Annotated in this window: 113 protein-coding genes and 4 tRNA genes (2 of these 117 only partly in view); 54 read left to right on the top strand and 63 right to left on the bottom strand. The window is 66.7% G+C overall.

What is annotated here, in order from left to right; translation table 11 throughout:
• Positions 1-178: the 3' end of an AraC family transcriptional regulator gene (locus BM133_RS22790; protein ID WP_093438755.1), read on the top strand. 836 nt of this gene lie to the left of the window's left edge; the window shows 178 of its 1014 coding nt (coding positions 837-1014); its start codon lies off the left edge, out of view; it ends in the stop codon at positions 176-178.
• 91 nt (positions 179-269) lie between these two features.
• On the opposite strand, the gene BM133_RS22785 is transcribed toward BM133_RS22790, so the two are convergent.
• Positions 270-1304 carry an AraC family transcriptional regulator gene (locus BM133_RS22785; RefSeq protein ID WP_218158398.1) on the bottom strand — a complete coding sequence of 345 codons (1035 nt, stop codon included), beginning with the start codon at positions 1302-1304 and terminating at the stop codon, positions 270-272.
• 314 nt (positions 1305-1618) lie between these two features.
• Here BM133_RS22785 and BM133_RS22780 point away from each other — a divergent pair, with 314 nt between their 5' ends.
• From BM133_RS22780 to BM133_RS22765, 4 genes are all read left to right on the top strand, one after another.
• Entirely contained in the window at positions 1619-2710 is a 1092-nt protein-coding gene (locus BM133_RS22780) for a Bug family tripartite tricarboxylate transporter substrate binding protein (protein ID WP_256219315.1), read from the top strand.
• Positions 2711-3245: 535 nt separating this feature from the next.
• On the top strand, positions 3246-4820 hold the full coding sequence (locus BM133_RS22775; RefSeq protein ID WP_093438750.1) for a class I adenylate-forming enzyme family protein: 1575 nt from the start codon (positions 3246-3248) through the stop codon (positions 4818-4820).
• Between the two features lie 4 nt (positions 4821-4824).
• Positions 4825-5349 (top strand): hypothetical protein, encoded by a 525-nt coding sequence (locus BM133_RS22770; protein ID WP_143100184.1) that lies wholly within the window; start codon positions 4825-4827, stop codon positions 5347-5349.
• 173 nt (positions 5350-5522) lie between these two features.
• Positions 5523-6884, top strand: a complete 1362-nt coding sequence (locus BM133_RS22765) for an ATP-binding protein (protein WP_093438744.1) — start codon at positions 5523-5525, stop codon at positions 6882-6884.
• A 217-nt stretch (positions 6885-7101) separates the two neighbouring features.
• On the opposite strand, the gene BM133_RS35710 is transcribed toward BM133_RS22765, so the two are convergent.
• From BM133_RS35710 to BM133_RS22745, 3 genes are all read right to left on the bottom strand, one after another.
• A complete protein-coding gene (locus BM133_RS35710; RefSeq protein ID WP_093438741.1) occupies positions 7102-8490 on the bottom strand; it encodes a collagen-like domain-containing protein in 1389 nt (462 codons plus the stop codon).
• A 200-nt stretch (positions 8491-8690) separates the two neighbouring features.
• The gene (locus BM133_RS22755; protein ID WP_093438739.1) at positions 8691-9761 is read right to left on the bottom strand and encodes a tetratricopeptide repeat-containing glycosyltransferase; all 1071 of its coding nucleotides are present in this window, start codon (positions 9759-9761) and stop codon (positions 8691-8693) included.
• Between the two features lie 635 nt (positions 9762-10396).
• On the bottom strand, positions 10397-11047 hold the full coding sequence (locus BM133_RS22745; RefSeq protein WP_093438736.1) for a hydrolase: 651 nt from the start codon (positions 11045-11047) through the stop codon (positions 10397-10399).
• Between the two features lie 151 nt (positions 11048-11198).
• Between BM133_RS22745 and BM133_RS22740 the strand changes: the two genes are divergently transcribed.
• Complete coding sequence (locus tag BM133_RS22740) at positions 11199-12092, top strand: LysR family transcriptional regulator (RefSeq protein ID WP_177224910.1); 894 nt, start codon at positions 11199-11201, stop codon at positions 12090-12092.
• Between the two features lie 393 nt (positions 12093-12485).
• Here BM133_RS22740 and BM133_RS22735 read toward each other — a convergent pair whose 3' ends face one another.
• The 3 genes from BM133_RS22735 to BM133_RS22725 all read right to left on the bottom strand — a co-directional run bounded on the left by BM133_RS22735 (position 12486) and on the right by BM133_RS22725 (position 15122).
• Positions 12486-13277, bottom strand: a complete 792-nt coding sequence (locus BM133_RS22735) for a hydroxypyruvate isomerase family protein (RefSeq protein WP_093438731.1) — start codon at positions 13275-13277, stop codon at positions 12486-12488.
• On the bottom strand, positions 13274-14077 hold the full coding sequence (locus BM133_RS22730; protein ID WP_093438728.1) for an aldolase: 804 nt from the start codon (positions 14075-14077) through the stop codon (positions 13274-13276). Before BM133_RS22730 ends, BM133_RS22735 begins: the two co-directional genes overlap by 4 nt.
• Before the next feature lie 73 nt (positions 14078-14150).
• Positions 14151-15122: a Bug family tripartite tricarboxylate transporter substrate binding protein gene (locus tag BM133_RS22725; RefSeq protein WP_093438725.1), complete on the bottom strand. Its 972-nt coding sequence runs from the start codon at positions 15120-15122 to the stop codon at positions 14151-14153.
• Positions 15123-15313: 191 nt separating this feature from the next.
• On the opposite strand from BM133_RS22725, the gene BM133_RS22720 reads away from it, so the two are divergent.
• Complete coding sequence (locus BM133_RS22720; protein ID WP_093438722.1) at positions 15314-16093, top strand: SDR family oxidoreductase; 780 nt, start codon at positions 15314-15316, stop codon at positions 16091-16093.
• Between the two features lie 21 nt (positions 16094-16114).
• On the opposite strand, the gene BM133_RS22715 is transcribed toward BM133_RS22720, so the two are convergent.
• Entirely contained in the window at positions 16115-16738 is a 624-nt protein-coding gene (locus BM133_RS22715) for a helix-turn-helix domain-containing protein (RefSeq protein ID WP_093438719.1), read from the bottom strand.
• A 66-nt stretch (positions 16739-16804) separates the two neighbouring features.
• On the opposite strand from BM133_RS22715, the gene BM133_RS22710 reads away from it, so the two are divergent.
• The 5 genes from BM133_RS22710 (at position 16805) to BM133_RS22690 (ending at position 21035) form a co-directional block, all read left to right on the top strand.
• Positions 16805-17707: a LysR family transcriptional regulator gene (locus BM133_RS22710; RefSeq protein ID WP_093438716.1), complete on the top strand. Its 903-nt coding sequence runs from the start codon at positions 16805-16807 to the stop codon at positions 17705-17707.
• A gap of 128 nt (positions 17708-17835) precedes the next feature.
• Positions 17836-18906, top strand: coding sequence for an ABC transporter substrate-binding protein (locus BM133_RS22705; RefSeq protein WP_093438713.1), 1071 nt, complete (start codon positions 17836-17838; stop codon positions 18904-18906).
• Positions 18903-19706 (top strand): ABC transporter ATP-binding protein, encoded by an 804-nt coding sequence (locus BM133_RS22700; protein ID WP_093438710.1) that lies wholly within the window; start codon positions 18903-18905, stop codon positions 19704-19706. The genes BM133_RS22705 and BM133_RS22700 overlap by 4 nt, the downstream gene beginning before the upstream one ends.
• 49 nt (positions 19707-19755) lie before the next feature.
• Complete coding sequence (locus tag BM133_RS22695; protein ID WP_093439367.1) at positions 19756-20598, top strand: ABC transporter permease; 843 nt, start codon at positions 19756-19758, stop codon at positions 20596-20598.
• A 38-nt stretch (positions 20599-20636) separates the two neighbouring features.
• The gene (locus tag BM133_RS22690) at positions 20637-21035 is read left to right on the top strand and encodes a cupin domain-containing protein (protein ID WP_093438707.1); all 399 of its coding nucleotides are present in this window, start codon (positions 20637-20639) and stop codon (positions 21033-21035) included.
• Between the two features lie 548 nt (positions 21036-21583).
• On the opposite strand, the gene BM133_RS22685 is transcribed toward BM133_RS22690, so the two are convergent.
• On the bottom strand, positions 21584-22504 hold the full coding sequence (locus BM133_RS22685) for a LysR family transcriptional regulator (RefSeq protein ID WP_093438704.1): 921 nt from the start codon (positions 22502-22504) through the stop codon (positions 21584-21586).
• A gap of 101 nt (positions 22505-22605) precedes the next feature.
• Here BM133_RS22685 and BM133_RS22680 point away from each other — a divergent pair, with 101 nt between their 5' ends.
• Genes BM133_RS22680 through BM133_RS22670 form a run of 3 tightly spaced genes read left to right on the top strand, consistent with a single transcriptional unit; the run spans position 22606 to position 27652 of the window.
• Positions 22606-24015, top strand: a complete 1410-nt coding sequence (locus BM133_RS22680; protein ID WP_093438702.1) for an aminotransferase family protein — start codon at positions 22606-22608, stop codon at positions 24013-24015.
• 14 nt (positions 24016-24029) lie between these two features.
• A complete protein-coding gene (locus BM133_RS22675) occupies positions 24030-26357 on the top strand; it encodes a LamG domain-containing protein (RefSeq protein ID WP_093438699.1) in 2328 nt (775 codons plus the stop codon).
• Positions 26354-27652: an MFS transporter gene (locus BM133_RS22670; protein WP_093438697.1), complete on the top strand. Its 1299-nt coding sequence runs from the start codon at positions 26354-26356 to the stop codon at positions 27650-27652. Before BM133_RS22675 ends, BM133_RS22670 begins: the two co-directional genes overlap by 4 nt.
• Positions 27653-28158: 506 nt before the next feature.
• On the opposite strand, the gene BM133_RS34745 is transcribed toward BM133_RS22670, so the two are convergent.
• Genes BM133_RS34745 through BM133_RS34735 form a run of 3 tightly spaced genes read right to left on the bottom strand, consistent with a single transcriptional unit; the run spans position 28159 to position 29520 of the window.
• Positions 28159-28596, bottom strand: coding sequence for a hypothetical protein (locus BM133_RS34745; RefSeq protein ID WP_143100183.1), 438 nt, complete (start codon positions 28594-28596; stop codon positions 28159-28161).
• Positions 28597-28604: 8 nt separating this feature from the next.
• Entirely contained in the window at positions 28605-29075 is a 471-nt protein-coding gene (locus BM133_RS34740; protein ID WP_143100182.1) for a hypothetical protein, read from the bottom strand.
• Between the two features lies 1 nt (position 29076).
• The gene (locus BM133_RS34735; protein WP_143100181.1) at positions 29077-29520 is read right to left on the bottom strand and encodes a hypothetical protein; all 444 of its coding nucleotides are present in this window, start codon (positions 29518-29520) and stop codon (positions 29077-29079) included.
• A 297-nt stretch (positions 29521-29817) separates the two neighbouring features.
• On the opposite strand from BM133_RS34735, the gene BM133_RS22665 reads away from it, so the two are divergent.
• Positions 29818-30213, top strand: a complete 396-nt coding sequence (locus BM133_RS22665; protein WP_218158397.1) for an ATP-binding protein — start codon at positions 29818-29820, stop codon at positions 30211-30213.
• A gap of 51 nt (positions 30214-30264) precedes the next feature.
• Here the strand turns inward: BM133_RS22665 and BM133_RS22660 are convergent, their stop codons facing one another.
• The 7 genes from BM133_RS22660 to BM133_RS22630 form a co-directional block, all read right to left on the bottom strand.
• Positions 30265-30447, bottom strand: coding sequence for an Arm DNA-binding domain-containing protein (locus tag BM133_RS22660; protein ID WP_143100180.1), 183 nt, complete (start codon positions 30445-30447; stop codon positions 30265-30267).
• A gap of 159 nt (positions 30448-30606) precedes the next feature.
• A tRNA-Ser gene (locus BM133_RS22655) sits at positions 30607-30694 on the bottom strand.
• 41 nt (positions 30695-30735) lie between these two features.
• Complete coding sequence (gene hemW / locus BM133_RS22650; RefSeq protein WP_093438692.1) at positions 30736-31998, bottom strand: radical SAM family heme chaperone HemW; 1263 nt, start codon at positions 31996-31998, stop codon at positions 30736-30738.
• Between the two features lie 7 nt (positions 31999-32005).
• Positions 32006-32605: an RdgB/HAM1 family non-canonical purine NTP pyrophosphatase gene (gene rdgB / locus BM133_RS22645; RefSeq protein ID WP_093438689.1), complete on the bottom strand. Its 600-nt coding sequence runs from the start codon at positions 32603-32605 to the stop codon at positions 32006-32008.
• A 57-nt stretch (positions 32606-32662) separates the two neighbouring features.
• Positions 32663-33394 (bottom strand): ribonuclease PH, encoded by a 732-nt coding sequence (gene rph / locus BM133_RS22640; RefSeq protein WP_042582329.1) that lies wholly within the window; start codon positions 33392-33394, stop codon positions 32663-32665.
• 150 nt (positions 33395-33544) lie between these two features.
• A complete protein-coding gene (locus BM133_RS22635) occupies positions 33545-34450 on the bottom strand; it encodes a PP2C family protein-serine/threonine phosphatase (protein WP_093438687.1) in 906 nt (301 codons plus the stop codon).
• A 1-nt stretch (position 34451) separates the two neighbouring features.
• Entirely contained in the window at positions 34452-35459 is a 1008-nt protein-coding gene (locus tag BM133_RS22630; protein ID WP_093438684.1) for a serine/threonine protein kinase, read from the bottom strand.
• Positions 35460-35550: 91 nt separating this feature from the next.
• Between BM133_RS22630 and BM133_RS22625 the strand changes: the two genes are divergently transcribed.
• From BM133_RS22625 to BM133_RS22610, 4 genes are all read left to right on the top strand, one after another.
• Positions 35551-36474, top strand: coding sequence for a YicC/YloC family endoribonuclease (locus BM133_RS22625; RefSeq protein WP_093438681.1), 924 nt, complete (start codon positions 35551-35553; stop codon positions 36472-36474).
• A 14-nt stretch (positions 36475-36488) separates the two neighbouring features.
• A complete protein-coding gene (gene gmk / locus BM133_RS22620) occupies positions 36489-37109 on the top strand; it encodes a guanylate kinase (protein WP_093438679.1) in 621 nt (206 codons plus the stop codon).
• 31 nt (positions 37110-37140) lie between these two features.
• Positions 37141-37344 carry a DNA-directed RNA polymerase subunit omega gene (gene rpoZ, locus BM133_RS22615; protein WP_021009011.1) on the top strand — a complete coding sequence of 68 codons (204 nt, stop codon included), beginning with the start codon at positions 37141-37143 and terminating at the stop codon, positions 37342-37344.
• A gap of 93 nt (positions 37345-37437) precedes the next feature.
• Complete coding sequence (locus tag BM133_RS22610) at positions 37438-39693, top strand: RelA/SpoT family protein (RefSeq protein ID WP_093438677.1); 2256 nt, start codon at positions 37438-37440, stop codon at positions 39691-39693.
• Between the two features lie 32 nt (positions 39694-39725).
• Here BM133_RS22610 and greB read toward each other — a convergent pair whose 3' ends face one another.
• From greB to hrcA, 5 genes are all read right to left on the bottom strand, one after another.
• On the bottom strand, positions 39726-40304 hold the full coding sequence (gene greB / locus BM133_RS22605) for a transcription elongation factor GreB (protein ID WP_093438675.1): 579 nt from the start codon (positions 40302-40304) through the stop codon (positions 39726-39728).
• 47 nt (positions 40305-40351) lie between these two features.
• A complete protein-coding gene (locus BM133_RS22600; RefSeq protein WP_093438672.1) occupies positions 40352-40795 on the bottom strand; it encodes a hypothetical protein in 444 nt (147 codons plus the stop codon).
• Between the two features lie 144 nt (positions 40796-40939).
• Positions 40940-41016 (bottom strand) — tRNA-Arg (locus BM133_RS22595).
• 69 nt (positions 41017-41085) lie between these two features.
• A tRNA-Ile gene (locus BM133_RS22590) sits at positions 41086-41162 on the bottom strand.
• 31 nt (positions 41163-41193) lie between these two features.
• Entirely contained in the window at positions 41194-42201 is a 1008-nt protein-coding gene (gene hrcA / locus BM133_RS22585; RefSeq protein ID WP_093438670.1) for a heat-inducible transcriptional repressor HrcA, read from the bottom strand.
• A 31-nt stretch (positions 42202-42232) separates the two neighbouring features.
• Between hrcA and BM133_RS22580 the strand changes: the two genes are divergently transcribed.
• Genes BM133_RS22580 through rapZ form a run of 3 tightly spaced genes read left to right on the top strand, consistent with a single transcriptional unit; the run spans position 42233 to position 45700 of the window.
• The gene (locus tag BM133_RS22580) at positions 42233-43144 is read left to right on the top strand and encodes an NAD kinase (protein WP_093438667.1); all 912 of its coding nucleotides are present in this window, start codon (positions 42233-42235) and stop codon (positions 43142-43144) included.
• 1 nt (position 43145) lies between these two features.
• Positions 43146-44828, top strand: coding sequence for a DNA repair protein RecN (recN, locus tag BM133_RS22575; RefSeq protein ID WP_093438665.1), 1683 nt, complete (start codon positions 43146-43148; stop codon positions 44826-44828).
• Positions 44825-45700, top strand: a complete 876-nt coding sequence (rapZ, locus tag BM133_RS22570) for an RNase adapter RapZ (protein ID WP_093438662.1) — start codon at positions 44825-44827, stop codon at positions 45698-45700. The genes recN and rapZ overlap by 4 nt, the downstream gene beginning before the upstream one ends.
• Positions 45701-45703: 3 nt before the next feature.
• Here rapZ and mutY read toward each other — a convergent pair whose 3' ends face one another.
• The 3 genes from mutY to mutM all read right to left on the bottom strand — a co-directional run bounded on the left by mutY (position 45704) and on the right by mutM (position 49647).
• On the bottom strand, positions 45704-46741 hold the full coding sequence (gene mutY / locus BM133_RS22565) for an A/G-specific adenine glycosylase (protein WP_093439364.1): 1038 nt from the start codon (positions 46739-46741) through the stop codon (positions 45704-45706).
• A gap of 37 nt (positions 46742-46778) precedes the next feature.
• Positions 46779-48746, bottom strand: coding sequence for a dynamin family protein (locus BM133_RS22560; protein ID WP_093438661.1), 1968 nt, complete (start codon positions 48744-48746; stop codon positions 46779-46781).
• Positions 48747-48834: 88 nt separating this feature from the next.
• Positions 48835-49647, bottom strand: a complete 813-nt coding sequence (gene mutM / locus BM133_RS22555; RefSeq protein WP_093438658.1) for a bifunctional DNA-formamidopyrimidine glycosylase/DNA-(apurinic or apyrimidinic site) lyase — start codon at positions 49645-49647, stop codon at positions 48835-48837.
• A gap of 70 nt (positions 49648-49717) precedes the next feature.
• Between mutM and BM133_RS22550 the strand changes: the two genes are divergently transcribed.
• The 8 genes from BM133_RS22550 (at position 49718) to BM133_RS22515 (ending at position 56243) form a co-directional block, all read left to right on the top strand.
• The gene (locus tag BM133_RS22550; protein WP_093438656.1) at positions 49718-51568 is read left to right on the top strand and encodes a tetratricopeptide repeat protein; all 1851 of its coding nucleotides are present in this window, start codon (positions 49718-49720) and stop codon (positions 51566-51568) included.
• Positions 51569-51708: 140 nt separating this feature from the next.
• Positions 51709-52086: a lipoprotein insertase outer membrane protein LolB gene (locus BM133_RS22545; protein WP_256219313.1), complete on the top strand. Its 378-nt coding sequence runs from the start codon at positions 51709-51711 to the stop codon at positions 52084-52086.
• Positions 52083-52973 carry a 4-(cytidine 5'-diphospho)-2-C-methyl-D-erythritol kinase gene (ispE, locus tag BM133_RS22540; RefSeq protein ID WP_093438651.1) on the top strand — a complete coding sequence of 297 codons (891 nt, stop codon included), beginning with the start codon at positions 52083-52085 and terminating at the stop codon, positions 52971-52973. Before BM133_RS22545 ends, ispE begins: the two co-directional genes overlap by 4 nt.
• A gap of 69 nt (positions 52974-53042) precedes the next feature.
• A tRNA-Gln gene (locus BM133_RS22535) sits at positions 53043-53119 on the top strand.
• A 141-nt stretch (positions 53120-53260) separates the two neighbouring features.
• Complete coding sequence (locus BM133_RS22530; protein WP_042582779.1) at positions 53261-54235, top strand: ribose-phosphate pyrophosphokinase; 975 nt, start codon at positions 53261-53263, stop codon at positions 54233-54235.
• An 89-nt stretch (positions 54236-54324) separates the two neighbouring features.
• Positions 54325-54993: a 50S ribosomal protein L25/general stress protein Ctc gene (locus BM133_RS22525; RefSeq protein ID WP_093438648.1), complete on the top strand. Its 669-nt coding sequence runs from the start codon at positions 54325-54327 to the stop codon at positions 54991-54993.
• Between the two features lie 75 nt (positions 54994-55068).
• Positions 55069-55701: an aminoacyl-tRNA hydrolase gene (pth, locus tag BM133_RS22520; protein ID WP_093438645.1), complete on the top strand. Its 633-nt coding sequence runs from the start codon at positions 55069-55071 to the stop codon at positions 55699-55701.
• Positions 55702-55736: 35 nt separating this feature from the next.
• Positions 55737-56243, top strand: a complete 507-nt coding sequence (locus BM133_RS22515) for a hypothetical protein (protein WP_093438643.1) — start codon at positions 55737-55739, stop codon at positions 56241-56243.
• On the opposite strand, the gene BM133_RS22510 is transcribed toward BM133_RS22515, so the two are convergent.
• Positions 56229-56516: a YfhL family 4Fe-4S dicluster ferredoxin gene (locus BM133_RS22510; protein WP_093438640.1), complete on the bottom strand. Its 288-nt coding sequence runs from the start codon at positions 56514-56516 to the stop codon at positions 56229-56231. The two genes, BM133_RS22515 and BM133_RS22510, sit on opposite strands and share 15 nt — an antisense overlap.
• Positions 56517-56619: 103 nt before the next feature.
• On the opposite strand from BM133_RS22510, the gene BM133_RS22505 reads away from it, so the two are divergent.
• From BM133_RS22505 to BM133_RS22475, 7 genes are all read left to right on the top strand, one after another.
• Complete coding sequence (locus BM133_RS22505) at positions 56620-57570, top strand: ABC transporter permease (RefSeq protein WP_013543371.1); 951 nt, start codon at positions 56620-56622, stop codon at positions 57568-57570.
• Positions 57567-58442, top strand: coding sequence for an ABC transporter permease (locus BM133_RS22500; RefSeq protein WP_093438638.1), 876 nt, complete (start codon positions 57567-57569; stop codon positions 58440-58442). Before BM133_RS22505 ends, BM133_RS22500 begins: the two co-directional genes overlap by 4 nt.
• Before the next feature lie 17 nt (positions 58443-58459).
• Positions 58460-59449: an ABC transporter ATP-binding protein gene (locus BM133_RS22495; RefSeq protein ID WP_093438635.1), complete on the top strand. Its 990-nt coding sequence runs from the start codon at positions 58460-58462 to the stop codon at positions 59447-59449.
• Entirely contained in the window at positions 59446-60276 is an 831-nt protein-coding gene (locus tag BM133_RS22490) for an ATP-binding cassette domain-containing protein (protein ID WP_093438632.1), read from the top strand. The genes BM133_RS22495 and BM133_RS22490 overlap by 4 nt, the downstream gene beginning before the upstream one ends.
• A gap of 110 nt (positions 60277-60386) precedes the next feature.
• Positions 60387-61877 carry an ABC transporter substrate-binding protein gene (locus BM133_RS22485; protein WP_093438630.1) on the top strand — a complete coding sequence of 497 codons (1491 nt, stop codon included), beginning with the start codon at positions 60387-60389 and terminating at the stop codon, positions 61875-61877.
• Positions 61878-62098: 221 nt separating this feature from the next.
• Positions 62099-63586: an ABC transporter substrate-binding protein gene (locus BM133_RS22480; protein ID WP_093438627.1), complete on the top strand. Its 1488-nt coding sequence runs from the start codon at positions 62099-62101 to the stop codon at positions 63584-63586.
• Complete coding sequence (locus BM133_RS22475) at positions 63583-65007, top strand: amidase (protein ID WP_093438625.1); 1425 nt, start codon at positions 63583-63585, stop codon at positions 65005-65007. Before BM133_RS22480 ends, BM133_RS22475 begins: the two co-directional genes overlap by 4 nt.
• Before the next feature lie 286 nt (positions 65008-65293).
• Here the strand turns inward: BM133_RS22475 and BM133_RS22470 are convergent, their stop codons facing one another.
• Together BM133_RS22470 and BM133_RS22465 are read right to left on the bottom strand one after the other, a co-directional pair.
• Entirely contained in the window at positions 65294-65920 is a 627-nt protein-coding gene (locus BM133_RS22470) for a YitT family protein (RefSeq protein WP_093438622.1), read from the bottom strand.
• Positions 65921-65958: 38 nt separating this feature from the next.
• Positions 65959-66831: a LysR family transcriptional regulator gene (locus BM133_RS22465; protein ID WP_093438620.1), complete on the bottom strand. Its 873-nt coding sequence runs from the start codon at positions 66829-66831 to the stop codon at positions 65959-65961.
• A gap of 111 nt (positions 66832-66942) precedes the next feature.
• On the opposite strand from BM133_RS22465, the gene BM133_RS22460 reads away from it, so the two are divergent.
• Complete coding sequence (locus BM133_RS22460; protein ID WP_093438617.1) at positions 66943-67341, top strand: tautomerase family protein; 399 nt, start codon at positions 66943-66945, stop codon at positions 67339-67341.
• A 40-nt stretch (positions 67342-67381) separates the two neighbouring features.
• On the top strand, positions 67382-68758 hold the full coding sequence (locus BM133_RS22455) for a tetratricopeptide repeat protein (RefSeq protein WP_093438615.1): 1377 nt from the start codon (positions 67382-67384) through the stop codon (positions 68756-68758).
• Positions 68759-68770: 12 nt separating this feature from the next.
• Here the strand turns inward: BM133_RS22455 and BM133_RS22450 are convergent, their stop codons facing one another.
• Together BM133_RS22450 and BM133_RS22445 are read right to left on the bottom strand one after the other, a co-directional pair.
• A complete protein-coding gene (locus BM133_RS22450) occupies positions 68771-69466 on the bottom strand; it encodes a histidine phosphatase family protein (RefSeq protein ID WP_093438612.1) in 696 nt (231 codons plus the stop codon).
• A gap of 31 nt (positions 69467-69497) precedes the next feature.
• Positions 69498-70151 (bottom strand): Yip1 family protein, encoded by a 654-nt coding sequence (locus BM133_RS22445; RefSeq protein ID WP_093438610.1) that lies wholly within the window; start codon positions 70149-70151, stop codon positions 69498-69500.
• 39 nt (positions 70152-70190) lie between these two features.
• On the opposite strand from BM133_RS22445, the gene BM133_RS22440 reads away from it, so the two are divergent.
• A complete protein-coding gene (locus BM133_RS22440) occupies positions 70191-71006 on the top strand; it encodes an alpha/beta fold hydrolase (RefSeq protein ID WP_256219333.1) in 816 nt (271 codons plus the stop codon).
• A 14-nt stretch (positions 71007-71020) separates the two neighbouring features.
• Here the strand turns inward: BM133_RS22440 and pcp are convergent, their stop codons facing one another.
• The 3 genes from pcp to BM133_RS22425 are packed head-to-tail and all read right to left on the bottom strand — an operon-like array spanning position 71021 to position 73466.
• Positions 71021-71722 (bottom strand): pyroglutamyl-peptidase I, encoded by a 702-nt coding sequence (gene pcp / locus BM133_RS22435; RefSeq protein WP_093438608.1) that lies wholly within the window; start codon positions 71720-71722, stop codon positions 71021-71023.
• A gap of 41 nt (positions 71723-71763) precedes the next feature.
• Positions 71764-72021, bottom strand: a complete 258-nt coding sequence (locus BM133_RS22430; RefSeq protein ID WP_093438606.1) for a hypothetical protein — start codon at positions 72019-72021, stop codon at positions 71764-71766.
• A gap of 17 nt (positions 72022-72038) precedes the next feature.
• Positions 72039-73466, bottom strand: a complete 1428-nt coding sequence (locus BM133_RS22425; protein WP_093438603.1) for a hypothetical protein — start codon at positions 73464-73466, stop codon at positions 72039-72041.
• Between the two features lie 514 nt (positions 73467-73980).
• Between BM133_RS22425 and BM133_RS22415 the strand changes: the two genes are divergently transcribed.
• A complete protein-coding gene (locus tag BM133_RS22415) occupies positions 73981-74919 on the top strand; it encodes a LysR family transcriptional regulator (RefSeq protein ID WP_093438598.1) in 939 nt (312 codons plus the stop codon).
• 12 nt (positions 74920-74931) lie between these two features.
• Here the strand turns inward: BM133_RS22415 and pxpA are convergent, their stop codons facing one another.
• From pxpA to BM133_RS22385, 6 genes are all read right to left on the bottom strand, one after another.
• Positions 74932-75666: a 5-oxoprolinase subunit PxpA gene (gene pxpA / locus BM133_RS22410; protein ID WP_093438596.1), complete on the bottom strand. Its 735-nt coding sequence runs from the start codon at positions 75664-75666 to the stop codon at positions 74932-74934.
• Between the two features lie 64 nt (positions 75667-75730).
• A complete protein-coding gene (locus tag BM133_RS22405) occupies positions 75731-76729 on the bottom strand; it encodes a 5-oxoprolinase subunit C family protein (RefSeq protein WP_093438593.1) in 999 nt (332 codons plus the stop codon).
• Complete coding sequence (pxpB, locus tag BM133_RS22400; protein WP_093438591.1) at positions 76726-77388, bottom strand: 5-oxoprolinase subunit PxpB; 663 nt, start codon at positions 77386-77388, stop codon at positions 76726-76728. Before pxpB ends, BM133_RS22405 begins: the two co-directional genes overlap by 4 nt.
• 6 nt (positions 77389-77394) lie before the next feature.
• Complete coding sequence (gene coaD, locus BM133_RS22395) at positions 77395-77898, bottom strand: pantetheine-phosphate adenylyltransferase (RefSeq protein WP_042582798.1); 504 nt, start codon at positions 77896-77898, stop codon at positions 77395-77397.
• Between the two features lie 43 nt (positions 77899-77941).
• Positions 77942-78622 carry an RsmD family RNA methyltransferase gene (locus tag BM133_RS22390; RefSeq protein ID WP_093438588.1) on the bottom strand — a complete coding sequence of 227 codons (681 nt, stop codon included), beginning with the start codon at positions 78620-78622 and terminating at the stop codon, positions 77942-77944.
• Between the two features lie 32 nt (positions 78623-78654).
• Positions 78655-79290 carry a LysE/ArgO family amino acid transporter gene (locus BM133_RS22385; protein WP_093438585.1) on the bottom strand — a complete coding sequence of 212 codons (636 nt, stop codon included), beginning with the start codon at positions 79288-79290 and terminating at the stop codon, positions 78655-78657.
• Between the two features lie 75 nt (positions 79291-79365).
• Here BM133_RS22385 and BM133_RS22380 point away from each other — a divergent pair, with 75 nt between their 5' ends.
• Complete coding sequence (locus BM133_RS22380; RefSeq protein ID WP_093438583.1) at positions 79366-80277, top strand: LysR family transcriptional regulator ArgP; 912 nt, start codon at positions 79366-79368, stop codon at positions 80275-80277.
• A 9-nt stretch (positions 80278-80286) separates the two neighbouring features.
• On the opposite strand, the gene BM133_RS22375 is transcribed toward BM133_RS22380, so the two are convergent.
• Together BM133_RS22375 and BM133_RS22370 are read right to left on the bottom strand one after the other, a co-directional pair.
• Positions 80287-81630: a M16 family metallopeptidase gene (locus BM133_RS22375; RefSeq protein ID WP_093439359.1), complete on the bottom strand. Its 1344-nt coding sequence runs from the start codon at positions 81628-81630 to the stop codon at positions 80287-80289.
• A gap of 20 nt (positions 81631-81650) precedes the next feature.
• A complete protein-coding gene (locus BM133_RS22370; RefSeq protein ID WP_093438580.1) occupies positions 81651-83102 on the bottom strand; it encodes a M16 family metallopeptidase in 1452 nt (483 codons plus the stop codon).
• Positions 83103-83131: 29 nt separating this feature from the next.
• Between BM133_RS22370 and ftsY the strand changes: the two genes are divergently transcribed.
• Positions 83132-84400, top strand: coding sequence for a signal recognition particle-docking protein FtsY (gene ftsY, locus BM133_RS22365; protein WP_093438578.1), 1269 nt, complete (start codon positions 83132-83134; stop codon positions 84398-84400).
• Positions 84401-84493: 93 nt separating this feature from the next.
• Here the strand turns inward: ftsY and BM133_RS22360 are convergent, their stop codons facing one another.
• From BM133_RS22360 to BM133_RS22350, 3 genes are all read right to left on the bottom strand, one after another.
• Complete coding sequence (locus BM133_RS22360) at positions 84494-84754, bottom strand: hypothetical protein (RefSeq protein WP_093438575.1); 261 nt, start codon at positions 84752-84754, stop codon at positions 84494-84496.
• Between the two features lie 142 nt (positions 84755-84896).
• Positions 84897-86753: an ATP-binding response regulator gene (locus BM133_RS22355; protein ID WP_093438573.1), complete on the bottom strand. Its 1857-nt coding sequence runs from the start codon at positions 86751-86753 to the stop codon at positions 84897-84899.
• A gap of 6 nt (positions 86754-86759) precedes the next feature.
• Complete coding sequence (locus BM133_RS22350; protein WP_093438570.1) at positions 86760-87470, bottom strand: response regulator transcription factor; 711 nt, start codon at positions 87468-87470, stop codon at positions 86760-86762.
• 208 nt (positions 87471-87678) lie between these two features.
• Between BM133_RS22350 and BM133_RS22345 the strand changes: the two genes are divergently transcribed.
• Complete coding sequence (locus BM133_RS22345; protein ID WP_093438568.1) at positions 87679-88143, top strand: Mpo1 family 2-hydroxy fatty acid dioxygenase; 465 nt, start codon at positions 87679-87681, stop codon at positions 88141-88143.
• Between the two features lie 98 nt (positions 88144-88241).
• Positions 88242-89183: an RNA polymerase sigma factor RpoH gene (gene rpoH / locus BM133_RS22340; RefSeq protein WP_093438565.1), complete on the top strand. Its 942-nt coding sequence runs from the start codon at positions 88242-88244 to the stop codon at positions 89181-89183.
• 43 nt (positions 89184-89226) lie between these two features.
• Here rpoH and BM133_RS22335 read toward each other — a convergent pair whose 3' ends face one another.
• From BM133_RS22335 to BM133_RS22310, 6 genes are read right to left on the bottom strand one after another with little or no spacing between them, the layout of a single operon-like run.
• Positions 89227-90069 carry a DNA alkylation repair protein gene (locus BM133_RS22335; RefSeq protein WP_093438563.1) on the bottom strand — a complete coding sequence of 281 codons (843 nt, stop codon included), beginning with the start codon at positions 90067-90069 and terminating at the stop codon, positions 89227-89229.
• Positions 90070-90082: 13 nt separating this feature from the next.
• The gene (locus BM133_RS22330) at positions 90083-90688 is read right to left on the bottom strand and encodes an SCO family protein (RefSeq protein ID WP_093438560.1); all 606 of its coding nucleotides are present in this window, start codon (positions 90686-90688) and stop codon (positions 90083-90085) included.
• A 20-nt stretch (positions 90689-90708) separates the two neighbouring features.
• A complete protein-coding gene (cyoE, locus tag BM133_RS22325; protein ID WP_093438558.1) occupies positions 90709-91614 on the bottom strand; it encodes a heme o synthase in 906 nt (301 codons plus the stop codon).
• The gene (locus BM133_RS22320) at positions 91611-92837 is read right to left on the bottom strand and encodes a COX15/CtaA family protein (protein WP_093438555.1); all 1227 of its coding nucleotides are present in this window, start codon (positions 92835-92837) and stop codon (positions 91611-91613) included. Before BM133_RS22320 ends, cyoE begins: the two co-directional genes overlap by 4 nt.
• A gap of 7 nt (positions 92838-92844) precedes the next feature.
• A complete protein-coding gene (locus BM133_RS22315; protein WP_093438553.1) occupies positions 92845-93528 on the bottom strand; it encodes a hypothetical protein in 684 nt (227 codons plus the stop codon).
• Positions 93512-94357 carry an SURF1 family protein gene (locus BM133_RS22310; protein WP_093438550.1) on the bottom strand — a complete coding sequence of 282 codons (846 nt, stop codon included), beginning with the start codon at positions 94355-94357 and terminating at the stop codon, positions 93512-93514. Before BM133_RS22310 ends, BM133_RS22315 begins: the two co-directional genes overlap by 17 nt.
• A gap of 27 nt (positions 94358-94384) precedes the next feature.
• Between BM133_RS22310 and BM133_RS22305 the strand changes: the two genes are divergently transcribed.
• Positions 94385-94615, top strand: a complete 231-nt coding sequence (locus tag BM133_RS22305; RefSeq protein WP_093438547.1) for a twin transmembrane helix small protein — start codon at positions 94385-94387, stop codon at positions 94613-94615.
• A 77-nt stretch (positions 94616-94692) separates the two neighbouring features.
• Here BM133_RS22305 and BM133_RS22300 read toward each other — a convergent pair whose 3' ends face one another.
• The 8 genes from BM133_RS22300 to BM133_RS22270 form a co-directional block, all read right to left on the bottom strand.
• On the bottom strand, positions 94693-95574 hold the full coding sequence (locus BM133_RS22300) for a cytochrome c oxidase subunit 3 (RefSeq protein WP_093438545.1): 882 nt from the start codon (positions 95572-95574) through the stop codon (positions 94693-94695).
• Positions 95575-95637: 63 nt separating this feature from the next.
• On the bottom strand, positions 95638-95847 hold the full coding sequence (locus BM133_RS22295; RefSeq protein ID WP_093438542.1) for a DUF2970 domain-containing protein: 210 nt from the start codon (positions 95845-95847) through the stop codon (positions 95638-95640).
• Entirely contained in the window at positions 95844-96470 is a 627-nt protein-coding gene (locus BM133_RS22290; protein ID WP_093438541.1) for a cytochrome c oxidase assembly protein, read from the bottom strand. The genes BM133_RS22295 and BM133_RS22290 overlap by 4 nt, the downstream gene beginning before the upstream one ends.
• A 26-nt stretch (positions 96471-96496) precedes the next feature.
• Positions 96497-96613, bottom strand: a complete 117-nt coding sequence (locus BM133_RS35365) for a cytochrome oxidase small assembly protein (RefSeq protein WP_007836360.1) — start codon at positions 96611-96613, stop codon at positions 96497-96499.
• Between the two features lie 14 nt (positions 96614-96627).
• Positions 96628-98268, bottom strand: a complete 1641-nt coding sequence (gene ctaD, locus BM133_RS22285; protein ID WP_093438538.1) for a cytochrome c oxidase subunit I — start codon at positions 98266-98268, stop codon at positions 96628-96630.
• A gap of 49 nt (positions 98269-98317) precedes the next feature.
• Positions 98318-99496, bottom strand: coding sequence for a cytochrome c oxidase subunit II (coxB, locus tag BM133_RS22280; protein WP_093438536.1), 1179 nt, complete (start codon positions 99494-99496; stop codon positions 98318-98320).
• A 61-nt stretch (positions 99497-99557) separates the two neighbouring features.
• Positions 99558-100034, bottom strand: a complete 477-nt coding sequence (locus BM133_RS22275; protein ID WP_093439357.1) for a DUF2244 domain-containing protein — start codon at positions 100032-100034, stop codon at positions 99558-99560.
• A gap of 188 nt (positions 100035-100222) precedes the next feature.
• A complete protein-coding gene (locus BM133_RS22270) occupies positions 100223-101137 on the bottom strand; it encodes a class I SAM-dependent methyltransferase (protein ID WP_093438533.1) in 915 nt (304 codons plus the stop codon).
• 23 nt (positions 101138-101160) lie between these two features.
• Between BM133_RS22270 and BM133_RS22265 the strand changes: the two genes are divergently transcribed.
• The 3 genes from BM133_RS22265 to BM133_RS22255 all read left to right on the top strand — a co-directional run bounded on the left by BM133_RS22265 (position 101161) and on the right by BM133_RS22255 (position 102810).
• Positions 101161-101886: a ComF family protein gene (locus BM133_RS22265; RefSeq protein WP_093438530.1), complete on the top strand. Its 726-nt coding sequence runs from the start codon at positions 101161-101163 to the stop codon at positions 101884-101886.
• Between the two features lie 31 nt (positions 101887-101917).
• Complete coding sequence (trmL, locus tag BM133_RS22260) at positions 101918-102379, top strand: tRNA (uridine(34)/cytosine(34)/5-carboxymethylaminomethyluridine(34)-2'-O)-methyltransferase TrmL (RefSeq protein WP_093438528.1); 462 nt, start codon at positions 101918-101920, stop codon at positions 102377-102379.
• Positions 102380-102507: 128 nt separating this feature from the next.
• The gene (locus BM133_RS22255) at positions 102508-102810 is read left to right on the top strand and encodes a DUF4148 domain-containing protein (RefSeq protein ID WP_093438525.1); all 303 of its coding nucleotides are present in this window, start codon (positions 102508-102510) and stop codon (positions 102808-102810) included.
• Between the two features lie 15 nt (positions 102811-102825).
• Here the strand turns inward: BM133_RS22255 and BM133_RS22250 are convergent, their stop codons facing one another.
• Both BM133_RS22250 and BM133_RS22245 read right to left on the bottom strand, forming a co-directional pair.
• A complete protein-coding gene (locus BM133_RS22250; protein WP_093438523.1) occupies positions 102826-103296 on the bottom strand; it encodes a MaoC family dehydratase in 471 nt (156 codons plus the stop codon).
• Between the two features lie 165 nt (positions 103297-103461).
• Positions 103462-104082 (bottom strand): ParA family protein, encoded by a 621-nt coding sequence (locus tag BM133_RS22245; protein ID WP_093438520.1) that lies wholly within the window; start codon positions 104080-104082, stop codon positions 103462-103464.
• Positions 104083-104258: 176 nt separating this feature from the next.
• Between BM133_RS22245 and BM133_RS22240 the strand changes: the two genes are divergently transcribed.
• Both BM133_RS22240 and kefC read left to right on the top strand, forming a co-directional pair.
• The gene (locus BM133_RS22240) at positions 104259-105008 is read left to right on the top strand and encodes a glutathione-regulated potassium-efflux system oxidoreductase KefF (RefSeq protein ID WP_093438518.1); all 750 of its coding nucleotides are present in this window, start codon (positions 104259-104261) and stop codon (positions 105006-105008) included.
• Positions 105009-105010: 2 nt separating this feature from the next.
• Positions 105011-106861, top strand: coding sequence for a glutathione-regulated potassium-efflux system protein KefC (kefC, locus tag BM133_RS22235; protein ID WP_093438515.1), 1851 nt, complete (start codon positions 105011-105013; stop codon positions 106859-106861).
• An 18-nt stretch (positions 106862-106879) separates the two neighbouring features.
• Here kefC and BM133_RS22230 read toward each other — a convergent pair whose 3' ends face one another.
• The gene (locus BM133_RS22230) at positions 106880-107746 is read right to left on the bottom strand and encodes an amidohydrolase family protein (RefSeq protein ID WP_093438513.1); all 867 of its coding nucleotides are present in this window, start codon (positions 107744-107746) and stop codon (positions 106880-106882) included.
• Positions 107747-107850: 104 nt separating this feature from the next.
• Here BM133_RS22230 and BM133_RS22225 point away from each other — a divergent pair, with 104 nt between their 5' ends.
• Positions 107851-108624 carry a crotonase/enoyl-CoA hydratase family protein gene (locus BM133_RS22225; RefSeq protein ID WP_093438510.1) on the top strand — a complete coding sequence of 258 codons (774 nt, stop codon included), beginning with the start codon at positions 107851-107853 and terminating at the stop codon, positions 108622-108624.
• A protein-coding gene (locus BM133_RS22220) for a feruloyl-CoA synthase (protein ID WP_093438508.1) crosses the window boundary here: on the top strand, positions 108621-110196 show its 5' portion. Its footprint extends 278 nt past the window's final position; only the first 1576 of its 1854 coding nucleotides appear in the window; its start codon is at positions 108621-108623; its stop codon lies beyond the right edge, outside the window. The genes BM133_RS22225 and BM133_RS22220 overlap by 4 nt, the downstream gene beginning before the upstream one ends.

The raw sequence follows: 110196 nt of genomic DNA, 5'->3' as shown, positions 1-110196 counted from the left end.
GGAGACGCGACTCGACCGGGTGCGGGCCGAGTTGCAGGCGTCGGCTGGTGTTGGTGGGAGCGGCGTGCGTGAGGTGGCGCAGAAATATGGCTTTCTTCACCTGGGGCACTTTGCGGCGCAATACCGGGCGCGGTTTGGGGAGCGGCCGTCCGAGACGCGGGGATTGCGCCCCCTTTGATCTCCGCCGGGCCGAGGCACGTCGGCTCCCCGATGTCTCCCGCGCGGCGGCAAGGGCTCAGGCACCACGCTCTCGCTTTCGATGCCGCTCTTCACCTTCGGCGATATTCATGGGGAGTCTTTCCCGTCCAGCGCAAAAAGGCATGCCTGAAGTTCGCCGCGTCGCTGTAGCCGAGGCGGCTGGAGATCTCCTCGGTGCTCATGCGGGTCTTGCGCAGATATTCGATTGCCAATCCCCGACGCACGTCTGCAAGCAGATCCCGATAGCTCGTGCTTTCAGCCTCGAGCTTGCGGCGCAAGGTGCGCGGGTGCATGGCAAGCTCCCTGGCAATCGAATCGATATTCGGAAAACGCCATGGCAACTGTTCGATCAGGACGCGGCGCACCGTGGATGCAACGCCGTCGGACTGCACGAGGTCTCGCAGGAACTGCTGGCACATCTCGCGCGTGATGGCATGGGTGACCGAGTCGGGTAGCCGGGGGATGCGGTGGATCGCCGCGATGTCCAGCTGAAGCTCGTTGACGGGCTGGTCGAACTGCACCGGGCAATGCAGCACCTCCCGGTAGGCATCCGCGTGCGCAGGCATCGGATAGGCCACGCGTATCGCCGAGTAGCCATACAGCTCGCCGTACACATCGCGCGATACCGTCAGGTGCGCCGCGAAAGTGAACTCGATGGAAAAACGATAGAGCGCATCGGCCGGATCCGGCGTGAGGAGCACCTCGAAGCTGTAGGTCTCCGTGACGCCGTCCTGGGTGTAGCCGATATCTGTGACCGGCCCCATGGCGCGGCTGTTCTTGACGGTGAAGTCGATGGCGTCGGCACGCGTCGGGCTGCTGAGCAGCGCGTAGCCGTAGATGCCGAAGGCGGTGACGTGCATGCGCGTGCCGGCACGCAGTGCAATGGCCGGGTCGGGCGCCAGCCGCAGCGCGTTGCGAAACACCGTGGCTATCTGGCGGTACGAGACACGCGTCTCCTGCAGATGGAGCGCCTGCTCGTCCAGGCCGCTGCCAGCCAGCGCCTCCGATGCCGCGATGCCGTCTTCGGACAGCACACCGACCACGGCGATGATCCGCTGGGGCGTGTATACGCGGGACTCCAGGTCGGGCGGCTGGCAATGCACCATGGGATGTTTTCCTTCTGCAGACGACGTGCAATGAACCGGCGCCTTTCGCTTCGGGCGCCCCGGCACTTGTGCAGCGACAGCGGCCGGCCGCAGCGCGGACACGCCGAACGATCTTGCAGGTGTTCGCCACGGTAGTGGCCAACCCCTGGGCTGCCTATGCGGACTGTCCCTAAATCACCGCCAGACGGCCCCAACGAACCTGTTCCCATCGCCGCGGTTGCGAAACGATCGGGAACGGGAACCTCAAGCGTAGCGCTCTCCTGTCGCAACGGCGTGGAGGCGCCGCGCCCGGTTGTGTCCCGTCGCTGGAGTTGATGGGCGCCCCGGCGCCGATCGCCTGCGACTGGTGCCTTGACCGAAGGGAGGAGATTTTTCCTCCCGGCTTTTGTATGACAAGAAGATCACAAGGAGACAAATCGATGAGCAAGCCATGCGCACACTTCATCCGCCGGGGCCTGTGGGCCGCGGCATTTTTCCTGGCCGGCGCGACGCAGGCACAGACTTACCCGGTCAGGACGATCACGCTGGTCGTGCCCTATCCAGCCGGTGGCGGGACCGACACGGTGGCGCGCATCGTGGCCGAGAAGATGCGCCCGGCGCTCGGCCAGAACATCGTCATCGACAACAGGGGCGGCGCCAGCGGCATCGTGGGCACCGACATGGTGGCGAAGGCAGCACCCGATGGCCATACGCTGGTGGTGTCGCTTTCGACGTCGCTGCTGATCAACAAGTTTCTGTTCAAGAAACTGCCGTACGACCCCCAGAAGGACCTGATGATGGTGTCGCAGATCGCGTTGGCGCCCATCATGCTGGTCGTGAACGAGAAAGTACCGGTCAGGAATGTCGCCGAGCTGAAGACGTACCTTGCCGCCAACAAGGGCAAGCTCTCGTACGGCTCGTGGGGCATCGGATCGTCGGCCCATCTGACCGGCGCGCACCTGAGCAAGGTCCTCGATGCGGACATGACCCATGTGCCCTACAAGGGCGGAGCGCCGCTGATCCAGGACCTGGTTGGCGGGCAGATCCCGCTCTCGTTCGTGGGCATCGCGGAGGCCAAGCCGTTCATCGATGCCGGCAAGTTGCGGCCGATCGGCATCACTGGCGAAACGCGGGTGAATTTCTTTCCGAACGTGCCGACATTGGCCGAACAGGGGCTGCAGGACGATGTGTTCCGGATCGTCGGCTGGATCGGTCTCGCGGCGCCTGCGGCGACGCCGAAGGCCATACAGCAACGTATCGCCGACGAGGTGCGCGCGGCGGTGAGATTGCCCGACGTCAGGGCCAGGTTCGAATCCTTCGGCATGGATCCCGTGGCGCGCGGTCCGGAGGAGTTCGCGGCCGCCTACAGGAAGGATATGCCGGTGTGGCAGCAAGTGGTCAAGGCCAGCGGCGCGACACTCGATTGATCGCGCCACATGGATAGGTTGCGCGTGCCGCGATCGAGGGCATGCGCGACGGGAAGCCTGGGCTGCATGCCGGTGCGGAAATGCCTCGCACAGCAGTTCGGCCTCCCCTTGCCGGCGAGAGGCGCCGCTGGATGCGAGCGACTGCCGCGGTGAAGGCAAGCGCCGCATCGAAGCGCGGCCCTTGGCCGCTTTCTTCCTCCTTGTTCCTTCCCCGTTCCTCGCCATTTCCCGTTGAAGCATCCCTTCTCCCAAGGTACTTCATGCGCCTGCGGTGTGACAGCCGATGGCCCGGAGTGTAGGCAGGCCTTACTTCGCTGCGAAGGTGCGAATGGGTCATTTCGATGTGCTTTCGGGCCACGGCGAATCGACCCGGCTTTCGCATGCGCTGCCAGTCCTGAACTCACCGAAAAGCGGTCTGTCCGCACCTTTTCTTGCCAGGACGCACGCGCAAAGATCGGCAGCAATCAAGCACCTCTTCACGACCGCGTAAATCCAAGGATCGACCCACCTCATGCACGCCTCTGTTCAAGAAGCGATGGAACGCGATTTCTGCAGCGTCGCCGACCTGATTCGCCTCCATGCGCAACACACGCCCGACACCGCCGCGCTGGCGAACGCGCAGCAGACGATGAGCTACCGCGCACTCGACGCGCTGATGGACCGCGTCGCGGCCGGCCTGCAACGCGACGGCCTGGAGGCGGGCGATGCGATCGCCATCTGCGCGTCGTCGTCACTGGACTACGCGGCGGTATTCCTGGGTGCACTGCGCGCGGGCGTGGTGGTCGCGCCGCTGGCCCCCGGCGCCACGCCGGCAAGCCTGTCGCGCATGGTCGGGGATGCCGATGCACGCATCCTCTTCACCGATGCGTCGACTGCCGAGGTGGCCGGTCCCGCCAAGGACGGGGGGATTGCGCGTGTCGCGCTCGATGGGTCTTCGATCTGCTGCAGCCTCGCGCACTGGCTTGCACCGGAAGGTGTGCGGCCCAGGCCCGTGGAAATACGGCCCTCCTGGCCCTTCAACATCATCTATTCCTCCGGCACCACCGGCGAACCCAAGGGCGTCGTGCAGGGCCACGGCATGCGCTGGGCCCACGTGAAGCGCGGTGCCAGGTACGAGTTCGACTCCGACGCCGTCACGCTGCTGTCGACCCCGCTCTATTCGAACACCACGCTGGTGGTGTTTTTCCAGGCGGTCGCGTTCGGAGGCTGCGCGGTGCTGATGCCCAGGTTCGACGTGGAAGGCTACCTGCAGCTGGCCGGGCGGCGCCACGTGACGCACACCATGCTCGTGCCGGTGCAGTACCAGCGCCTGATGGCGAACCCGCGCTTCAGCGCGCATGACCTCTCCTCGTTTCGTTTCAAGTTCAGCACCAGCGCCCCCTTCGACGCCGAGCTCAAGGCCGACGTGCTCAGGCGCTGGCCGGGAGGGCTGGTCGAGTACTACGGCATGACCGAGGGCGGCGGGACCTGCATCCTGGAGGCCCACCTGCACCCGGCCAAGCTGCACACGGTCGGCCAGCCCGCGCCGGGCAGCGACATCCGGCTGATCGACGAGGAAGGCAACGAGCTGCCGCGCAACGGCGGGGAGACGGCCGGCGAGGTCGTGGGCCGTTCGGCGGGCATGATGACCGGCTACCACCGCCAGCCCGAGAAGACGCGCGAAGCCGAGTGGTTCGATGCCGCGGGCCAGCGCTTCATCCGCACCGGCGATATCGGTCGCTTCGATGCCGACGGCTTCCTGATCCTGGTGGACCGCAGGAAGGACATGATCATCAGCGGCGGCTTCAACATCTACCCGAGCGATCTGGAGACCGTGCTGCGCGGCCACGCGGCGGTGGTGGACGTGGCGGTGGTCGGCGTGCCGTCCCCGCAATGGGGCGAGACGCCGGAGGCCTTCGTGGTGCGCCGCGCGGACGACACCACCACGGAGGATGCGCTGCTGCAATGGACCAACGGCCAGTTGGGAAAGACGCAGCGCCTGTCACGCCTGCACTTCATCGACGAACTCCCGCGCAGCGCCATCGGCAAGGTTCTCAAGCGCGAGCTGCGGGCTTCGGAGAAAACGCCGAGACGGGATACCCGATCTGCCGTCGGCTCGGTGCAGGCGTGAAATGATGAAGAACGACACGCATCGAATGGACGATGAGGCGCACGGCCGTCCTGGCAATGCGGCAGTGCTCGGTATCGAATACTTTTTCTCCCGGCACCGCTGCATGCTGGGCGACCTCGGCTATGGCAGCACGGGGTTCGAACGACCTCAGGAACTCGCGGCGGCACTGCGCCATGGCAGTCGATTCGACCTGCTCATGCTCACATTCGACGGGGATTGGCGCCATGTGGTCGGAGAGATGCGTGCGCTGGCGGCGTTTTTCCCGCGCGATGTCGCCACCCTGCTGGTTCTGCACCCCCATCAGATCTCTGCGGCACCGAGCATCCTCATGACCGGTCGAAGCGACTTCGTGATGTCGTCGATCGGCGATGTCGAATTGACCGCCCGGCTGGAGATCCTGTGCCGGCGTTCGCCCCGGATCGCCATGGCCGCGAGCGGATGCAGGATGCCGCCCGTGCAGAAGGCTCGCAACGAACCTCGACAGGCAGCGCACGACCTCGGCCCGATGCTTTCGTTGGAAATCCGCTGATGTCGCCGTCACCGCATGTCATTCGTCTTGAAGGCAAGAACATCACCGTGAAGAAGCAGATGTCGATGGGTCGGACTGGACATCTCCTTGCGCTGCCCGACCAGGCCTGACGCCTCGGACCGCCCGATTGCCGCCGCCCTTGCTGCGACCCAGGTTCAGGTTCGGGTTCAGCCATGAGGCGTCTTCTGATCGCGAACCGTGGCGCCATCGCCGCACGGATCCTGCGCGCGGCGAAAGCACTTGGCATGGAATCGATCGCCGTGTATTCCGATGCGGACCGCGATCTCCCCTACCTTGCGCAGGCGGATCATCGAATGGCCCTCAAAGGCTGCGACGTCCTGGCAACCTACCTCAACCAGAACGCGATCCTGGACATTGCCCGGCTCACCGGCGCCCACGCGATCCACCCGGGCTGCGGAGCCCTTGCCGAGAACGCGGTTTTCGCGCGGCGCGTCGAGGCGGCCGGCATGCGCTTCATAGGGCCGTCGTCCCGATGGATCGATGCGCTTCATGGAACGCAGGCCCGCGCGCTCGTGGCCGGTCATGGAATGCCGATGGGCCCGAGTTCGTCGCTTCTGGGAAGCGACCTGGGTGCGGTCCGCGTGGCCGCCGAGCGCATCGGCTATCCGGTGCTCGTCAAGGCAGCGGGCGGCAACGGCATCGACATACTGCCGATCCGCAGCCGCGAAGACGTGCAGCGCACCTGGAGACAGGCCGGCTCGATCGCTGCCCGCAGTTTCGGCCACCGCGAGCTCTATCTTGAAAAACTCCTGGTCAGGCCGCGCCACATCGAACTCCAGTATCTTGCCGATCGCCATGGCGGCGTGCGCTTTCTCTACGAGCGGGACTGCTCGGTCCAGCGCCGCCACCAGAAGATCATCGAGGAGGCCCGCGCGCCGCGGCTGGACGCAGCCGAGCTTGCTCACACAGGCAGCAAGATCACCGGCCTGCTGTCGACCATGGGCTACGACGGCATCGGCACCGTCGAGATGCGCTACACGCCCGAGTCGGGGTTCGTGTTCCTGCAGCTCAACACGGGTCTTCAGATCCAGCATGCCGTGACCGAGGAAGTCACGGGCATCGACATCGTGCAGGCTCAGATCCGCCTGGCATGCGGCGAGCGGATCGACACCGTTGCGCCGCTGCCCATCGCGTCTGAAGGCCATTCGATCGAGGCGCGCGTGTATGCAGAAGACCCCCTGCGCTTCCTGCCATCGACCGGGTTCCTGAACGTGTTTGCGCCACCGCACCTTGTGCCCGGAATCCGGGTGGAAACCGGGTATGCGCAAGGGTGCACCGTATCGAGGCACTACGACACGATGCTGGCCACGGTGACCGCGAGCGCGCCCACGCGAGAAGCTGCGATCGCCAGCTTGCAAGGTGCGCTGGCGGCCTTCGAGATACGCGGCGTCGAGACCAATCTGTCTTTCGTCGACGCAGTGCTCGGCGACCCCGCGTTCAAGGCGGGACACATCGACACCTCGCTGGGCATCGACCTCGCGGCGACACGTCTCTCGGGTGCGAAGCTTCTGTAGGCGGTCTCCGGGGCGAGGGTCTCGCCGCTCCACGTCGCGACGGAAGCCTTGCAGCACATTGTCCAATCGGCCTTGGAAGCCGTCGCAGACTTGTTTCAAGACGCCCTCCTCCCGACCACGTTGCAGCCTCTGCTCTTGGTGCGCTGCTCGTCCAGTCATGGACAAAAGAAAACCCGCCGAAGCGGGTTGAAGTTGCCGTTGCGCGCGTATTGCTGCGTCAGGGCGTGCAGACCAGCGACACGAACCCCATCGTCGAGCCGGCAACCAGGTCCTGAGTACCGGTCATCTGCATGTAGATGATGTCGCCGGTAGCCGCGACGTTGGATGCATTGAAGGTGCAACTGGTGCCGCCCTGGGCCACCGTGCAAGCCAGTGCCGTAGGCGAGGTGACGGCGTACGACGGCGCCGATTTCTTGACCAACTGGAACGTGTAGTTGCCGGGTGCTCCACCCGTGAAGCCAACATTCAGCTTGCCCTGGTTGCAATCGCTGGGAAGCAGCACGCCGAAGCCTTCGAAGTTGCTTGAGCCGGCCGCAGTCAGGCCCACGCCGCTCGGATTGAGGCGGTAGACGGTGTTGGCGGTCGCCGCGGTGGCGGAGTAGTTGGCGTTGTAGCCTCCGGCGCCGTTGGCACCTGTCGCCCCGGTGGGCCCCGTCGCGCCGGTCGGACCGGTTGCCCCCGTCGGACCCGTTGCGCCCGTGGCACCGGTCGCACCAGTGCCGCCCGTAGCGCCTGTTGCTCCGGTGGAACCCGTGGGACCGGCCGCGCCCGTCGCTCCGGTGAGACCCGTGGCGCCTGTCACCCCTGTTGCTCCCGTCGAACCTGTCGGGCCCTGAACGCCCGTGGCGCCGGTCACTCCTGTCGCCCCGGTCGAACCCGTCGGGCCCTGGACGCCTGTGGCGCCGGTCACACCTGTTGCTCCGGTCGAACCTGTCGGACCTTGGGCTCCCGTGGCACCGGTCACCCCCGTTGCTCCGGTCGTACCCGTCGGGCCTTGAACGCCCGTGGCACCAGTCGCCCCCGTCGCCCCGGTCGAACCCGTCGGGCCCTGAGTACCCGTCGCTCCGGTTGCCCCTGTCGCACCCGTTGCACCCGTCGAACCGGTCGGGCCTGTGGCGCCGGTCGGCCCGATCAGCGGCACGCCGGGCAGCGGCCACGCGCCGGCCGTCTTGGGACCGAACAGGATGCTGGTGGTGGTGTTCAGGTAGAAATCGCCCTCCGAACCCACGGCGGCCAGCGGGTCGGTGGTGCCGTAGCGAACCATGGCGCCCGCCGGGCCCGCAGGACCCGCCGCGCCGTCCGCGCCGCGCAAGTTCACGCCCGCCGGCCACGCGCCGCCGGCTTTGGGACCGAACAGCGAGACGGTCGTGTAGTTCAGATAGAAATCTCCATCCGACCCGATGTCCGCGGTCGGATCACCGGCGCCTGCGAGGACCGAGCTTTTCGGATTGCTGGTGGTGGGAGCCCCGCCGGTGTTGGTCGGCGTCGTCGCCAATGGCAAAAAGGGGAACGACGGTCCGTCGTTCCCCCCTCCGCCGCACCCGGCAAGACCCAGACAAAGGGCCGCAGCTGCAGCGCTGACGGCTGCATGGGAAGGTAATTTCATCGCTCTTCTCCTGGTGGTTGGGAGCGCCGATTGTTACCAACGATTACTTAATCCAAGTATTACAAATCCGTCAGAAAGGAGTTTTTACAACGCTCGAGGCGGCTCGCAGCGCCGGGCCTCATCCAACGCATTCGCCATGAGCGATCGGGAACCAGGCGGCGACGGGGTTCGGACTTGCAGATCCCGCCCGCCGGGGGCCTTCAAAGCCCGTAGAACGTCCGGTTGGCCTCGATGCGCGCCTGCTCGGAGAGCGGGAACTTCCGTTCGTCCAGCAGGCGCTTCACCGCCGCCCCGCCCTGCTCGCGCGCGTTTGCGAAATACGCGCTCACGGCCAGTTCGTCGAGCGCGCGCCACGTGTACACGGCACTATCCACGAACAGCGAATCCGCCGGAAGGGAAATGGCCGCCGCCTGCTGCGCATAGAGATGCGCCAGCGCGAACTCGTCGCGCAAACGGTGATAGCGCGCCAGCGCGCACAACGGCTCCGCCCGCGTAGGGCGCATCTGGTAGGCCGCGAGGTAGGCATCGCGCACCGCCGCGGGCGCCGCGCCGAGGCGCTCGTCGACGACCGCCACCTGGAACACGGAGAACCAGACCTCCTCCTCCCAGCCGCCCATGGTGGCCCGCTGCGCGTAGCGCTCGCGGCTTTCCTCCAGCCGCCCCGCGTCGCGGTAGCTCTGCGCAAGGTAGAAGCAGTAGCGCGTGTTGCCGGGCTCGTCGCGCAGTGCGCGTTCCAGCACCTCGATGTCACGCAGGTACGTGTCGGCGCTACGCGCACGCGCACCGTCGTGCGACACCTGGATGGACGGCGCCGGCAGGCTGTCCCACGCGTGCGGATGGTCGCAGGTGAGGTACTCGTGCAGCACGCCTTCCCAGCGCCAAGGCAGGCGCGTGGCCACGATGCTGTTGCGAAAGTAGCGCCAGTCGTTGATCTCGCAACGCAGTTGGTAGCCATCGGCCGGCAGCGCGGGCCAGGCGAAGCCTTCGGGCACCGCGAGCGTCTCGTCGGCATCGATGAAGAGGATGTGGTCGCCATGCGCGCGCGCCAGGTCCAGTGCCTGGTTGCGGTTGAACGCGAAATCGCGCCATGGCCGCTCGTGCAGCTCGCCGGGCACGTCTTTCAGGAATTCGCGGATGCGCTCCTGCGTGCCGTCGGTCGAGCCGGTGTCGACGATCACCCAGTGGTCGATCCACGGTCGCACCGAAGCCAGGCATCGCTCGATCACGGGCGATTCGTTCTTGACGATCATGTTCAGGCAGATGCGCGGCATGGCGTGGCGGTCTCAGGGCTGGTCGATGGGGATGGCAGCGCCGCACTATATATAGCCAGCCGCGCCTGCGCTGTGAAAGAGCGCGAAGTCGCGCCTCGCGGAACAGCAGATCGGGCAGCTTGCGGCACCACCGCGCTGACATCGACCTCCACGAGGTAACCCGCTCGCAGCCCGGCCCTCCAGTTGCCCCCAATCGTTCAGGGTGCAGCCGGCAATCACCACGATCGTTCGCACTAGAGGCGCTTTGCCTCCCGAATGCTGCGCAGAAACGAACGGGTCCGGTCCCGCTGCGACTCGGCAAAGATCTGTTCCGGAGGCCCCTCCCCACAGACGACCCCATCGCACAAGAGACACACCTTCGACGAAACTGCGCTTCGCGTGCGCCAGCTTCCCCATGAGCAACTCGCGCGCACACGCAGGGCCACGAGCATCTGCAGCCAGCCGATGCCCGATGCGCCCTGCGCGAAGCCGACCAGCTTGTGCAGCGAGGCCCCAGGCCTCGAACGCATTTCGGCCTCGATCACCAACACGCCATTGCGTCTGCACACCAGAGCTGCCGTGACGGCCACGACCAGATGTTCACTGCGCCAGCAAACGCATGCTCGAAAGGGCATTTCGTCCCTGTTCCTGACCCATCACGCGATGGCAGGCACAGGCGTATTGAGCAACTGCTGCTCCCATAGGAAAGCGATGCCGCTGCCTCCCGCATGTTGCGTGATCACCTTCGTCAACTCGGCGGCGCTCTCGGTCCGGGCCCAGTCTCGCTGCCATTCGGAGGCGACTGCGAGCCAGGTCAGCATGTTCGCGCCCGCCGCGATCATCCGCTGGATCGCGACCTCATGAGCCTCGACGGAAACGCCGCCGGATGCATCGGTGACGACGGTGACGTCCCAACCCTCGCCCAGAGCCTGGATCGTCGGCATCGCGACGCACACCTCGGTCCACAGGCCAGCGATGATCAGTTGCTTGCGGCCCGTTGCCTTGACGGCGTCTACCGTCTTCTTGTCTTGCCAGGTGTTGATGAACGTACGGTCGATGACCTCCTGCCCGGGGAACACGTCGGTGATCTGAGGAAAAAGGAGCCCGCCCCGTTCCGCAATCACGCTGGTCAGGATGGTGGGAACGCCGAAGGCCTTGGCCGCCTTGGCCAGTCCCACGGTGTTGTTGATGACCATCTGCGGCTCGTGACTGTTCAAGTTGGCAAGTTGGTAGGGCTGGTGGTCGATGAGAACGAGGACCGAATCTTCGGGACGAAGAAGCGAAGAGAGGCCGTTGCGGAGCGTCATTGGTGGTTCCTGTGTTGCCGCTGTAAGCGGGATGGGTTGCTGGCGGCGATACGCCCTTGGCGATGCCTCCTGCAAGCAGTATTGCGTTCCTGATCCCGGTGCGGTAGTACCATTTCCTGGCGAGCTGTGTCGCGATTCAAGGAACGCCAGATTGGACATCGAAGACCTGCGTACATTCGTCGAGGTTGCGCATGCGGGGGGTATTTCGCCTGCTGCAGTTCGGCTCGGCATCTCCAAGTCGATGGTGAGCCGACGGCTGATCCGGCTGGAAGAGGAACTTGGTGTCCAGCTTCTTGCGCGTTCCACGCGCGGGGCCGCTCTCACGGAAGCGGGCGCCACGTTCCGGGACCATGCAGCCAGGATCTGCGCCGAGATCGATGTGGCAAAGGAAACGATCCTGCCTACGGGCGACCTGCGCGGGCGCCTGAGAATCGCTGTGCCCGTGACCTTCGGGCCCACGCACTTCGCTCCCATGCTCGCGGAGCTGGCGCGCCGCCACCCTCAGTTGCAGATCCAGACGTGCTACAGCGATCGCTTCGTGGATCTCATCGCGGAAGGGTATGACTGTGCAATACGGGTCGGCTATCTTGAGGATTCAAACCTGGTCGCAAGGCGCGTCGGCCCCATCCACGGCAAGCTCGTCGCGAGTCCGGGTTATGTTGCCGCGCACGGGTCGCCCGAAACACCGGAGGAGCTTGGTGGCCATGAAGCCTTGATGCAGGGGACCGAGGCCTGGCAGTTGATGGATGGCGACCGGATCGTGACTGTTCGGCCGCAGGGGCGCTTCAAGGCCGACAACGGTTTGGCGTTGCTTGCCGCCGCGGTGGCAGGACTCGGGATCGCCTATCTGCCCGATTGGCTCACGCATGAATACGTGGCCGCGGGAGCACTCGTGCAGGTCATGAAGCGCTATCCGCCGCCGCCGGCAGGCGCCTATGTCATCCGTCCTCCCGGCCAGCACCCCGCGAGAAAGATACGCGTCCTGATCGAGCTCCTGATCGAGTTCTGCAATAAGCCGCCGGATGGCGGGGCCGTCTCTGCCTGAGGATGCAATGACGGCGTTCCTCGGTGAACACGAGGGGGAAGCCTGTGCCCTAGTTGTCGCTCGTAATTTTCGAGCGCCTTGCGCACGACTTCATGGAAATCACTGGACGGGCGATACGTAGCCCTCTCGTAATGACCGGTGTCTTGCGTCGAGTTGACGGGGTCCGCGCTCGAAACTTCTGAGCCGTCGTATCCGTAAGGATGAAGAACTACGTCAAGAAGGTTTATATGAAGGACAGAACTGCATGCGCTTGCGATGGCTCTGCGTTCAGATGCGTTACCGGCGGGGGCTGGGTGAGCTTGTGCAAAGCAGGCTAAAGCAGCCCAGTTGAGCGCAACAAAAAAGGGGGATAAAACACCTGTACCCCCGCAAACCCGCATGGATACTGGGTTTTCAGCGGGAACGCATCTGGCTTCCGAGCGCGGCGAGCCACGCGAAGCTGGCGCTTGTGTTTTCGCTAGGAAAGTATTCGCAGCCGACCCATTCCTTCCATTCAAGCTGCTCTAAGGTCCGAAGGACCATTACAAAGTTGATCTCGCCTGTGCCTGGCTCATGGCGGCCAGGAACGTCAGCGATCTGAACGTGCGCCGCGTGGGGAAGGCTTTCTCGCAACCGCTCGATGAGGTTCCCCTCGCCGCGCTGCAAATGAAAGACGTCCAGCATGATCTTCAGGTTCTCGCGATCCAGCTGTTCGATGAGGTCGATGGCCTGGGATTGCCGGGTGAGCAGGAAGGTCGGCCGGTCGATCTCGTTGAGCGGCTCGATCATGAGGGTAAGGTTCCGGCGCGCGGCGACGGTGCAGGCGTCGTCGATGTTCCTCGCGAAGACGTCCCACGAGGCCTCCCTGGTCTTGTCTGGCGGCAGCGTGCCCGACATTGCGTGGATCCGCGGGCATCCGATGGCGGCCGCGTAGTCAGCGGCGACCTCCACCGACTCCAAAAACTCGGTTCTTCGTTTGGCATCGACAGCCAGTCCCCAATCGCCTTTTTCGACGTTGCCGGGCTGCGTGTTGATCATCACGCACTCGACATCGTGGCTTTCGAGTTCCGTGCGCAGAACCCTGGCATCCAGCTCGTAGGGAAACCAGATCTCGACACCCTTGAAGCCATGGGACGCGGCGGCTCCCACGCGCGACAGCAGCGGCAACTCCGTGAACAGCGTCGACAGGTTGGCGGAGAACTTCATGTGGGCTGCCGATCCGCCGCGAGGCAGTCCGGGTCGTTGCGCAGCACGCGGCGTGCAAAGTAGAGAAACGCCATGTCGATGACCTGGGGCTTCAGCAGGAAGTCGCGCGCTTCACGCGCCAGGTGATCCGGAACCGGACGGATGGTCCCCGCCGCGGACGCGCGCAACTGGTTTGACGCCTGATGCTCCATCCAGATGGCGAGGGTGGTCGCTTCGGCGATGCTTGTCCCGGCAGTCAGCAGGCCGTGGTGGGCCAGCAGCAGCGCCTTGCGTCCCGCCAGCGCCTTCGAGATGATCCGCCCCTCCTCGTCGGCAATCGGGAGGCCGGGCCATTCCTCCAGATAGCTGCAGTTGTCGTAGAACGCCGTGGCGTCCATGTTCGCGACGATCAGCGGCTGCCCGATCATCGCCAGCGTCTGGACGGCCGGCGGGTGCGTGTGGATGATGCATTTCACGTCGGGGTTGGCGCGATACACCCAGGTATGGAATCGCGTGGCCGGGTTGGGCAGCGAGCGGCCGTCCAGCGCCTCGAGCGCATCGTTGGTCACCATGAAGCCATCCGGCGTGGCTTCGTCGGCACCGATGCCGAACTTGAGCGTGTAGTAGGTGCCCGGCGCCTCGGCGCGCGCGGTGATCTGTCCCGCGATGCCGTTTGCCCAATGGCCTTCCGCTGCCAGCATGCGCGCGGCCAGGACGAGTTGCTCCAGCTCGGTGTAGGTGATCCCCGGGGCCTTGGCGCGCATCTCGCGGTAGTAGGCTTCCTTGATTTCCTGCTCCGAACGCTGTGTCTCTGTATTCATTTTTTCTGTGGTGGATGATGGGCCGCCCCAATGGAAGGCGGCGCCTGTGGATGTGATGGGTGGCGCGGCGGCGTCAGTCGATGCGAATGTTGAATTGCCGGATGACTTCGCCCCACCTTGCGTAGTCGGCGCGAAAGTAGTCCCTGAATTCGTTGCTCGTTCCGCCGCCTGGCTGTAGCCCGAGGTCGGCGAGCCGGGTCCTGATCTCGCTGGTCTGCAGGACACGGTTCATCTCGGTGTTCACGCGCTGGACGATGGCGTCGGGCGTTCCGCGCGGGGCGAAGAGACCATGCCAGTTGTCGCCTTCGAAACCCGGGAAGAACTCGGCCAGGGCGGGAACATCCGGAAGCTGCGGATTACGCGCCTTGCTGCCGATGGCCAGCGCCCGCACCTTGCCGCTCTTGATCAGCGGTATCGCCGTTGTCGTCGGCTCGAAGCCGATGGCGACCTGGCCGCCCATGAGGTCGGACAGGAAGGGCGACTTGTAGGGAATGTGCGTCAGCTTCACATCGGCAAGGCTGGCGAGCATCTCCATCAGGACGTGAGGCGCGGTGCCCACGCCGACCGAGGCGTAGTCGACGGAGGTCGGCTTGGCCCGCGCCAGGCTCAGCAGCTCCGGCAGCGTCTTGTAGGGCTGGGCCAGTCCGGCCAGCAGCACGAAGGAGAAGTTCGCCGTTCTCACGATGGGCGTGAAGTCCTGCAAGGCCTGGTAGGGCATCTTGGCGTACACGTGCGGGCTCATGCTCATCACCGACGTCACGCCCGCGAGAAGCGTGTAGCCGTCGGGGGCGCTTCGTGCCGCGTCCGCAGTGCCGATGAGGCCCGCCGCGCCGGGCTTGTTGTCGACGATCACCGCCTGTCCCAGCGATTTGCCCAACCCGTCACCCAGCAGTCGGGCCAGCGCGTCGACGGACATGCCGGCACCGAAAGGCACCACCACCCGGATCGACTTGGACGGCCATTCGTTCTGCGCGAATGCAAGCTGGGGCGCCGCGCCCGCGGCGGCGGTGAGCAAAGTGAACCTTCGGCGATTGATCTCGAACATGCCTTCTCTCCGGTTGCTGGCGAAATTGCCTTCACGAATACGGTGCGGTGAACGGGCAGATGTTGCCGTCGAATTTGCGCGAGTATTAAACACAGGGTGTCTACTAGTCAACAAGTTGACCAAAAACGATATTCTTCGTTTTGAAAGGTCCTCCGGTGGGAGGACGGTTGTCTGCAGCAAGGAGAACTGCTTTGGAAAATTCACGCAACGCAAGAGATGACGCAGCGCCGAAGGTCGCGGTCGTGACGGGCGCCGGGAGCGGCATCGGCAAGGCGGTGGCGCTTGCCATGCTGGAGGCCGGGTATCGCGTCGTGCTCGTGGGGCGCCGCGAGAACGCCCTGCAGGACGTCGCTTCCGAGTCGACGGCAGACGGGCGCGCGCTCGTCGTCCCGACGGATGTGACGGACGCCGATGCCGTCGGCCGGATGTTCGCCAGGGCCGTGTCGACGTGGGGCCGGGTCGATGTCCTTTTCAACAACGCCGGCATCTCCGCGCCATCGATCCCATGGCACGCCATGAGCGCGCGGCAATGGCGGGATGTCGTCGACGTGAACCTGAACGGCATGTTTTTCTGCCTGCAGCAGGCGTTCAGGGTGATGAAGGACCAGAGCCCCATGGGCGGGCGCATCATCAACAACGGCTCGATCGCCGCCCACGCGCCCCGGCCGAACGCGATCGCCTACACGGCGACCAAGCATGCGGTGAGCGGCATGACGAAGGCCGTCTCCCTGGACGGTCGGCCCTACGACATCGCCTGCGGGCAGATCGACATCGGCAATGCGGCCACCGACATGGCGGACGCCTTCGCGCAGGGCATCTTGCAGGCCAACGGCCAGGTGGCGAGCGAGCCGCTGATGGACGTGCGCATCGTCGCCAGGGCCGTGCTGCACATGGCCAGCCTGCCGCTGGAGGCGAACATCCTGTTCCAGACCATCCTCGCCACGAAGATGCCGTACATAGGCAGGGGCTAGCCCCTGCGCCGACCCACGCCGCTAAGTCGAGGACATCACGAGCAGCGCGCTGGCCTTGGCGCGGCCGACGCGGACGATCCGATGCGTGAGGTAGCCGGGGAAATGAATGCAGTCGCCTGCGCGGAGTCGCTCGACGCGATCCTGGAAATGGATGTCCACGCTGCCCGTGAGCACGTAGAGCAGCTCGTGGCCCTCGTGCTGCGCCTGGATCGGCCCGTCGGAAATTCCGGGGTAGAGGATGAACGCGCCGAAGCTGCTCGAGTGGGCATCCTGGAACAAGGTGGCGAACTCGTGCTGTTCGTCGGCGGTGAAGCGCGGATGCAGGTCCTGCCCGCGGTTCACGACGATCGCTTCCTCGTGGATCACCTCGCCCACCAAGTGCCCGATGCCGCAGTCGAGTGCGCGTGCCAGCTTGGAGATCATGGTCAGCGAAGGCGCCTTCAGGCCTCGCTCGATCCGCGACAGATGCGTCTTGTGGACGCCGACCAGTTCACCAAGGGCTTCGACGGTCAGTTGCTTGCTCTTGCGCAGGGCGCGGATGCGCAGTCCCAGCGCAGCGGGCGACAGCGGCGCGCTTTCGCCCTTGCTCTTTTTCGGTTTGCGGGATGAGCCGGGGGGAGGCGGGGTCGACGTTTCCAGATCCATGGCCTGATCTTGTCACAGTGCCTTCGGCGCGCTTCTTGCGTCTTTGATGTCCCGGAGCGGTTTCACATGGAAATTCGACAGTTGCGCTACTTTGTGGCGGTCGCCGACGACCTCAGCTTTCGTAGGGCCGCGGACAAGCTGCACGTGGCCCAGCCCGCGCTGAGCCGACAGATCCAGCAACTCGAGGCCCTGCTCGGCGTGCTGCTCATCGAGCGCGACAAGCGGCACGTGGCGCTCACGCCCGCGGGAGATGCCGTGCTGAAGCAGGCACGCACCGTCCTGACACAGATGCAGCAGTTGCCGCTGCTTGCGCAGCGTGCGGCCGCCGGCCACACCGGCCACTTGAGGGTGGGGTTCATCAGCCTGGTGGCCTACGAGTTTCTGCCCATGCTCGTGCGCGGCTTCCGGAGCGAATTTCCGAATGTCGACGTGAAGCTCAACGAGTTTCAGGTGCTCCAGCAATTCGAACCCTTGATGCGCGAAGACATCGACGTCGCGATCCTGCGGCTCCTGAAACCTGATGCAGCCATCGCGAGCTATGTGATTCAGCGGCAGAGATTCGTCGTGGCCCTGCCCAAGGGGCATCCGCTGTGCCAATGCGAATCCGTCGCCGTCGGCGATCTGGCGCGGGAAGAATTCGTCTCGTTGCCGGCGGGTCCGGGCAGGACCTTCGGCGGACTCACGCTGAAATTCTGCAGGGATGCCGGCTTCGAGCCCAAGGCCATGCACGATGTCGGCGACTCGCAGGCCATGATGGGGATGGTGGGCGCGGGCGTGGGTGTCGCCATCGTGCCCGAAGCCATCCGGCATCTGCACACGGACGGTGTCGAATACCGCCCGTTGAGCGACCTCGAGGAGCGCGCCGAGATCGCGATCGCCTGGCGGGCGCGCGACACCAATCCCCTTGTCAGCGGCTTCGTCGGCGCCGCGCGCCGCATCTTTCCCGCGCAGTGCGTCGCGGTGCCCTGATGCCGCGGCGGCATCACGGCCGCCTCCATAGGTATTGGTTGAGAAGCGCGATGCCTCGCACACTGGCTGCATGTCGCGCGGCGGCATCGCCGGACGGCACCCGTTCACCCGCAAGCAGGAGCACACCCATGCAATCTCCCCTCGATGCACGCATCCTTTCATCAGGGAGCCGCCGCCGCTTCCTCGGCGGCGTCGCCGGCGCGTCGATCTCGCCGTTCCTTCCGCTGGGCACGGCCTTCGCGCAATCGGCGAAGCTGGGCGCCGCAGACTATGGCGTGGCGAGCATCGATCCGCTCTACTCGATGGTCTACGTCGCCGCGAAGAAAGGGTACTTCGCCGAGGCCGGCCTCGATGCCCGGCCGTTGAACGCGCAGAGCGGACCGCGCGCCAAGCAGATGCTCGCCGCCGGGCAATTGTTCGCGGCGACTTCCGGCGTCAACGATCCGGTCTCGCTCACCATCGCCGGCAAGCAGGCGGTGCTGGTCGCGGGCTTCGACAACCGGATCGCCTTCGCCAACATCCTCACCACGAAGAAGCTGTACGACGCCGGCCTCAAGGACGTCAAGTCGCTGGCGGGGCGTTCGATCGGCGTGACCCAGCCCCAATCGGCCACATGGCTCATGGCCGTCTACCTGGCGGATCGCGCGGGCATCAAGGACAAGGTGCAGGTCCGGCCGCTCGGCGATTTCTCGACCATGCTCGGCGCCGTCAAGAGCGGCTCCGTCGACTGCTGCACGGCCACGTACTCGATGCTCAACAAGGCGAAGGAGGAAGGCTGGGGCGTTCCCCTGTTCGACGTGACCGACGACGCCACCTGGAACTCCGCATTCGGCGGCGATGTGCCGGGCGTCGGCGTCTACGTGATGCAGGACAGCATCGACAAGCGCCCCGAGGCCGTGCAGGCGCTGGTGACGGGCATCGTCAAGGCATCGGATTTCATTCGCCAGACCTCGCCGTCCGACATCGTCGCGCTGATCGGCGGGCAGTACCTGCAGGGCTACGGCAAGCAGCTCTCTATTGATTCCGTGTCGGTATTCAAGAAGATCTGGAGCGCCGACAACCTCATCACGCCGCAGCACTACGCGCGCCTGATGGACGTGATGGGAGGGCGGCAGATCACGCCGGAGGAGATGAAGCAGGTTCCCTACGAGAAGATGGTGAACATGAGCTTCGTCAAGCGCGCAAGGAAGCTCGCATGATCGACATCCGGCATGTGAGCAAGGCCTATCTGAGTTCGACACGCGAGACCTGGGCGATCGGGGATGTCTCGTTCTCCGTGGCCAAGGGAGAGTTCGTGTCAGTCGTGGGACCCAGCGGCTGCGGAAAAAGCACGCTGCTGAACATGATGGGCAGCTTCATGGCCCCAAGCGCGGGAACGATCGAGATCGGCGGCCGCGCCGTGCGGCACGGAACGATCCCCGACAAGCTGGGCTACATCTTCCAGAAGGACACGGTGCTGCCCTGGTACACCGTGGGCCGCAACATCGCGCTCGGCCTGAAGTTTCGCGGCCTTCCGGAGCGCGACATCCGCGAGACGGTCGGCAGGCTGCTGGGGCTCGCGAATCTGGCGGGGTGCGAAGACATGCTTCCTCACCAGCTGTCGGGCGGCATGCGGCAGCGGGTTGCGCTCTTGATGACGCTCGCGTGCGAGCCCGAGGTGTTGCTGCTCGATGAGCCCTTCGGCGCGCTCGACAGCAACACCAAGATGACGCTGCATCGGGAACTGCTGGAGATCTGGCAGAAGCTGGGACAGACGGTCGTGATGGTGACGCACGACCTGGACGAAGCGGTGACGCTGTCCGATCGCGTGATCGTCCTGTCGGCGCCACCCAGCCGCGTGGTGCTCGACCATCGCGTCGATCTTCCCCGGCCGAGGGACGTGTTCGCGCTGCGGGACTCCGACGACTTCGGCCAGAACGTGCGTGCCATCTGGGCCGTGCTGGGGCGCGAATTCCAGGCGGCTCAAGCGCGTGCGAAGGGGGCAGAAAATGTCGCCTGAACCCGGTGCTGCCGGCGCGTTGAAAGGCGCTCACGACGATGCCGCCGCCATGCGCATCCGGGACTTCGCGGCCGCCTCGCGCAAGGCCGCACGCAAGGATGCGCTGCTGGTACTCGGCTGGCAGGTCGCGATCTTTGCCGGGTTCCTGGGATTGTGGGAAGGGCTGACCCGCGTGCCCTGGTTCGTGAGCAACACCTTCCTGGACCCGTTCTTCATCAGCCGGCCTTCGCTGGTCGCGCAGCGGATCTACGAATGGACGCTGGGGAGCCAGGCGGGATTCATCTGGCCGCACCTGGCATCCACGGTGCTGGCCACGGCGATCGGTCTTGTCGTCTCGGTCGTCACGGGGTTCGTCGCGGGACTGGGGCTGTCGCAAAGCCCGAGGCTCGCGCGCGTGCTGGCGCCGTTTATCACCGGCGCCAACTCTCTGCCCCGGATCGCCTTCGTCCCGCTGATCACCATGATCTTCGGATTGGGGCTGGTGTCGAAGGTGGTGACGGCCTGGTTCATCGTCTTCTTCCTGGTCTTCTTCAACACCTTCAAGGGCGGCCAGAGCATCGAGCCGCATGTGATCAATTTCTGCCGGACGCTGGGCGCATCCCGCTCGAACCTGCTCTGGAACGTGCGCATTCCGTTCGTGCTGGGCTGGATGTTTGCCGCACTGCCCAACGCTGTGGCTTTCTCGCTGATCGGGGTCGTGATCTCGGAGTTCGTGGGCTCGGACAAGGGGATGGGCTATCTGATCATCACGTCCCTGTCGACACTGAACGCCACCGACATGTTCGCCACCATCACGATCCTTTCAGCACTGGGCATCGTGCTCGTCTCCGCCATTCGCCATGTCGAAGGCCGGATGATGAAGTGGTCCCCCGAGTTTCGCGACGCGCACTGAACGGTGCCGCAACTTCACTTTTTCGAAGGAGATATTCCATGAACGCCATCGCCAAGAAGCCGCACAAGCTGGAACCCACGATCGGGGGATCGGTCTACGTGCAACCGGGCAGCCTGGAGTGGAAGCCGACGCGCTTCGACAAGGTCATGATCAAGGTCCTGTACGAAAACCTCGAAGAGGGCGAGATGACGTGTCTTCTCAAGCTGGACCCGGGGGCGTACATCCCTTTTCACAAGCACCCGGAGCTGGAGCAGACCCTGGTGCTCGAGGGTTCCGTCGAAGACCATGACGGCAAGGCCGGGGCCGGCGACTACATCTGGCGCAAGCCCGGATCCTTTCACGACAACAGCTCGCAGACCGGTGCCGTCGTGTTCGCTGTCTACCGCAAACCCAACATCTTTTTTCACGCAGCATCCGGAGAGACCAAGGGCTTTTGACAGCGACATGTCGTTGTTGGACCTCTTGGTCGAGGTTCACTTTCTTGGTCGTTTCGTGGCGATGCGGAGGAAATAGCGCTACGGGAGAAGGCCTGAATTCTTGACTGATTCAACAGAGGCACCGACAGCGGCAACGGATGCTGGGCTGGGCTGGGGATTTGCTCGACAGGCAACACAAGCGGTTCCAGCGAAATGCCATTGGGTGCGCGTATTCAGCCTCGGCCGGCTTGGGCAATCGGAACAGCCGACGTCGACGCGATACTTTCTGCAGGGCGAGCAGCCAAGGTGTCAACACGAGATTTTTCCGACTTCATCGCTCTACAGGTAGAGGAAATATAGACACCCGCCCAACCAAACGACGTCGAGCGAAATACCCGCCACGTTTCGAGCGCATCCCGCGCCTGACCAGCAAGTTCGAGGACGTCAGCAACCAAGAAAGTCGATCGCGCATTGGGCGGAAAACCTTCAACGTTCGGATTCCCACAAGCACATGGAACGTGTGAATCGGCTTAATGATGCCTGGCTGCAGCAGCCCTCGGATCTTCAACTCAGGAAGACGCGGGCCGAAACCCCGGTAGCGCGTGCATGCGCGCACGCAGTGCCTCGATGAACGCCGTGACGCGCGCCGGCCGGTACAGCCCCGGCGGTAGCGCCACGGAGATGCCGATCGGTTCCAGCCACCAGTTCGGCAGCACGCGCTTGAGCCGCCCGGCCTGCATGTCTTCGTGGCACATCCAGGGCGCGGCGGCGCCGATGCCCGCGCCGTTGAGCACCGCGCGGTAGCTCGCGAGCAGGTTGTCGGTGCGCGTCGGCGTGTCGAGCGCCACGATGCGCGAGTGCCCACCGCGGTCAATCAGGCGCACATTGCCCGTCACATACGGCACCAGTCCGACGCAGGGCAGCTGCGGCAGCCGAGCCAGCGTGACGGGGCCGATGCGCTTGAGCAACTCGGGCGTGGCGATCAGCACGCGCTCCATGCGCCCCAGCGGCCGGCTGACCAAGGCCGGGTCGCGCACCTCGCCCACGCACACCCAGCATTCGGCGCCGGAGGCTGCGAGATCGACCACGCGGTCGGTCAGCGTGAGTTCCACCCGCACCTGCGGATGCGCGGCGCGCAGGTCGGTCACCGCGTCGGTCAGGAAGCCGGTGCCATAGCCCGATGGACCGATCACGCGCAGCGTTCCCTCGGGCCGGCTCTGTCCGCCCAGTAGCCGCTGCGACAGGCCCGACCAGCGATCGGTCAGGTCGTGCGCCTCGGCCAGCAGCGAGCGACCCTCGTCGGTGAGCGAGAAGTTGGCGGTGTTGCGGATCGCCAGTTTGCAGCCCAGCAGGCGCTCCAGCTCCAGCAGGCGGCGGCTCACCGTGGGCTGCGTGGTGCCCAGCAGCCGGGCCGCCTTGCTGAGCGATCCGCTCTCGCCGATCTTGATGAAGGTGCCGAGCAGGTCGAGTCGATCGTGGGTGTTCTTCATGCGGCAGACGTATATCACTTCATCGCTCCATACGTCTACCCATATCGCGCGGTCGTGCCTATCGTCGGGGCCGTTCAAGACATGCGAATGGAAATTCCCCGATGAGCGCTACGATCGAAGACACCGCCCGCACCGTGGGCGACACGCCGCAGGGCGGCTCCGTGCTCGGCTTCTATGCCGCCAAGGGCACGCCCCGGCCGCCGCGCATCGCGCGCGGCGAAGGCATCTACCTGTGGGACGCCGGCGGACGCCGCTTCCTCGACGCGACGGCCGGCGCGGTGGTCGCCAACATCGGCCATGGCAATCCGCGCGTGCTGGCGGCCATGCAGGCGCAGGCGGCGCAGGTGACTTTCGCCTACCCGCGCTTCTTCGAGAGCGAGCACAGCATCGAGCTGGCGGACCGCGTGTGCAAGCTGGCCGGCGAGGGCTTCGACCGTGCCTTCTTCGTCTCGGGTGGCTCGGAGGCCAACGAATCGGCCCTCAAGCTGGCGCGGCAGTACGCCGTGGTCACCGGCCAGCCGCGCCGCGCCAAGGTCATCTCGCGCAACCCCAGCTACCACGGCTCCACCTTGGGCGCGCTGGCAGTGACGGGCGACGCGCACACGCAATCCCTCTACGGCCCGATGGTGCGCGAGATGCCGAAGGTGCCCGCGCCGCTGTCGTACCGCGTGCCCGACGGCCACACCGCCGGGTCGCATGCCATGGCCTGCACAGACGAGCTCGAAGCCGCCATCGTGCGGGAGGGGCCTGACACCGTGCTGGCCTTCATCCTGGAGCCCATCGGCGGGCTGTCGACCGGCGCGGTGGTGTCGGGCGCAGCCTACTTCGAGCGCGTGCGCCAGATCTGCGACCGCCACGGCGTGCTGCTGATCTACGACGAGATCATGAGCGGCGCGGGCCGCACCGGCGCCTTCCTGGCGGCGCACCACTGGGCCGGCGCGCGGCCCGACATCGTCACGCTGGCCAAGGGGCTGGCCGCGGGCTACACACCCCTGGGCGCCATGCTCGCGCCCAACCGCATCGTCGACGCCATCGCCGACAGCGGCGGCTTCGTGCACGGCCACACCTACTTCACCAACCCGCTGTCGTGCGCGGTGGCCAACGCGGTGGTGGGCGAGGTGATCGCGCAGGACCTGGTGACCCGCGCGCGCGACATGGGCGAGCTGCTGATGGCCCGCCTGCGCGAGGTGGCCGAGCGCTCGCCCATCGTGGGCGACGTGCGCGGCAAGGGGCTCTTCACCGCCATCGAGATCGTGGCCGACAAGGCCACGAAGCGGCAGTTGCCGGCCAGCTTCAACGCGCCGGCGCGGCTCACCGAGCACGGACTGAAGCACGGCATTGCGCTGTACAACCGGCGCGCCAACCTGGGTGCCTTCGGCGACTTCCAGATGATCACGCCGCCGTTGACCATCACGTCCGCGGAGATCGACGAGCTGGTCGATCTGCTGGAGCGTTCGCTGCGCGACCTGGCCGACGAGATCGCGGCCGCGGGCCTGGCCGTTTCGGCGTGATGCGGGACGCCCACATGCCGCAGACCCTGCCGCCCCACCGCAGCCTGCACGTGCCCGGCGTGCACGGCTACACCGACCGCAAGAGCGTGGCCGCCGGCGAGGTGGTGCGCTTCCATCTGAGCAGCGACGTGCCCTACGCGCTCTCGGTGTGCCAGCTCGGCCCCGACGTCGATGGCCGTTCGGCCGACACCGTGTTGCATGCCTTTGAGCCCTCGCCCGCGCGAGCGCAGCCGATCCATCCGGGCTCCTACGTGCAGGTGGCGCGCGGACTCGACCAGCCACTGCATGCGCTCACGCTGGAGTGTTGGGTGCAGGTGTGGAGCATCGGCGCGCGCCAGAGCATCATCGGCCAGTACGACCTGCCGGGCGCCTGCGGCTACGGACTCTTCGTCGACGAAGACGGGCGTGCGGTCTTCTATCTCGGTGACGGCGGCGCGCTCCGCGCGCAAGGCGAGCTCGCGGGCGGCGCGCTGCGCCCCAAGTGCTGGCACCACATCGTCGCCACATGGGACGGGCGCGAGACGGTGCTCTGGATCGACGGCGAAGCGGCTGCGCGCGGCAAGTGGAGCGGCGCCATGCAACCGGGCCGCGCCCCGCTGCGCCTGGGCGCCAGCGGCATCGACGGCCTGGCGGATGCGTTCCTCGAAGGCGACATCGTCATGCCCGCGATCTACGCGCATGCGTTGTCGCCCGACGAAGTGCGCGCGCGTTTCGCCGACCGCGGCCTGCACACACCGCGCGGGCGCACCGTGCTGGCCTGCTGGCCGCTGCGGGAGGAGCGCGGCGACACGGTGGCCGATGCCAGCGGCCACCAGCGCACCGGCCGCATCGTCAACCACGGCACCTGGATGATCGTCGGCCCGGCCTTCGAGCCCAGGCGCGTGAACGAGTTTTCCGACGACGGCTACGACCCGCTGGCCGACCCCACGCGCGGCCACGGCTTGCGTTTGGCGAGCGACGATCTCTACGACTGCCGCTGGCCCGAGAGCCATGCCTTTCGCATTCCCGCGAATGCTCGGTCAGGTGTCTACGTGGGCCGCGTGCGGTTCCTGCTCGACGGCCGGCCCGCCGACTACGACATCACCTTCATCGTGCGCCGCGCCGCGCACCGAGCACCCGCGCCGGTGCTGGTGCTGTGCGCCACCAACAGCTGGCTGGCCTATGCGAGCACGCCGTTCGCGAAGAACGTGGCGAGCGACCCGGTCTGGCCGCGGCGTTCGGCCGGCCTGGAGAACAGCCATCCCGATGCGCCCGCCTACAGCAGCTACACCTATCACCGCGGCGGCCAGCCGAGCTACCAGGTCGGGCTTCGCATGCCGTGGCCCAACGCCAGCCCCAATGCGCTGTACGACCCGGCCGATGCGGGTTTTTGCCAGTGGACCCGGCTGGAACGGCGCCTGCACGTGTGGCTCGAGCAGGCCGGCTACGACTACGACGTGGTGAGCGACCTCGACCTGCACCGCGACCCGGGCCTGCTGAAGGCCTACAGGACCGTGATCGTCAACGGCCACAGCGAGTACTGGTCGCTGCCGGCCTGCGACGGGCTCGACGACTATCTGTCCAACGGCGGCACGGCCGTGGTGTTGTCGGGCAACACCATGTACCTGCGCGTGAGCTACAACGAAGAGGGCACGGTGATGGAGCAGCGCAAGGTGCTCGGGCCGAACGACGAAGACAGCGAGGAGGCCGCCAAGGTCCGCCCGCCCGCCGGTCCCTACGGCGAGCAGTACCACGCGCAGGACTGGGCGCGCGGCGGCCAGTTCCGCCAGGCCGGGCGGTCGTGCGCCGAGCTTATCGGGCTGGAGTCCGCGGGCTGGGCCTTTGCCGACGGCGACGACTTCGGCGTGTACCACGCGACGCTGCCCGATCACTTCCTGTTCACGCAGCCGCACGCGCTGGGGCTGGCCGAGGGTACGACCTTCGGCCATGCGCCGGGCGGCGGTCTGCCGCGTGCCATCGGTCACGAGTGGGACCTGAGCGTGACCACGCTGCGCCGCATGACGCATGCGTTGCCGGCCGGTGAGCGCCTACCCGAACCGCAACAGGGCATAGAGGTCATCGCCCAGGGGCGCCGGGCCCGGTCGGGCCGCCTCGATGCGTACCTGGACTACTTCTCGAGCGTGACCGAGTCGCTGGACGGGCTCTCGGCCGAGATGATCTATTGGGAGCGCCCGCAGGGTGGCCGCGTGTTCAACGCCGGTGCCGTCGGTGCCAGCTGGGTGCTCGGCGTCGATCCCTGTTTCGAAGGGGTGCTGCGCAACGTGCTGCATCACTTCGGGGTCCGGCCCGCCGCGGGCGCGGACCGTCCGGTTCAACCATCCCTGGAGCATGCAGCACCATGAGCACACTCGCCCCACGCACCGCCACCCCGTCCGAGCCCGCCGAGCCCACGGTGACGCGGCAGAGCACCGTGCGCGTCATCACCGCCATCTCCATCGGCAACGCGCTGGAGTGGTTCGAGATCGTGATCTACGGCTTTCTCGCCGTGACCATCTCCAAGCTGTTCTTTCCGGCCGAGAACGAGTCCGTGTCGCTGCTCATCACGCTGGGCACCTTCGGCGTGACCTTCGTGATGCGCCCGGTCGGCTCGCTGGTGCTCGGCGCGTACGCCGATGCGCGGGGGCGCAAGAACGCCTTGACGCTGTCGATGGCGATCATGCTGTGCGGCACGCTGCTGATCGCGGTGTCGCCGACCTATGCGCAGATCGGGCTGTGGGCGCCCGTGCTCATCATCGCCGCGCGGCTGCTGCAGGGCTTTGCCGCGGGCGGCGAGTTCGGCAGCGCCACCGCGCTGCTGGCCGAGCAGGACCCCCGGCGCCGCGGCTTCTTCGCGAGCTGGCAATTCGCGAGCCAGGGTATCACCACCTTCCTGGCGGCCGGCTTCGGCATGGGGCTGAACGCACTGCTCACGCCCGAGCAGCTGCTGGCGTGGGGCTGGCGCATTCCGTTCTTCTTCGGCCTGCTGATCGGGCCGGCCGGCCTCTACATCCGCCGCCACCTGGACGAAGGCCTGGAGTTCAAGCGCGCGGCGCAGGAGGCATCGCCCGTGCGCACCACGCTGGTCGACCAGCGGGGGCGCACGCTCACCGCGATGGGCCTCATCATCCTGGCGACCGTAGTGGCCTACACGGGCCTGTTCATGCCCACCTTCGCGGTGCGCCAGCTGGGCCTGCCGGCCTCGATGGCGTTCGCGGGCACCTTCTGGTTCGGCGTGCTGCAGTTCGCGTTGGTGCCGGTGTTCGGCGGCCTGTCGGACCGGGTGGGGCGCGTGGCCATCATGCGCGGCGCGGCGCTGGTCATGGGGGTGATGATCGTGCCGTTGTTCTACCTGCTGGTGAACCATCCGTCGGTGCCGATGCTGATGGTGGCGCTCACCGCCATGGGCGTGGTGGCCTCGGCCTACTGGGGGCCAATCTCGGCGGCGATGTCGGAGCTGTTCCCGGCGGCCACGCGCGGCACCGGTCTGTCGGTGAGCTACAGCCTGGGCGTGGCGATCTTCGGCGGCTTTGCGCCTTTCATCAGCGCCTGGCTCATCACGGCCACGGGCAGCAAGATCGCGCCGTCGTTCTACGTGGCCTTCGGCGTGTTGGTGAGCTTGGCGGCGCTGCGGCCGGCCCGGCGGTACGGGGTGAAGTGAGAGCGCGGACCGCAGTTTTCTCCAAGTCCTGTGGGACGTGCAAAGCCTGCGTTGCGCCTATCCCAATTTGCGGCAAAACCGGCTCTGTAGGCGTTCGCTCCTATTGAATTGGAAGCATCTGAGCGAAGAACGAGATGAGCAGCGCGCTGTTGGTTGCCGCCGAAAATTGACCCTCTAGTGAGGTCAGAGATCAGCGGAACTCAACAGCATCGACTGGATCACCTCGTTTAATGCACTCACGTTGCCCTCTTTCGTGTAGACCACGAACCATACCAACTAAGAGCTATTGCCTGAAAGCAAAAAAGCCGCGACGGTTTCGCTGCGGCTTTTGATAGTAGCTTCGACAGTTCAAGCGTGATGAAGCTAAAAAGCTTTTATTAATCAACAGCTTGCAAGCATTTTGGCGGAGAGTGTGGAATCAAAAATCTCAATAAAAACAACGATCTATCCGAACAGTACCACGATCAATACCATGATTCCTCTATTGCTATCGGGGCGGAGGGCATTCAAAGGACTTCATCATCCCAGTCGTCCTCATATTTTTTCAGCCGTCGACTTTCGAAATGGAATGTATACATAGCGCCATCAATTACGACGCCACATAGCATGTCGAACTCTCGCCGGTACGACGATGATTGAGAGTCTTGCACCGGATCGACGACTGGATCGATAAATACATCCAGGACGATGGCTGGCCAACCTGGCTCTGGGTGTAGCCGATCACGCAACCCTTCCTTCCAAGTTACCAAATCTCCTTTGATAAAGGAATGAAGGTCATCATAAGCAATAGTCGCCTTCTTCAAAAATCTGGCGTGCTCAACTGGCGTACCACCGCCGAGCTTAGATCTAGCTTTCTGCAGCGCTAACGCCATTTTCCCCAGGTTCTCGGGCGATGATCCAGCCCACGCTTCAACAAGATTTGTGATATTCGGTTCGTCGGCCATAAATACCTTCAGTGAATTGGAGTTGAAGCTTGCGAAATTGCTCTTGCTACTTGGGCTGCAATCTCTTCATTGAAGCTGTTTTCGGCTTGAGTGCCAATCGGCGAATTATCGACAAATTCTTGACGAGGCAAACTCGAGTTCTGCAAAATTCGCTGATGCGCGGCAACTAACACCTCCGTTTGATTTTTTATCCGAGCTTGATTTAAGACGACGAGATCCAGATTAAAAGCGCCCACGCTCGCCCTCCGAACAACTCTCGGATTACCCCTTGAAGTATCTTCCAAATTTTTCATGCGCTCCGATAACTCGGAAAGCGTTTGAGACATATGAAGCAACATGTCCCGCTGCTTTTCTTCACGAGACTGTTTAGCATCAATTACTTGACTTTCAAGACCAACTTTTTCCAGCAATGCAGATCTCAATGCCCAAAAAAAACCAATCAAGGCAAGGAGTGAAGCAATAGCAACGAGATACATCATTTCATTCTTTATAAAGATAGGCTTTCGTTCCAATGGAATAAGCTATCGACAAAACAGAAAGCGATGCGTTTATAAGGATAAAAAAATCAACTTGAGCAGGAGGGATTTCTTTTCGAGTCATCCCATATGCGATGAATGCAAGAATCATGACCATAAACGGAATGGCCAAAAACATTAGGCGCTTAATGAAATTGGTATTGGAACTCTTTTTTTGATCCATATGGAAATCAATCGCAATCCCCATCACAACGCCGGTGACAAAGAATAAAATTGCCCCATCTTTAATTACAGAAAAAAGAGAAAGCTCCGGAGTACCTAGACGCGCGCCAACGTCTAGCCATAATTGCAGCAACCCAAATAGCAGCGACAAAAATGTCCACTCTATTCCTTTCCCAAGCAGCTTAGGAATTGAACTGGTTGCAGGGGGAGCCCCTCCGGTCGCCATAATTTATCTAGCCTCTCGGTCTCGCTGATTACTTGTTGTTGCACTGTGTCAGCACGATGAGTGTAGTAGTCCACGCGGGCGAACGTTCAATTAGTCTTCTTTTCCGTCAGCGACCCATCATTCCTTGACGGTACTCACGCAGCCAGCTTGCGCTCGTAGCACGGACGCTCCTTGGCCTCAGGTATCTCGTCAAGCTGCTCAAGCGTGCGCCCCTGAGGCGTCAGCCACACCTCGGCGTTCTCGTGTCGCAACTGTAAAACCCTACCCTGCTGATTTTTAATGCAGGGGATCCTAGGAGTGATAGACGTGGCGACATTGAGTGTCATCAGACGCTGGGCCCTGCGCGAGCAGATGTCCATACGCGAGATAGCCAGGCGTACAGGCCTGTCTCGCAACACCGTAAAGAAGTACCTGCGTGCGGGCGAAGAAATGCCGCGCTACGCCAAGCGGGAGAGCTCAAGCAAGCTCGATCCCTATGCCGAGAAACTCGCGACCTGGCTCGCGATCGAGGCAACCAAATCGCGCAAACAGCGGCGCAATCTGCGGCAGATCCACACAACCACCGCGCTGTTGGACAGGCTGACACATCGGTGCCACATCCTGGAGACTGGGAACGACAGCTTCAGGTTCAAAAACAGTTCTGCGCACCCTCAACCTAAAAAGGAGAACACCAAGCACTTATCCACACCGTGAAGCCTTCAGGCTCACAAAGCGGGTGGGTCAGTATTCGATGGAAATCTAGGGTCAGAGATCGGCGGAATCCAACACATAGGTCTTCGTCTTTTGCTTTCCGCCCGCGGTGTAGTTCGCTCGCCAGCTCTTCGCGCCAGTCGTTGTGACGAACAAATAGAGGCCTTGCGCATCGGTGAGCTTGTAGGCCTTCTCGCGCGGTTTGGCAGCGTCAACAGCTTTAACAGTAAGGGTCATGGTATCGGCTAGAAAATACCATGACTGATGCCATGTTTGGTGCTCGGCTAGGGGCAGCTTGCCGCAGATCACGCTGGACTCAAAAAGACGCATCCCCCAATGAAAAAGTCCCGATGCATGGACTGCACGGGACTTTCAAAAACTGCCAAGGATCGATTCTGGCGGAGAGTGTGAGATTCGAACTCACGGACGCTTTCACGTCGGCAGTTTTCAAGACTGCTGGTTTAAACCACTCACCCAACTCTCCGGAACCGCCGATTTTATGCCGACGGCGAAGCCTCGATCCCCTCAATCCCCATCCGGCAGGAACAGCGTCTGCAGATCGCTCAGAAAATCCAGCCCGCGCTCGGTCGGCCACACGCGGAACAGGTCGCGCGCCACGAGCCCCTTGCGTTCGGCCTCTTCCAGCCCGCGCTGGATCGAGGTCATCGCCAGCCCCGTGCGCTCGCTGAACTGCGGCAGCGTGAACCCCGCCTTCAGCCGCAACGCATTGAGCATGAACTCGAACGGCAGGTCGGCCAACGACACCTCGTCGCTCTGCGACACGGCCGCGCCCGCGCGCGCGTTCTCCATGTACAGCCGCGGCTCGCGGTAGCGCACCTGCCGCACGATGCGGTGCGCAAAGCTCAGCTTGCTGTGCGCGCCGGCGCCGATGCCCAGGTAGTCGCCGAACTGCCAGTAGTTGAGGTTGTGCGCGCACTGGTGCCCCTCGCGCGCATAGGCCGACACCTCGTAGCGCGACATGCCGCGCTCGCCGGTCCGCTCGGTGATGCGGTCGAGCATCGCGTAGGCGATGTCGTCTTCGGGCAGCGTCGGCGGAAACTTCGCGAACCAGGTGTTGGGCTCGATGGTGAGGTGATAGACCGAGAGGTGCGGCGGCGCGAGCGCCAGCGCCTGCGACAGGTCGGCCTCCAGGTGCTCCAGCGTCTGGCCGGGGAGCGCATACATCAGGTCGAGGTTGAAGGTGTCGAAGGCGCTCGCGGCCTCCTCCACCGCGGCGATGGCCTGTGCGCGGTCGTGCACGCGGCCGAGCGCGGTGAGGTGCTCGTCGTTGAAGCTCTGCACGCCCACCGACAGGCGCGTGACGCCCGCCGAACGGAACGCGCGGAAGCGGTTGCGCTCGAAGGTGCCGGGGTTGGCCTCGAGCGTGATCTCGCAATCGGGCGCGAGCTTCAGGCGCGCGCGCACGTCACCCAACAAGCGGTCGATGGCTTGCGGCGAGAAGAGGCTGGGCGTGCCCCCGCCGATGAAGATGGTGTGGACCGTGCGGCCCCAGATGAGCGGCAGCGCCGCGTCCAGGTCGGCCACGAGCGCATCGATGTACGCCGCCTCGGGGATGCCCTCCGCGTCGGCCGCGCTCGTGGCGCGCCATTCGTGCGAGTTGAAATCGCAGTACGGGCACTTGCGCAGGCACCACGGCAGGTGGATGTAGAGCGAGAGCGGCGGCAGCGCCGCGAGTTGCAGCGGGCCTGGCCGCATCCAGTGCAGCACGTCGTTGGCCTGCGGCGCACCTGTGGGCTGCGCCGGCTGAATCGGAAAGACGGTGGCCATCTGCAGCCTACAGCCAGCGCTCGCGCATCAGCGCGAGCATCGCCTGTGCCGCGCGGCCGCGGTGGCTGTTGGCATTCTTGACCTCGGGCGTGAGCTGCGCGAAGGTCTTGCCGAAGGCGGGCAGGTACATGACCGGGTCGAACCCGAAGCCGTTGTCGCCCACGGGTGCCAGCGCGATCTCGCCGACCACGCGGCCGACCGCGATGAGCGGCTCGGGGTCGTCGTGGCTGCGCAGCGCTACCAGCGTGCTGACCAGCGCGGCGCGGCGGTTGACCACGCCGTCGAGCTGTTCGAGCAGCGCCTTGACGTTGTTGGCATCGCCCTTGGCGTAGCCGAATTGCGTGGCGTAGTAAGCCGTGTCGACGCCTGGCAGGCCGCCGAAGGCATCGACGCACAGGCCCGCGTCGTCGGCGATGGCCGGCAGGCCGGTGGCGGCGCTCGCGTGGCGCGCCTTGGTGAGCGCGTTTTCCACAAAGGTGCGGAAGGGTTCTTCAGCCTCGCCTACGCCCAGCGCCGACTGCGGCACCAGGGTGACGGACAACGCCGCGAACAGTTGCTGGAGTTCGGCGAGCTTGCCTTGGTTGTTGGAGGCCAGGACCAGTTTCATGGATCGATCAAAAGTGGCTGTGACGCCCGGCGGGCGGACGTCAGTCGCTGGGGAATTTCAGTTCGAGAGCAGTGCTTGCTGTTGCAGCGTCACGAGTTCGCCGATGCCCTTCTCGGCCAGGCCGAGCAGGAGGTTCATTTCTTCGCGCGTGAACGCCACGCCTTCGGCAGTTCCCTGCACTTCGACGAAGTGGCCGGCGCCGGTCATGACGACGTTCATGTCGGTGTCGCAGCTCGAGTCTTCGGTGTATTCCAGGTCCAGCAGCGGCGTGCCGCCGACGATGCCCACCGAGATGGCGGCCACGTGGCCCTTGATCGGCGAGGCCTTCAGCGTGCCGGCCGCCAGGAGCTTGTTGACAGCGTCTTGTGCGGCAACGAACGCGCCGGTGATGGCCGCGGTGCGGGTGCCGCCGTCGGCCTGCAGCACGTCGCAGTCCAGGTGGATGGTGCGTTCGCCGAGCGCGGCCAGGTCGAACACGGCGCGCATCGAGCGGCCGATGAGGCGCTGGATTTCCTGCGTGCGGCCGGTCTGCTTGCCCTTGGCCGCCTCGCGGCTGCTGCGGGTGTGGGTGGCGCGCGGCAGCATGCCGTATTCGGCCGTGACCCAGCCTTCGCCGCTGCCCTTCTTGTGCGGGGGCACGCGCTCTTCGACCGAGGCGGTGCACAGCACGCGGGTCTGGCCGAACTCGATGAGCACCGAGCCCTCGGCGTGGATGGTGAAGCCGCGGGTCATGCGAACCGGGCGCAGCTGGTCGGCGGCACGGCCGCCGCTTCGGGTGAAAGCAGTCATTGTTGAAACTCGAAAAGGGAAAAAAAAGCCAGCCGCTCCTCAGCGGCATGTTCGGGGAACACCGCGGAACCGGCTTTGCCGGGCCGCTGGTGTTGTCCCCTGGAAGGGGGTTGGCGCAGCGACACGAAGTGCGCGAAGACTGGGGGTCATCTAGCTTTTGCGCGCAGCTGAACGGCGGATGGCTTCGTTGATTTCGGCGATGGAGCGCTCGATGGCGTCCTCGTCCATGTCGTCGATCTCGCTGTCCGAGGGCATGCCGGCCTGGATGGTCGAGGCGAACACGCCGTCGTCGATGGTCTCGGTGGAAATGCCGCGGTCCTCGCCCGGGGTCTCGGACATCTCCCATTCGAGCGCGATGAGCGTCACGTTGTCGCTGTGGGCGCCGCCCTTGCGCAGCGCCATCTCGGCAAGGTCTGGAGCGGCATCGGACACCGGCTTGCCGGAGGAGAGCGTGTGCACGATGAGCGCATCGTCCAGCACGCCCCACACGCCGTCGGAGCACAGCATGATGCGGTCGCCGCGCTGCAGTTGCAGCGGGGGCGAGATGTCGAACAGCGGCGTGGTGGGCGAGCCGAGGCAGGTCAGCAGCAGGTTGCGGTTGACCGGCATGTCCGAGCCATGGGGCTTGGGGCGCTCGGCGTGCGAGTGGTCGCGCGTGCGGGTCAGCAGGCGGCCGTCGCGCACGACGTACAGGCGCGAGTCGCCGCAGTGCATCCAGGTGGCGCTGGTGCCCTGGAGCAGCGCCGCGACAACCGTGGTGCGGGGCGTGTCGAGCATGGCCTTGTGGCTCGCGTACCGCATGATCTGCTGGTGCGCGGCCATGGCCGATTCGGCCAGGAAGCTCTTCACGTCCTTCACCGTCGGGCGGGCCTCGCGCTGGTAGAGCGCCGCGATGGTCTGCAGGGCCAGCTGGGCCGCCACTTCGCCTTCGGGGTGACCGCCCATGCCGTCGGCCAGCACGAACAGGCCCGACTCCCGCGTGTAGCAATAGCCCATGCGGTCTTCGTTCTTGAGACGTCCGCCTTTGCGGCTGACCTGGAAGACAGAGAATTTCATGTCATGCGGGGCGCGTGGTGGGGGCCGCAGCCCGGGGCAGACTCTTCTTGTCGAAGGAGCGGATGTTATCGATCGACAGCCGCACCTTCTCGCCGACGGTGAGCTTGGTGTAGCGGCGCTCGCCTTCGCGGCTGAGTTCCTTTTGCAGCGCGAAGACCGACTGGGGGCGCGAGAGCGGATCGAGCGACATGCACCACTCGACCACCTCGATCAGGTTGTCGGAATACACGCCGCGAAGGCGCGAGAGCGACAGGCTCAGGCGGTCTTTCTCGATGCGGCGCGGCGCGTCGTTGGGCGGGTAGCCCTGCATGCAGGCGTAGATGCAGGCGCCGATGGCGTAGATGTCGGTCCAGGGGCCCATCGACGAATCGCGGCGGTACATCTCGGGGGCGGCGAAGCCCGGGGTGTACATGGGACGGATGAAGATGCCTTCCTTGCTGAGCACTTCGCGCGCGGCGCCGAAGTCGATCAGCACGGCGCGGTCTTCGTCGGTGACGAAGATGTTGGCCGGCTTGATGTCCAGGTGCAGCATCTTGTACTGGTGCACGATGCGCAGGCCGCGCAGGATCTCGTCGAAGAGCGAACGGATGGTCGATTCGCGGAAGACCTTCTGGCGCTTCAGGTCGCGCGCGGTGACCACGAAATCCTGCAGGGTCGCGCCCTCCAGGTAGTTCATGACCATGTAGACCGTTTCGTTCTCGCGAAAGAAATTGAGCACGCTCACGACCGAGGCGTGCGAGATCTGCGCGAGGGAGCGGCCCTCTTCGAAGAAGCTCTTCAACCCCAGGCGGTAGAGGGACAGTTTTTCGGGTGGCACCTGCGGATGCAACTCGCCGGGCCCGCGGGTGGCCAGCGAAGAAGGCAGGTATTCCTTGATGGCCACTTGCTGTCCGCTGGGGTCGATGGCGAGATAGACAACGCCAAAACCACCCGCCGAAAGCCGGCGAACAACGCGGTAACCGCCAATGACCGTATCGGGCAACAGGGGCGAAGGCTTGACCTTTGACATAATCCGGGAGTTTCGCCCGAAGGCGATGGTGCGGCAAGCGAACGCTGTACCGACGCCTCGGTGCATGCAAGCAAAACCACAGTGAGGCGCAATGCCAGTTTACAGCATGACCGGCTACGCCAGCGGCCAGAACGGGTCCGCAGGCAGCCACTCCGAAGCCGAAGCACGGCCTTCCGCCGCAGGCCGACTCGGGGTAGAAATCCGCTCGGTCAACAGCCGTTTCCTCGACCTCACCTTCAAGTTGCCCGAGGAGTTGCGCCAGCATGAGACGGCGCTGCGCGAGCTGCTCACGGGCAAGCTCAAGCGCGGCAAGGTCGAGGTGCGCGCGGCCATCGAGAACACCGCCCAGGCGGGCGTCGTCGAGCCTTCCGTCAAGCTGCTCCAGCGGCTCAACGGGGTGCAGGACGGCATCAAGGCCTGGCTGCCCGGAGCCCGCGAACTGAGCGTGGCCGACGTGATCCGCCTTGCCGGCGGCGACGGTGCCACCCGCGGCGACTGGGGCCCCGACCTGCTCGAGGTGGCCGGCAAGGCGCTCGAGGCGCTGATGTCGGCCCGCCAGCGCGAAGGCGCCCGGCTCGCCAAGATGCTCGAGGCCCATCTGGGCCAACTGCGCACCCTGGTGCTGCAGGCCGGTCCGCTGGTGCCCCAGCTGGTCGAGCAGCAGCGCAACCGCTTCCTGGAGCGCTGGCAGGAGGCCATGGGCCTGACTGCCGGCACGGGCGGCACGCTACCCGAAGCCGCCCAGGACCGCGCGCTGACCGAGGCCACCGCCTTTGCGATCCGCATCGACGTGGCGGAAGAGCTCACCCGGCTGAATTCGCACCTCGACGAGATCGAGCGGCTGCTCAAGAAGGGCGGCGAGATCGGCAAGCGCCTGGACTTCCTGATCCAGGAACTGCACCGCGAGGCCAACACCCTGGGCTCCAAGTCGGCAGCCCTGGAACTCACGCGCATCGGCGTGGACATGAAGGTCCTGATCGAGCAGATGCGCGAACAAGTCCAGAACATCGAATGACGACGAGCGAAAGAATGGACTACCCCGGCAACATCTTCGTGGTCGCCGCGCCCAGCGGGGCGGGCAAATCGAGCCTGGTCAAGGCGCTCATGGAGCTCGACTCGGCGGTTCAACCGTCGGTGTCGCACACCACGCGGCCGCCGCGCGGACAGGAAAAGCACGGCCGCGAGTACTTCTTTGCCTCGCCCCCCGAATTCGACGCGCTGATCGCGGCCGACGGCTTCGTGGAATGGGCCCATGTGCACGGCCACCGGTACGGCACTTCCAAGAGGGCCATCGAGGAGCGGATCGCCCAGGGGGCCGACGTGATCCTGGAAATCGACTTCCAGGGCGCGCTCCAGATCCGCAAGACCTTCGCCAATGCGGTGATGATCTTCATCCTGCCGCCCAGTTGGGAAGAATTGCGCTCCCGGCTCGAGCGGCGCGGCGAAGACAGCGCCTCGGTCATCGAATTGCGCCTGAAAAATGCCGCCGAAGAGATGGCCCGGGCCGGGGAATTCGACTTCGTTATAATCAACGAGTTATTTGAGCGGGCGCTTTTTGATCTCAAGGCGATTGTCCACGCTCAGCGGCTCCGGTATTCCGCACAGCGCCGTGCACGTGCCGACACCTTTGCCGCACTGAACATCCCCTGATCTCCCGCTCACCGACCGAAAGATACTCATCATGGCCCGCATCACCGTCGAAGACTGTCTGCTTCAGATCCCCAACCGCTTCCAGCTCGTGCTGGCCGCCACGTACCGTGCGCGCATGCTGAGCCAGGGCCACGCGCCCAAGATCGAGAGCAAGAACAAGCCCGCCGTGACCGCCCTGCGCGAAATCGCCGAAGGCAAGATCGGCATCGAAATGCTCAAGAAGGTGCCGGGCTGATCTGACGCAGCCCTGCAACGAAAAGGCACCGCAAAGCGGTGCTTTTTTTATGTCTGGACGCGCCCATGGAACGGTCACGCTAAAGTGGTAGCCATGAGCGCGGTTGCCAAACATCAGTCCCAAGCCCCCACGGGCGTGCCGAAGCCGAGCCCGGCGGCACTGAATGCGGCTGCGGCAAGCTTCGCTGCATTGACGGCGCGCCTGGACTACCTGGGCCCCGAAGACACCGAACTGGTACGCCGAGCCTACCGCTTTGCCGACGAGGCCCACCTGGGCCAGCTGCGCAACAGCGGCGAACCGTACATCACCCATCCCATCGCCGTGGCGGCGCAATGCGCCGAGTGGAAGCTCGATGCCCAGGCGCTGATGGCAGCACTGCTGCACGACGCCATCGAAGACTGCGGCGTGACCAAGCCCGAGCTGATCGAACGCTTCGGCGCCCCGGTCGCCGAACTGGTCGACGGGCTCACCAAGCTCGACAAGCTGCAGTTCAACACCCGCGAAGAAAACCAGGCCGAATCGTTTCGCAAGATGCTTCTGGCCATGGCGCGCGATGTGCGCGTCATCCTGGTCAAGCTGGCCGACCGCACGCACAACATGCGCACGCTGGCCGATGCGCCGCGCGAAAAGTGGGCCCGCATCTCGCGCGAAACGCTCGAGATCTACGCGCCTATCGCGCACCGCCTCGGCTTGAACCAGACCTACCGCGAGCTGCAGGAACTGTCGTTCCGACACCTCAAGCCATGGCGCTACGCGACGCTATCGAAAGCGGTGGCGAAGGCACGCGGGCGACGACGAGACTTGATCCAGAAAGTGCAGAAAGAAGTCGAAGCCGCCTTCTCCTCTGCCGGCATGACGCTGCGAATCGCGGGGCGCGAGAAAACGCTGTATTCCATCTACCGCAAGATGGAAGAAAAACACCTGAGCTTCGCCCAGGTGACCGACATCTACGGCTTTCGCCTGATCGTGCCGAACGTGACCGCCTGCTATACCGGCCTCGGCATCCTTCACCAGATGTACAAGCCGCTGCCCGGCAAATTCAAGGACCACATCGCGATCGCCAAGCTCAACGGCTACCAGTCGCTGCACACGACGCTGGTCGGTCCGGCCGGTGTGAGCGTCGAGTTCCAGCTGCGTACCGAGGCAATGCACGTGGTGGCCGAGTCTGGCGTGGCTGCGCACTGGCTCTACAAGGCCGCCGAGCCGAACGGGGCGAGCAACGACCGGCTGGGCACGAAATGGCTGCAGTCGCTCCTCGACATCCAGGACGAGACGCGCGATGCCGCGGAGTTCTGGGACCACGTCAAGGTCGACCTGTTCCCCGATGCCGTTTATGTCTTCACGCCGAAAAGCCAGATCATGGCGCTGCCGCGCGGCGCGACGGTGGTCGACTTCGCCTACGCCATCCACAGCAACATCGGCGACCACACCTCGGCCGCGCGCATCAACGGCGACCAGGTGCCGCTGCGCACCGAACTCAAGAACGGCGACGTGGTCGAGGTGATCACGGCGCCGGTGTCGACCCCCAATCCTGCATGGCTCGGCTTCGTTCGAACCGGCCGGGCTCGCTCCAAGATTCGCCACTACCTCAAGACGCTGGCGCATGCCGAATCCGAAGGTCTCGGCGAAAAGCTGCTCGCCCAGGCGCTGCGCGCCGAAGGCCTCGGCAAGCTGCCCGAAGAGGACGACGAGCACCAGGCCTTGTGGGAAAAGCTGCTGCGCTTCACCGGCAACCGCAACCGCGCGGAATTGCTGACCGACATCGGCCTGGGCAAGCGCATCGCGAGCATCGTCGCCAAGCGGCTCATGGCGCTTCTCGCCGAGCTGGGCGAGCGGCCCGACGCCCTGCTGCTGAGCCGTGAACGCTTCATCTCGCACGAGACCGTGTCGCAGGGCGCGGTCACGCTCGACGGCAGCGAGAACTCGTCGGTGCGCTTCGCCCTGTGCTGCCGCCCCATTCCGGGCGACCAGATCGTGGGGTATCTCGGGCACGGCGAGGGTCTGGTGGTGCACACCGAGGATTGCGGTGTCGGCCAACGGTTGCGCCACAAAGACAGCGAGCGATTCTTTGCGGTCGAATGGGCGGACGAACCGACGCGCGCCTTCGAGACCGGCGTGGTGATCACCGTGCGCAATGACAAGGGCGTGCTGGCGCGCGTAGCCGCCACGCTGGCGGACGCGGAAGCAGACATCACGCATGTGGAAATGGCCGACGAGACGCCGCAGGATTCGACGGACCTTCGGTTCGTGATCGCGGTACGCGATCGCACGCATCTGGACGCCGTGCTGCGCGCCGCCCGGCGGACCGCATCGGTGCTGACCGCGGCGCGGACCGTTCCGGTGCCCTGACGACAGGCGGGCCGCGCCTCGCCTCGCGTCGATCAGTCCGCGGCCGGACGCGGCGCCGGATAACTCACCGACAGTATTTCCACCTCGTGCACCCCGCCCGGCGTCACGAGCTTCACCACGTCGCCTTCGCGTGACTTCAGAAGGGCACGCGCGATCGGGGAGATCCAGCTGACCTGCGACCGGGCACTGTCCGCCTCGTCGATGCCCAGGATCGTGATGGTGCGTTCGTCGTCGCCGGTCTCGTCGACATAACGGACGGTGGCACCGAAGAAGATCTGGTCGCTGCCATGGTGCACCGATGGATCCGTGATCTCGGCGATTTCCAGGCGCTTGGTGAGAAAGCGAATGCGCCGGTCGATCTCGCGCAGCCGCTTCTTGCCATAGAGATAGTCGCCATTTTCCGAACGATCGCCGTTCTTGGCGGCCCAGTGCACAGCCTCGACGACCTTCGGTCGCTCCTCGTCCATCAGCTGGAGCAGCTCGTCGCGCAACCGAGCGTAGCCCTCCGGCGTCACGTAGTTCTTGCTGCCGGCCGGCAGCGCAGGCGCTGCACCGTCGGCGCCGTCGTCGTCCGCGTCGTTGTCGGTTTCCTTGGTGAATGCCTTGTTCAACGAAGAGCCCTTTGCCTTTGAATAGGAGCAGGTTTGTCAGTGCGACGTCAACCCAGGTCCGAGCGCTTGCAGTCGAACGACATGGTCGGCTCGACGCCTCGCAAGGCGGGCACCTTGTTGACGAAGACGACCCCCACCCTGGCCAGTTGCCATTCGCCGGACTTGAACAGCTTGAAGAGGTTCGTGACCTCGTCTCCGGCAGCGGGAATGGAGTTGAAGAGATAGACGGGCTCGCCGGAGGAAGTCCCCTCCATGTTCACCAGTTCGGCGCGCATCTTGCCCATGGTCTCGGTGTCCTTCGTCCTGGAGCGCACGATGTCCATGTTGACGGTTCGCGAGTGCTCGTCGATGGCGATTCGGCGAATCCAATGGAAAGAGCCGGCTGCACCGCCCGGGCTCGGCACACATGCAATGGTTCCCGCAGACACCGAGCCCGCGGCCGAGAGCAGCAAGAGCAGTTGGCACGCCCGCCGTATGGTTCGAATGTTCATGGTCGCCCTGATCCGTTTTGACTTGAACGGACTTTAGCGTCCAGGCGCCAGGACAGCAGCCATCGTTCGAACGGCGGCTTCTGATTCACGTCGCCCAAAAGAAAATGGCCTAGAAGGAGTAAACCTTCTAGGCCATCGAGAGAGTGGTGCGGCTGGCAGGAATTGAACCCACGACCCCTTGGTTCGTAGCCAAGTACTCTATCCAACTGAGCTACAGCCGCACAGCTTGCAATTATAGCATGCGTTTTTTGACCTTCCGGCCCCGCATGATCAAAAGTTGAAAATGCAGTTGGTAGGCCGTGATGGGCTTGAACCATCGACCAACGGATTATGAGTCCGCTGCTCTAACCAACTGAGCTAACGGCCCACTGGGCCATGATTCTATTCGCCGCAGCGGCCTACTTGCGATGGCTCAGCGCATTGCTCACCAGCCTCGACGTGATGTCGACGATCTGGATCATGCGTTCATAAGGCATGCGGGTAGGCCCGATCACCCCCAGCGTACCCACCACCTGCCCGTCCACTTCATAGTTGGCGCTGACGATGGAGAGCTCCTCGAACGGCACCACCTGGCTTTCGCCGCCGATGAAGATGCGCACGCCCTCGGCCTTGCTCGACACATCGAGCAATCGCATCAGTTGCGCCTTCTGCTCGAAGAGCTCGAAGGCGCGGCGCAGCTGGCCCATGTCGCTGGAGAAGTCGGTCACAGCGAGCAGGTTGCGTTCGCCGGAGATCACGACGTCGTCTTCCTGCGCCTCGGTCAGCACTTCGGAACTCACCTGGACCGCTGCCTGCATGAGCGCGGCAATTTCGCCGCGCAGTTTCTCGACCTCGGACTGCAGGCGATCGCGCACCTGCTCTATGGTGAGACCCGCGTAGTGCGCGTTGATGTAGTTGGAAGCCTCGACCAGTTGCGACTGCGAGTAGTCGGCCTCCGGAAAGATCACCCGGTTCTGCACGTCGCCGTCGGGCGAGACGATGATCACCAGCAGCCGGTTCTCGGACAACCGCAGGAATTCGATCTGCTTGAACACCGATGCGCGGCGCGGCGCCATCACCACCCCGACGAACTGCGACAGGTTCGACAGGATATTCGCCGCATTGGCGATCACCTTCTGCGGCTGGTCGGGCGCCAGGCTCGGCGTGCTCATCTGCTCGCGCTGGGCGGTCAGCATGGTGTCCACGAACAGGCGATAGCCGCGATGGGTCGGGATGCGGCCGGCCGAGGTGTGCGGGCTGGCAATCAGCCCCAGCGCCTCCAGGTCGGACATGACGTTGCGGATGGTCGCGGGCGACAGATCCAGCCCCGGTGCGCGCGACAACGTGCGTGACCCGACGGGTTGCCCGTCGGCGATGTAGCGCTCGACGAGCGTCTTGAGCAGCAACTTGGCACGGTCGTCCAGCATTGAAAGATTTTAGTGTTGTAATTTGTGAGATATGACCTCCCGCTTCCGTCACGTCGCCCTGATCGGCAAATACCAGGCTTCCGGCGCCAGAGCGCAGGCCGATGCGCGCGACGGCGTCATGGAGACCATCGGCACCTTCCTGGAGTCGCAGGGATGCAAGGTCTTCGTCGAGCGCTCGACCTGCGAGGAGGAAGACGCCGGCGCCCCCGCCCATCCGCGCTACGAAGCCCTGTCGGTCGAGGAAATCGGCCAGCGCTGCGACCTCGGACTGGTGGTCGGCGGCGACGGCACCATGCTGGGCATCGGCCGGCAGCTTGCCAGCTACGGCATCCCGCTGATCGGCATCAACCGCGGACGGCTCGGCTTCATCACCGACATCCCGCTGGACAACTACCAGGCCACGCTCATCCCCATGCTAGCCGGCGAATACGAAGAAGACCACCGCAGCCTGATGCACGCGCAGGTCATGCGCGACGGCGCCTGTGTGTTCGATGCGCTCGCCATGAACGACGTGGTGGTCAACCGCGGTGCCACCTCGGGCATGGTCGAGCTGCGCGTGTCGGTGGGCAGCCATTTCGTGGCCAACCAGCGCGCCGACGGCCTGATCATCGCCACGCCCACCGGATCGACCGCCTATGCGCTGTCGGCCGGCGGACCCTTGCTTCATCCGGCAGTGCCCGGATGGGTGCTGGTGCCGATCGCGCCGCACACGCTCTCGAACCGCCCGGTGCTGCTGCCCGATGCCGACGAGATCGTGATCGAGCTGGTCGGCGGGCGCGACGCCAGCGCCAATTTCGACATGCAGTCACTGGCCTCGCTCGCGATCGGCGATCGCGTGGTGGTGCGCCGCTCCGACTTCCGGGTGCGCTTCCTGCACCCGCGCGGCTGGAGCTACTTCGACACGCTGCGCAAGAAACTTCATTGGAACGAAGGGGGCTCCTGACATGGCGCTGCGACGCATCGCACTGCGCGACTTCGTGATCGTGCGATCACTCGAACTGGACCTGTCCGGCGGCTTCACGGTGTTGACCGGCGAAACCGGCGCGGGCAAGTCCATCCTGATCGACGCGCTGCAACTGGCGCTGGGCAACCGGGCCGACGCAGGCGCCGTGCGCGAAGGCGCCGAGCGCCTGGACGTGAGCGCCGAATTCGATGCCGACCCGGCCCTGGACGCCTGGCTGGACGAAGGCGGCTTCGAGGCCGGCGACGCACTCCTGCTGCGCCGCACCGTCGACCTGCAGGGCCGCAGCCGCGGCTGGATCAATGGCAGCCCGGCCACCGCCACGCAACTGCGCGACCTGGGCGACCGCCTGCTCGACATCCACGGCCAGCACGCCTGGCAGAGCCTCACGCGCCCCGAGGCCGTGCGCGGCCTGCTGGACGCCTACGCGGGCGTGCGCACCGATGCGCTCGACGCCGCCTGGCAAGGCTGGCGGCTGGCGCTCTCCGCGCTGGAGCACGCACGCTCGGCCCAAGACTCGCTGCAGCGCGAACGCGAGCGGCTGCAGTGGCAGATCTCCGAGGTCGCCAAGCTCGCGCCCGGCGCCGACGAATGGGAAGAGCTGTCGACCAACCACTCGCGCATCTCCAACGCCCAGGCGCTGATCGACGCGGCGCAGGGCGCAAGCCAGGCGCTCGAGGACGACGACAACGGCGCGCTTTCCGCGCTCTCGCGCGCGGCCACGCTGCTGCAGAACTGCGAGCACATCGAGCCCGAATTCCGCTCGCTGGGCGAGGTGCTGGCCTCCTGCGTGGCGCAGGCATCCGACGCCGCCCACACCCTGCACGGCTACCTGCGCGACGCCGAGGCCGATCCGCAAAGCCTGGCCGAGCTGGACGAACGCATGGGCCTGTGGATGTCGCTCGCGCGCCGCTACAAGCGCACGCCGGGCGAACTGCCCGCACTGCTGGCCGGCTGGCAAGCCGAGTTGCAGGCGCTGGACGCGCAAAGCGATCTCGAGAGCCTGGAGCGCGCCGAGCAGAACGCCCAGCAGGCCTACCTGAAAGAAGCCAAGGCTCTCGGCAAGGCCCGCAAGCAGGCCGCCCCGCGCCTGGCCCAGGCCGTGACGCAAGCCATGCAGGGTCTGGGCATGCAGGGCGGGCGCTTCGAGATCGAACTGCAGCCGCTGGCACAGCCCGGCCGCGCAGGCCTGGAAGACATCGCCTTCCTCGTGGCCGGCCATACCGGCAGCACCCCGCGCGCGATCGGCAAGGTGGCTTCGGGCGGCGAGCTCTCGCGCATTGCGCTGGCCATCGCGGTGACGACGAGCCAGCTCGGCACCGCCCAGACGCTGATCTTCGACGAGGTCGATGCAGGCGTCGGCGGCGCGGTTGCCGAAACCGTCGGCCGCCTCATGAGGCAACTCGGCCGCGACCGCCAGGTGCTGGCCGTGACCCACCTGCCGCAGGTGGCCGCCTGCGCCGACCATCACCTGGTCGTGGCCAAGCGCCAGACGGCGGGCGCCGGCAAGGACGGCCCGCGCACCGAGAGCGGCGTGTCGCGGCTGGACGACGACACCCGCGCCAACGAAATCGCCCGCATGCTGGGCGGCGAGAAGGTCTCGCAGACCTCGCTCGCGCATGCCCGCGAGATGCTCGGCCACAAGACCTCGGCGGCCACGTCATGAACCTGGACCTGGTGCTCATCACCGGCATGTCGGGCTCCGGCAAGTCGGTGGCGCTGCACGCGCTGGAAGACGCCGGCTACTACTGCGTGGACAACCTGCCGCCCGAACTCCTGACCTCGTTCATCGCCTTGCAGCACGAGCAGCAGGCCACCCGCGTGGCCATCGCGATGGACGTGCGCAGCGGCGTGTCGCTGCCGATCGTTCCGCAGCAGCTCGAAGCGCTGCGCCGCGACGGCGTGTCGCTGCGATCGCTCTTCCTCGATGCGACCACCGACGCGCTGCTGCGCCGCTATTCGGAAACCCGCCGGCGCCACCCGCTCTCGCGCCAGGAAGGCCGCACCGACGTGCCCGAGCAGCACCGCGTGCTCGCGCAGGCCATCGAGCTCGAACGCGAACTGCTGGCCGACCTGCGCGACGGCGCCGACGTGATCGACACCAGCCTCATCCGCCCCGCGCAACTGCAGAGCTACATCAAGGCGCTGATCTCCGCGCCGCAGAGCGCGCTCACGCTGGTGTTCGAGTCGTTCGCCTTCAAGCGCGGCGTGCCGCTCGATGCCGACTACGTGTTCGACGTGCGCATGCTGCCCAACCCGCACTACGTGCCCGCGCTGCGCCCGCTCACGGGCCGCGACACGCCGGTGATCGAGTGGCTGCGGGAGCATGAAGACGTGGCGCGCATGTACGACGACATCGAGCAGTTTCTGTCGCACTGGCTCGACGCACTCGCGCGCGACCATCGCAGCTACGTCACGGTGGCCATCGGCTGCACGGGCGGGCAGCACCGCTCGGTGTTTCTGGTCGAACAGCTGGCGCATACGTTCGGCGCCCGCTGGGGTTCGCTCAAGCGGCACCGCGAGCTCGACGCCAACTAGAACCTAGGCCGCGCTGCGGCTCTCCAGCAGCTTGCGCACCGGCGCGGGCAGTCCCAACCGGGCCCATTCCTGCGCTTCGACCCAGCGCGCAACGTCGCCCTGCGGTTGCACGCCTTCCAGCAGCACCGGGTGCAGGTGCAGGTCCTTGTGGGTGAGCACATGCACGAAGGGTGGGAGGTCGTGCGCGCCGCGCTGCGCGGCGGATGGCAGCGCCGCGAGCAGGTCGTCGCGGCTGTCGAACACCGGCAGGCAATGCAGCCCCGCCCAGATGCCTTTCGCCGGCCGCTTTTCCAACCAGATGCGGCCCTGTGCATCGCGCGCCAGCAGCACCCAGAGCGACTGCGCACTGCGCTTGAGCTTGCGGGTCTTGACGGGATAGCGCTCCGGCGATCCCTCGCGCAAACCCACGCAGGTCTTGTTGACCGGGCAGATCATGCAGCTGGGCTTGCGCGGCAGGCAGACCGTGGCGCCGAGGTCCATCAGGCCCTGTGTGTAGCTGGCGATCGCTTCGCGTTCTTCGGCGGGCGGGAGCAGTTGCGTCGCCAGGTCCCACAGTGCGCGCTCCTGCGCGGACGAAGACATGTCGCCGCCGAAACCGAGCACGCGCGTCAGCACGCGCTTCACATTGCCGTCGAGGATGGCCACGCGCTCGCCGAAGCAGAACGCCGCGATCGCCGCCGCGGTGGAGCGGCCGATGCCGGGCAAGGTCACCAGCTCCGCCGCGGTGTGTGGAAATTCGCCGCCGAATCGCTCGACGATGTCCTGCGCGCAGCGATGCATGTTGCGCGCGCGGCTGTAGTAGCCCAGGCCGCTCCAGAGACCGAACACCTCGTCCTCGGTGCCTGCGGCCAGCGCCTTCACATCGGGAAAACGTTCGAGAAAGCGCGCGAAGTAGCCCAGCACCGTCGTGACCTGCGTCTGCTGGAGCATCACCTCCGACAGCCAGACGCGGTACGGGTCGCGGGTGTTCTGCCAGGGCAGCTCGCTGCGCCCGTGGCTGCGCTGCCAGCCGACGATCTGCGCGGCGAAATCCGGCGGCATCTGCTGCGAACCGGCTGCCGCCGCCAAAGCGGAACGCTCAGGCCGCACGCAACTCGCTGACGGGGGCCGCAGCAACGGCCTGCGGCTTGCCCTGCTGCGTGATCAGTGAAGTGAACTCGCGCAGGCGGGCGTGCAGTTCGGCCAGGTTGGTCTCCTGCGCGGCCAACTCGAGCAGCCGTTCGTCCAGGTTGCCCGCCGCGTTCTGGATGCGCTCGATCGCCTCGATGCGCTTGCTGAAGTTGCGGCGGCGCTCCTTGAGCTGCGCATCGATCTGCGCGCTCGCGCCCTTGCTCCAGCGCTCGACCTCGGTCATCGCGGCCTCGTTGACCAGGCGCAGGCGGCTGGCCAGCGCGCGAACCAGCTTGTCGCAGAAATCGGCCTGCGCGAGCTTGAGCAGGTTGCCCACGCCCAGGTAATGGATGTGGCTGCGTTCGATCTGGCTCAACTCCTGCTCGAAGCCCGTGAGATCGGGCTCGGCCGGCGCCTGCAGGGTGAAGCCCTGCTCGGCATTGAGCTGTCGGAAGGTGGCGTGCAGCATCGACTGGATCTCGGCCGTCGTCGCCTGCACTTCGCGCAGGTTGTTGCGCAGCGAATCGAAGGTCTCGCCGTACACCTTGCGCACATTGAGCTTGATGCCGGGGCGCTTGAGCGCGGCCGACAGCCGCACCATGTCGGCCTTGAGCGCGGTGCGGCCCAGCACGGCGTACACCTCGCGCAACAGCTTGCCCTGCACCGAGCGCAGCGCCAGGATGCGCGTGTTGCTGCCCTCGAACTCGGCATGCTCCTGGTCGATGCGCGAGCGCATGTGGCGGATCACCGAGACGTTCTTGCCGCGCAGCCCCTGCAGTTCGAGCGCCTGCTCCGACAGGTCGCGCTGGCGCACCTTCAGGATGCGTTCGGCCTCGGTGCGCAGCGCGGTCATGCCCGCATCGACGGCCAGGCGCAGCATGGTCTCGCGCTTGCCGAGCACGCCTTCGCCCAGCAGGGCTTCGAGCGCGGGCAGGCGGCTGGCTTCCAGCAGGCGCGGGTCGTGCTGGATCTTGGCCTGCAGGCCCTTCTGCGCGGACACCGGCAGCACCTGCGCGAGCGGCACGTCGAGCAGCCGGGCCGCGCTGTCGCGCTGGCGTTCGATCTGCAATTCGATCTGCGCGTGGGTGCTCAGCGAGTCCCACATGGTGTCGATCTTGTTGAGCACGACGAAGCGCGTGTCGCCCCCGTCGTCCTCGGTGATCAGGTGTTCGCGCCAGATCGAGAGGTCGGAACGCGTCACGCCGGTTTCGGCGCCCAGGATGAAGACCACGGCGTGCGCCTGCGGGATCAGGCTCACCGTCAGCTCGGGCTCGGCGCCGATCGCGTTCAGGCCGGGCGTATCGAGAATGACCAGCCCCTGCTCCAGCAAGGGGTGCGGCATGTTGAGCACGGCATGGCGCCAGCGCGGGATTTCAACGCGGCCTTCGGCGTCCTGCACGGGGTTGTCGTCGGGCGTCTCGGGGTTCCAGAAGCCGAGCGCGCGGGCCTCGTCCTTGCTCACCCAGCGCACTTCGGCCACCTTGCCCATGGCCTGGGCCAACTGCTCGGCGTTGCCGACCTCGATCGGGATCTCGGTCCAGCGGGTCGACTTCTCGCGCCAATGGGTCAGCGAATGCGGCTCCAGGCGGGTTTCGATCGGCAGCAGCCGCAGCTTGGGCGCGAGGGCGGGGTCGTAGCCCAGCTCGGTCGGACACATCGTGGTCCGCCCCGCGCTCGCGGGCATGATGCGGCGCCCGTAGTCGGCAAAGAAGATCGCGTTGATCAGCTCCGACTTGCCGCGTGAGAACTCGGCCACGAACGCGACCATCACCTTGCTGGTGCGGATCTGCAGTTCGAGGCCCCGCAGGCGCTCGGCCACGGCCTGGTCGAGCAGCTCGTTCTCGGTCAGCCAGCGGGACAGCCACTGCAGCCGATGGGCGAAATTGCTCCGCCACGCACCGTGCTGATCGAGTTGTTGGTTGAAAGAGCGGCTCAAGGGAAATATGTAAGAAAGAACTTACAAATATAGCATCGCAAACCGCGCAGCGGCCGTTTGCAGGGTATTCATTCGACGCCGCGACACGCTACTTTTGACAATTAGGACAAAAATAAGTGGAGCGCTGCCCCTGGCGAAGCTGCCGGATCGGCGTTGCGCAAACCCGACACGGTTCGCCGGCCCGGCCATAAACGGTGGCTTCGAGCTGGAAATAACCGTTCTGCCCGTCCACGTTGGAGAAGTCGCGCAGCGTGCTGCCGCCCTTTTCCACTGCCCTGGCCAGTATTTCGCGCACCGCCGCATGGAGCTTGGCCGCTCGCGGCCGGCTGATGCGCGCGGCCGACAGCGTCGGGCGAATGCCGGCCTGGAACAGCGCCTCCGATGCATAGATGTTGCCGACCCCCACCACCACGTCGCCCGCCAGCAGCACCTGCTTGACGGCCGTTTTGCGCTTGCGCAGGCCTGCATGGAAGGCATCGAGGTCGAAGGCGTCCCCCAGCGGCTCCATGCCCAGGCCGCCGAGCAGCTTGATGGCCCAGGGCGCAGCCTCGTCGTCCACGTAGACCACGGCGCCGAAACGGCGCGGATCGTTCAGCCGCAGGGTGCCGCGGTCGGTGACGAGGTCGAAGTGATCGTGCGTGCCGGGCGGCGGCAGCGCCGCATCGAAGCGCAGGCTGCCCGACATGCCCAGGTGCAGCAGCAGCAGGCCCCGGTCCAGGTCGATCAGCAGGTACTTGCCGCGCCGCCGCACCTGGCGCACATGCCGCCCGACCAGCGCCTCGGGCACGACCATCAGGGCCCAGCGCAACGGTTTTCCGATGCGCACGGCATCGATGCGCGCGCCGGCAATGCGGTCGGCAAAACCGCGGCGGGTGACTTCGACTTCGGGTAGCTCAGGCATGAAAGTAAAACTCCGGCGAAGTCGTAGCCCCACGCGACGTTCGTTCAAAAGCCTCGATTATCATGATTCGATGATTCCATCGCCCCGCCGACACCGCCTTGCGGCGGCTGCATCTCTCGTGCTGCTGGCTTGCGCGGTGCACGCGCAAACCTCCGATCCCGCCGCCCCCAACAGCCCGGCGCCCATCATCGAGCGCAACGCGCCGCCCAGGCCCGCGGTCCGGCCCCGGGTCACCCCTCCGAAGCCCGCCAGTGAACCCGCTGCGCAACCCTCGGCGCTGACGGGCGATCTGTTCTACGAGATCCTGCTGGGCGAATTGGCGTTCCGCTCCGGCGACCCCGGCTCAGGCTATTCGCGGGTGCTGGACGCCGCCCGACGGCTGCGCGACGGCAAGCTGTTCGAACGGGCTGTGGCGATCGCCTTGCAATCGAATTCCTACGATGCCGCGCTGGCCGCAGCACAAGCCTGGCAGGTGTCGCTGCCGGCGTCGCGCGACGCCAGGCGCATCGAGCTGCAGATTCTGATTCGGCTCAATCGCATCGGCGAGACGGTCGAGCTCCTGCGCGCCGAGGTGGCGGCCACCTCGCAGATCGAGCGTCCGCTCCTGATGGCGGTGATTGCACGCAACTACTCGCGTGCCACCGACAAGAAGCTGGCTGCCTCGGTGGTCGAGCGGGCCCTGGTCGACGAACTCAAGAGTCCCACGAGCGGCGGGCTGGCCTGGGCGACCGTGGGCCAGCTGCGCCTCAATGCAGGGGACAACTCCGGCGCGCTGGAAGCTGCGCGCAAGGGTCAGGAGGTCGACCCCGTCTCCGACGCGCCGGCCGCGCTGGCGCTCGAGTTGATCGATCCCAGCCAGCCGCTGGCCGAGCCGATCGTGACGCGCTATCTCGCCAGCAACACCAAGGCCACGCCCGAACTGCGCATCGCCTATGCGCGCGTGCTGGTCGAGAACCGGCGCTACAGCGACGCTCAGACCCAACTGCAGGCACTCACCACATCGCGGCCCGAGCTCGCAGAGCCCTGGCTGCTGCTCGGCAGCCTGCAGATGCAGGCCAAGCAGGACGGTGCAGCGGAGACGTCCCTCAAGCGCTTCATCGAACTGTCGGCGAACCAGAACAAGGACAAGGACGCCGATGCGACCGATCGCGGCCGCAGCCTGACCCAGGCCTACCTCGCCCTTTCGCAGCTGGCGGAGCGTCGAAAGGATCTCGCTGGCGCGGAGCGCTGGCTCGCGCGCATCGACAGCACCGACGATCTCACCATCGCCCAGACCCGCCGCGCGGGCCTGCTGGCGCGCCAGGGCAAGCTGCCCCAGGCACGCGAGGTCATCCGCGGCCTGCCCGAGCGCACGCCGGAGGACAAGAAGCAGAAATTCCTCGCCGAAGTGCAACTGCTGCGCGACGCCAAGCAATACCAGGCCGCCTACGACATGCTGGCGCAAGCCTCCGCCGCCGCACCGGATGACGCCGACCTGGTCTACGACCAGGCGATGGTGGCCGAGAAGCTGAATCGCCTGGACGACATGGAGCGGCTGCTGCGCCGGCTGATCCAGCTCAAGCCCGAGAGCCAGAACGCCTACAACGCCCTGGGCTACTCGTTCGCGGATCGCAAGATCCGGCTGGACGAAGCCCGCACGCTGATCCAGAAAGCGGTGCAGCTGGCGCCGGAAGACCCGTTCATCGCCGACAGCCTGGGCTGGGTCGAGTTCCGGCTCGGCAACACGGCCGAAGCCATCCGCATCCTGGAGACCGCCTACAAGACCCGGCCCGATCCCGAGATCGGCGCGCACTTCGGCGAAGTGCTGTGGAGCATCGGCCAGAAGGATCGCGCAGTGACGATCTGGAAGGAAGCGTTGCTGAGCGATGCCGAGAACGAAACCCTGCAGGAAACGCTCAGGCGCCTGCGCGTCAAGCCGTGAGCATGCCCGCCCCCGGGCCGCACGCAAGCCGCCGCGCCGTTCTGATGGCAGGCGGGGCGACTCTTCTTTTGATAGCAGGCTGCGCCCAATTGACGGGCGGCTCCTCCACCCCCCGAGGCTCGGACAGCTGGAGCGGCCGCATGTCGCTGCGCATCGACAGCGAACCGGTCCAGACCTTTGCCGCGCTCTTCGAGTTGCGCGGCTCGCCCGATGCGGGCGATCTCACGCTGACGACGCCGATCGGCAGCACCTTGGCCCAGCTGCACTGGTCGCCGGGCGAAGCCTTGCTGAAGAACGGCAGCGACACCCGCCATTTCGACTCCCTCGACGCGCTGATCGAAGCCGCGACCGGCGCGGCGATCCCCGTCGGCGCGCTGTTCGGCTGGCTCGCCGGGCGCAACGAAAGCGTGCCCGGCTGGCGCCCCGACCTGGGCCAGCTCGCAAACGGCCGCCTGCAGGCCACCCGCGAATCCCCGAGCCCCCGGGCGGACCTGCGCATCGTGTTCGAGCGGCCATGAAGGCGCTCTACGACCTTCCCGCACCGGCCAAGCTCAACCTGTTCCTGCACATCACCGGCCGGCGCGACGACGGCTACCACCTGCTGCAATCGGTCTTCATGCTGATCGACTGGTGCGACACGCTGCACGTCGAGTTGCGGCGCGACGGCCAGCTGACCCGCGAAGACCTCACGACCGAACTGCCCGCCGACGACCTCGTCCTGCGCGCCGCCCGTGCGCTGCAGGCACACGCCGCGCACGGCCAGGGCGCGCACATCGGCGTCGCAAAGCATGTGCCGGCCCAGGCGGGGATGGGCGGCGGATCGTCCGATGCAGCCACCTGCCTGCTGGCGCTCAACCGCCTGTGGAACCTGAACCTGCCCTTGTCCCGGCTCGCGCAGATCGGCCTGAAACTGGGCGCCGACGTGCCGTTCTTCCTCGGCGGACACCATGCGTGGGTCGAAGGCATCGGGGAGGAAATCACGCCCGTCACCCTGCCGTCGGCGCGCTTCGCCGTGGTCAAGCCGACCGAAGGATTGGATACCCGTCTGATTTTTTCAGCAGATGATCTTGAACGCTCGACTCCTGTTGCTATAATCACAGGCTTTGCTGCAGATAGCGAACAGCTTGAAGCCCCAAACCTCGCGAACTTCGGTCACAAGGTTTTCGACTTCGGCCACAACGACCTGCAGCCGGTTGCCCAGCGACTTTGCCCCGCGGTCACCGACGCCATCGAATGGCTCGGCGATCAAGGATTGAAGGCCCGGATGACCGGCTCCGGAAGTTCGGTGTTCGCAAAATTGCCGCAAGGGCCGCATGAAGCGGAACTGGTCGAAGCCCCCGCGGGCTGGCAGGTTCGTCAGTGCAGCAATTTGGCTGTTCATCCTCTGGTAGGTTGGGCAGCCTGAGATGGTCGGATCGTTTGTGCGGTCCGACGCGACATATATCGGTTGATGGTGCAAACCATCGACCCGTGTAGGGGAGTCGCCAAGCTGGTTAAGGCACTGGATTTTGATTCCAGCATGCAAAGGTTCGAATCCTTTCTCCCCTGCCAAATCTTTAAAACTGCGGCCTAACGGCCGCAGTGTTTCTTCTGCAGCCCACCCGCTGCAATAATCGGCAGCCCACGGGCCGCCACGACTCAAAACCTTTGGCGGCTTCCTCAAAGCCAATTTCGCACTGCCGGGACGCGCTCATGCAGGCTAATCACCCTGATTTCATGGTTTTCACCGGCAATGCCAATCCTGGCCTCGCCGCAGAAATCGCGCACAACCTCGGCACCTCGCTGGGCGCCGCACGCGTCGGTCGCTTCTCCGATGGAGAGGTCACTGTCGAGATCAACCAGAACGTCCGCGCACGCGACGTGTTCGTGGTGCAGTCCACCTGCGCACCGACCAACGAAAACCTGATGGAACTGCTGATCATGGTCGACGCGCTCAAGCGCGCATCGGCCGAGCGGATCAGCGCCGTGATTCCCTACTTCGGCTATGCCCGCCAGGACCGTCGCCCGCGTTCGAGCCGCGTGCCGATCTCGGCCAAGGTCGTGGCCAACCTGCTGGAAACCGTCGGCGTCGAGCGCGTGCTCACGATGGACCTGCACGCCGACCAGATCCAGGGCTTCTTCGACATCCCGGTCGACAACATCTACGCGTCGCCCGTGCTGCTGGGCGATCTGCGCGCCAAGAACTACGAAGACCTGATCGTGGTCTCGCCCGACGTCGGCGGCGTGGTTCGCGCCCGTGCGCTGGCCAAGCAGCTGAACTGCGACCTCGCCATCATCGACAAGCGCCGCCCGAAGGCCAACGTCAGCGAAGTCATGAACGTGATCGGCGAGATCGACGGCCGCAACTGCGTGATCATGGACGACATGATCGACACGGCCGGCACGCTGGTCAAGGCAGCCGAAGTGCTGAAAGAGCGCGGCGCCAAGAGCGTCTACGCCTACTGCACGCACCCGATCTTCTCGGGCCCGGCCATCGAGCGCATCACCAAGGGCTCGGCCCTGGATGAAGTGGTCGTGACCAACACCATTCCCCTTTCCGATGCGGCCCTCGCATGCGGAAAGATCCGCCAGCTCTCCGTGGCACCGCTGATCGCCGAAACGATCCAGCGCATTGCCAAGGGCGAGTCGGTGATGAGTTTGTTCTCGGACCAGGACAACCTGTTCTGACCTGAGAGCCAAAGAGCGGGCTTCTTTTCGAAGAAGCCTTTTTGAATCGGAGTCGCACTGGTCGCGGTGGACTCTCACAGGAGCTAGTTATGAAATTCGTCGCTTTTGAGCGCGCCAAGCAGGGTACGGGTGCGAGCCGCCGTCTCCGCATTTCGGGCAAGACGCCCGGTATCGTCTACGGTGGTGAAGGCCAGCCCCAGCTGATCGAAATCGATCACAACGCGCTGTGGCACGCCCTGAAGAAGGAAGCCTTCCACTCGTCGATCCTGGAAATGGAACTCGGCGACGCCACCAGCAAAGTGCTGCTGCGCGACGTGCAGTACCACCCGTTCCGCCAGCTGGTGCAGCACATCGACTTCCAGCGCGTCGATGCCAAGACCCGCCTGCACATGAAGGTGCCGCTGCACTTCAAGGGTGAAGAAGAGTCCGAAGCCGTCAAGACCGCGCACAACCTGGTGAACCACGTGATCACCGAGCTGGAAATCAGCTGCCTGCCGACCGACCTGCCCGAGTTCATCGAAGTGGACCTCTCCGGTCTCACCAAGAACGCCACGCTGCACGTCAACGACATCAAGCTGCCCAAGGGCGTGAAGTACGTGAGCCACGGCAAGAACAACCCGGTCATCGTGTCGGCCGTGCCGCCGCTGGTCGCCGAAGAGCCGGCACCCGCTGCCGAAGGTGCAGCTGCCGAAGGCGCCGCACCGGCTGCCGGTGGCAAGCCTGCCGCCAAGACGGCCAAGCCCGCCGCGAAGAAGTAATTTTCTTCCCGTCCCCTGCAAAAGGCCCGCCTCGTGCGGGCCTTTTGCTTTGGGGGCGGCGAGATAATTCCCGCCATGATCAAGCTGTTCGTCGGCCTCGGAAACCCGGGCCCTGAGTACGAAGCCACGCGCCACAACGCGGGCTTCTGGTGGATCGACGCCCTCGCGCGCGACTGGAAACTCAACCTCGTGCCCGAGCGCGGCTACCACGGCCTCGCGGCGCGCGCCAGCATCGGCGGCCAGAGCGTCTGGCTGCTGGAGCCGCAGACCTTCATGAACCTCTCGGGCAAGTCGGTGGCGGCGCTCGCGCGCTTCTTCAAGATCGCGCCCGAAGAAATCCTCGTGGTGCACGACGAGCTCGACGTGGTGCCCGGCCAGGCCAAGCTCAAGTTCGGTGGCAGCCATGCCGGCCACAACGGCCTGCGCGATATCCACTCGCAACTGGGCACCGGCGACTACTGGCGGCTGCGCCTAGGCATCGGGCATCCCGGCGTGAAGTCGGAGGTCGTCAACTGGGTGCTCAAGAAGCCTCTGAAGGAACAGCGTGAGCTGATCGAGGACGCCATCGTCCGCACGCTGCATGCCGCGCCCGCGCTCGTGGCCGGCGAGATGGAAAAAGCGACATTGATCATTCACACGAGCAAACCGCCCCGGCCCAAACCGCCGCGGCGGGAGCCCGGCGACGGGGGCACGCCTGCCGCCACCTAGCCGGCAACCGGAGCGCAGGAGGGAGAGAAATAAAAATGAAGATGAGAAGAAGAGAAACGAGGGCGGGGAAATTCGGGATCGCTCTGCTTTTATTGGCATCCTGGGCCTATTGCGCCCACGCGAGCGCCCAGGGTCCCGCAAAGACCTGGCGATGCGGCAGCACCTACTCGGATCGCCCTTGCGAAGGCGGCAAATCGGTGAAGGTCGATGACCCGCGCAGCAATGAGGATCGGCGCGCTGCCGAAGCCGGCGCCAAGAGCAACAGCGCGCAGGCCGACAAGCTGGAGCACTCCCGCGTGTCGCTGGAAAAAGCGGCCTATGACCGCGATCGCCAGGCAGCGCGGGAGGCCAGGAGCGCGGCGCTGGCCGAACGGCGCATGGCCCTGTCCGAGCAGCAAGCCCGCGAGCGCGCCACCAAGGCAGCCGGTGACCCACGCAAATCCACCATGAGCTTCAACAGCGGCGGGTCGGGCAGCAAGTCGGCCGGCGACGCCCCGGCGAAGAAAAAGAAGCGGAAGTCCCGCGACTCAGACGCCGGCTGAAGACGAGGGTGAAACCGCCGTCACCTTGATCGCCGTGAGGCGCTGGTACTTCTGCATCAGCGTCTCGCGGCTTTCCACGTGCTCGGGGTTCAGGGGAATGCAGGCCACCGGGCAGATCTGCACGCACTGCGGCTCGTCGAAGTGGCCGACGCACTCGGTGCACTTGTGCGGATCGATCTCGTAGTACTCCGCGCCCATATAGATCGCATCGTTCGGGCACTCGGGCTCGCAGACATCGCAGTTGATGCATTCGTCGGTGATCATGAGGGCCATCCCCCGATTATCGGCGGACCGGCAGGGGCGCCCGCCCGCGAATGGCAAAGGCCACATTCACGGCACATTTGTTGCAGTAGTCAGTTATGCTGCGCCCCGCCCCATGAGCCTGTTTCTATTCAAGCGCCTCGCCACGTTGATCGGCACGTTGATCGGCGCTTCGGTCATCGTCTTCCTCGTCCTGGAAATCCTGCCCGGCAACGCCGCCCAGATGCTCATGGGCCCCGACGCGTCGCCCGACGCCGTGGCCGCCCTGGCCACCAAGCTGGGCCTGGACCAGCCGGCCTGGACACGCTACTGGCACTGGATCGGCGGCCTCCTCACCGGCAACCTGGGCGACAGCTACGCCTACAGCTCGCCCGTGCTCGACCTGATCCTCGAACGTCTTGCGCTCACCGTGCCGCTCGCGCTGCTGGCGATGGCCTTCACCGTGGTCATCGCGCTGCTGGTGGGCGTGACCGCCGCCGCGCGCCACAACAAGCTGGGCGACGTGGGCCTCATGGGCATGGCGCAGGTCGGCATCGCGATCCCCAATTTCTGGTTCGCGATCATGCTGATCCTGGTGTTCTCGGTGCAGCTGCAATGGTTCTCGGCCGGCGGCTTCGAGGGCTGGGGCGAGGGCATCTTCGCGGGCCTCAAGTCGCTGCTGCTGCCTGCGCTGTCGCTGGCGGTGGTGCAGGCGGCGATCCTCGCGCGCATCACGCGCTCGGCCGTGCTGGAGGTGATGCGCGAAGACTTCGTGCGCACCGCGCGCGCCAAGGGCGTGTCGCAGCGCATGGTGCTGTGGACCCACGTGCTGCGCAACGCGATGATCCCCGTCATCACGGTGATGGGCATGCAGTTCTCCGAGCTGCTCGCCGGCACCATCGTGGTGGAGAACGTGTTCTACCTGCCGGGCCTGGGCCGCCTGATCTTCCAGGCCATCAGCAACCGCGACCTCATCGTCGTGCGCAACTGCGTGATGCTGCTCGCGGCGCTGGTGGTCATCGTGAACTTCGTGGTCGACGTGCTCTATGCCGTGATCGATCCGCGCATCAAGGCGAGCGACATATGAGCAGCGTCGCCGTTCCGAGTGCGGCCGCGCTCAAGGTGCCGGGCTTCTGGCGCCGCGCACTGCACCACCGCAGCTTCGCGATCGGCGGCGTACTCACGCTGCTGCTCCTGGTGGCCGCCGCTGTCTCGCTGGTCTGGACGCCCTGGTCGCCCTACGACATGGACATGGCCAACAAGCTCAAGCCCCCGACCGGCTCGCACTGGCTGGGCACCGACACCTACGGCCGCGACGTGGCCTCGCTGCTGCTGGTGGGCGCGCGCGCGTCCATCCTCGTGGGCGTGATCGCCGTGGGCATCGGCCTCGTGGTCGGCACAGCGCTCGGCCTGCTGGCCGCCGCCAGGCGCGGCTGGGTCGAGGAAGCCATCATGCGGCTCACCGACTTCTCGCTCGCATTCCCCGCCATCCTCTCGGCGATCATGATGACGGCCGTGTTCGGCGCGGGCATCGTCAACGCCATCGTCGCGATCGGCATCTACAACATCCCCACCTTCGCGCGCATCACGCGCGCCTCGGCCAACGCGATCTGGTCGCGCGAGTACATCGCGGCGGCACGCGCCTGCGGCAAGGGTTCGTTCTCGATCACGATGCAGCACGTGCTGCCGAACATCTCGGCGGTGCTGATCGTGCAGATCACCATCCGCTTCGCCATCGCGATCCTTGCGGAAGCGGCGCTGTCTTACCTCGGCCTCGGCACGCAGCCGCCGCAGCCGTCGTGGGGCCGCATGCTCAGCGAGGCGCAGACGATGATGTTCCAGTCGCCGCTGCTCGCGGTGTTCCCCGGCATGGCCATCGCGATGGCGGTGCTGGGCCTGAACCTCTTGGGCGACGGCCTGCGCGACCTGCTCGACCCCCGCCTCGCGCGCGCCCGCTGAACGCCCGCACGAACGCCATGCCCCTCCTCCAAGTCAAGGACCTGCACATCGAACTGCAGACGCAGCGCGGCCCGGCCGAGGCCGTGCGCGGCATCGACTTCACGCTGGAGCGCGGCGAAACGCTGGGCATCGTGGGCGAATCGGGCTGCGGAAAGTCGATCACCGTGATGTCGCTCATGGGCCTCCTGCCCTCGAACGCCAAGGTCACCGGCAGCATCCGCTTCGACGACACCGAGCTCGTCGGCCGCGACGAAAAGAACATGTGCCAGATCCGCGGCAACCGCATCGGCATGATTTTCCAGGAGCCGATGACGGCGCTCAACCCGGTGCACACCATCGTGCGCCAGGTCGGCGAGCCGCTGCGGCTGCACCGCGGGCTCTCCAAGGCCCAGGCGCGGCAGGAGGTGCTGGGCTTGCTGGAGCGCGTGGGCATTCCGGATGCGGCTTCGCGGCTCGATGCGTATCCGCACCAGTTCTCGGGCGGGCAACGCCAGCGCATCGGCATCGCGATGGCGCTGGCCTGCGGCCCCGACCTGCTGATCGCCGACGAGCCCACCACCGCGCTCGACGTCACGATCCAGAAGCAGATCCTCGAGCTCATCCAGGGCCTGGTGCAAGAGCGCGGCATGGCGCTGATCCTGATCTCGCACGACCTGGGCGTGATCGCGCAGACCGTCTCGAAGATGCTCGTGATGTACGGCGGCAGCGTGGTCGAGAGCGGCCCGACCGAGGCCGTGTTCGCGCGCCGCGCCCACCCCTACACGCAGGGCCTGTTCGCTGCAAGACCCGCGCTCGGCGCGCCACGCGGCGTGCGCCTGGCGACCATTCGCGGCAGCGTGCCCGAGCTGGTCGACCTGCCACCGGGCTGCCCCTTCGCGGGCCGCTGCAGCTACACCATCGACGCCTGCCAGACCACGCGGCCACCACCCACGGTGCTGCCGCAGGATCACGCGGTGCGCTGCATCCGGCTGGAAGAAATCGCGACGAAGGTCGCCGTTGCCTCATGAGTGAATCCGCCCTCGCCTCGCCGCTGCTGGAGGTGACCGATCTCGTGCGGCACTACGACCTGCCGCGCGAAAAACTCTTCGGCCCGCCGCCCACCGTCAAGGCGCTCAATGGCGTGAGCTTCAAGGTCGAAGCCGGCCGCAGCCTGGGCATCGTCGGCGAATCGGGTTCGGGCAAGTCGACCATTGCGCGTCTGGTGATGGCGCTCGATGCGCCGACCTCGGGCAGCGTGAAGTTGCTCGGACGCGACCTGCACACGCTGCCCAGGAGCGAGCTGCGCGCCGCACGACGCGACTTCCAGATGGTCTTTCAAGACCCTTATGGCTCGCTCGATCCGCGCCAGACCGTTGCACGCATCGTCGCCGAGCCGCTCGAAGCGTTGGCGGAAGCGTCGCGCAAGGAGCAGCGCGAACGCGCCGCCGAATCGCTCGCCGCCGTGGGCCTCCGCACCACCGACATGGACAAGTACCCGCACGAGTTCTCGGGCGGGCAGAGACAACGCATCGCGATCGCGCGCGCTTTGATCACGCGCCCCAAGCTCATCGTCGCCGACGAACCCGTCAGCGCGCTCGACGTGTCGGTGCAGGCCCAGGTGCTCAACCTCATGCAGGACCTGCAGCAGCAGTTCGGCGTGAGCTACCTCCTGATCAGCCACGACCTCGCGGTGGTCAACCACCTGTGCGACGACGTGTGCGTGGTGTGGAAGGGCCTGATCGTCGAGCAGGGCCCGCCGGGCGAGCTGTTCCGCAACGCGCAGCATCCCTACACGCGCACGCTGCTCGATGCGGTGCCGCGCACCCCCACCGGCGGCACGCTGCTCGTGGCCTGACGCCGAAGCGTCGCCGACGCTTCGTAGGATGAGTGCGTCATAAGCATCTGGTTGCGCGGAGGCCCCCGTCTCGCGGATGATGCTTGCCCCGCTCTCGAGGACACCGCTTCATGCTCAACCGACGCACCCTGCTCGCCACCGCCGCAGCCCTGACACCGCTCGCACTGCCGACAGGCGCCTTCGCGCAAAAGAAAAAAGACACGCTGGTGATCGGCCTCACGCTCGAACCCACGGGCCTCGATCCCACCGCCAAAGCGGGCGCCGAGATTTCCGAGGTGGTGCTCTACAACATCTTCGAGACGCTCACCAAGATCAATTCCGACGGCAGCGTGACGCCGCTGCTGGCCGACAGCTGGGAGGTCTCGCCCGACCTGAAGACCTACACCTTCAAGCTCAAGCGCGGCGTGAAGTTCCAGAACGGCGAGCCCTTCAACGCGCAGAGCGTGAAGTTCTCGTTCGACCGCGCGGCCGCGGCCAACAGCACCAACAAGGACAAGCGCACCTTCGCCAACATCGCCGCGCAGGCGGTCGACGAGCACACCGTGGTGCTGATCACCAGGGAGATCGAGCCCGACCTGCTGTTCCTGCTCGGGCAGGCGTCGGCCATCCTGGTGGAGCCCAGGACGGTGGAGACCAACGCCACCAAGCCGGTCGGCACCGGCCCCTACCGCCTGGACAACTGGGCCAAGGGCTCGACCATCGTGCTGGCCAGGTGGGACGGTTATCGCCATGCCTATGCGGCGCAGATCCGCAAGGTGAGCTTCCGCTTCATCTCGGAGCCGGCCGCGCAGACCACCGCGCTGCTCTCGGGCGACGTGGACCTCTTCCCGCATGCCTCGGTATCGCGCAGCCTTCCGCAGTTCCAGAACGACAAGCGCTTCCAGGTGGTGTTCAACGCCTCGCGCGGCAAGGCCATCCTGGCCATCAACAACAAGCGCAAGCCCCTGGACGACGTGCGCGTGCGCCGCGCCATCTCCGCGGCCATCGACCGCAAGGCCGTCATCGAAGCGGCGGTGGACGGGCGCGGCGTTCCAATCGGCAGCCACTATGTGCCGGGCGCGCCGGGCTACATCGACACCACCGGCATCAATGCCTACGACGTGGAAAAGGCGAAGAAGCTCCTGGCCGAAGCCGGCGTGAAGACGCCGCTCGAACTCGACCTCGTGCTGCCGCCTCCGCCCTATGCGCGGCAGGGCGGCGAGCTCATCGCCGCGCAGCTGGCCAAGGTGGGCATCGTCGCGAAGATCCAGAACGTCGAGTGGGCGCAGTGGATGAGCGGCACCTACGGCAACAGGAACTACGACCTCTCGCTCATCCTGCACGTGGAGCCCTTCGACCTGGTGAACTACACCAAGCCCGAGTACTACTGGGGCTACCAGTCGGCCAGGTTCAACGAGGCCTTCGACAAGGCGCGCAATGCGCCGCGCGCGGCCGACCGGCTGCGCTACCTGGGCGATGCGCAGCGGCTGCTGGCCGAGGACGCGGCCAACGTGTTCCTGTTCCAGCCGCAGTTCATCACCGTGGCGGGGCGCAACCTGCGGGGGCTCTGGAAGGACTTGCCGATCTTCGCGAACGACATCGCCGCCCTCTACTGGGCCTAGCGCAAGCGCCTTCGCAGGCACCTGGCATCCGGGTACGTCCCGAGGAAAAACCGCTCCAGGAGCCATTCGCCGGGCCACCCGCTGCGAGAGAATGATCCGCTGCGCAGGTGGCATCTTTCGTGCTGCGTGCCTTGTCTTTCGTGGCGCCGCGCCTCCCTTCGGGGCACGGTGGGCGCCGAACCAGTCATTCGACCCTGGCCGTTTTCCGGAGATACCCAAGTATGTTGAACCGTCGCACCCTCCTCACCACCGCCGGCGCCACCGTCGCGCTGGCCACGCCGCTCGCCGGCATGGCCCAGGGGCGCAAGGACGCCATCGTGATCGGCATGGCGCTGGAGCCGCCGGGCCTGGACCCGACGGCCGGCGCCGCCGCCGCGATCGCCGAAATCGTGCAATACAACATCCTGGAGACGCTCACCAAGATCAACGCCGACGGCAGCGTCACGCCGCTCCTGGCCGAGAGCTGGGAGGTCTCGCCTGATCTCAAGACCTACACCTTCAAGCTCAAGCGCGGCGTGAAGTTCCAGAACGGCGAGCCCTTCAACGCGGCCACGGTCAAGTTCTCGTTCGACCGCGCCGGCGGCGAGAAGAGCACCAACAAGGACAAGCGCACCTTCGCCAACCTGGCCACGCAGGCGGTGGACGACTACACGGTGGTGGTCATCAACAAGGAGATCGACCCCGACCTGCCCTTCGTGCTGGGCCAGGCCACGGCCGTGATCGTCGAGCCCAAGAGCGCCGAGACCAACGCGAACAAGCCGGTCGGCACAGGCCCCTACAAGCTGGACAGCTGGGCCAAGGGCTCGTCGCTCACGCTGAGCAAGTGGGAGGGCTTCCGCAGCCCTGCCACCGCCAAGATCAACAAGGTGACCTTCCGCTTCATCGCCGACACCGCCGCGCAAGCCGCCGCGCTGATGGCGGGCGACGTCGATGTGTTCACCCGCATCGGCACGCGCGTGGTGCCGCAGTTCAAGGCCAACCCGCAGTTCCAGGTGATCCTGGCGGGCTCGCGCGCCAAGACCATCCTCTCGATCAACAACCAGAAGAAGCCGCTGGACGACGTGCGCGTGCGCCGCGCCATCCTCGCGGCCATCGACCGCAAGGCCGTGATCGAGGGCGCCGCCGACGGCCTGGGCGTGGCCATCGGCAGCCACTACGTGCCGGGCGCGGCGGGCTTCGTCGACACCACGGGCGTCAACCCCTTCGACATCGAGAAGGCCAAGAAGCTGCTCGCCGAAGCCGGCGTGAAGACGCCGCTCGAACTGAAGATGACGCTGCCGCCGCCGCCCTATGCACGCCAGGGCGGCGAGGTGATCGTGGCGCAGCTCGCCAAGATCGGCATCGTGGTGAAGGTGCAGAACGTCGAGTGGGCGCAGTGGTTGAGCGGCACCTACGGCAACAAGGACTACGACCTGTCGATCATTTCGCACGTCGAGCCCTTCGACCTGGGCAACTACGCCAAGTCGGACTACTACTGGGGCTACCAGTCGAAGGCCTTCAACACGCTGTTCGACAAGATCAAGTCCACGGCCAACGCCACCGAGCGCAACAAGCTCCTGGGCGACGCGCAGAAGATGCTGGCCACCGACGCGGCCAACGGCTTCCTGTACCAGCCGCAGTTCCCGACGATCGCCAAGAAGAACGTGAAGGGCCTCTGGAAGGAGAACCCGATCTTCGTGAACGACCTGTCGGCCCTGTCCTGGGGATGAGCGCCACCGTGTCCGACGCCCCCTTGTTGAGCGACCTGTCCGCCCAGGAACTCTCGGCCGCCTACCGGGACAAGCGCCTGTCGCCGGTGGAGGTCACAGAGGCCGTGATCGCCCAGATCGAGCGCTGGGAGCCGCACCTGCAGGCCACCTGGCTCTTCCGCCCCGAGGCCGCGCTCGAGCAGGCGCGCGCATCGGAGGCGCGCTGGCAGCGCGGCGATGCGCTCGGCCCACTCGACGGCGTGCCGGCCACCATCAAGGAAAACATCGCCACGCGCGGCGACCCGATGCCCGCCGGCACGGCCGCCGTCGACCTGAAGCCCGCGACCACCGATGCGCCGCCCGCCGCGCGCCTGAAGGAAGCCGGCGCAGTGATCGTGAGCAAGACCACCATGCCGGACTACGGCATGTTGTCCTCGGGCCTTTCGAGCTTTCACACGCTGGCACGCAACCCCTGGGACCTGGGCAAGACGCCCGGTGGCTCCAGTGCCGGCGCAGGTGCCGCAACCGCGGCAGGCTACGGCCCGCTGCACCTGGGCACCGACATCGGTGGGTCGCTGCGGCTGCCCGCGAGCTGGTGCGGCATCTTCACGCTCAAGCCGAGCCTGGGCCGCATTCCGATCGATCCGCCCTACATGGGCCGCGCCGCCGGGCCGATGACCCGCACTGTCGGCGATGCCGCGCTGATGATGCAGGCGCTCTCGAGGCCCGATGCGCGCGACAGCATGAGCCTGCCGGCGCAGGACATCGACTGGGCGGCTTTCGACGTGTCGCCCGACCATCTGCGCGGGCTGCGCATCGGGCTGCTGCTCGACGCGGGCTGCGGCCTGGCGGTCGAGCCGGAGATCCAGACGGCGGTCGAACACGCCGCGCGCCTGTTCGAGAAAGCCGGCGCGGTCGTCGAGACCATGCAGCCCTTCATGTCGCAGGCCATGCTCGACGGCATGGACCACCTGTGGCGCATGCGCTCGCTCGTGGACATGAAGGCCCTTCGCGCCGACCAGCGCGCCAAGGTGCTGCCCTACATCCGCGAGTGGGCCGAGAGCGCGGCCGAATTCAGCGGCGAGCACGTGTTCCGCAGCTTCAGCCAGTTCCACGCAACGCGCGTGGCGGCGGTGCAGGCCTGCGCGCGCTTCGACTACGTGATCTCGCCCGTATCGCCGAACATGCCCGCGGCGGCGGAGGCGCCGTCGCCGACCAACGATCCGCTGCGTCCGCTGGAGCACATCGGGTTCACGGTGCCGTTCAACATGTCGGAGCAGCCGGCGTCTTCGGTGAACTGCGGGTACGCGGCGAGCGGGTTGCCGATCGGACTGCAGATCGCGGGGAACCGGTTCGACGACCTCGGCGTGCTGCGCGTGTCGCGCGCGTTCGAGCAGATTCGCGAAGCGCAGCGGCCTTGGCCGGTGGTGCCTCGGGGCTAGGGCATCGCATTGTTCAGGGCTGCACTCGCGCCGACGGTGGGCCCTGTTTCGCGAATGTCCTCCGGCCTGCGGCCTCCCCCTTGATTTCGCGAAACAGAGCCCACCATCGGCGCGAGCGCTTCAGAGCAGTCGTTGATCGCCGATCACTCACAGCGTGCCCCAGTGCGCAGGGCATCGGGTGCTCCCCGCAGCGAAATCAAGGAGAAGGGCGAAGCCCCGGGGGACATTCGCGGAGGGGAGTACCCGGTGGCCTGCGCACAGGCCCCCGAACCAGAGCACCCCGAACTCAAGTCGCCGCGTAGCGCCCCGGCTTGTGGTTGATCCACAGGAAGAGCCCCATCACCACGGCGGCGAGCACCGACCACCCCACGCGCTGCGGCGGAATCACGAACAGCGCGAGCAGCACCACCGTGCAGTCGATGCCGATCTGCACCTTGCCGGCCGGCCAGCCGCGCTTTTCCTGCAGGTACAGCGTCAGCACCGTCGCGCCGCCGAGGCTCGCCCGGTGGCGTGCGAGGAACAGGCACCCCGTGCCCAGCAGCAGGCCGCCGAGCACCGCGGCAAAAGCCGGATGCAGTGAACCGATCGACAGGTAGCGCGGCGCCCAGTCGGTCATCACCGAGAGCAGTGCGATCGCCGAGAAGGTCTTGAGCGTGAAGGCCCGCCCCATGTGGCGCCAGGCGAACCAGTAGAACGGCAGGTTCACCAGGAAGAACAGCTTGCCGAAGCTCACGCCGGTCGCGTAGTGCAGGATGAACGCGACGCCCGCCGTGCCGCCCGTGAGCAGGCCCGCCTGGCCGAACAGCATCATCGCGATGGCGACGAACAAGGTGCCCGAAAAGATCGCCTGCGCGTCATCGAAACGGGAATGGCGCAGCAGATCCGGCAGGTTGGTGGGTTGTGGCGCGTCCATGGCGGGAGCGACGCAAATCCCGCGCCACCCCGGCGGCCTCACACCAGGTGCGTGGCCAGCATCTCGCGGGCGCGGGTCACGAACGCCGTCTCGCCCCGGCGTCCGGGCAGGAACTGGAACGCGACCTTGGGCAGGGCCGGCAGGCCGTGCGGCGCCGCCAGCCGGGCCACGCCTTCGCACACCGCGGATTCGTTCAGGCACGCGACCCCCAGCCCCGCGGCCAGTGCCGACTGCAACCCGGCCACGCCCGATGCCACGTGCGCGAGCACATACGGCACGCGCCGCCGCCGCAGCAGCGCCACGGTGAACTGGTGCAGCGAGCAGGTGTCCGGCAGCGCCAGCAGCCGCACCGGTTCGCCCCGCGCCACCCGCAGGCCGGTGGCGCCCAGCCACGCGAGCGATTCGCGCCGGATCAGCGAGGCCTTGGCGCCCTGCGCCGAGGATGACGACGACGCGCCCGCGATGTCCATCGCCAGGCCGACGTCGAAGTCGCCGTGCGCATAGGCGGCCCGCAACGCGTCGCTCTTCAGGATGCTCACGTTCAGGCGCACCTGCGGATAGCTCTCGCCCAGGCGCCCCAGCAGTTGCGTGAGATCGCCGGGACGGAAGTAGTCGGTCACGGCCAGCCGCAGCTCGCCCTGCAGCGTTTCGCCGTGCAGGTCGCGAAACGCCTCGTCGCTGAGCGCGAGGATGCGCCGCGCATACGCCAGCAGCCGCGTGCCCGCCTCGGTGGGCGCGACGCCGGCCTTGCTGCGCGTGAGCAGCGACTGCCCCGCGCGCTCCTCGAGCTTGCGCATCTGCTCGCTGACGGACGACTGGGAGAGGAACACGCGGGGCGCAGCGGCCGTGAGGCTGCCCGCGTCGATCACCGCGGCCAGGGTGCGAAGTTGTTCCAGGTCGAAGCTCTGCATGATTTCATCCGTCCGTTTAACCGATGGATTCCATCATATCTTCCCGCTTTTCCGATGACCATCGGAATCCCACAATCACCCCATCGTTCATTCATTCCACAGGAGTCCACCATGCCCCACATCGTTGTCCACCTCTCCGGCGAACCCGACGCAACCCTTACCCGCAAGACCGTCGACACCGTCGCCGAACTCACCCAGAGCGTGCTCGGCAAGCAGTTGCCGGTGATCGCCATCACGGTGCAGTACATCGCCGCCGATACCTGGTTCATCGGGGGCCAGACGCTGGCGTCGCTGGGCAAATCGGCCTTTCACCTGGACATCAGCATCACCGACGAGACCAACACCAAGGCCGAGAAGGCGCGCTACCTGCGCGAGGTGCACGCGGCCATGGCGAAGCTCCGGCCGGACCTGCACGAGGTGTCGTACATCCACGTGATCGACGCGCGCGGCGCGGCCTACGGCTACGGCGGAAAGACCCAGGAGTACCGCCACCAGCAAGCCGGGGTCTGAAGCCCTTCCCGGTGTCCCGGGGGCATGGCACCATGCCGCCATGCCCTCCGGAAACTCGCACGCCGCCGACAGCCTCGGCAATCCGCTCACCCTGGACGATGCCGCCAGCCTCGCGCTGGTCGACGACTTCGTCATGGGTTTCATCTCGACCGAGTCGCGCGCCGCCAACCTCATCGCACTGGCCGACACCGATGCAAGCCCCCTCGTGCAGGCGTACTGCGCGACGCTGCACCTGTTCGCCGAATCGCGCGACGCCGTAGCGAATGCGCGGCCGTTTCTCGCGAAGGCCCGGGCCGGTGCCGCGCGCGCCACGCCGCGCGAGCAGCGCTACATCGCGGCCATCCAGGCGTGGGCCGACGGCGACATCGCCCGCGCCATCGCGCTGCACGCAGAGCAGGCGCGCGAATTTCCGCGCGACCTGGTATCGGTCAAGCTGGGCCAGTACCACTGCTTCAACACCGGCGACTGCCCCGGCATGCTGCGGCTCGCGCTCGCGGTGCTGCCTTCGGCGGCCGACGTGCCCTACCTGCACGGCATGGCCGCCTTCGGCTACGAGCAATGCCACCTGATGCGCGAGGCCGAGGCCAGCGCGCGCCTGGCCATCGCCATGTGCCGGAAGGAGCCGTGGGCGCACCACGCGCTCGCGCACGTGATGCTCACCGAAGGCCGGCTCGCCGAGGGGCTCGCGTTCATGGAGAGCGTGAGCGACACCTGGATCGGCCTGAACTCCTTCATGGTCACGCACAACTGGTGGCACGTGGCGCTGTTCCTGATCGACCTGGGCCGCGACGCCCAGGCGCTCGCGGTGTACGACGAGCACGCCTGGGGCGTGGTCAAGGACTACTCGCAGGACCAGATCGGCGCGGTGTCGCTGCTCGCACGGCTGGAGCTCGCGGGCATCGACGTGGGTGCGCGCTGGAACGACGTGGCGGGGTATTTGCTGCAGCGGCAGGCGGACCACGTGCTGCCCTTTCTCGACCTGCAATACCTCTATGGCCTCGCGCGTGCCGGACGGCCCGAGGCCGATGCGCTGCTGCACAACATCGAGGCCTTTGCGCCCGGTGCACCGCCCTCGACGCGCGCCGCATGGCAGCGCGTCTGCGTGCCGGCCGCGCACGGGCTCGCGGCCCATGCGCGCGGCGATTTCGCGGGCGCGATCGAAGGGCTGGGCGTGGCGCTGCCGCGCATGATCGAGATCGGCGGCAGCCATGCGCAGCGCGATCTGTTCGAACAGGTGTACCTGGATGCGTTGGTGCGCATGGGCAGCGAGTCCACGCTCGCCGCGGCGCAAGGCATCCTGCAGCAGCAACTCAATGGCCAGCCTGAATCGCTGAGGCTGCGACGGCAGGCGGGGGCCGTCTACGCGCGGCTCGGCCTCGGGCAGCTCGCCGCCGGCGTCATTCCGGCAAGGGCCTGAGCGCGCGGGGCCTCAGCCTTTGCTCTTCAGGTGCCGCGTCTGGTCGTAGGTCGGCTGCGGCGGCAGGTCGGCCATGTGACGCGTGTCGGCCCAGTCGACGATCTCGATCGCTTCAGGTGCAGCCGGGTCGGCGATGCGGATGCGATTGAAGCCCGCGTTGGGAATGTCGCTCTGGCGCGGGCCGCTCAGGCTCAGGCCCTTGGCGGTGCGCCACACCATGTCGAGCACGCCGCCATGGGTGACGACGATCAGGTGCTGTCCCTTGTGGGCGGTGGCGATGGTGCCCAGCGCCGCGACGATGCGCGCGTGGAATTCACGCGCCGTCTCGCCCTCGGGCATCGCGTGGTCTTCGCGGAACTCCAGCCACTCTTCCCATGCGCGCGGATGCAGGCTCTGGATCTCGTCGGAGCGCATGCCCTCGACGATGCCGAAGTACTGCTCCCGCAACGCCGCCGAGGTGACCACCGGCAGCGACAGCTGCAGCGCCGCCGGAGCGGCCGTTTGCTGCGCGCGCATGAGGTCGCTGCTGAGGAGGTGTTGTGCCGTTTCGCCCGCCAGGCGCAGGCCGATGCGGCGCGCCTGCTCGTGGCCGATGTCGTTGAGCGGCACATCCGCATGCCCCTGGAAGCGCAGCTCGCGGTTCCAGGCGGTTTCGCCGTGACGGATCAGGATGATGTCGGTGGTGGTGTCGGGTTTGGGCGTTGGCATTGCCGCCCATTTTCCACCGTGCGCGTGACGCTCAGGTTTTTGCGGCAGCCAGCTGTTGCACAACTGCCACCGCTTCGCTTGCGAAGCCCATGCCTGTGCCCATGCCGACGCGCGCGGGCGACGGCGTGAGCAGCGCCAGCACCCAGGCGATGACGAAGCCGCCGACGATGGCGCAGACCACCACCACCGCGGTGTACGCGATGGCCTTGTCGACCGGGCACTTCATCAGCACCGGCAGGCCCAGGTAGAGCAGGTAGATGCCATAGAGCGCGGCCACCGCGCCCAGCACCGACAGCGAGGGCAGCAGGCTGAAGATGCCGCCGACGAAGGCCGCGGTGCTCGAATAGGCCGAGAGCTTGAGCGCGCTGATCTGGCTCTTGGTGCCCTCGAAGGTCGGCGCCATCGCATCGATGATGAGAGCGAGCACGAACACCATGACCAGCGACAGCACATAGCCCACGACCATGTTGGCCAGCCCCGCGACGACCGGCACGCGGAAGTTGACGCCGAAGACGCCGAGGCCGACCACCGAGAGGCCGATGAAGCTCGCCACCGCCGGGATGAGCGCCAGGATCATCACGTAGTTCTTGTAGAGCGAAGCGGCATCGGCCGACTCCGCGTCGATCACGGGCCAGGTGGTCTTGGGCTTGAGCAGGATGTCCTGCACACGTTGAACCAGGTTCATTTGTTGTCCTCGACAGGGGCGCCAAAACGCGCGCGCACCGTGCGCGCGCAGCGACCGCGAGTATGCCGGTGCGCGCCCGGCGCGGGTGCCGGCCATCAAGCCTATGCCGTTCGCGGGCTTGCCGCGATCGCGCAAAATCGCCTCATGCCCCACCTTGTCCTGCTGCCCGGCCTCGCCTGCGACGAGCGCCTCTGGGAGGCCCAGCGGCCTGCCCTTCCCCCCGCCTTCGACGCCCGCGTGAGCGACGTCCAGACGCGCAACGACACGATCGAAGCCATGGCCGCGGCCGTGCTGCGCGAGCACGCGGGGCCGCTGATGCTCTGCGGCGCGTCCATGGGCGGCATGGTCGCGATGGAGGCGGCCCGCCAGGCGCCCGAACGCATCGCCGGGCTCGCCCTGCTGGGCACCAGCGCGCGGCCCGAGCCGCCCGACATGTTCACGATGCGCGAGGCGGCCATCGAACTCTTCGAACGCGGCGAAGCGCGCGACGTGATCGAAGCGAATGTCTACTTCGCCTTTCATCCCACGCAAGCCGGCGACCCCGTGCTGGTGCAGCGTTACCTGGACATCGTGCTCGATGCCGGCACGGCCCAGCTCATCGCTCAGAACCGCGCCGTGATGCGACGCCCCGATGCGCGCACCCACCTGGCCTCGCTGCAGGCGCCGGTGCTGCTGATGTGCGGCGACGACGACAAGCTCGCGCCGCCCGAGCACACCCGCGAGATGGCCGCGCTGCTGCCGCAGGCCGAGGTGGTGTGGGTGCCGCAGTGCGGCCACATGCTGACGATGGAGAAGCCCGAGTTCGTCAACGCGGCGCTGAATGCGTGGCTCGCGAAGACGTTTCCGCCGGCCTGAAAAGGCTCAGTGCATCAATGCAGCTGGCCGCCGGTCTCGGCCACGTCCTGCTTCACCGCGAGCGCGGTGGCGACCGCGATGCGCAGCGCCTCGGTCATCGTGGCCAGCGACATGCTCGGCGCACCCGGAAAACGTGCCGCCTGCTCGGGCAGGTACGGAATGTGGATGAAGCCACCGCGCAGGTCCGGCAAGTCCGATGACCCCGCAATGGGGTGCGTCGCGATGCGGTGCATCAGCCCGTAGAAGATGTGGTTGCACACGAAGGTGCCCGCGCTGTTCGACACCGAAGCCGGAATGCCGGCCGCGCGCAGGTCGCGCGCGATAGCCTTGATCGGCAGCGTCGAGAAATACGCGGCCGGTGCATCCGCCACCACCGGCAGGTCGATCGGTTGGTGACCCGCGTTGTCGGCGATGCGCCCGTCGTCGATGTTGATCGCGATGCGCTCGGGCGTGATCTCCGAGCGTCCGCCGGCCTGGCCGACGCAGAGCACCAGCTGGGGCTTCAGTTCGTCCATCGCGTTGACCAGCGCCTCGATGGCGTCGCCGAAGACGCAGGGCATCTGGCGGGCGTGCACCGTGGCGCGGCCGATCTTCGCGCCGTCGAGTGCGCGCACAGCCTCCCATGACGGGTTGATGGCTTCGCGGTCGAACGGATCGAAGCCGGTGAGCAGGACGCGCAACGGCGGGGAGGATCTGGGTGACTTCGGTTGGGTCATGCACCCGAAGTTACCGCAGAAAACCTTCCCGGCGAGTGCCGCTATTTCTTGGGCGCCAGGTCGAGCGGGCTTGCGGGGAGGTCGCTGCGCCGTGTCTTCGGCTTCTCTTCGATCTTGCAGTCGCTGTCCTGGAACGGGCCGGACAGCCGCTCCCAGTCGGCGTTGATGACCTGCTGGTAACACACGACCTTGCCGCTCTCCTTGTGCTTGAACAGATAGAACCCGCCAACCGGTTGGGCCAGCGCGGTGCTGCAGGCGGCGACCCCACCGAGAATGAATACGAGGGCTGCGAATTTCATGGTCTTCCTCCTGGAAATCAAGGTGCGGGCGACGTCGCCAGGCTCTTCGCGAGCGCAAAGATCAGATTGCGGGACTGCGCGACGATTCTTTCGCGATTGGCCTCGAAGCCCGCACTGGTGACTCCGCTTGGCGTCTGCATGGTCGGCGTGTGAATGTGGCCTGCCGGAATGGTGAGCCCGAAAATGTCGCGCATCAAGGTGTTGCGGTAGGCGCTGGCATTGGACAGGTAGTTGCCCCCACCTCCATTCAACGCGCAATTCGTTTCTTGCGGATTCAGCGGGTTCGCGGCCAGCAATGCCGCCGCCGCATCGATCTTTTTCTGTGCATCCGCTTCTTCTGCAGAACCGGACGGAGCGGCAAACCAGGCCGCTCTTGCGGCATCGTAATCCGCCTTGGCCCTGGTCGCGTCTGCAGCAGCTTGGGTGCACGGGGTGACGTCGTAGTCGTCATTCCTGGCCACAGCCCATCCGCCCCCATCCAGGCCCGCTGCGGTGTTGGCATCGATCAGCTTCTGGAACGGCAGGCTTGCGGCAACGAATTGCGGCGGCGTATCCCTTTTCCATGGCGTGGCCGCATACCCCAACCATCGTTGCGGCGGATTGATGTCGCACTCGAGCGTCGCAGGGAAAAATCCGCCATCGCAGGGCGGATTCAGGTTGTCGTTGCCCTCGAAGTTCGCGAAGTGATAGCGCCCGTTGTAGTGCTCCAGGTCGAAACTGGAACGGCCTTGGCTCATGGTGACGGACGCATCGACGCGCTTGCTGCCGGGCTTGAACCAGGGCCCCAGCGTGTCTTCCTGCATACCGGCGATGAAGGGCCCGTAGTTGACGGGCAGGATGAAGGTGCGGATCACCGCCGTGGTGCCGTCGGCCAGCGCCACGGTATTGCCGTCCAGTGACAGGATGGTCGCCCCCGAAGGATTGCCCTTGAGCATCCCCAGCTGTCCGTCCCTGCCTGCGGCGCCCAGCGTGAACGGATCGAAGCCACTCACAAGAATGCGCTTGTACTGCGGCCCCTCGGGGAAATCGATGGCGTACTGGCCGCGGGAGGCACGTTCGAACTCGTTCTGCAGTGCGGCGCGCTGGTCGTCCGAGAGGGGGAAGTCGGGCTTCCACTGGCGCAGCGCCAACGTCATGGTGAGGCGCGCCCAATACAGCATGCGGTCGTCGCTCCTGGACAAGGTGCCCTGCACGACACGCCCCTGGACGCGGTCCAGTGCGGCCTGCCAGAGCTTCACGCCCTCGCTCCTGAGCAGCGTCACCGCCTCGTCGTAGCTCGATGCGCCGGCCATGCCGTTGTTGCACAGCTTCGCGGCGAAATCGGGACCGAACTTGTCGAACCCGCTGGCCTGCAGGAGCTGCTGCGAGAAGCTCAGGGCATCGCTGCCGGAGAGCTTGTTGGGCAGGCGCTGCTCCTCGTAGGACGCCGTCACGGTGGTGTCCATCGCGCACTTGGCCTGGACCGGCGGCGGTGCGGGTGCGGGTGCGGGTGGAGGTGGAGGTGGCGGTGGATTCGTCGCCGGCGGCGGTGCGGGTGGCGGTGGCGGTGACGGTGGATTCGTTGCCGGTGGCGTCCCGCCGGCAGCAGCCGCCGCAGCCGCTGCCAGGGCCGCGAGCGTGGCCGGATCGGCCCCGCCGCCTCCGCCTCCACCGCCGCAACTGGCAAGCGCCAGGGCGCAGGCACCGAGCGCGGCGCCCGCCGTGAGCCGCCGTGTGGTCATCGTTTTTTTCATCTCTTCCCTTCCCTGCTCGGGTGACGTGAAAGCCGGGTGCGCCCACTGGCACGACTTCTGCAACCGCCGATGCGAAGGCAGCGGTTGCAGAGGGCGGGTTGCACCTCTCTGTATGTGTGACGGCTTTATGAAAACATGGCGCCTCGGTGGCTGTCGAACGAGTTTTTGTTGAAGAGGCCGATAACAAAAATTCGCCAGGCGCCCGGACGCAGGGAGAGACTCATCCATGAACACACGATTCCTAGAGACGCTCGTGATGCTCGACCGCCTCAAGAGCTTTCGCGAGACCGCGCAGATGCTCTGCACGACGCAGGCGGCCGTGTCCAAGCGCATCGAGGCGCTGGAAGAAGAACTGGGCGTGATGCTGGTCGACCGCACGCAGCGCACGCTCAAGCTCACGATCCTCGGCGAGCAGGTGGTGCGCCAGGCCGAGCAGATGCTCGCGCTCGAAAAACAGCTCAAGCTCTCGGTCCGGCCCGATGCGCCGCCCTCCGGGCGGGTGCGCATCGGCGTCATCGAGACGGTGGTCCACACCTGGCTCACGCCGCTGATCCACATGCTGAGCGAGCGGTTGCCGGCCATCGAGCCCGACATCACGGTGGACACGGCGCACAACCTGCGCGACCAATTCCGGCGCCGCAAGTTCGACCTGATGATCCAGAACGACGACATCGCGGACGTGGCGAACGACGGTGAGTCGACCGTCACCTCGCTGTGCCGCTTCCCGATGCTGTGGGTGGCGCGCCCCGCCGTGCTGCCGAAGGCCCGCACCCTGCGGCTGGAAGACCTGGAGCGGGTGCCGGTCCTCACCTTCTCCCGCACCTCGGGGCCGCGCGCGCATGTCAGCGCGCTGTTCGTCGGGCGCGCCACCGAGCCGCGCGTGTGCAGCTTTCCTTCGGTGCAGTCGATCATCCAGCTCACGAAAGGCGGCTTCGGCGTGGCGGCGATCCCGCCGATCTTCGTGAGGAAAGAGCTGGCCGAGGGCTATCTCGAAATTCGCGACGGGCCCGCGCTGCCGCCGATGGTGATCACGCTGGCGCATGTGCGCGACACGGCCCCGGCAGTGCATGCGGTCGCCAAGCTCACGCGCGCCATCGTGGCCGACTACTGCGCCGAAGCGGGAGAAGAATGGGTGAGCGCGCTGTCGCCCGACCCGTTGCCTTGAAGACGGCGCCGGTCAGGCGCGGACCGCGATGCCCTCAGCCTGCAGGCGCTCCCGGATGCGGCGCGCGAAGGCCAGCGCATGTGCGCCATCGCCATGCAGGCATACGGTCTGCGCGTTGACGGCGACCGTGCTGCCATCGATGGCAGTCACGCGGTGGTCGCGCACCAGCGAGAGGGTCTGCGCGATCGACTGCTCCTCGCTCTCGATCAGCGCGCCGGGCTGGCTGCGCGGCACGAGGCTGCCGTCGGGCATGTAGCCGCGGTCGGCGAACACTTCTTCCACCGGCGTGAGGCCGGCGCGGCGTGCGGCGTCGATCATGTTGCTGCCCGCGAGGCCGAAGAACCTGAGCGAAGGATCGAAGCGGCGCACCGCCTCGCAGAGCGCATCGGCGAGCTCGGGCTCCTTCACCGCCTGGTTGTAGAGCTGGCCGTGCGCCTTCACGTGCGCGAGCTGCCCGCCTTCGGCCTTGACGATCGCGGCGAGTGCGCCGACCTGGTAGAGCACGTTGGAGACGATCTCGTCGGGCGGCAGGTGCATGGTGCTGCGGCCGAAGTTCTCGCGATCGGGGAAGCTGGGGTGCGCGCCGATGGCCACGCCGTGTTCGATGGCCCAGCGCACGCACTGGCGCATGGTCTTGGCGTCGCCCGCGTGCCAGCCGCAGGCGATGTTGGCGGAGCTCACGAGGCCCAGCAGCGCTTCGTCGCTGCCCGCGCCTTCGCCGAGGTCGGCATTGAGGTCGATGTGCATGGGGAGGTTCCTTCTTCTTCAGCGGGACTGCACCGGCGCAGCCCGCTGGCGGTGCGCGCACAGTCTATGCCGCGCCCGGCCAGCCTGCCACGGCGAGGCCTTGTGCCACCTGCGCGAGGTAGCGCTGCTGGTCGGCCCACGCGGCGAGCGCCCCCGCCATGTCGGCCTGCACGAGGCGCAGCTTGCCGTTGAGCGGCGCCTGCGCGAGCTTCCACAGGTCGGCGCGGATCACCACGCCGATGCGCGGATAGCCGCCCGTGGTCTGCGCATCGCCCATCAGGATGATCGGCTGGCCCGAAGGCGGCACCTGGATCGTGCCGGGGATCACGCCCGAGGAGAGCATGTCGCCCGCGCGCTTGCGCTTGAGTTCGGTGCCGGCCAGCCGGCTGCCCATGCGGTTGCTTTGCGAGGTGATGCGCCAGCGCTCGCCCCACAGCACGTCGCGCGCGGCGAGCGTGAACTGTTCGAACTCGGGGCCGGGCAGCACGCGCAGGGCGATGGCGCCGTCTGGCTCTTCCGCGCCCCAGTCGGGGCCGCGCAGGCCGAAAGGCTTGCGTGCGCGTTGTGCGGCATCGAGTTGCGATGGGCCCAGCTGCAGCTTGTCGCCCTTGCGGAGGGCTCGGCCTTCGTGGCCGCCGAAGCCGGCCTTGAGGTCGGTGCTGCGCGAGCCGAGCACGGGCGCCACGTCGATGCCGCCCGCGACGGCGAGCCAGCTGCGAAGCCCGGCTTTCTTCACTCCCGATGCATTCGCGCCCTGGAGCTTGAGGACCTGGCCCGCGGCCACCGGCACGCTCCAGCAGGGCCAGAGCGGCACGCCGTCGAGCCGCGCGCCGAAGTCGTCACCGGCGAGCGCAATGCGCGTGTCGGCTTCGAAGCGCAGTTCGCAGCCGCCCATCGTGAGTTCCAGGCCCGCGGCGCCGTCGGCATTGCCGACCAGCCGGTTAGCGAGCGTGAGGGCCAGCACATCGAGCGCGCCGCCGGGACAGATGCCCAACTGGCGATGGCCGTGCCGCCCCAGGTCCTGCACCGAGGCGAGCAGGCCGGGTTTCTGGACGACGATCATGTCTCTACGCTCTCGACGACGAAGCGCACGCGGTCGCCCGGGCGCAGCAGGGTGGGCGGCTCGGCGGCCGGATCGAACATCTCGAGCGAGGTGCGCCCGATGAGCTGCCAGCCGCCCGGCGACACCAGCGGGTAGATGCCGGTCTGCTCGCCGCCGATGCCGACCGAGCGCGCGGGCACCGCCGTGCGCGGCTCGGCGCGGCGCGGCGTGGCCAGTTCGGGTGCGAGGCCGCCCATGAAGGCGAAGCCCGGGAGAAAGCCGAGCAGGTAGACCACGTACTCGCCCGCGCTGTGGCGCCGCACCACCTCGGCCGGCGTGAGGCCGGTGTGGGCCGCGACATCGCCCAGGTCGGGGCCGTGTTCGCCGCCATAGGCGACCGGAACCTCGACCAGCCGGCCTTCGACGGCCTTGGCCGAGAGCTTCGGCCACGCGGCGAGCACCTGCGCCATGAGCGCATCGAGCGCGATCGCGGTCGGATCGAAAGTCAGCGTGAGGTTGTTCATGCCCGGCAGCACTTCGCCGACGCCGGGCCATTCGCGGGCCTGCGCGGCGAGCGCCCAGATGCGCTGCTGCTGCACCAGCGTGGCCGGTGCCGGCAGCTCGCACAGGAGCGCTGCATCCCCCAGCAGATGCAGGCGGGGTGGCGGCGAACCGCTCATCGCGGGTTATTCACGGCCGAGGCTGCGGACCTTGGCGGCCAGCATGTGCTCGACGTTGGGCGAGACGAACTTGTTGACCTCGCCGCCGAGCATCGCGATCTCGCGCACGAAGGTGCTGGAGATGAACTGGTATTTGTCGCTGGGCGTGAGGAACACGGTCTCCACGTCGGGCATCAGCGAACGGTTCATGCCCGCGAGCTGGAACTCGTAGTCGAAGTCGGTCACGGCGCGCAGGCCCCGCACCATGGCCTTGCCGCCGCGCGCCACCACGAAGTCGCGCAGGAGCCCCGAGAAGCTCTCGACCGTGACCTGGTCGCTGTAGGGCTTGACGGCTTCGCGCGCCATGTCCATGCGTTCCTGCAGGGTGAACAGCGCCTTCTTGTGGTGGCCCGCCGCGACGGCGACGATCACCTTGGAGAAAAGCTGGGTCGCACGTCGCACCACGTCCTCGTGGCCGAGGGTGATGGGATCGAATGTGCCCGGATAAACCGCGATGACGTTGCTGGCCATGGTTGCTTGTTCCTCATGCAGCCGGTGCGGCTTGTTCGGCGGATTATGCAGTCCCCTCCGAGGCCAGCCGCAACAGGTGGGCATGCACGGCGCCGGCCTTCAGGTAACGAAAGCTGGCGAGCCCGAAAGCGGCCAGTTCCTCGTCGTTCCACTGGCGGGGGGCTTCCAGATACGCGACGCCGCCGGGACGCAGGGCGCGCGCCGCGGCGCGCAGGGCTGGTTCGTAGAGCGCGACGCTTTCGAAGGGCGGATCGAGAAAGACGGCATGCAGGCTGCCGGCCGTCGTGCGCTCCAGCGCCGTGACGCCGTTGCCGCGCTCGATGCGCACGGCCTCGGCCGAGAGCTTGGTCCTGGCGGCCTGCAGCTTCGCGACCAGGTCGCCATCCTGCTCGCACATCAGTACGTTCGCCGCACCGCGCGAGGCGGCTTCCAGGCCCAGCGCGCCGGTGCCCGCAAAGGCGTCGACGCAATGCCAGCCCGGCAGTTCGCCGCCGCCCGCGCCGGCCAGGCTCGCGAGCCAGTTGAACAGCGTCTCGCGCACGCGGTCGGGCGTGGGGCGCAGGCCCGGCTTGTCGGCCACCGCGAGGCGGGTGCGCTTCCATTGGCCGCCGATGATGCGGACCTCGCTGGGGCGTGTGGATCGCGCGGGGCTCTTGGGGCTCTTGGGGCTTTTTGGGTTTTTGGCAGACGGCGAACGCGGGGCTGCGGCGGGTTTCTTGGGCATGCGGGGAGCTTAACGCCGCCGCACCGGGCCGATCAGAAGCCCGTCAGCGCACGCCGGGCCAGCATGGCGGCCAGCACGAGCATGGTGCCGCCGATCAGCGCATCGAGCATCTGCCAGGCGCGCGGACGCGCGAACACCGGCGCGAGCAGCCGTGCGCCGAAGCCCAGCGAGGTGAACCACAGCACGCTCGCCACCGAGGCGCCCGCGACGAACCACACCTTGAGCGAGCCCGCGTACTGCGCGCCCGCGCTGCCCACCAGCAGCACCGTGTCCAGGTAGACATGCGGGTTCAGCAGCGTGAAGCCCGCCGCCTGCGCCACCACGGCCGCGCGCGAGAGCGAGCCCCCCTGCGCCGCCGCCTGCAGGGCGCCGGGCTGGCGCGAACGCCACAGCGCACGCAGGCCGTAGGCGCACAGGAACGCCGCGCCGAGCCCCGCGAGCACCGTCGCCAGCATCGGCCGCCCCTTCAGCGCCTGTGCCATGCCGGCCACGCCGGCGCCGATCAGCACGGCGTCGCTGGCCGCGCAGAACAGCACCACGGCAGCGACGTGCTCGCGCCGCAATCCCTGGCGCAGCACATAGGCGTTCTGGGCGCCGATGGCGACGATGAGCACCAGGCTCATGAAGAGCCCGTTCAGGAAGGCGGTGGTGGCGAATTCGGCAGACATGGTGCGAGCTTGCCGTGCGCTGCGGATTAATTCAAACTAAACCTCCTAACTTCAATTCAGTTTGGCTAAACACCGATGCTCGACTACGCCGCCCTCAACGCCCTGGCCGCTGTCGTGCGCGAAGGCAGCTTCGAGCGCGCCGCGCGCGCCTTGAACGTCACGCCCTCGGCCGTCTCGCAGCGCGTGAAGCTGCTGGAGGAGCGCACGGGCGGCGCGCTGCTGGTGCGCGGCCAGCCCTGCGTCGCCACGGAAGCGGGCCTGCAGCTGTGCCGGCACGTGGAGCGCGTGGGCATGCTGGAGCACGAACTGCGAGAAGCCCTCCCCGCCCTCGGCATGGGCGGCGGCGAGGCGGACGAGCGCGTCACGGTGCGCGTGGCCGTCAACGCCGACAGCCTGGCCACATGGTTCATGGCCGCCGCAGCCGCCTTCGCCGCGCAGGAGGAAGCCGCGCTGCTCGACCTCACGGTGGACGACCAGGACCACACCGCCGAACGCCTGCGCAGCGGCGCCGTGCTCGCGGCGGTGACCGCGCTGGCCCAGCCGGTCGCCGGCTGCAACAGCGAGGCGCTGGGCACGATGCATTACGTGGCGGCCGCAAGCCCCGGATTCGTGAAGCGGCATTTCGCCAAGGGCGTCGGCGCGCGAACGCTGGCCAGCGCGCCCAGCCTGGTGTTCGACCGCAAGGACCGCCTGCAGGCGCGCTGGGTGCGCCGCGTCTGCCACCGCAACGTGGAGACGCCGCGGCACTGGATTCCATCGCCCAACGCGTTCGTCGAGGCGGCGTGCGCGGGCATGGGCTGGGGCATGCATCCGGCCAGCATGGTGGCCGAAGCGATCCGCGAGGGGACGCTGGTGGCGCTGGTGCCGGGCTCGACGCTGCCGGTGCCGCTCTACTGGCAGCAGGCGCGTGCGGCGCCGCAGTTGCTCAGGCGGCTGGGCGCGGCGGTGCGTGCGGCCGCGACCGGCGGCCCGCACGCGCTGGCATAGCGGCTACGGCTACTTCCCGCCCACCACCACCGTCACCATCCGCTCCGGCTGCAGCTTGCGCGCAAACGCCGCCTTGACTTCAGCCGCCGTGACGGCATTCATGCGCGTGGTCCAGGTGTCCAGGTAATCCAGCGGCAGGTCGTGCCAGGCGATGTTCGCGACGTTGCCGATGAGCTTGCGGTTGCTGTCCAGCAGCAGCGGAAAGCCGCCGATCAGGTTGTCCTTCGCGGCCTTCAATTCGCTCTCGGTCGGGCCTTCGGCCACGAACCTGGCGAGCACTTCGCGCGACATCTTCACCGCCTCTTCGGCTTGGTCGGGCCGGGTCTGGAAGCCGATGCGGAACGCGCCCGCGTCCAGCCCCGGCGCAAAGCCGCTGTAGATGCTGTAGGTCAGGCCCCGCTTCTCGCGCACCTCGTTGGTCAGGCGCGAGACGAAACCGCCGCCGCCCAGCACGTAGTTGCCCAGGTTGAGCGCGAAGTGGTCGGGGTCCTTGCGCGGGTAGCCGGGCTGGCCGATGAAGACGTGGGCCTGGGCCGAGTCGAACGGAATGCGCTCGTCCTTCGGCGCAGTAAGCGCGGCCACCGGCGCAATGGCGGGCAGCGGCGCGCAGCTGTCGGCTGCGGGGAGGCGCGACAGCAGCGTGGTCGCCACCGACTCGGCCTCGGCGCGCGTGACCGCGCCCACGATGCTGAGCTTGGCGCGGCACGGCACGATGAGCGCCTGGTAGCGCTGGCGCATGGTGGCCGTGTCGATGCGCGCGAGCGTTTCCTCGGTGACCTCCTGCCCATAGGGATGCACGCCGTAGACGTCCTGCCCGAACGTGCGGCCCGCGATGGTCGCGGGCTTGGTGTTGGCTTCCTTGATGGCGGCGTTGATGCGTTCGCGCTCGCGCAGCCACACGTCGTCGGGGAACGAGGGCTCGCCGATCTCGCGCGAGGCCAGCGCGACGGCCTTGCCGAGCAGCGCCGGGTCGGAGAGCGTGCGCAGCGAATAGCTCATGCGGTCGGTGCCCGCGCTCACGTCGAAGCTCGCGCCCAGGTCGGCCCAGGCTTCGCCCAGGGCATTCTGGTCGAGCGCCGGCTCGCCATTCTTGCCGGCGCGCACGCCCTTCTCGACCATCGCCGAAGTCACGCTGGCCAGGCCCGCCTGCGGCGCCGGGTCGCGCCGGCTGCCGGCGTCGAAGTCGACCTGCACGTCGACGATCGGCAGCGCGTTGGTGGCGACGAGATAGATCTTGGCGCCGTTGGCAAGCGTCCAGTGCTGGATGGGCAGCGCGGCCTGCGCGGTGCCGAGGCCGAGCGTGGCGGTGCCCGCGAGCACGGCGCGCAGCGCCAGTTTCTTGAGAGTGTTCATGGTGGTTTCGGACCTGTCTTTCAACGCAGCTCGCCTGCGGGTGCCGCGAAGCCGCGGCCGCGGGGCTTGGCTTCGGGCGGCAAGGGACGCAGCGTGGCCACCGTGAGCTGGTCGTCGCCGAAGTACCTGGCGGCCACGGCCTGCACCTGGGCGGCGGTGACGGCCTGCAGCCGGGCGACGATGCGCTCGCTCGCGTCCAGGGGCAGGCCCTGGACCCAGTTGCTGCCGAGCTCGCGCGCCTGCGCCATCACCGAGTCGCGCTTGTAGGTTTCGCTGGCCACCCATTGGGTCTTGACGCGGGCCAGTTCGGCCTCGCCCACGCCGTCCTTCGCAACGCGCGCGACCTGGGCGCGCAGCGCGGCTTCGACCACTTCGGCGCTCTTGCCGGCGGCGGGCACGCCGTCGAGCACGAAGAGCTGCGGGCCGCGGCCGACGAAGCCCGAATAGGCGCCGGCGGAATCGGCCACCCGGTCGGGGCCCTGCGTCAGCGCGCGGTCCAGGCGCGCACCGGCGTAGCCGTCGAGCACCGCCGAGAGCACCACCAGCGCCCACGAATCGCTGTTCGTGTCGTCGATGTTCGCCAGCTGCGGCACGCGGTAGGCCAGCGACACGTAGGCCTGCTCGGCGGGTGCCTTGAATTCGAGGCGGCGGATGCCGCGCTGCGCCGGCTCGACGCGCGGCTTGCGCGCGGGCACCGCGCCGGACGGAATGCGGCCGTAGTACTTCTCGGCGAGCGCGCGGACCTTGGCGACATCGACGTCGCCGGCCACCACGAGCACCGCGTTGGCCGGCACGTACCAGCGCTTGTGGAAATCGCGCACGTCGGCGGGCGTCATCGCGTCCAGGTCGCTCATCCAGCCGACCACCGGGCGGTGGTAGGGCGAGGCGGTGAAGACGGCGGCGTTCTGCTGCTCGCCCAGCAGCGCGCGGGGCTGGTCTTCGGTGCGCAGGCGCCGCTCTTCCTTGACGACCTCGATCTCGCGCTTGAACTCGTCGTCGGGCCACTGGTTGTTGGCGAAGCGGTCGGATTCGAGCTTCATCACCTGCTCCAGGCTGCCGACCGGAATCTGCTGGTAGTAGCCGGTGTAGTCGCGCGTGGTGAAGGCGTTTTCCTGCCCGCCCAGCTGCGCCACGCGGCGCGAGAACTCGCCGGGCTTGATGTCCTTCGTGCCCTTGAACATCATGTGCTCGAGCGCATGTGCCACGCCGGAGGTGCCGTCGACCTCGTCCATGGAGCCGACGCGGACCCAGACCATCTGCACCGCGGTCGGCGCGCGCCGGTCGGGCTGGACGATCAGCGTCATGCCGTTCGCGAGGGTGAATTGCTGAGGGCCCGGTGCGGCCGCGGTGGCGGCGGAAGATGCAGCGGGGGCCGGTGTGGACTGGGCCTGCGCAGGCATGGCCCCGGACGCCATCAGCGCCACCGCCAGCACCGCACCAGACGCAGCACTGCGTGGCGAGAGGTGTTTCATAGAATGGGTCGGATTGTAAAAAGCTCCTGATGTTCAGTTTCTTCAAGAAAAAACCGCCTGCCGAAACCCCGGTCGCGCCGGCGCCGACGCCCCCGGTCGCTCCGCCCGCCGCCCCCGCACCCGTTGCCGAGCCCGCTCCCGCACGTTCGGTGTTCTCGCCTTCGAGCTGGTTTGGCGGGAAGCCGGCCGCCGAAGAGGCGACGACCGCACCGGTCGAAGCGCCTGCGGTGGTGGTTCCTGCGCCGGCCCCGGTGGCATCGCCAGCGCCCGCGCCGGCCCCGGCCCCGATTCCAGCGCCCGTGCCAACGCCGGTTGCAGCGCCTGCCCCGGTCCCGGTTCCGCCCCCTGCGCCCGTCCCTGCCCCGAAACCCGCCGTCGTCGAAGCGGCAGCGCCCCCCGAGCGCAAAGGCTGGTTCGACAAGCTCAAGACCGGCCTGCGCAAGACCGGCACCGGCATCCAGGCCGTGTTCGTCAATGCGCAGATCGACGATGCGCTGTACGAAGAGCTCGAATCCGCCCTGCTGATGGCCGACACCGGCGTCAGGGCCACCGAGTACCTGCTCGACGACCTGAAGGGCCGCGTCAAGCGCCAGATGGCCACCGACGCGGCGCAGGTCAAGGTGCTGCTGGCCGAAGCCATCGCCGACCTGCTGCGCCCGCTCGAGAAACCGCTGGTCATCGGCCAGTACACGCCCACCGTGATCATGGTGGCCGGCGTCAACGGCGCGGGCAAGACCACCTCCATCGGCAAGCTCACCAAGCACCTGGCCACCGAAGGCGCCTCGGTGCTGCTGGCCGCGGCCGACACCTTCCGGGCGGCGGCGCGAGAGCAACTGCTGGTCTGGGCCGACCGCAACACGGTGGAGATCGTGAGCAACGAGGGCGGCGACCCGTCGGCCGTGAGCTTCGACGCGGTGCACGCCGGCAAGGCGCGCGGCAAGGACGTGGTGCTGGTCGACACCGCCGGCCGCCTGCCGACGCAACTGCACCTGATGGACGAGCTCAGGAAGATCAAGCGCGTGGTCACCAAGGCCGACGCCACCGCGCCGCACGAGGTGCTGCTGGTGATCGACGGCAACACGGGGCAGAACGCGCTCGCGCAGGTCAAGGCCTTCGACGAGACGCTGGGCCTCACGGGCCTCATCGTGACCAAGCTGGACGGCACGGCCAAGGGCGGGGTGCTGTGCGCCATTGCGCGCGAGCGGCCGATTCCGGTCTACTTCATCGGCGTGGGGGAGAAGCTCGAAGACCTGGAGACCTTCGACGCGCGCGAATTCGCGCAGGCACTCCTGGGCTGATTTCGGTTGACCTCGGCCGATTTCAGATAAAAAAAGCGGCCCCCGCTTGCGCCGGGGCCGCTTCTCACTTTCTTCTTCTCTCCCTTCCCCCTGTTATTTGCTCCGTGTGCAAAGCACGCGCCGCACCATGTCGTCGGCGCTGCAGGCGTAGCGGCCGCTGGGCGCAACGGCTTGCCACTTGACGCTGGTGGCGCCGCGATCGATGTTCGACACCGTGACCTGCTCGGGCGTGACGTTGCCGCCGATCGAGCGTGCCGTCTCGCGCTGCAGGTTGTTGTCGGTGCTGGCGCAACCGGCAACGGCAAACACCGCGGCGGTGATCCAGCCCGTGCGTTTCAGCGAATTTTTCAGCATGTTGCTCCCTGTGTCGGAGACGGGTGACAGCCCTGAGGCCCCATCGGCATGCAGTGAAGATATTCGGCGCAGCGACTGCTCACCAGTGCCGAAAGTCATGCCGTTCGCCGATAGATCCGGTGATCGATCAGGCGATGCGCACTCAATGACTACCAATGTTTTCAAGCACCGATGGCTGCAGCGGAGAAGCCGGCTTCGGCGCGGCCAGTTCGGCCATCGCCTGAAACAGCGCGGCCGCCACGACCGGCTTGAACAGCACCGGCACCTGCGATTCCCGCACGCGCTGCAGGCGGGCGGGTGAGGTCTCGCCGGTGATCAGCAGCAGCGGGATTTCGGCGGCGCCCTCGCCCTCGCCCTCCCCCCTACCCGCCCCCTGGCTCAGGCGAAGCCCGGCGTCCAGCCCGTCGGCGCCGTCGGCCAGGCGGTAGTCGCACAGCAGCAGGTCGAAGGGGCGCCCCTCGCGGCGGGCCCATTGCAGGGCCGCGGCGGCACCGGCCTCGTCGGCCACGGCGTGCGCATCGATCGAATGGGAGCGCAGCAGGCCGGTCATGGCCTCGCGGATCTCCAGCTCGTCGTCCAGCAGCAGCACGCGGCCCGGCAGCGCCAGCGCGGCCTTGGGCTGCGATGCCTGCACCTCGCCGGTGTCGGACGGAAAAGCCGGCACCAGCCCGCCGGCCATGGCACGCGCGGCCGGCAGCACGACGCGAAAGTGGGTGCCCCGGCCCGGGCGCGAATGCATCTGCACCGGATGCCCGAGCAGCCGCGAGAGCCGCTGCACGATCGACAGGCCGATGCCCAGCCCCCGCGAGCGGTCGCGGCCGGGATTGTTGATCTGGTAGAACTCCTCGAAGATGCGGCCCGACTGCTCGGGGGCGATGCCCACGCCCGTGTCGCGCACCTCCACCCACACCGAATCGCCGCGCTCGCGCGCCATCACCGTCACGCCGCCGTGCGCGGTGTACTTGAGCGCGTTGTCCATCAGGTTGGAGAGCATGCGGTGCAGCAGCTGCGGATCGCTGTGCACCCACAGGCCGCTGGCGCGCACGCGCAGCTGCAGCTGCTTGTGCTCGGCGCGGGCCGAGAAGGTGTGGTTGAGCGGCAGGAACAGCGCATCCAGCTGCACCGGCTGCGGCACCGCGGTGATCACGCCCGCATCCAGCCGCGAGACGTCCAGCATGGTGTCCAGCGAGGCGCCCAGCGCGTTCACCGCGCGCATCAGGCGCTGGGCGTTGCGGCCTTCGGGGCGGTCGCGCAGTTCGTTCTCCAGCGCGGCGCCGAAGAGCGCGATGGCGTGCAGCGGCTGGCGCAGGTCGTGGCTGGCGGTGCCGAGGAAGCGGGTTTTCTCTTCGCTCGCGCGCTCGGTGGCGGCGATCTGCTCGCCCAGGCGGGCGGCCAGCGCCTCGTTCTCGAAGCGCAGCATGAGGGATTCGGTCAAGAGCTTGTGCTGCCCGATGCCCGCGCGCAGCGTCAGCAGCAGGTAGGCCGCGCCGGCGGCCGCCAGGAAAAGATGCAGGCCATCGCCCTGCCAGGCCAGCGCGGTGATGAGCCCCAGCGACATCGGCAGCGTGTAGCCGAACAGCGCCGACTTCAGCGGCCAGAGCGACTGCGCCGCCCGGGCGCAGCTGCCCACGATCACCGCCATCAGCAGCGAGGTCATCGGCAGGTTGTCGTACGGCACGATGAGCCAGGGCACCACCGCCGTGATCATGCTGACCAGCGTGACCATGCGCGAGATCTTTCGCGCCCAGTACGCGCTTTCCCGCGCGGGCCGCAAGGGGGTCCAGCGCGGCGTGAAGTAGACGTAGATGTCGGCGCCCAGCAGGCCGGCCAGCCAGAACAGCAGGCTCGGGTTCTTCAGCTGCGAATAGATGATGCTGCCGAACACGACCACGAAGGTCATGTGGGTCAGCGTCGAGATGCGGTAGGTGTCGTAGACCGAGGCGACGTGCTCGCGCAGGACCCGCTGGCCGAGGGTGTGGTCGGCGGACGGGTCGCTCACGGCTTCTCAGTGCAGCGTGCTGATCAACTGGGCGCGCGAGCGCATGCCGAACAGCAGGAGGATGGTGGAGACGTGGTTCTTCACCGTGCCCTCGCTCAGGTTGGCGAGTTGGGCGATTTCCTTGTTGGCCTTGCCCTCGAGCACCCACTGCAGCACCTGCATCTGGCGCGGCGTGAGCTCCTGCCAGGCGCTGGCGTGGGCAAACTCGGCGTAGCCGCTGAGCGCCTTCGGCACGGCGGGCGGCGGGTTGCCGGCGGCTTCGGGGTCGAGCAGGCCGCAGGCGCGGATGAAGCTCACCACCTCCTTCAGGTCGGCCGACTTGGGGAGAAAAGCGCTGGCCCCCAGGGCGAGCACGCCCTGCGCCAGCGTGCTGTTGCCGGTGCCCGACAGCACCACGATGCGCGCCGCCGGAAAGCGCAGCCGGAACTCGGCCAGGCCGCTCAGGCCGTGGGTATCGGGCAGCGCCAGGTCGAGCAGCACGAGGCCGATGGCCGCCTGGTGGGTGTCGTACAGCGCGAGGGCATCGGCCACATTGGCGGCCTCGAAGACCTCGATGCGCGCGCCGGACGAACTGGCCTGCGCCTGCACCAGCGCGCAGACCCCCAGGCGCAGCAGATCGTGGTCGTCCACGACCAGGATCGCGGTCGGCGCGCGAACTGGAAGACCCGCCCCCGCGGTCTCGGGCGCAGGCGTGGAAGAGGAATCGAAGGGAGCCACGCGTTTGATCTTAGCTGCGCAATCCGCGGGCGACAGTGCCCTAAGTCATGACACGGCGCGCCCACCGGAGCGGAATTGCTACTTTTTCAGTAGCAAAACCGCACTTGCCTGGCTGGCCGCGCTTGCTCTCTGCTTGTCATTGCCGGGCGCCGTGGGCACCATCGGACTTCCGCCGCACCGAACGGCGCCCTTGCCCTGGAGACTCACCATGATGCACACCGCCGCCGCCCCGCTGGCCACGAGCGACCGCAAGGTCGACCGGCTGCTCGCGCACTACGACGAAAGCCACCGCCATCCGACCAACGAGTTGGTCCACTACATCGCCATTCCCGCGATCATGCTGAGCATCGTCGGGCTGCTGTTTGCGATTCATCCGTGGGTGGCCTACGTTTTCGTCGCTGCCAGCCTCGTCTATTACGCGCTGCTGCGCGCGCCGGCTTTCCTGCTGACCATGCTGGTGCTCACCGCGCTGGCCCTGGCGCTGGTGCATGCGATGGGCGGGCTTGTTTTGCCGATTTCAGCCGCCATCTTCGTGGTGGCGTGGATATTTCAGTTCGTGGGCCACAAGATCGAAGGCAAGAAACCTTCGTTCTTCGAAGACATCCAATACCTCTGGGTCGGCCCGCTGTTCGTCTTGTCGAAGCCGTTCTTGAAGCTGGGGATCCGTTGGTAGCCTTTGGCTATCAAAACGATAGGAACTCAAGGGAACCCTTGATTTAGCACTCCCTCTAACCGAGTGCTAATATGCCCAATACAAAGGAGTTTCCCCTGATGACATCGCTGTCTGGAGTCTCTGCCAACCAGCTGGCCGTCGCCAACCCATGGTCGATGGTCCCCCCGCTGGGCAACCTGGATGCTTACATCTCGGCCGCCAACCGCCTGCCGCTGCTCACGCTCGAAGAAGAGCAGGGCTTCGCACGCAAGCTGCGCGACCAGAACGACCTGGACGCCGCCGGCGCGCTGATCCTGTCGCACCTGCGCCTCGTGGTTTCCATTTCCCGCCAATACCTGGGCTACGGGCTGCCGCACGGCGACCTGATCCAGGAAGGCAACGTCGGCCTCATGAAAGCCGTGAAGCGCTTCGACCCCGACCAGGGCGTACGGCTGGTGAGCTACGCCATGCACTGGATCAAGGCCGAGATTCACGAGTACATCCTGAAGAACTGGCGCATGGTCAAGGTCGCGACGACCAAGGCCCAGCGCAAGCTGTTCTTCAACCTGCGCTCGATGAAGCAGGGCTTCAAGGCCGACTCGGCGGCGTCCGACAACGGCACGCACCGCGAAACGCTCAGCCCCGACGAGGTGTCGCAGATGGCGACCCGGCTGAACGTCAAGCCCGAGGAAGTGCTCGAGATGGAAACCCGCCTGTCGGGCGGCGACGTGCTGCTCGATCCGGGTCCGTCCGATGACGGCGACGAAGCCTTCGGCCCCATCGCCTACTTGGCCGACGCCACGCAGGAACCGACCGCCCTGCTCGAATCGCAGCAGCGCGACCGCCTGTCGAGCGACGGCATCGCGACCGCGCTCGAAGCGCTGGACGACCGCAGCCGCCGCATCGTCGAAGAGCGCTGGCTCAAGGTGAACGACGACGGTTCGGGCGGCATGACGCTGCACGACCTGGCCGCGGTGTACGGCGTGAGCGCCGAGCGCATCCGCCAGATCGAAGTCGCCGCGATGAAGAAGATGAAGAAGGCACTGGCGGACTACGCGTAAGCCACCCTCTCCCAGCAAAAAGCCCGGCACTGCCGGGCTTTTTTCATGGGCCTTTGGAGAGCGTCCGCAGCGCCCGTTTGGCGATGTACCTCGTGGCGTCGGTGTCCGACTCCGCAATCCAGCGCTTGCACAGCTTCTCGACCCACTCTCCCTGCGTCTTGCTCGCATCGTTGAGCCAGTTCGCCACCGAGTTCTGCACATAGCGGCTGCCGTCCGCCCGCAGCGGCTCGATCAGCGGCAGCGCGCGCCAGGGCTCGGCCTTGAGCGCCTCGATCTGCGCGCACCACACGCCGCGCGGCCGCGTGAGTTCGCTGGCGAAGCGGCGGATGTTCGGGTCGGCGTCGAACACCCACGGCTGCAGCAGCGCGAGCGCCTCGTCCATCGAAGCAATGACCGCGTCGCGCACCGCCATCCAGGCGATCTCGCGCACGCCGAAATGCGGATCGGCGGCGAAGCGGCGCACCGCCTCCAGTTGCGCCGGCAAGGGCAGTCCAGAGAGCGTCACCCACTGCGCCGCCCAGCATCGAGCCACGTCGCTCGCGTGCGTGGCCAGCCGGTGCGCGACAGCATCGCGCTCGGCGTGAAGCGCGGTCAGGTCGTAGAGCGCACGGGCGATGTGGGTGTGCCGCTGCATCGGCTTGAAGGCGCCGAGCATGGCGATGGTGTCGACCAAGCGTTCGCTTGCCGCATCGAGCCCGACATGGCCCGCCACGCTGCGAGCAAGTTGCGGCAGCTCGAGCGCCATGAACTCATTGAGGTTGACGGTTTCGAGCAGCCCGTCGTTGAGGGCGCGCAGCACCTCGGGCGGAATGAGCGCAATGCGGAAGGCGCCCTTGCGCGTCTTCAAATGATCGACCGATGCGACAACTGCAACCGCGGCGTCCATGGGCCTGCCCCTCTCAGGAACCGAGCAGCGTCTTCAGGTCCGACACCATGGCCGGCACGCCCGCGCCGTAGCGCGCATAGAGCCGCAGCCGGCCCTGCGGGTCGTAGAGGAAGCTCGCGGCCGAGTGGTCCATCGAGTAGCTGGTGGGCGTCTTGCCGTCGACCTTCTTGTAGTAGACCTTGAAGTCCTTGGCGGTCGCGGTGAGCTCGTCGGCCGTCGGAATCAGCGCGACGAAGCTCGGGTCGAACGCGCCCATGTAGGCCTTCATCACCTCGGGCGTGTCGCGCGCCGGATCGACGGTGACGAACAGCACCTGCAGCTTGTCGCCGTCCTTGCCCAGTTGCTGCTTGACCTGCGCCATCTCGGTCATCGTGGTCGGGCAGACGTCGGGGCACTGCGCGTAGCCGAAGAACAGCACGACCGCTTTGCCCTTGAAGTCGGCCATGGTGCGGACCTTGCCGTCCGCGTCCTTCAGCGAGAAGTCCTTGGCGTAGTCGGCGCCGGTGATGTCGACCGCATTGAAGCTCTGCTTGGTTTCGCTGCAGGCCGCAAGGCCCACACCCAGCGCCGCCACGGCCATGCTGCCGGCGATCAGTTGGAGAGCGTTGCGCTTGTTCATGGGACGAGGGGGGGTTCTATTCAATGGAGGTAGTGATCCACGAGCAGCGCCAGGAACAGCACGCTCAGGTGGATCAGCGAAAAGCGGAAGGTCTTGCGCGCGAGCGTGTCGGAGTAGTTGCGCCAGAGCGCAAAGGCATAGCCCGTGAAACCGATGCTCACGGCCACCGCGACCGCCAGGTACAGCCAGCCGCTCATGCCGTAGATGAAGGGCATCAGGCACGCCGCGAAAAGAATGAAGGTGTAGAGCAGCACCTGCAGCCGCGTGAACTCGTTGCCGTGCGTGACCGGCAGCATCGGGAGGCCCGCCTTGCGGTAGTCCTCGACGCGGTAGAGCGCGAGCGCCCAGAAATGCGGCGGCGTCCACAGAAAGATGATGAGAAAGAGGATCAGCGCCTCGGGCCCCACGTCGCCCGTCATCGCGGCCCAGCCCAGCACCGGCGGCATCGCGCCCGAGGCGCCGCCGATCACGATGTTCTGCGGCGTCAGCGGCTTGAGGATCACGGTGTAGATCACCGCATAGCCGACAAAAGTGGCGAAGGTCAACCACATGGTGAGCGGGTTGACCGTGAACCACAGCAGCGCCGAACCCGCCGCGCACAGCAGCGCAGAGAACACCAGCGCCTGCATGTCGCTGAGTTGCCCGCGCGCGGTGGGGCGCCAGGCGGTGCGCTTCATCTTGGCATCGATGCCCTTCTCGACCAGGCAGTTGAACGCCGCCGCCGCGCCGGCCACCAGCCAGATGCCGATGCAGGCGAGCACGGCGCGCCGCACGTCGAACCACGAGGGCAGCCCGGGCACGGCCAGCACCATGCCGATCAGCGCGCAGAACACGATCAGCTGCACCACGCGCGGCTTGGTGAGCGCGTAGAACTGGCGCAGCACGTTCGCGGTGCTGGTGTGCTGAACGGGAATCGGGGTGCTCACGCGGGGGCTTTCTTCGAGGTGGAGGTCGTGGGGGTACCGCGTGCATTGTCGTCGGCACGCGCCGGGGCGGTCGCAACGGCTTCGCGGCGGCTCTCGCACAGCGCCCAGGTCAGCACCACGGCAAGCGCCGCGGCGCCGCCGGTGTGCAGCACGGCGGCGGCCAGCGGCCAGCCGAGCAGCACGTTGCCCAGGCCCGTGGCGAGCTGGAGCAGCGCCAAGCCGGCCAGCCAATGGGCCTGCGGGCGCAGCGCGTCGATGCGGCGCAGGCGCCAGGCGAGCACGCCCAGTGCGGCGAACACCGCGTACGCCATCAAGCGGTGCGCGTAGTGGATCGCCGTGAGCGCCGAGAAATCGAGCGGCTGGCCGTCGCCGGTCACGCCCAGGTGGCGCCAGATCTCGAAGCCCTGCGCGAAATTCATCGGCGGCCACCAACTGCCCTGGCAGGTCGGGAACTGGGTGCAGGCGAGCACCGCGTAGTTGGTGCTGACCCAGCCGCCGAGCGCGATCTGCAGCAGGAGCAAGACGGTGGTCGCGATCAACCCGTTGCGCAGGGCCGGCGACACCAGGGTCGGCAAGCGGTCTGCGGCAACCTGCCGATAGCGAACCGCCTGGATGCACAACAGCGCAAGCAGCACGATGGCGCCGAGCAGGTGCAGCGTGACGATCGCGGGGAAGAGTTTCCAGGTGACGGTCATGGCGCCGAAGGCCCCCTGAAGACACACCCAGACCAGCGTCGCTGCCGGCCACCATGCGCTGAGCGTGGCGTGGTCACCGTCAGCCGGCGCCGCGGGCTGGCGCGACTGGCGCCGCCGCACGATCCAGGTTGCACCGGCCAGCGTCAGGATCAACACGCCCACGCCCGTCGCCAGATAGCGATGGACCATCTCCACCCACGCCTTGCTGTGCGTCACCGGCCCGCTCGGCTGGGCCGACTGCGCCATCGCGATCTCGTGCCGCGCGCCGACCGGGCTGGCATTGCCGTAGCAGCCGGGCCAGTCGGGGCAGCCAAGGCCCGAATCGGTCAGTCGCGTGAAGGCGCCGAACAGCGTGAGGTCGAAGGTGAGGAACAGCGTGAGCACCGTCAACGCATGCAGCCGCCGCGCCGGGCCGTGCCCCGCATTGCGGCGCCACACCCAGATGAGCGGCCCGAGCGCGATCAGCACGCCGGCCGCCATCAGCCAGGCGATCGGTGCGAGGTCGTACAGGGAGCTCGTGTCCGTCATGGGCAGGTCAGCGGCCGGGTTCGTCCCACGAGGACGAGGCGCGCAGCAGGCGATCGATGTCGCGCTTGGCGCGGCTCGCGCCCGCGGCGTCCATGCGCGCGGGGAAACGCATCATCCAGTTGCCCATCGGATCGACCACGAAGAGGTGCTCGCCGAGGGTGTGGCCCGAAATGGGCGCCAGCCACTTGGCCAGCTGGTCGGCCGGCACGCGCAGCACCGTCGCGCCATGCAGGCCGTTGTTCAGGCGCTCGGGTATCGGCGCGGCATCGCTCACGAGCCAGACGCGGTCCATGCGGTCCTTCTCGCGGCCCAGGCTCTCGCGCAATTGCCGCTGCAGGTAGAGCTGCTGTTCGCACAGCGCGTCGCAGGCCGCATCGGCCACCGCGACCAGGAGCCACTGGCCCTTGAGCGTGGCGACATCGACCGGCGCGCCGTTGCGGTCGGTGGCGGTCAGCCGGGGCAGTTCGCGCTGCGGGTTGATCAGTTCGCCGTAGACGCTGCGGCCCTCGGGGCGGATCACGTAGTAGGTGAAGTACGACGCGATGACCGGCGCCGCGCACATCAGCAGCACCGCGATCATCTTCCAGCGCCCGACGGACGTGCGCCGGCCCTCGGCGCCGTCGAGCGCCTGGTTGGGCGAGGGCATCGAGTGCACCGTCAGGCCCAGCGGTTCGTCAGAGGCGGCGTTCATCGCGTGCGCGGCGCCGCGAGCGGCGGAAGGGGGTGATGAATTGGAACCAGACATAGAGGATGACGACGAGGGCCGAGAGGCCGAACCACTGGAATGCGTAACCGTAGTGCCTCTCCAAGCCCAGCGCCGGGGCCGGCCAGTCGCGCTGCAGGCCCTCGGAGGCCGGCCCGGTCTGCTGCAGCGACACATCGGTTCGCAGCGGCAGCTTGGTCTCGGCACGGAACGCCTCCAGGTCGAGATTTTGCCGGATGGACGAAGACCCCTCGGCGGCGGGTGCCTGCAGGGGCGCGGAAGCAGCCGGAGCGGGTGCCGACGCGGGCGCGGCGGCGGCCGGTGTGCCCAGTTCGAGCAGATGGCTCGGCGGCGGCTCGATCAGGCCCGTGACCTCGACGATGCCGGCGGGCGTGTCGACCGCCCCCAGCTTCGTGCGGTCGACGAAATTGCGCTGCACCCAGCCGCGCTGGACCATCACCGTCTGCTCGGTGCCTTCGAGGGCGAAGGGCGTGAGCACATAGAAGCCGGGCACGCCGTGCATCTGGCGGTTGTCCAGGTACACCGTCTGCGGCGTGAGCCAGAGGCCGCGCAGGCGCACCGGGCGGTGCAGCGAATCGGTCGCCATCTCGAGCGCCAGGAACTCGGCCTGATCGAGCGCGGGCTTCTGCTTCTGGGCGTCGATGCTGGCCTGCAGCGCTTCTTTCTGCGCGGCGCGCGAGAGCTGCCAGCGGCCCAGCGAGACGGTGGCGGCCACCGTCAGGATGGCCGCGATGGTGATGAGCCAGAAGCGGCCGGGGCGGGGCGGCGCTTCGCTGTTCAGGGGTTCGGGGATCACTGGAGAGGACGGGGCGTGCGGCCGATAATGCGGGTCATGAAATATTTCGTCGTCCTGGTGTTCCTGGGCATCTTCGCGAGCCTCGGATTTGCGCTGTACTTCATGCTGAAGGACGGGCGCAATGGGCGCGCCAAGAGCGGCGGCATGGCGCGCGCGCTCACCTTTCGGATCGGCCTGTCGGTGTTTTTGTTCCTCTGCATGCTGCTCGCCTGGAAACTCGGCTACATCCAGCCCACCGGGCTCCCGCTCGGCAAGTAGATGGTGCTCGTTCCAGGAGAACCATGAAAAAGGCGCCTTACGGCGCCTTTTTTCTGGAATGCCGCGAGGTTCTTCGCTCAAAGCCAATAGACCAGCATGTAGAGACCCAGCCACACGACGTCCACGAAGTGCCAGTACCAGGCCGCGCCTTCGAAGCCGAAGTGGCGCTCGGGCGTGAAGTGGCCCTTCTGCAGGCGCAGCGTGATGAACAGCAGCATCAGCATGCCGATGAACACGTGCAGGCCGTGGAAGCCGGTCAGCATGAAGAACGTGGAGCCGTAGGTGCCCGAGCTGAGCTTCAGGTTCAGCTCGGTGTACAGGTGGTGGTACTCGTAGCCCTGCACGCCCAGGAAGACGATGCCCAGCAGCACGGTGAGCCACATGAAGCGGATGGTCTGCGCACGATGGCCGGCACGCAGCGCGTGGTGGGCAATGGTGAGCGTCACGCCCGAACTCAGCAGCAGCGCGGTGTTGATGGTGGGCAGCCAGAACGGACCCACGGTCTGGAACGGCTCGACGATGTCGGCCGGCGAAGCGGTCGCACCGGCAGCCACGCTGGGCCACACGGCCTTGAAGTCGGGCCAGAGGATCGCGTTGTCCAGGCTCCCGAGCGCCGGCAGCGAGTGGGTGCGGGCCCACCACAGCGCAGTGAAGAAGGCGCCGAAGAACATCACTTCGGAGAAGATGAACCAGCTCATGCTCCAGCGGAACGAGAGATCGACCTTGTGGCCGTACTGGCCGCCTTCGCTTTCGCCGATGGCCGCGCGGAACCACACGAAGAGCGTGCCGAGCCAGCCGAGCATGCCGGCCGCGAGCGACCAGGCGCCCCACTCGTGGCCGTTGATCCATTGCGCCGCCCCGAGGATCACGAAGAACAGGCCGGTCGCCGCCATGACCGGATAGGCCGATGGTCCGGGCACGAAGTAGTAGGGCGTGGTGCCGTGGGTGGTTGAACTCATATCAGCTCCTGGCTTTCTTTCTTCTCTCGATTCAATGGATTCTGCTTGTCGTGGGTTTCTTCGTCAGGCCGTGGCAACCACATGCCGCACCAGCAGCACCAGCCCGACGACGAAGACGATCACTGCGACGAACGCCACCGCAATGATGTGCAACGGATTCAGCTTGCCCAGGTCTTCCTGGTAGGCGCTGTTCTTGCGGACACCGAAGAACGACCAGCCGACCGCCTTGATGGTGTCCCAAAGCGAAGCCTTCTTGCTGCCTGGCGAGGTCACGAGCGCGGCTCATTGGCGGGGCTCGAAACGGCGGCTACGGGCGCTGGCGGCGTCTTGCCGCCCACCTCGAAGAAGGTGTACGACAGCGTGATGGTCTTCACGTCCTTGGAGATCTTTGGGTCGATCACGAATGCGACCGGCCACTGCTTCTTCTCGCCCGGATCGAGCGTGTACTGGTTGAAGCAGAAGCACTCCAGCTTGTTGAAATAGGGCGCCGCCTGCTGCGGCGCGTAGCTGGGAATGGCCTGCGCGGCCATGCGGCGGTTCTGCACGTTCTGGAACTCGTACATCACCGTGTTGAGCTGGCCCGGGTGCACCTCGATGGTCCGCTCGGCGGGCTTGAAGTCCCAGAGGCCGCCGCGCACGTTGGAATCGAACTCGACCTTGATCGTGCGGGTCATGTCGACCTGCGTGTTGTCGGGCACGCGCACGTTCTTGCCGCCGCTCGCTCCGCCCGGCACCTCGAGCTCGGAGAGCGCAAGGATGTTGATGCCGGTCATCTCGCAGATCGCGCGGTACATCGGCACCAGCGCGTAGCCGAAGGCGAACATGCCGCAGGTCACGACGGCGAGCTTGCCGACCATGCGCACATTGGCGCGGCGGATGCGTTGGCCGAGACTCATGGGTGCTGCTCCCGTTCGGTGGGCGGTCAGCGACCGCTGAAGAAGACCATGCGCACGATGAAACCGATGAAGAAGATCACCGCGATGGAGGCCAGCGTGAGCCCCATGCGACGGTTGTTCTTTCTTTGCTCGGGTGTCGTCATCGTCGTGCGGTCGATCAACCGATCACCTTGGTGGCGGTCGGATCGAGCTTGGGCGGGTTCTCGAAGGTGTGGAACGGCGCCGGCGACGGCACTTCCCACTCCAGGCCTTCAGCTGCTTCCCAAGGCTTCTGCGAAGCCTTCTCGCCCTTGCCGCGCATGGTCGGCAGCACGACGAAGAGGAAGAAGTACACCTGCGCGAAACCGAAGAAGAAGGCACCGACCGACGCCAGGGCGTTGAAGTCGGCGAACTGCATCGGGTAGTCGGCGTAGCGTCGCGGCATGCCGGCCAGGCCCAGGAAGTGCATCGGGAAGAAGGTCACGTTGAACGAGATCAGCGACCACCAGAAGTGCACCTTGCCGCGCGTTTCGTTGTACATCACGCCGGTCCACTTGGGCACCCAATAGTAGAACCCCGAGAACATGGCGAACAGCGAGCCGGCCACCAGCACGTAGTGGAAGTGGGCCACCACGTAGTAGGTGTCCTGCAGCTGCGTGTCGATCGGTGCGACCGCGAGGATGAGGCCGGTGAAGCCGCCCATCGTGAACACGAAGATGAAGCCGACCGCGAACAGCATGGGCGTCTCGAAGGTCATCGAGCCCTGCCACATCGTGGCGATCCAGTTGAAGATCTTCACGGCCGTGGGCACCGCGATCAGCATGGTCGCGTACATGAAGAACAGCTGGCCGGTGAGCGGCATGCCGGTCGTGAACATGTGGTGGGCCCACACGATGAACGACAGGATGGCGATCGACGAGGTGGCGTACACCATCGAGGCGTAGCCGAAGAGCTTCTTGCGGGCGAAGGCCGGCACCACCTGGCTGATGATGCCGAAGGCCGGCAAGATCATGATGTAGACCTCGGGGTGGCCGAAGAACCAGAAGATGTGCTGGTACATCACCGGGTCGCCGCCGCCGGCGGGGTTGAAGAAGCTGGTGCCGAAGTGGCGGTCGGTCAGCGTCATCGTGATGGCGCCTGCGAGCACGGGCATCACGGCGATCAGCAGGTAGGCGGTGATGAGCCAGGTCCAGCAGAACATCGGCATCTTCATCAGCGTCATGCCGGGGGCGCGCATGTTCAGGATGGTCACGATGATGTTGATCGAGCCCATGATCGAGGAGGCGCCCATGATGTGCATCGCGAAGATGCCGGCGTCCATCGAGGGGCCCATCTGCAGCGTGAGCGGCGCGTAGAGCGTCCAGCCTGCAGCCGGCGCGCCGCCGGGCATGAAGAACGAACCCACCAGCATCAGCGCCGCGGGAATCAGCAGCCAGAAGCTGAAGTTGTTCATGCGCGCGAACGCCATGTCGGAGGCACCCACCTGCAGCGGGATCATCCAGTTCGCAAAGCCCACGAAGGCCGGCATGATGGCGCCGAACACCATGATCAGGCCGTGCATGGTGGTGAACTGGTTGAAGAGCTCGGGGTTCACCAGTTGCAGGCCCGGCTGGAACAGCTCGGCGCGGATCAGGAGAGCCAGGATGCCGCCCACCATCAGCATCGTGAAGCTGAACAGCAGGTAGAGCGTGCCGATGTCCTTGTGGTTGGTCGCGAAGACCCAGCGGCGCCAGCCGGTCGGTGCCGCATGATGCTCGTCGTGGCCGTCGTGTGCGTGGTCGCCGTGGGCGTGACCGTGGGGGTCGAGGACTGCACTCATTTCGTTGTTCCTTGCAATTTCTTCTTCGCGGGGCGCTGCTGCTGCCGTATCACTTGCCGCGCAGGGCCAGCACTTCGGCCGGCTGCACCAGCTGGCCCGTCTTGTTCGACCAGCTGTTCTTGGTGTACGTGGCCACTGCCGCGAGATCGGTGTCGCTCAGTTGCTTCCAGGAAGGCATCGCGCCGTTGTTCTGGCCGTTGAGCAGCACGTGCAGTTGCACCGAGTGGTCGGCGTCCAGCACCTTCGGGTCGCCGTCGAGCGCCTTGATCGGGCCCGCGCCCTTGCCGTTGGCCTGGTGGCAGGCCGCGCAGTTGGCGGCATAGACCTTCTCGCCGCGCACCAACATGTCGGGCAGCGTCCAGACCTTGGTCGGGTCGTCCAGCTTGGCGGCGGCTTCCTTGCGCTTGGCGGCAACCCACGTCGTGTAGTCGCCGGCCGAGACCACCTTCACGTGGATCGGCATGTAGGCGTGTTCCTTGCCGCACAGTTCCTGGCACTGGCCGTAGTAGTCGCCCACGGTCTCGGCGCGGAACCAGGTGTCGCGCACGAAGCCGGGAATCGCGTCCTGCTTCAAGCCCAGCTGCGGCACTGCGAACGCGTGGATCACGTCGTTGGCGGTGGTGATGATGCGGACCTTCTTGTTGACCGGCACCACCATCGGGTTGTCGACCTTGAACAGGTAGTCGTCGGGCATCGCGCCCTTGGCGCCTGCGTCGGACATCGCGCGCTGCGAGCTGTCCAGCGTGGAGATGAAGGCCACGCCCTCGCCTTCGCCGTTCAGGTAGTCGTAGCCCCACTTCCACTGGTAGCCCGTGGTCTTGATCGTGAGGTCGGCGTTGGTGGTGTCCTTCTGGGCCACCAGCACCTTGGTGGCGGGCAGCGCCATCACGATCACGATGAGGAAGGGCACGATGGTCCAGATGACCTCGACCACCACCGATTCATGGAAGTTGGCCGCCTTGTGGCCCACCGACTTGCGGTGCTTCCAGATCGAATAGAACATGACCGCGAACACCGCGATAAAGATGACCGTGCACAGAATCATCATGATCGTGTGGAGCAGATGCTGCTCCTGCGCGATCTTGGTCACACCGACCGGAAGATTCAACTGGCGAACCGAGGGGCCGCCGGGCAGATCGTTGACTGCGTGCGCCGCGCTGCTGAAAGCCGCGCCGGCCGCCAGCAACAGATTCGCCGGCCTGTACTTATTGCGCCAAATGCTCTTCATCGTGTTCACGTTTCTTCAATTTTTTCGACAAACCCAACCGTGCAACGCTGCGCAAGCCGCTTCAAGCGCCACGCAACGCCATGCGAATCTCGCGCGCCAGTGCCGCACGCAACTCCGGGCGTACATAGCGCCCCACCCTGACTGATCGACCCTGCCCCGAGACCTCGATCAGCGAGCGATCGCTGGTCTGCGGTTCGATCCGCACCTGGTGCGGAAGAAATTCCGTGCGTTCGTAGCGCCCACCGTCCTCGAGCTCCACGACCAGCCGTCCGCCCTGCAACGCGATCCGTTCTCCATCGGTCGCATGCCGCGCGTACAGCATGAATGCGAAACCCACCGCGGCCAGCTCGAGCCAGGCGAATGGCAGCACCAGCGGCGCACCGTGCAGCCAGAACACCGTACCGATACCGAGCGATACCACGCACAGCGACGCGTAGAGCCAGCCCAGCTGGCTCGGGGTCACCGAGCAGTTCCGCTTCAGGAACCAGTGAATGCTCTGGCCTGAAACGGTGGCAAAACGAAACACGGAATTCGACACGGGCGAGTTCAGCAAATCGGTGCGTCGATGGTAGCCAAACCCCTCGTACGCCCTCGTACAAACGGGATCCAACAGGCCCTCGATCGCGGGACAATACCCGCGAGTTTCACGCAACGGCGGATTGTAGCGGGTAGATACCGGCGCTCGCAGGCCCTGTGGGACGCCTACGGGTCACTACTACTAGGCAATCAGGCACCCGGCCGACCTCGTTGCAGCATCGAGCGCATCTCGCGCAGCGACACCGCGCTTTCGGCCGCGAGCGACACGCGCGGCGCCGGCTTGAAGGCATGGCCGTAGATGACCTCGAAGGTCAGCGCGATGTGGCCATTGCCACCCTCGGCCGGCGCCAGTTCGGGCAACGCGCTCTTCAGCGCCTTGTGCCAGGCCTTGCCGCGCAGCGCCGGGAAACGCCCCGGGTGCAGGTTGCGCCCGAGCGTGCGCAGCTCGGCCAGCGCGGCCTCGGGCGTGGCCCAGGTGAGCACGATGCGCTCCATGTCCATCACGGGCTCGGCGAAACCGGCGTGCACCAGCATGTCGCCCCAGTCGTGCATGTCGGTGTATTCGTGGCCGGCCGCGGGCCAGCCCAGGCGTGCATGCAGCGCGCGCAGTTCGCGCACGGTGTCCGGGCCCAGGCACGAGAACATCAGGAAGCCGTCGGTCGCGACGAGCCGGTGCCATTGGGAGATCAGCGCCTCGGGGTCGGCGGCCATGTGCAGCGACATGTTGGCCCAGAGCAGGTCCACGCCGTCCTCGGGCGGCGCGTCGAAGCGGGCCTTGCCGCCCTGCCAGCGGCGTGCGCTCCACCAGGGCGCGGCCAGCGCCTCGCCGGTCTTGCCGGCCAGGGCCGGTTCGGGCTCGATCACATGAGAGGCGGCATCGCGATAACGGCGCGCCACCAATTCGTGCGCCTCCAGACCGCCACGCAGCGGCGCCCAGTCGGCCCAGGTGCGGGGCTGCGCCTTGATCCATTGCAGCCGGTCTTCCATGCGCCGGCCGATTTCTTCATGCAGCCATGGCGAGCCCTCGGCAGGCGCAAGCCGGCGCCAGCGCGCGGCCGCCGTGGGGTCGATGGTCGGCGGTCTTCTTGCGGGGTCGGTGGCCATGGGGCCGTGAGTATATTGAGACCATGTTCAGCCACCGGGCCCTGAGGCCTTTCACCTCACTCTTTGCGGGACTCGCGCGGCTGCCCAGCCAGTGCGAGGTCTGCCGCGCCTGGCCTTCGCAGCCGGTGTGCGATGCCTGTATCGCGCGCTTCGCGCCGCCGGCTCCGCGTTGCGGTGGCTGCGCCCTGCCGGTGCCTGAAGGCGCCGCTCGGTGCGGCGACTGCGTGCTGCACCCGCCGCCGCTGGACGCCTGCCTGGCGGCCTGCACCTACGCCTGGCCCTGGCCCGATGCCATCGCCCGGTTCAAGTTCCGCGGGGATGCCGGTTGGGCAGGTCCGTTCGCGACCCTGCTGCGCAGCGCGCCCTGGGTGGAGCCGGCGCTGGAGCAGTCCGACATCGTGCTGCCGATGCCGCTCGCGCCCGGCCGGCTGCGCGAGCGCGGCTTCAACCAGTCGCTCGAACTCGCGCGCCGCATGGCGCCGGCCAAGACCGACGCGACGCTGCTGCTGCGCACCCGCGAGACCCCGGCGCAGAGCGGCCTCGCGCGCGCCGAGCGCCTGCGCAACCTGCGCGGCGCCTTCGCCGTGGAGCCATTGCGCGCGGACAAGGTGCGGGGAAAACGCATCGTGCTGGTCGACGACGTGATGACCAGCGGCGCCTCGCTGTTCGCCGCCGCCGAAACGCTCCGGCTGGCCGGCAGCGCGCACATCACCGCGGTCGTGCTGGCCCGCACCGATCCGCCCCGCTGACCGGTCCACCCGGCCCGCCGACAATCGGCGGATGTTCCATATCGTCCTGGTCCACCCCGAAATTCCGCCGAACACCGGCAACGTGATCCGGCTCGCGGCCAACACCGGCTGCACGCTGCACCTGGTCGAGCCGCTCGGCTTTTCGATGGACGACCGCCTCTTGCGCCGCGCCGGGCTCGACTATCACGAGTACGCCGAGGTGAAGCGCCATGCCGGCTGGCAAGCGTTGATCGATGCGGAAAGCCCCGCCGCCGACCGCATGTTCGCCCTCACCACCCGCGGCACGCGCGCCGTGCACGACGTGCGCTTCCAGCCGGGCGACTGGCTGGTGTTCGGCTCCGAGACCAGCGGCCTGCCGCCCGCGGTGCGCGACGGCTTCGCCGAGCCGCAGCGCCTGCGGCTGCCGATGCGCGAGGGGCAGCGCAGCCTGAACCTCTCGAACGCCGTGGCAGTGACGGTGTTCGAAGCCTGGCGGCAAAACGGATTCAGCTGACCCTTCGCGCGGCAAGGGCGCATCCGGTCGGCGCGGCGCAGCGTATGGATGTCATGCCGGCGCGAAAAGCAGTCACTGCATCCGCTCCGGCATCGAGTCCTTCAACGCTTTGCTCAAGGAGTTCCATCATGAATGCCAAGTCGATTGCTCTCACCTCGCTTGCGACCGTCGCCACGCTCGCCCTCAGCACCGGTGCCCAGGCCTTCCAGGGTGAACAGAACCCGCTGCCGCCCGCGCCCTTCCAGTCGACGCTCTCACGGGCCGAGGTGCAGGCCCAGGCGCGCCAGCCTTTGAAGATCGGCAACGGCGGCACCGGCGTGGCCCAGCAGACCAACGGCAACACCGACCGCGCCGCGGTCCGCGCCAGCGCGCTCGGCATCACGCGGCAAGGCGCCGCCACCTATGGCGAAGTGACCGACCGCCGGATGTAAGACAGAAAACCGCGCTCAGCGGTAGCGGCGCACCACCGACTCGGCGACACAGGCCGGCTTGGCCGCGCCTTCGAGCTCGATGGCGGTTTCCCAGGTCATCTGGAGGCCGTCGTCGGGAATCGGCTCCGCGGTCAGCAGCTTCATGCGGGCCCGCAGGCGCTTGCCCACCGGCACCGGCGACATGAAGCGCACCCGGTTCAGCCCGTAGTTCACGCCCATGCGCGACTCCACCACGTCGAACGCGGTCTCGTAGAAACGCGGCAGCAGCGACAGCGTGAGAAATCCGTGGGCGATCGGCCCGCCGAAGGGGCCGGCCTTGGCCCGCTCGACATCGACATGAATCCACTGGTGGTCGCCCGTCGCCTCGGCGAACTGGTTGACCTGCTCCTGCGTGACGGTGATCCAGTCGCTCACGGCGACTTCCTGGCCGACGCAGGCGGCGAGATCCTGAAGGGTCTGGAATGTCTTTTTGGTCATGCGCGGCATTCTGGTGCCAAGGGCCTGGGCGCGGCTGTCGGCATCGCGACAACCGGGGTCAGGGAAAACCGGGAGTTGCGAGCGCCGCCGGGCCGCCCCAAGGCGAGCCGCGCCTCCCCCTCGGGGGGGTGGCGAATTACACGCAGCGAAGCGAAGTGAAACGCCGGGGGGCCATCAGGCCTCCAGCCACTGGCAGATCGGCTGCCACTGCTCCAGGTCGCGCTGCACGCGGCCAGGCGCGATGTCGAACAGCGTGAGCCCGCGCGCGGCGAGCTGCACGTAGTTCTGCGTGTCGCGCAACTCGCCCAGCACGGGCACGCCGAGCCCCGCGATGAATTCGTTCAGCCGGTCGGCCGCCAGGGTGCGCGCATTCACGCGCATGCCCACGAGGCCGATCCTGGTTTTCTCGGCGCGGCGCTGCTCCAGCAGCCGGTCGAGGAAGTCGCGCGTGGCGTAGATGTCGAAGATGCTCGGCTGCAGCGGCACGATCACCCGGTCGGCCAGCGCCAGCACGTCCTTGAAGCGCCAGCCGTGCAGGCCGGCGGGCGTGTCGAGCACCGCGTGCGTGGTGCCGCGCGGGGGGCGCACCACGGCGCTGTCGCCGGAGGCTTCCCAGGTGGAGATGGGCCGGGCCATCGGCGGGCGCAAGCCCAGCCAGAGCCGCGAGGACTGCTGGCGATCCACGTCGCCCAGCATCACGGCATGGCCGCGGCTCGCAAAGTAACCCGCGATGTTCGTCGCGATCGTCGACTTGCCAACGCCACCCTTGGGGTTGGCGACCAGAACCACCGGCATGGCGTTCTCCTCCAGAGTTGGAACAGGCCCGCATCGTAGTGCCTGCTCGCGAAACACCGCGAAACACCGCGGAACCGGCTTTGCCGGGCCGTTGGTGTTGCCCCCGGAAGGGGGTTGGCGAAGCGACACGAAGTGCGCGAAGCCTGGGGGAGAGCCTTCTTTGCTATGTTCGCGGCATGACGACAACAACACTTCCGGGAAACCCCGCCGACGACACCGGCGGTATCTACGTGATTGCGGCCCACCCCCACTGGCGCGATTCGCGCGTGAACCGCCGCATGCTGGCCGCCGCGCGGGCGGTGCCGGGGGTGGAGGTCAACGACCTCTACGGCAGCTACCCCGACTTCGCCATCGATGTCGAGGCCGAGCAGGCCCGCCTCGCGAAAGCCCGCCTGGTCGTGCTGGTGCATCCGATCCAGTGGTACTCGATGCCGGCGCTGCAGAAGCTCTGGGTCGACGACGTGCTCACCTACGGCTGGGCCTACGGCCCCGGCGGCACCGCCCTGCAGGGCAAGGACTTCTGGCTGGTCGCCACCACCGGCAGCCCCGAGCCGAGCTACCACCCCCAGAGCTACCACCGCTATTTCTTCGACGCCTTCCTGCCGCCCTACGAACAGACCGCCGCGCTCTGCGGCATGCGCTTCTTGCCGCCGCTCGTCTTCTACGGCGCCCGCAGCGCCGAGGAGGCCGAGGTGACGGCGCATGTCCAGACCTACGCCCAGCGCCTGGGCAGCTACCCCGACTGGCCCGAGATCGAGGAGATCGACGCCTGCATCGCCTGCCCCGTGCCCGAAGCCGACCGCCCGGCCGAGTCCGACGACATGGGCAAGGTGGTAGCCAGCACCTTCCACTCCGCGATGACCCGCGGCATCGCCTCCATGTCCGCCGCCAACGAAAACAACAGCAACCACGAAGGCACGGCCTGAGCATGGAACACGCACCCGCCTGGCTGACCAGCAGCCTCATCTACCTGGGCGCCGCCGTGCTGGTGGTGCCGCTGTCGAAGTTCCTCGGGCTCGGCTCGATCATCGGCTACCTGGTGGCCGGCATCGCGATCGGCCCGTGGGGGCTGGGCCTCGTGTCCAGCGTGGAGGACGTGCTGCATTTCGCCGAGTTCGGCGTGGTGCTGATGCTGTTTCTCGTCGGCCTCGAACTCGAACCCAAGCGCCTGTGGAACCTGCGCCGGCCCATCTTCGGCTGGGGCGCCGCGCAGGTGCTCAGCTGCGCCGCGGTGCTCTTTGCCGCGGGTTGGGCCGTCGGTGCCGAATGGCGCGTGGCGCTGGTGGCATCGCTGGGTCTCGCGCTCTCCTCCACCGCCATCGCGCTGCAGGTGTTCGGCGAGCGCAACCTGCTCAAGACGCCGAGCGGCCAGGCCGGCTTTTCGATCCTGCTGTTCCAGGACGTGGCGGCCATCCCGATCCTTGCGCTGCTGCCGCTGCTGGCGGGCGCCACCGCGGCCGAGCAATCGCTCAGCGGCCTGGACCGCGCGCTGGAAGCACTCAAGATCGTCGGCGTGATCGCCGGCATCATCCTCGGGGGCCGCTTGCTGCTGCGCCCCATCCTGCGCTGGATCGCGCGCAGCAACACGCCCGAGATCTTCACCGCCGCGGCGCTGCTGCTCGTGGTGGCCATCGCGGCGCTGATGCAGCTGGTGGGCCTGTCGATGGCGCTGGGCGCCTTCCTTGCCGGCGTGCTGCTCGCGGAAAGCGAATACCGGCGCGAGCTCGAGACCGACATCGAACCCTTCAAGGGCCTCTTGCTCGGCCTCTTTTTCATCGCCGTGGGCATGTCGATCAACTTCGGCGTGCTGATCGCGAGCCCGTGGCTCATGGCCGCGCTGGTGGTCGGCTTCATGGTCATCAAGCTGGTCGTGATCTACGCGCTCGCCAAGGCGATGGGCCTGGCCTACCAGGAGCGCCCGGTGTTCACGCTGCTGCTCGCGCAGGGCGGCGAGTTCGCATTCGTGGTGTTCCAGGCCGCGGGGCCCGACGTACTGCCGCCCGAGATCACTTCGCTCCTGATCGGCGCCGTGGCGCTGTCGATGCTCCTGTCGCCGCTCCTCCTGGTGCTGCTCGACAAGTTCGTGCTGCCGCGCTACAGCCGCACCAACGGCCCGCAGATGGAAGAAATATCCGAGCAGCAGGACGCCAAGGTGCTGATCTGCGGCTTCGGCCGCTATGGGCAGATCGTCGGGCGCATGCTGATGTCGCAGGGCCTGCGCGTGACGGTGCTGGACCACGATGCCGACACCGTCGAGGGCCTGCGCCAGTTCGGCTTTCGGGTGTTCTACGGCGATGCGACGCGGCTGGATTTGCTGCGCACCGCGGGCGCCGGATCGGCCAAGGCCATCGTGGTGGCGGTGGACGACATCGAGCAGTCGCTGGAGATCGTCGACCTGGTGACCGAGAACTTCCCGCAGGCCCGCATCATCGCGCGGGCCCGCAACGTGACCCACCTCTTCCAGCTGCGCGACCGCGGCGTGAAGGACATCGAGCGCGAGGTGTTCGAGTCGTCGCTGCGCAGCGCGCGCTCCACGCTCGAGGCGCTGGGCTGGCCGGCGCACGAGGCGCGCGAATCGACGATGCGGTTCCGCACGCGGAATATCAAGTTGAGCGACGAGATCTACCCGCACTACAAGGACCGCGCGAAGCTGATCGCGGCCAACAAGGAAGGCCGCCAGCAGTTCGAGGAGCAGATGGCGCGCGAACGCGAGGAGCGGCAGCGGCGCTCGGGGCGCGATTGGGATCGGATCGACGAGAAAGAAGAGGCGGATTCGTAGGCCGCCCTCTTCTCTTCGTCAGCCTTCCAGCTTCAGCAGCCGGACCGCGTTGCCCTTCAGGATTCCCGGCATCCCCTCCGGCTTGACCCCCGCCACTTCGAAGTCCTTCATCCACCGGTCGGGCGTGATCAGCGGGTAGTCGCTGCCGAAGAGGATGCGATCCTTCAGCAGCGTGTTGGCGTACTGCACCAGTTGCTTGGGAAAGTACTTGGGGCTCCAGCCCGAGAGGTCGATCCACACGTTGGGCTTGTGCGTCGCCACGCTCAGCGCCTCGTCCTGCCAGGGGAAGCTGGGGTGGGCCATCACGATCTGCATGTCGGGGAAGTCGATGGCCACGTCGTCCAGGTGCATCGGGTTGCTGTATTCGAGCCTGAGGCCTCCGCCGCAGCGCATGCCCGAGCCGATGCCGCTGTGGCCGGTGTGAAAGATGGCGGGCAGGCCGTATTCGGCAATCACCTCGTAGATCGGCCAGGCCATCTTGTCGTAGGGATGGAAGGCCTGCACCGTCGGGTGGAACTTGAAGCCCTTCACGCCGTGTTCCTCGATGAGCCGGCGCGCTTCGCGGGCGCCCATCTTTCCCTTGTGCGGATCGATGCTGGCGAAGGCAATCATGATGTCGCTGTTCTGCGCGGCCGCCTCGGCGATCTCTTCGTTCGGGATGCGGCGGCGGCCCATGTTCGACTCTGCATCGACCATGAACATCACCAGCCCGATCTTCCGCTCGCGGTAATACGCCACGCTCTCGGCGATGGTGGGACGGCCGCTCGAGCCGAAGTACTTGTCGGCGGCGCGGTCGTATTCCTCGCCGTAGTTGTCGAACGGGTTCCAGCAACTCACTTCGGCGTGGGTGTGGATGTCGATCGCGATGAGGTTCCGGGGGTCCATGTCGTTGTCTCCAGTACGTGTAAGTCCCTAGGATTCAAGGTGCCCAAGCGCCTTGAATTGATTATTTATCATAACCATAATCCAACTCACACACGAACGCAATCATGACCAATCCCGACCTCCACCTCGACATCCGCGACGAAGTCGCCATCGTCCGCCTGACACGGGGCGCCAAGCGCAATGCGCTGTCGGACGGCCTGATCCTCGCGTTGCGCGATACCTTCGAGAAGCTGCCCTCCACCGTGCGCGCCGTGGTGCTCGACGGCGAAGGCCCGCACTTCTGCGCGGGCCTGGACCTCGCCGAACTGAAGGAGCGCGACGCCGGCCAGGGCATGAAGCACTCGCGCCTGTGGCATGCCGCGCTCGACCTCGTCCAGCACGGCCCGGTGCCGGTGGTCGCGGCGCTGCACGGCGCGGTGGTCGGCGGCGGGCTCGAACTGGCGAGCGCCTGCCACATCCGCGTGGCCGACCGCTCCACCTTCTACGCGCTGCCCGAAGGCTCGCGCGGCATCTTCGTGGGCGGCGGCGGCTCGGTGCGCATCCCCAAGCTGATCGGCGTGGCCCGCATGACCGACATGATGATGACCGGCCGCGTCTACAACGCCGAGGACGGCGAGCGCGCCAACTTCGCGCAGTACCTGGTCGACGAGGGCACCGCCTTCGACAAGGCCTTCGAGCTTGCCAGGCGCATCGCCACCAACGCACCGCTCACCAACTACGCGCTGATGCACGCGCTGCCGCGCATCGCCGAGCAGTCGGCCGACCACGGTTTCTTCACCGAGGCGCTGATGTCCGGCATCGTGCAAGCCGCGCCCGAGGCCAAGGAGCGCGTGCGCGATTTCCTCGAAGGCCGCGGCGCGAAGGTGAGCAAGGGATGACCGCCGTTCGATACCGCCCGCTGGCCTTCGGCGTGACCCGCGCGGTGCTGCGCGACGGCGCACCGGGCACGCAGTACCTGCAGGCCGAGACGCAACTGGACGCGTACCGCGAGCGCATGACCGACCGCCTGGCGCACTGGGCCGAACATGCGCCCGACCGCACCTTCATCGCCCGCCGCGAACGGCTGGCCGACGGCAGCACCGGCGACTGGCTGCGCGTGTCGTACGCGCAGGCGCTGCAGGAGGCGCGCGGCATCGGACAGGCGCTGCTCGACCGCGGCCTGAACGCGGAGCGCCCGGTCGCGATCCTCAGCGAGAACGGCATCGAGCACGCGCTGCTCGCGCTGGGCTGCCTCTACGCCGGCGTGCCCTACTGCCCCGTGTCGCCGCCCTACTCGCTGGTGAGCCAGGACTTCGAGAAGCTGCGCCACGTGCTGGACACGCTCACGCCGGGCCTCGTGTTCGCGGCCGATGCCGCGCGCTACGGCCGCGCCATCGAAGCCGCCGTGCCGTCCGGCACCGAGGTCGTGCTCGCCGAAGGCCGGCTCGAAGGCCGCGCGACCACCGCGTTCAACGTCCTCGCCGCGACGCCAGCCACACCCGCCATCGACGCCGCGATGCGAGCGACCGGTCCCGACACCATCACCAAGTTCCTCTTCACCTCGGGCTCCACCAAGATGCCCAAGGCGGTGATCAACACGCACCGCATGTGGTGCGCCAACCAGCAGCAGCTGCGCCAGTCGATTCCCGCGCTGGGCGACGAGCCGCCGGTGCTCGTCGACTGGCTCCCCTGGAACCACACCTTCGGCGGCAACCACAACGTGGGCATCGTGCTGGACAACGGCGGCACGCTCTACATCGACGACGGCAAGCCCACGCCCGCGGGCATGGCCGAGACACTGCGGAACCTCCGCGAAGTCGCGCCCACCATCTACTTCAATGTGCCGACCGGCTTCGAGGCGATCGCCAACGCGATGGAAAGCGATGCGGTGCTGCGCCGCAACCTGCTGTCGCGCGTGAAGATGTTCTTCTACTCGGGCGCAGCGCTCTCGCAGCCGATCTGGGACAGCCTGCACAAGACGCAGGAGGCCGAGGTCGGCGAGCGCATCGTGATGGGCACGGGCCTGGGCATGACCGAGTCGGGCCCGTTCGCGCTCTACGTGACCGGCCCCGAAGTGAAGTCGGGCGACATCGGCCTGCCCGCGGCCGGCATCGAGCTCAAGCTGATCGAGGTCGACGGCAAGACCGAGGTGCGCTACCGCGGCCCCAACATCACGCCCGGCTACTGGCGCGCGCCCGATGCCACGGCCGAGGCCTTCGACGAGGAAGGTTTCTTCTCGACCGGCGACGCGGTGAAGTGGATAGCCGACGACAACATCCACCGGGGCCTGCGCTTCGACGGCCGCATCGCCGAAGACTTCAAGCTCGCCACCGGCACCTTCGTGAGCGTGGGGCCGCTCCGCGCGAAGATCATCGCGGCCGGCGCGCCCTATGTGCAGGACGCGGTGCTGACCGGCATCAACCTGAAGGAAGTCGGCGCGCTGATTTTCCCGACGCAGAAGGTGCGCCAGC

This window comes from Variovorax sp. 770b2, assembly GCF_900115685.1.
In the GTDB taxonomy this organism is placed as follows: domain Bacteria; phylum Pseudomonadota; class Gammaproteobacteria; order Burkholderiales; family Burkholderiaceae_C; genus Variovorax.
The sequence above is the reverse complement of the archived record's forward strand: the minus strand, read 5'-3'. Positions and strand labels throughout refer to the sequence as shown.

Excerpts from the sequence above, each read along its gene's own strand:
- BM133_RS22510 (WP_093438640.1), bottom strand. The coding sequence starts at position 56,516 with ATGGCCCTCATGATCACCGACGAATGCATCAACTGCGATGTCTGCGAG.
- BM133_RS22445 (WP_093438610.1), bottom strand. The coding sequence starts at position 70,151 with ATGAACCTGGTTCAACGTGTGCAGGACATCCTGCTCAAGCCCAAGACC.
- BM133_RS22300 (WP_093438545.1), bottom strand. The coding sequence starts at position 95,574 with ATGAGTTCAACCACCCACGGCACCACGCCCTACTACTTCGTGCCCGGA.
- pxpA (WP_093438596.1), bottom strand. The coding sequence starts at position 75,666 with ATGCACATCGACCTCAATGCCGACCTCGGCGAAGGCGCGGGCAGCGAC.
- BM133_RS35365 (WP_007836360.1), bottom strand. The coding sequence starts at position 96,613 with ATGACGACACCCGAGCAAAGAAAGAACAACCGTCGCATGGGGCTCACG.
- BM133_RS22270 (WP_093438533.1), bottom strand. The coding sequence starts at position 101,137 with ATGGCCACCGACCCCGCAAGAAGACCGCCGACCATCGACCCCACGGCG.
- BM133_RS22635 (WP_093438687.1), bottom strand. The coding sequence starts at position 34,450 with ATGAAATTCTCTGTCTTCCAGGTCAGCCGCAAAGGCGGACGTCTCAAG.
- BM133_RS22730 (WP_093438728.1), bottom strand. The coding sequence starts at position 14,077 with ATGAATACAGAGACACAGCGTTCGGAGCAGGAAATCAAGGAAGCCTAC.
- BM133_RS22455 (WP_093438615.1), top strand. The coding sequence starts at position 67,382 with ATGCCCTCCGGAAACTCGCACGCCGCCGACAGCCTCGGCAATCCGCTC.
- BM133_RS22580 (WP_093438667.1), top strand. The coding sequence starts at position 42,233 with ATGACCTCCCGCTTCCGTCACGTCGCCCTGATCGGCAAATACCAGGCT.
- BM133_RS22700 (WP_093438710.1), top strand. The coding sequence starts at position 18,903 with ATGATCGACATCCGGCATGTGAGCAAGGCCTATCTGAGTTCGACACGC.
- mutY (WP_093439364.1), bottom strand. The coding sequence starts at position 46,741 with ATGCCGCCGGATTTCGCCGCGCAGATCGTCGGCTGGCAGCGCAGCCAC.
- BM133_RS22660 (WP_143100180.1), bottom strand. The coding sequence starts at position 30,447 with ATGACCCTTACTGTTAAAGCTGTTGACGCTGCCAAACCGCGCGAGAAG.
- BM133_RS22530 (WP_042582779.1), top strand. The coding sequence starts at position 53,261 with ATGCAGGCTAATCACCCTGATTTCATGGTTTTCACCGGCAATGCCAAT.
- BM133_RS22675 (WP_093438699.1), top strand. The coding sequence starts at position 24,030 with ATGCCGCAGACCCTGCCGCCCCACCGCAGCCTGCACGTGCCCGGCGTG.
- gmk (WP_093438679.1), top strand. The coding sequence starts at position 36,489 with ATGGACTACCCCGGCAACATCTTCGTGGTCGCCGCGCCCAGCGGGGCG.
- BM133_RS22305 (WP_093438547.1), top strand. The coding sequence starts at position 94,385 with ATGCGGGTCATGAAATATTTCGTCGTCCTGGTGTTCCTGGGCATCTTC.
- BM133_RS22710 (WP_093438716.1), top strand. The coding sequence starts at position 16,805 with ATGGAAATTCGACAGTTGCGCTACTTTGTGGCGGTCGCCGACGACCTC.
- BM133_RS22315 (WP_093438553.1), bottom strand. The coding sequence starts at position 93,528 with ATGAACGCCGCCTCTGACGAACCGCTGGGCCTGACGGTGCACTCGATG.
- BM133_RS22765 (WP_093438744.1), top strand. The coding sequence starts at position 5,523 with ATGAGGCGTCTTCTGATCGCGAACCGTGGCGCCATCGCCGCACGGATC.
- BM133_RS22430 (WP_093438606.1), bottom strand. The coding sequence starts at position 72,021 with ATGAAATTCGCAGCCCTCGTATTCATTCTCGGTGGGGTCGCCGCCTGC.
- BM133_RS22550 (WP_093438656.1), top strand. The coding sequence starts at position 49,718 with ATGATTCCATCGCCCCGCCGACACCGCCTTGCGGCGGCTGCATCTCTC.
- BM133_RS22240 (WP_093438518.1), top strand. The coding sequence starts at position 104,259 with ATGACGACAACAACACTTCCGGGAAACCCCGCCGACGACACCGGCGGT.
- BM133_RS22250 (WP_093438523.1), bottom strand. The coding sequence starts at position 103,296 with ATGCCGCGCATGACCAAAAAGACATTCCAGACCCTTCAGGATCTCGCC.
- BM133_RS22480 (WP_093438627.1), top strand. The coding sequence starts at position 62,099 with ATGTTGAACCGTCGCACCCTCCTCACCACCGCCGGCGCCACCGTCGCG.
- BM133_RS22405 (WP_093438593.1), bottom strand. The coding sequence starts at position 76,729 with ATGATCGTCGTCCAGAAACCCGGCCTGCTCGCCTCGGTGCAGGACCTG.
- BM133_RS22290 (WP_093438541.1), bottom strand. The coding sequence starts at position 96,470 with ATGAGTCTCGGCCAACGCATCCGCCGCGCCAATGTGCGCATGGTCGGC.
- rpoH (WP_093438565.1), top strand. The coding sequence starts at position 88,242 with ATGACATCGCTGTCTGGAGTCTCTGCCAACCAGCTGGCCGTCGCCAAC.
- BM133_RS22755 (WP_093438739.1), bottom strand. The coding sequence starts at position 9,761 with ATGCCGCGCATCTGCCTGAACATGATCGTCAAGAACGAATCGCCCGTG.
- BM133_RS22385 (WP_093438585.1), bottom strand. The coding sequence starts at position 79,290 with ATGTCTGCCGAATTCGCCACCACCGCCTTCCTGAACGGGCTCTTCATG.
- rpoZ (WP_021009011.1), top strand. The coding sequence starts at position 37,141 with ATGGCCCGCATCACCGTCGAAGACTGTCTGCTTCAGATCCCCAACCGC.
- BM133_RS22360 (WP_093438575.1), bottom strand. The coding sequence starts at position 84,754 with ATGCTGAAAAATTCGCTGAAACGCACGGGCTGGATCACCGCCGCGGTG.
- BM133_RS34740 (WP_143100182.1), bottom strand. The coding sequence starts at position 29,075 with ATGATGTATCTCGTTGCTATTGCTTCACTCCTTGCCTTGATTGGTTTT.
- BM133_RS22625 (WP_093438681.1), top strand. The coding sequence starts at position 35,551 with ATGCCAGTTTACAGCATGACCGGCTACGCCAGCGGCCAGAACGGGTCC.
- BM133_RS22670 (WP_093438697.1), top strand. The coding sequence starts at position 26,354 with ATGAGCACACTCGCCCCACGCACCGCCACCCCGTCCGAGCCCGCCGAG.
- BM133_RS22345 (WP_093438568.1), top strand. The coding sequence starts at position 87,679 with ATGATGCACACCGCCGCCGCCCCGCTGGCCACGAGCGACCGCAAGGTC.
- rdgB (WP_093438689.1), bottom strand. The coding sequence starts at position 32,605 with ATGAAACTGGTCCTGGCCTCCAACAACCAAGGCAAGCTCGCCGAACTC.
- BM133_RS22375 (WP_093439359.1), bottom strand. The coding sequence starts at position 81,630 with ATGAACACTCTCAAGAAACTGGCGCTGCGCGCCGTGCTCGCGGGCACC.
- BM133_RS22610 (WP_093438677.1), top strand. The coding sequence starts at position 37,438 with ATGAGCGCGGTTGCCAAACATCAGTCCCAAGCCCCCACGGGCGTGCCG.
- recN (WP_093438665.1), top strand. The coding sequence starts at position 43,146 with ATGGCGCTGCGACGCATCGCACTGCGCGACTTCGTGATCGTGCGATCA.
- BM133_RS22680 (WP_093438702.1), top strand. The coding sequence starts at position 22,606 with ATGAGCGCTACGATCGAAGACACCGCCCGCACCGTGGGCGACACGCCG.
- BM133_RS22245 (WP_093438520.1), bottom strand. The coding sequence starts at position 104,082 with ATGCCGGTGGTTCTGGTCGCCAACCCCAAGGGTGGCGTTGGCAAGTCG.
- BM133_RS22770 (WP_143100184.1), top strand. The coding sequence starts at position 4,825 with ATGAAGAACGACACGCATCGAATGGACGATGAGGCGCACGGCCGTCCT.
- BM133_RS22370 (WP_093438580.1), bottom strand. The coding sequence starts at position 83,102 with ATGAAACACCTCTCGCCACGCAGTGCTGCGTCTGGTGCGGTGCTGGCG.
- pcp (WP_093438608.1), bottom strand. The coding sequence starts at position 71,722 with ATGACCCAACCGAAGTCACCCAGATCCTCCCCGCCGTTGCGCGTCCTG.
- BM133_RS22735 (WP_093438731.1), bottom strand. The coding sequence starts at position 13,277 with ATGAAGTTCTCCGCCAACCTGTCGACGCTGTTCACGGAGTTGCCGCTG.
- BM133_RS22745 (WP_093438736.1), bottom strand. The coding sequence starts at position 11,047 with ATGACGCTCCGCAACGGCCTCTCTTCGCTTCTTCGTCCCGAAGATTCG.
- mutM (WP_093438658.1), bottom strand. The coding sequence starts at position 49,647 with ATGCCTGAGCTACCCGAAGTCGAAGTCACCCGCCGCGGTTTTGCCGAC.
- BM133_RS22515 (WP_093438643.1), top strand. The coding sequence starts at position 55,737 with ATGAAGATGAGAAGAAGAGAAACGAGGGCGGGGAAATTCGGGATCGCT.
- BM133_RS22465 (WP_093438620.1), bottom strand. The coding sequence starts at position 66,831 with ATGCAGAGCTTCGACCTGGAACAACTTCGCACCCTGGCCGCGGTGATC.
- BM133_RS22495 (WP_093438635.1), top strand. The coding sequence starts at position 58,460 with ATGCCCCTCCTCCAAGTCAAGGACCTGCACATCGAACTGCAGACGCAG.
- BM133_RS22450 (WP_093438612.1), bottom strand. The coding sequence starts at position 69,466 with ATGCCAACGCCCAAACCCGACACCACCACCGACATCATCCTGATCCGT.
- BM133_RS22785 (WP_218158398.1), bottom strand. The coding sequence starts at position 1,304 with ATGGTGCATTGCCAGCCGCCCGACCTGGAGTCCCGCGTATACACGCCC.
- rph (WP_042582329.1), bottom strand. The coding sequence starts at position 33,394 with ATGACTGCTTTCACCCGAAGCGGCGGCCGTGCCGCCGACCAGCTGCGC.
- BM133_RS22500 (WP_093438638.1), top strand. The coding sequence starts at position 57,567 with ATGAGCAGCGTCGCCGTTCCGAGTGCGGCCGCGCTCAAGGTGCCGGGC.
- BM133_RS22330 (WP_093438560.1), bottom strand. The coding sequence starts at position 90,688 with ATGAACAAGCGCAACGCTCTCCAACTGATCGCCGGCAGCATGGCCGTG.
- BM133_RS22470 (WP_093438622.1), bottom strand. The coding sequence starts at position 65,920 with ATGGACGCGCCACAACCCACCAACCTGCCGGATCTGCTGCGCCATTCC.
- BM133_RS22490 (WP_093438632.1), top strand. The coding sequence starts at position 59,446 with ATGAGTGAATCCGCCCTCGCCTCGCCGCTGCTGGAGGTGACCGATCTC.
- pxpB (WP_093438591.1), bottom strand. The coding sequence starts at position 77,388 with ATGAGCGGTTCGCCGCCACCCCGCCTGCATCTGCTGGGGGATGCAGCG.
- trmL (WP_093438528.1), top strand. The coding sequence starts at position 101,918 with ATGTTCCATATCGTCCTGGTCCACCCCGAAATTCCGCCGAACACCGGC.
- BM133_RS22255 (WP_093438525.1), top strand. The coding sequence starts at position 102,508 with ATGAATGCCAAGTCGATTGCTCTCACCTCGCTTGCGACCGTCGCCACG.
- BM133_RS34745 (WP_143100183.1), bottom strand. The coding sequence starts at position 28,596 with ATGGCCGACGAACCGAATATCACAAATCTTGTTGAAGCGTGGGCTGGA.
- ctaD (WP_093438538.1), bottom strand. The coding sequence starts at position 98,268 with ATGAGTGCAGTCCTCGACCCCCACGGTCACGCCCACGGCGACCACGCA.
- BM133_RS22705 (WP_093438713.1), top strand. The coding sequence starts at position 17,836 with ATGCAATCTCCCCTCGATGCACGCATCCTTTCATCAGGGAGCCGCCGC.
- BM133_RS35710 (WP_093438741.1), bottom strand. The coding sequence starts at position 8,490 with ATGAAATTACCTTCCCATGCAGCCGTCAGCGCTGCAGCTGCGGCCCTT.
- hemW (WP_093438692.1), bottom strand. The coding sequence starts at position 31,998 with ATGGCCACCGTCTTTCCGATTCAGCCGGCGCAGCCCACAGGTGCGCCG.
- BM133_RS22225 (WP_093438510.1), top strand. The coding sequence starts at position 107,851 with ATGACCAATCCCGACCTCCACCTCGACATCCGCGACGAAGTCGCCATC.
- ispE (WP_093438651.1), top strand. The coding sequence starts at position 52,083 with ATGAAGGCGCTCTACGACCTTCCCGCACCGGCCAAGCTCAACCTGTTC.
- BM133_RS22425 (WP_093438603.1), bottom strand. The coding sequence starts at position 73,466 with ATGGACACCACCGTGACGGCGTCCTACGAGGAGCAGCGCCTGCCCAAC.
- BM133_RS22460 (WP_093438617.1), top strand. The coding sequence starts at position 66,943 with ATGCCCCACATCGTTGTCCACCTCTCCGGCGAACCCGACGCAACCCTT.
- BM133_RS22485 (WP_093438630.1), top strand. The coding sequence starts at position 60,387 with ATGCTCAACCGACGCACCCTGCTCGCCACCGCCGCAGCCCTGACACCG.
- pth (WP_093438645.1), top strand. The coding sequence starts at position 55,069 with ATGATCAAGCTGTTCGTCGGCCTCGGAAACCCGGGCCCTGAGTACGAA.
- BM133_RS34735 (WP_143100181.1), bottom strand. The coding sequence starts at position 29,520 with ATGGCGACCGGAGGGGCTCCCCCTGCAACCAGTTCAATTCCTAAGCTG.
- BM133_RS22780 (WP_256219315.1), top strand. The coding sequence starts at position 1,619 with ATGGGCGCCCCGGCGCCGATCGCCTGCGACTGGTGCCTTGACCGAAGG.
- BM133_RS22525 (WP_093438648.1), top strand. The coding sequence starts at position 54,325 with ATGAAATTCGTCGCTTTTGAGCGCGCCAAGCAGGGTACGGGTGCGAGC.
- BM133_RS22230 (WP_093438513.1), bottom strand. The coding sequence starts at position 107,746 with ATGGACCCCCGGAACCTCATCGCGATCGACATCCACACCCACGCCGAA.
- coxB (WP_093438536.1), bottom strand. The coding sequence starts at position 99,496 with ATGAAGAGCATTTGGCGCAATAAGTACAGGCCGGCGAATCTGTTGCTG.
- BM133_RS22630 (WP_093438684.1), bottom strand. The coding sequence starts at position 35,459 with ATGTCAAAGGTCAAGCCTTCGCCCCTGTTGCCCGATACGGTCATTGGC.
- BM133_RS22475 (WP_093438625.1), top strand. The coding sequence starts at position 63,583 with ATGAGCGCCACCGTGTCCGACGCCCCCTTGTTGAGCGACCTGTCCGCC.
- BM133_RS22320 (WP_093438555.1), bottom strand. The coding sequence starts at position 92,837 with ATGACGGACACGAGCTCCCTGTACGACCTCGCACCGATCGCCTGGCTG.
- BM133_RS22390 (WP_093438588.1), bottom strand. The coding sequence starts at position 78,622 with ATGCCCAAGAAACCCGCCGCAGCCCCGCGTTCGCCGTCTGCCAAAAAC.
- ftsY (WP_093438578.1), top strand. The coding sequence starts at position 83,132 with ATGTTCAGTTTCTTCAAGAAAAAACCGCCTGCCGAAACCCCGGTCGCG.
- hrcA (WP_093438670.1), bottom strand. The coding sequence starts at position 42,201 with ATGCTGGACGACCGTGCCAAGTTGCTGCTCAAGACGCTCGTCGAGCGC.
- BM133_RS22695 (WP_093439367.1), top strand. The coding sequence starts at position 19,756 with ATGCGCATCCGGGACTTCGCGGCCGCCTCGCGCAAGGCCGCACGCAAG.
- kefC (WP_093438515.1), top strand. The coding sequence starts at position 105,011 with ATGGAACACGCACCCGCCTGGCTGACCAGCAGCCTCATCTACCTGGGC.
- BM133_RS22725 (WP_093438725.1), bottom strand. The coding sequence starts at position 15,122 with ATGTTCGAGATCAATCGCCGAAGGTTCACTTTGCTCACCGCCGCCGCG.
- coaD (WP_042582798.1), bottom strand. The coding sequence starts at position 77,898 with ATGGCCAGCAACGTCATCGCGGTTTATCCGGGCACATTCGATCCCATC.
- BM133_RS22415 (WP_093438598.1), top strand. The coding sequence starts at position 73,981 with ATGAACACACGATTCCTAGAGACGCTCGTGATGCTCGACCGCCTCAAG.
- BM133_RS22335 (WP_093438563.1), bottom strand. The coding sequence starts at position 90,069 with ATGGACGCCGCGGTTGCAGTTGTCGCATCGGTCGATCATTTGAAGACG.
- BM133_RS22380 (WP_093438583.1), top strand. The coding sequence starts at position 79,366 with ATGCTCGACTACGCCGCCCTCAACGCCCTGGCCGCTGTCGTGCGCGAA.
- rapZ (WP_093438662.1), top strand. The coding sequence starts at position 44,825 with ATGAACCTGGACCTGGTGCTCATCACCGGCATGTCGGGCTCCGGCAAG.
- BM133_RS22600 (WP_093438672.1), bottom strand. The coding sequence starts at position 40,795 with ATGAACATTCGAACCATACGGCGGGCGTGCCAACTGCTCTTGCTGCTC.
- BM133_RS22690 (WP_093438707.1), top strand. The coding sequence starts at position 20,637 with ATGAACGCCATCGCCAAGAAGCCGCACAAGCTGGAACCCACGATCGGG.
- BM133_RS22685 (WP_093438704.1), bottom strand. The coding sequence starts at position 22,504 with ATGAAGAACACCCACGATCGACTCGACCTGCTCGGCACCTTCATCAAG.
- BM133_RS22505 (WP_013543371.1), top strand. The coding sequence starts at position 56,620 with ATGAGCCTGTTTCTATTCAAGCGCCTCGCCACGTTGATCGGCACGTTG.
- BM133_RS22265 (WP_093438530.1), top strand. The coding sequence starts at position 101,161 with ATGTTCAGCCACCGGGCCCTGAGGCCTTTCACCTCACTCTTTGCGGGA.
- BM133_RS22775 (WP_093438750.1), top strand. The coding sequence starts at position 3,246 with ATGGAACGCGATTTCTGCAGCGTCGCCGACCTGATTCGCCTCCATGCG.
- BM133_RS22545 (WP_256219313.1), top strand. The coding sequence starts at position 51,709 with ATGTCGCTGCGCATCGACAGCGAACCGGTCCAGACCTTTGCCGCGCTC.
- BM133_RS22715 (WP_093438719.1), bottom strand. The coding sequence starts at position 16,738 with ATGGATCTGGAAACGTCGACCCCGCCTCCCCCCGGCTCATCCCGCAAA.